Origin of the sequence: Sphingomonas sp. LR60, from assembly GCF_036855935.1 — a bacterium.
In the GTDB taxonomy this organism is placed as follows: Bacteria; Pseudomonadota; Alphaproteobacteria; order Sphingomonadales; family Sphingomonadaceae; genus Sphingomonas.
In genome coordinates, this window is the sequence record NZ_JASPFK010000001.1 from 407501 (window position 1) to 521051 (window position 113551).

The following is a 113551-nucleotide window of genomic DNA, read 5'->3' on the forward strand; positions in this document are numbered from 1 at the left end:
CCTGATTATCTGACTTTGGTCAGGTAATTGGGAATTTGAGTATCTCGATACTGAATACATAGGTTTCGAGAAGCGAACCCGGGGAACTGAAACATCTCAGTACCTGGAGGAAAAGACATCAACCGAGATTCCGTTAGTAGTGGCGAGCGAACGCGGACCAGGCCAGTGCCTTGATTTCAACTAGCAGAACGAACTGGAAAGTTCGGCCGTAGCGGGTGACAGCCCCGTATGCGAAAGTGATGATCAAGGACTCGAGTAAGGCGGGACACGTGTAATCCTGTCTGAACATGGGGGGACCACCCTCCAAGCCTAAATACTCGTATGCGACCGATAGCGAACTAGTACCGTGAGGGAAAGGTGAAAAGCACCCCGATGAGGGGAGTGAAACAGTACCTGAAACGGATTGCCTACAAGCAGTTGGAGGGTCCTTGAGGCCTGACAGCGTACCTCTTGCATAATGGGTCTGTGACTTAATGTTTCAAGCGAGCTTAAGCCGATAGGTGTAGGCGCAGCGAAAGCGAGTCTGAATAGGGCGACATAGTTTGAAGTATTAGACCCGAAACCCGGCGATCTATGCATGACCAGGATGAAGGTGTGGTAACACACACTGGAGGTCCGAACCGATTAACGTTGAAAAGTTACCGGATGAGTTGTGCTTAGGGGTGAAAGGCCAATCAAGCCGGGAAATAGCTGGTTCTCCGCGAAAACTATTGAGGTAGTGCCTCGGATGGACACCCTAGGGGGTAGAGCACTGGATGGATGCGGGGGTCGCGAGATCTACCAACTCTAACCAAACTCCGAATACCTAGGAGTGATATCCGGGAGACAGACGGCGGGTGCTAAGGTCCGTCGTCAAAAGGGAAACAGCCCTGACCTACAGCTAAGGTCCCCAAGTCACGTCTAAGTGGGAAAGCATGTGGGAATCCCAAAACAACCAGGAGGTTGGCTTAGAAGCAGCCATCCTTTAAAGAAAGCGTAACAGCTCACTGGTCTAGCTAAGGGTTCCTGCGGCGAAGATGTAACGGGGCTCAAGACGTGCACCGAAGCTTAGGGTGTGTCCCAGACTTGATCTGAGGATACGCGGTAGCGGAGCGTTCCGTAAGCCTGCGAAGCGATCTGGTAATGGGTCGTGGAGGTATCGGAAGTGCGAATGCAGACATGAGTAGCGATAAAGAGGGTGAGATGCCCTCTCGCCGAAAGACCAAGGGTTCCTGCGCAAGGCTAATCCGCGCAGGGTGAGCCGGCCCCTAAGACGAGCCCGAAGGGGGTAGTCGATGGGAACCACGTTAATATTCGTGGGCCTGGTGGTGTGTGACGGATGGCGTGTGTTGTCAGCTCTTAACGGATTGAGCTGGCTTCGAAGCTGTCCCGGGAAATAGCCCCACCGTATAGACCGTACCCGAAACCGACACAGGTGGTCAGGTAGAGTATACCAAGGCGCTTGAGAGAAGTGTCCTGAAGGAACTCGGCAAATTGCCTCCGTACCTTCGGAAGAAGGAGGCCCCATGTAGGCGCAAGCCATCATGGGGGGCACAGGCCAGGGGGTAGCGACTGTTTAGCAAAAACACAGGGCTCTGCTAAGTCGGCTTCAAGACGACGTATAGGGCCTGACGCCTGCCCGGTGCCTGAAGGTTAAGTGGAGGGGTGCAAGCTCTGAAATGAAGCCCAGGTAAACGGCGGCCGTAACTATAACGGTCCTAAGGTAGCGAAATTCCTTGTCGGGTAAGTTCCGACCTGCACGAATGGCGTAACGACTTCCCCACTGTCTCCAGGACATGCTCAGCGAAATTGAATTCTCCGTGAAGATGCGGAGTACCCGCGGTTAGACGGAAAGACCCCGTGCACCTTTACTGCAGCTTCAGAGTGGCAGTGGACAAGAACTGTGTAGCATAGGTGGGAGGCTTTGAAGCATTGGCGCCAGCCGGTGTGGAGCTACAGGTGAAATACCACCCTGTTGTTGTCTATTGTCTAACCTCGTACCGTGAAACCGGTACAGGGACCCTCTGTGGCGGGTAGTTTGACTGGGGCGGTCGCCTCCTAAAGAGTAACGGAGGCGCGCGAAGGTGGGCTCAGGCCGGTTGGAAACCGGCTGTTAGAGTGCAATGGCATAAGCCCGCCTGACTGCGAGACTGACAAGTCGAGCAGAGACGAAAGTCGGTCATAGTGATCCGGTGGTCCCTCGTGGAAGGGCCATCGCTCAACGGATAAAAGGTACGCCGGGGATAACAGGCTGATAACCCCCAAGAGCTCATATCGACGGGGTTGTTTGGCACCTCGATGTCGGCTCATCACATCCTGGGGCTGGAGCAGGTCCCAAGGGTTTGGCTGTTCGCCAATTAAAGTGGTACGTGAGCTGGGTTCAGAACGTCGCGAGACAGTTTGGTCCCTATCTGCCGTGGGCGTCGAAATTTGAGAGGAGTTGACCCTAGTACGAGAGGACCGGGTTGAACGTACCTCTGGTGTACCTGTCGTCGTGCCAACGGCGCAGCAGGGTAGCTATGTACGGACGGGATAACCGCTGAAAGCATCTAAGCGGGAAGCCTCCCTCGAGATAAGATTTCACAGGACGGTCGGAGACCACGACCTTGATAGATCGGATGTGGAAGCGCGGTAACGCGTGAAGCTAACCGATACTAATCGTCCTATTCGCGCTTGAGAGCACACACCCCCAACAACAGCGTTGGATGCGGGTGATGACATCCAGCCAGTAAATCAGTGCATCGATTTTGAACCAGATCCTCCCGGCCGCAAAACCGGGAAGAACTTATGTGCAGGCTCCATTGCCTGGTGGCCATAGCGTCGGTGAACCACCCGATCCCATCCCGAACTCGGCCGTGAAACCCCTCTGCGCCAATGGTACTATCGCTCAAGCGATGGAAGAGTAGGTCGCCGCCAGGCATTGCAGCTCGCACATAAAAAGAACCCATTCACTCTCCCTACACCTCGGCGCGGGGTGGAGCAGCCCGGTAGCTCGTCAGGCTCATAACCTGAAGGTCACAGGTTCAAATCCTGTCCCCGCAACCATCCATACCACAACAGCCCCGCCTCGATAGAGACGGGGCTGTCGTGCGTTAAGGGTGCATGCAGCACCAGCAAAACGCAACCAACTGCCGACAAACACACCACCAGCCATGGCGGTAACGCGCACGGCGTTTAAGGCCTGCCAATCTGGCTCTCGCGGCCCTGGTCTTATTCCATCTCGAGCTTACCGGACGCGCCCGGTACGATAGCGGTCGAACCACGCCAGGATTGCCGACGCCTTCGCCGCCGATTGCGACGGACGCGACGTGAAGCCGGCGTGGCTGGCGCCAGGCACCTTCACCAGCGCGGTCGGCACGCCGCGGATCTGGAGTGCAGCGTAATATTGCTCGGATTCGCTCACAGGCGTGCGATAATCCTCGCTGCCGACAACCACCAGCGTCGGCGTCTTCACGTTGCCGACGAGGCTGAGCGGTGAGCGGTTCCAATAACTCATCGGATCCTCCCACGGGAGCTTGGAGAACCAATAGCGCGAGGTGAACAGCGTCGCATCCATGGTCAGCGCCTCGCTGATCCAGTTGATGACCGGCTTTTGCGTAGCAGCCGCCCTGAAGCGATCGGTCTTGCCGACGATCCACGCCGTCAGCACGCCGCCGCCCGATCCGCCGGTGACGAAGAGATTGTCCGGGTCGGCGGTGCCGTCGGCGATCGCAGCATCTACCGCCGCGATCAGATCGTCATAATCTGCAGACGGATAGTTCTTGTCGATCAGATTGGCGAACTCTGCGCCGTAAGAGGTAGAGCCGCGGGGATTGGTCCACAGCACCGCATAGCCGGCCGCCGCATAAAGCTGTATGTCGGTGGCGAAGCTGGCGCCATAGGCGCTGTTCGGCCCACCATGTATCTCGAGGATCAGCGGCGCACGCGTGCCCGGCGCGAGGCCCGGCGGGGTCGCCAGCCAGGCGTCGATCGCGCGACCATCAGGCGCCTTCACTGCAATCTTCCGCACCGGGGCGAGCGCCTTGGCGGCGGTCATCACCGCATTGAGCTGCGTCAGCCGGCGCGATTTGCCGCTGCTCCATAGCCACACGTCGGCGGGGGCGGATGCATCGCCGCCGGTATAGGCGATCGCCCCGTTCTTAGCGACCGAGAAGGCGCCGCCGGTATAAGGCCGGTCGAGCCCGCCGCCCTCGACATTGTCGATCAGCGGCTGGACGCGGCCGTCGAGCCCGATCCGCGCGATGTGGCGCTGGCCGTGATCGTCGTAGCTGGCGTACAGGCTGCGCCCGTCGGCGGCCCAGGTCGCGTCCTCGATCGCCCGATCGAGCGGCGCGGTCAGCGAGCGCGGGTTCGCCGCGTTGCGATCACCTATGTAGAGTTGTGTGTTCTCATAGCTGCGGCGCTTGTCGTCGAATCCAAGCCAGGCAACGCGCGTGCCATCGGGCGCGACACGTGGCTGCGCATCGGGTCCGTCGCGGGTCGTCAATGTGCGTAGTGCACCGCTGTTTACGTCGACCGCAATTACGTCGGAGTTCATCACCTGCCGTTCGGCCTCAGGTCCGCGGATCGCGGCGAAGACGATCTCCTGCCCGTCCGGCGTCCATGACAACGGACCGCCATCGTCGAACGCCCCGAACGTCAACTGTCGCGCCGCGCCGCCGTCGGCCGCGACGACGAATAGATGGTCGCGGCCTGGTTTGACGTAGCCGGGTTCGTCGTTGCGATAGTTCACGCGGTCGATGACAGTCAGCGGCGGCGCCCATTTCGCACCCTCGGGCTTGGCCGGCGCCTTGCCGAGCGCCGCCGCCTCGCCAGCGACGGTCGCGACATAGGCGAGGCGAGTGCCGTCCGGCGACCATGCGAGCGCCTGCGGATCGCCGGGGAAGCTGGTTACGCGCGCACTGGCACCGCTGGTGAGCCAGCGGACGAAGAGCTGCGATCCGTCACCGTCCCCCGCGACATAGGCGATGCGCGTGCCGTCCGGCGACCAGCGGGGGCTCGATCCTTGGGTGGCGAACGGCGACTGCTGTCCGCTCGCCACGTCGATCAGCCACAGCGAGGATTGCATCCGGTCGGACATGATGTCGGCTGAGCGGCGGACATAGACGATCGTGCGCCCGTCGGGGCTGATCTGCGGTTCGGCAGCGATCGACAGGCCGAAGAGGTCGCCGCCGGTGAAGCCGCGGCTCGGGGCATCGGCAGGGGCGGCGTTGGGCTGCTGCTGAGCGGCGCTGACGGGGGCCGCGGCGACCAAGGCGAGGGCGAGGGACAGACGCAAGGATGATACTCCAGGAAAAGCTGTCAGTTCGTGGTCTTCACGATCGTGCCGCGGTGCATGACGAAGTCGACGTGCTCCAGTCGGGTGACGTCGTCCAGGGGCGAACCGCGCACAGCGATGATATCGGCCGTCTTGCCCGGCGCGAGCATCCCGACATCGTCGCGACCGAGCAGGGCCGCGGCCCCGGTGGTCGCGGCGGCGATCGCCTGTGCCGGCGTCAGTCCGTTCTTGACCAGCAGCGCGAACTCGGTGGCATTGTCGCCGTGCGTCGACACTCCCGTGTCGGTGCCGAAAGCGACCTTCACCCCGGCGGCATAAGCGCGGCGGTGGCTGGCGGCCATCGCTGCGGCGGCCTGCTCCGCCTTGGCGATCGTGGCGGGGGGCAGCGCTCCGCCGCGCGCCTGCGCCAGCGCGGCGACCGGCGCAATCTCGGTGGGTACCAGATACGCGCCCTTTGTCTTGAACAGCCGGATCGTGTCGTCGTCGAGGAAGGTGCCATGCTCGATCGAGTCGACCCCCGCCTCCAGCGCCGCCTTCGTGCCCTCGGCGGCATGGCTGTGCGCGGCGACCTTGCGGCCCAGCGCGTGCGCGGTATCGATGATCGCGCGCATTTCCTCGGGCGTCATCGCACGGCCCAACCCACCGCTGACGTTCGATAACACACCGCCGGTTGCGGCGAACTTGATGACCTTCGCCCCGAGCCCGACCTGCGCGCGGACCGCGCGGCGGCAGTCGTCGGGGCCGTCGCACAAATTGACCTCGTGCGCGTGGACCGCATCGGCAAATTCCTCCGCCAGTCCGTTGCCGCCATCGCCATGCCCGCCGGTGACCGAAATCATCTCGCCGGCGTTGGTGATCGTCGGTCCGTCTACGGTCCCCGCGTCGATCGCGTCACGCAGCGCGCGGATGCCCCGCGGGTCACCACCCAGATCGCGCACCGAGGTGAAGCCCGCGTTGAGCGTCGTGCGGGCATTGGCGACCGCGGTCATCTCGTCGTCGAAGCGATCGCGGGTGAGTGCGCCGAGCCGCGCCTTCATCGGATCGCCGCCGATCCCCCACAAGTGGACGTGCATGTCGACCAGTCCCGGCAGAACGAAGGCGTTGCGCAGATCCACCAGCCGCGCGCCATTCTCTGGCGCCACGAAGCCGTCGCGCAGCTCGGCGACCTTGCCGTCCCGCACCACGATCGTCGTTGCGCCGCGCGGCGCCTGGCCGGGACGATCGAGCAACGCGCCTGCCTGGATATACACCGGCGCGGCCTGCTGTTGTTGCGCCGCGGCCGGCACCGCTACTGCGGCGGCGAGGCCGACGATCAATGCCTTTAACATTTGCTGCTCCCCGTTGCCGGCATCGTTGCGGACAAGCCGCATCAAGGCAAGCGGATTGCAAGGGCCTCGCCTATCCCGAAGCGAGCAGTCGGTTAAGCAATCAAATATCGCGGGGGATCAGGCCTTTGTCGTCGCCAGATGATGCAGGACGATCCCTGACGTCGTCGCGACGTTCAGCGAGTCGAAGTCCGCCGCCATCGCAATGCGCAGGCTGTGGCTCCGTTCGATCAGCTCGTAGGAAAGGCCGGGGCCTTCCGCGCCGAGCAGCATCGCGTTGCGTCGCGCCGGACGCCAGTCGCTGAGCAGCGTCGTGCCGGCGGGACTGAGTGATACTGGTGCGAAGGCGTGGCGATCGAGCAACGCGAGCACATCCTCGCCTTGCGCGAGCCGTGCAGTGGGCACGAGCAACGTGGCACCGACCGACACCCGGATCGCCTTGCGGTACAGCGGATCACAGCAGTCCGCGTCGAGCAACACGGCCGCAACGCCAAACGCCGCCGCATTGCGGAAGATGCCGCCGATATTGTCGTGATTGGCGATGCCGGAGAGCACCAGCACGTCAGCGTCACCGTCCAATCGTGCCAGCAGCGTGTCGGCATCGGGGATGGCCGATCGGCTGCCGATCGCCAGGATCCCGCGATGCATCGCAAAGCCGGCGATCGCGTCGAGCACCGTCTGATCGGCGACGAAGACCGGCACATCGTCCGGCAGCCGGGCGAGCAATGTGCCGAGCGCCTCGACCCGCTTCGCCGCGATGAGCAGCGAGTGTGGGCGAAACAGCGTACTGCCAATCAGTTTCTCGACGACGACCTTGCCTTCGGCGACGAACAGTCCGGCCCTCCCGACGAGATCGCGTTCGCGGATGTCGCGATAGGGCTCGATCCGGGGATCGTCCGCGTCGTGGATGTCGATGAGCAGCGGCATAGGCGGCTTGGGGGGGCTCGTCGTCCGACCGGAGGTCCCGGCCTTAAGGCTGGGGCGGCATGTCTTGGCGCGGCGTGGTGTCGCCGGCTTGCGTGCGGTTCATGCTTTCCACCTCGGCAGCCGTCTTGAAGTCGAGCAACTCCACCTGGAACACCAGGTCGGCGTTGGCGGGGATCGGTCCCGACGCTTGGGCGCCATATCCAAGAGCCGCGGGGATGCAGAAGCGCGATATGCCGCCGCGCGCCATCGTCTGCAGGCCTTGCGAAAACCCCGGAATCACGCCGTCGACTGGCAGGGGCGATCGCATCCCCTGATCGAAGACCACGCCGGTCTGCCCGAGATAGCCGATATAGTTCACGAGCACGACATCTCCGGCGGTCGGCTTCGCACCGGTACCGGCGCGGAGCATGGTCGAGCCCAGACCGGTCGCCGCCGTCGTCGAGCACAGCCGCTGTCCTGCCGGAACGACGGGGTTCAGCGGCAAGGGGATGATCGCATTGTCGGTTCGGACGGAAGTCGTTGCCGCGGCTTGGGGTTTTTTCTGCGGCGACGTTGCCGCTCCGGCGAGCGTCGGTGCAGCGAGCACGGGGAGGATCGCTGCGAGGAAAAGGCGGGACGCGCGGCGCGAACGGAATGACATGCCGTCGCTATAGGCAAGGCGGGCGGCTGGCGCCACGCCGTTCATTGCGCCGTGCGGATCAAGCGTGACGATGCCCCATCGTCTCACCCAGCCGCACCTTCCGCTCGGGATGCCAGGCTTCGTTGAACGCGATCGCTTCCCTTTTCCAGAGCATCACGACGGTCGATCCGAGCAGGAAGCGACCCATTTCATCGCCCTTTTTCAGCACGATATTGTCATCATCATACGTCCATTCGGACGGCCGATTGGTGCGCTGCGGATTGACCACGCCGTACCAGACGGTCGCCATGCTGCCCACGATCGTGGCGCCGACCAAGACCATGACGAACGGGCCATGTTCCGCTGACTCGAAGACGCAGACCACCCGCTCGTTGCGCGCGAACAGGTTCGGGACGCCGCGCGCGGTGACCGGGTTCACCGAAAAGAGCTTCCCCGGCACGTAGATCATGCGGGTCAACCGGCCGTCGCATGGCATATGCAGGCGGTGGTAATCGCTTGGCGACAAATAGAGATTTGCAAAGCTGCCATGGCGGAATTGCGCGGCAAGCGCGGCATCGCCGCCCACCAATTGCGTGGTGGTGAAGCGATGGCCCTTGGCTTGCAGCATATGATGATCGTCGATCGCGCCCAACTGGCTGATCGTGCCGTCGACGGGGCAGACGAAGTCGGCGCTCGCGATCGGGCGCAGGCCGGGCTTGAGCGGGCGGGTGAAGAAGTCGTTGAAAGTCTTGTAGTTGGCGATGTCCGGTTCGGCGGCTTCGCTCATGTCGACGGCGTAGCGGGCGGCGAACCAGCGGATCAGCCGCGTCGTCGCCATGCCGCCCTGCGCGCGCGCCACCCGACCCGCCAAGGTAGTAAGGCGCTGTTTCGGCAATAGATATTGAAGCAGAACCTTCAGGCGATCAGACATTTGTACCTCGACGCGTCACTGTAGGGGCATCGCGGTGGGTGTCGACCTTCATCGCGTCAACGTTGATATCGCAGGGTTTTATCGAAACCATCGTTGGCCTTGGTCATCTTGGCGATCTTGCGAAGCTGCGCGCGGACGCTCCGCTCGAAACGACGATCGTCGTTGATGCCGGTTATCCGATATTCCTCCTGCCCGAGCAGCAGCTTGATCTGCGCGGCGAACGCGGCTGAATCGCCAGCATTTCCACCGCTTAGCAACGCGCGGCAGACCCATTCCTCGGCCGCCGCATCGTCGTAATCGCCCTGCGCCTCATAGCCGCGCCGGTCCGCCGCGGCCTGATCGAGGCGGGCGGCAGCGGCGCGGCGTTCGAGCCACGTGCGGACGAGTTCCGGGTTCCATGGTGGCGGGGTAACGGTCATCGGTGCATCCTTGCCGCCCAAAATACCGGCCTCTATCGCCAGCTGGTCGCGCGCCGTATCGCGCCATCGACCGGAACGTCGTGCAATTGCCGGTAGCGTGCCTCAACGAGGCTAAACAGGCCGAAGGCGAACAGGCCGACGCCGACGATCAGGTCGAATGGGTTGGTCAGCCACGACAGCACCCGCGCCATGCCGCCGGCCTGACTTGCCTGTTCCTCGATCCCGGCGCGTGCGAGCAGATAGCCGCTGATGAGGAACACGAGACCGCGTGCCGCATAGCCGGCGCGGCCGCTCCATTGCACCCATTGCTGTCGCGCGATTGCGGGAGCGAGATAGCGCAGGAACGAGCCCTTCACCGCCTTGGCGAGCTGGACCACGCCCAGCACGCAGAGCACGGCGGCACCGATCAGCACCAGCGCCCATCCGCCGGGTAGCTGCATGGCGGTGCGGGCGCTTTCCTGCGTGCCGTCGCCGGACAAGGCCGCGCCGCGCATCAATTGGACCGACTGCCACGCGAGCAGCAGATGGATCGCGCCGCTCACCCCGGCGCCGACGCGTTCCAGCATCCCCTTGCGGTCGGCACCGTGGCGCTCGATGTCGAGCGCGGCATCCGCCAGACGCCAGATGCCATAAGCGGTCAATCCAGCGGCGATGACGCCGAGCAGGACCTGCCCGCCACCTTGGCCGAGATATTCGATCGCCCCGCTGGGATCCTCGGCTCTCCCGGTTCGCAGGATCAGCAGAGCGATGACGATGTAGAGCAGGCCACGCGTCGCGAAGCCGATGCGGGTCAAGGCCGTCAGGCGCGAGTTGGCGTTCATGCGATCTCCCTTTTATGTCGGGAGAACAACGACCAGCCGCCGTCGTTCCAGTATTGCAACGGCTTGGCGGCGATTGCCACCTACGCTGAGCGGGCCGGCGAAGCGGTAGAGTCGCGCTCGATCAGCATGTGGCCCAGCACTCGCGCGCGCTCACCGACGGGGAGCGGCGCGCCGGCGCGCATCTCGCGGATCAGCAATTGCAGCGCCTCCGCGGCGAGTTGCTGGACGGGCTGGCGGATTGTGGTGAGCGGCGGCCATAGGGTAATCGCCGCGGTCGTGTCGTCGAACCCGGTGACCGTCAGGTCGCCCGGCACGTCGAGGTGCCGGCGGTGGGCGACCGACACGATCGCCGCCGCCATGTCGTCGTTGCTCGCGAAGATCGCGGTCGGCGGCGCCGGGCCGTCGAGCAATCGTTCCCCGGCAAGGAGCCCGGACGCGTAGCTGAAATCGCCCTGCGCGATTTGAGCCTCCACGCCATCCACCGCATCGATCGCCGCGTGGAAGCCATCGAGGCGGGCGGTGCTGGCCTGCTGGTCGGTGTTGCCGACGACGAACCCCAGTCGGCGATGCCCCATGCCGATCAGATGGCGGGTCATGTCATAGGCGGCCTGACGATCGTCGATCCCGACCGAGATCGCGTCGGCGGCGCGCGCGCCGACCAGGGCGACAGGCACCCGCGCATCGTGCAACATCGTGCGGACGCTCGCGATCTCGCCCAGCGGCGGCGCGAGAATCACCCCGCCGACCCCGGCGCCGAGCAAGCGGTCGATCGCCTCGGGCGAGGGCGCACCGCCGTTTTCGCCTTTCAGAAGGATCAACTGCGCGGCGCGGCTCGACGCCTCTTCGAAGACCCCGGCGAGGAAGTCGCTCATGAACGCGGCGCTGGGGTTGGAATAGATCACGCCGATGCGGATCTCGCGCGAGGTGACGAGGCTGCGCGCCATGAGATTGGGCGTGTAGTTTAGCGCCTTGATCGCCTCGTTGATGATCGCGCGCGTCCCCTCGCGCACCCCGGCATCGCCGTTGATGACGCGCGACACCGACATCGGCGAAACGCCGGCATGTTTGGCCACGTCGATGATCGTGACGCCGCGACGTCGCCGGGTGGATTGGGTCAAGCGCTTCCCTGAGCTGACGGCGATGGCCGTGGATCGAAGGAGGGACGTGCCTCGCTGCGTTGTGGATCGTCAATATGCAAGTTGCCGGGATCGGGTTTGACGTTCGACGCAAAGGCGGGGAGACGTTTAGCCGATAACTCCCTCCCCTTCAGGGGAGGGTCGGGGTGGGGCCGTGTCTCATGGAGACCAGCGCTTGAGACTTCCCCCACCCCAACCCCTCCCCTGAAGGGGAGGGGCTTAAGTGAAGGAGGGGAATAACGGTGATCGTTGAATGCGGATTGCCATTGCTGCCCCTTGCGCTCACGCGGCGATGACGCCTACCACAGCGTTGGTAACGTTACCTTGGGCGGGGGAAGCGGGTTGAGGCGATTTCGATCGGTGCGCTGGACGATCATCGGGCTGTTCGTCGGCGCGATGGTCATCAATTATCTGACGCGCAGCATCCTAGGGGTCGCGGCGCCCGCGATCATGACCGAGCAGGGCATCTCGTCCGCGCAATATTCGTGGATCACCGGCGCCTTTCAGTTCGGGATCATGTTCCAGCCGGTCGCGGGATATCTGCTCGACCTGATCGGGCTGAAGATCGGCTTCACCCTGTTCGTCGCGGTTTGGTCGCTGATTACCATGGGGCATGGGCTGGCGACCGGCTGGCTGGGGTTCGCCGGACTGCGCGGCGCGCTCGGGCTGGTCGAAGGATCGGCGCAACCCGCGGGGATGAAGGTCGTCGCGGAGTGGTTTCCGGCGCGCGAGCGCGGGCTGGCCGGCGGCATCTACCAGATTGGCGCGTCGTTCGGCGCGGTCTTCGCACCCATGCTGGTGGCATGGGCGGTGTTCCACCACAGCTGGCGCGCCGCCTTCTTCGTCGCGGGCGGGCTTGGGCTGGCGTGGGTCGTCGCATGGCTGGCGTGGTACGCACCGCCGCAGCGACACCGCGCGATCACCGCCGAGGAACAGCGGCTGATCGTCGATGGGCAGGAGCCTGCACTGGCGCGGCATCGTCGCCGGCCGCCGCTGCGCGAACTGCTGCGGCGTCGCAACCTGTGGACGATCGCGGCGACGCGGTTCCTCGCCGATCCGGTGTGGGGCATGTTGTCGCTGTGGATGCCGCTGTATCTGGTGAAGGTGCGGCATTTCGACCTGACGCAGATCGCGATGTTCGCATGGCTGCCGTTCCTGGCCGCCGATCTCGGTTGCCTGTTCGGACCGGCGGTGGTGGCGTGGTTGCAGCGGCGCGGCGTCGACCTGATCGACGCGCGGCGCGGCGCGTTCACGCTGGGCGCGGTGTTGATGACCGGGATGATGTTCGTCGGCACGGCGAGCAGCCCGCTCGCCGCCGTCGCGCTGCTCAGCCTCGGCGGCTTCGCGCATCAGACCTTGTCGGTGACCGTCATCACGATGGCGTCCGATCTGTTTCCGCAGGATCAGGTGGCGACCGCGACGGGCGTCTCCGGCACTGCGGCCAACCTCGGCGTGCTGATCTTCACGCTGGTGCTGGGATCGATGGTCGATAGTGTCGGCTACCAACCCTTTTTCGTCATGCTCGGGCTGCTCGACCTCGTCGGTGCCGCGCTGTTGTGGACCCTGATCAGAAAGCCGGCATGACCATCCGCAACCCCATCCTGCGCGGGTTCAATCCCGACCCGTCGATCGTCCGCGTCGGCGGCGACTATTACATCGCCACCTCGACCTTCGAGTGGTTTCCGGGCGTGCAGATCCACCATTCGCGCGATCTGGCGAATTGGTCGCTCGCCGCGCGTCCGCTGTGTCGCGCGTCGCAACTCGACATGCGCGGCAATCCGGATTCATGCGGGGTGTGGGCGTCGGACCTCAGCCATGCGCACGGCCGCTTCCACCTGATCTATACCGACGTGAAGCGCTATGGCCGGACGACCGTAGACGGCGCGAAGGGCGTGTCGTTGCGCGACTTCCACAATTACTGGGTGTGGAGCGACCGCATCGACGGCGAATGGTCGGACCCGGTGCATCTGAACAGCAGCGGCTTCGACCCCGCGCTGTTCCACGACGACGATGGTCGCAGCTGGCTGCTCAACATGTTGTGGGATCATCGTCCCGATCGCAAGCGCTTCGGCGGGATCGTCGCGCAGGAGATCGACCTCACGACCGGGCGGATGATCGGCGAGCGGCGCGTGATCTTCGAGGGGACGCCGCTCGGCTTCACCGAGGGACCGCATCTCTACAAGCGCAACGGCTGGTATCATCTGCTGGTGGCGGAAGGCGGGACCGAGCGCGGCCATGCGGTGGTGATGGCGCGTGCGCGCAGCCTGTTCGGGCCGTACGAGGCGCATCCCGACGGGCCGGTGCTCACCGCGCGCGATCGGCCCGACGCGGCGCTTCAGCGCACCGGTCATGGCGATCTGGTCGAAACGCCGGAGGGCGAGACGTGGCTGGCATATCTGTGCGGTCGGCCGCTGCCGGCCAGCGACCGCTGCGTGCTGGGGCGTGAAACCGCGATCCAGCCGATGCTTTGGGGCGGGGACGACTGGCTGCGCCCGGCCGCGCCGCAACTCGAGGTACCCGGACCCGCGGGCGCGACGCCGCCGATCGAGGCACGCGACGCGTTCACCGGCCCTGACCTCCCCATGGCGTTCCAGTGGCTGCGTACGCCCCGTCCGGAGCGGCTGTTCAGCCTGACGGAGCGCGCGGGGCATCTGCGGTTGTACGGGCGCGAGACGATCGGCAGCCTCTTCGAACAGGCGCTGGTGGCGCGGCGCCAGCAGGCGTTCCGCTATCATGCGGAGACATCGGTCGAGTTCGTGCCGGAGCATTTCCAGCAGGCGGCGGGGCTGGTCTGCTATTACAATTCGACCAAGTTCCACTTCCTGCACCTGACCGCCGATGATGCGGGGCGGCGGCTGTTGCAGGTGTTGTCGGTGTTGCCGATCGGCGAGGGGGCTACGACGCTGTCCGCACCGATCTACGTTGACGACGGTCCGATCGCGCTGCGGGTCGAGGTGGATCATGAGGCGATGCGCTTCGGCTTCCGTTCGGCGGCCGACGCGGCGTGGCAGTGGCTGGGCGAGACGTTCGATGCCAGCCTGTTGTCCGACGAGGCGACCTTGCCGGGGCTGCCGAACTTCACCGGCGGCTTCGTCGGTATCGCCTGCCAGGACATGTCGGGGGGCGGGCTTGCGGCGGATTTCCGGTACTTCGACTATGTCGAGCAGGACGAGCCTTCGCGCTGACCGCAAGGCGATGATGATCGGATGCAGTGCCCGACGTCAGTCGCGTCGGGGCAAGCGAGCCCGCGCGCTGAAGGTTGTCCAGATTTTGGAGAGTGGTGCCCAAGGGCGGATTCGAACCACCGACACTGCGATTTTCAGTCGCATGCTCTACCAACTGAGCTACTTGGGCGCACCGCTTTTCAGCAGCGAGGCGCGTCCCCTAGTCCGTGTCGGCGCGGCTGTCCAGCGATTCCGTGTCGATTGTTTCGCCGGGCAGGCGATAGCCTTCGCCGAGCCATTGCAACAGGTCACGGTCCTTGCAGCCGCGGCTGCAGAAGGGCGCGTGGTCGGGGACCGACGGAGCGGTGCAGATCGGGCAGCGGGTCATGCTCATCAATCGAATATGGGGGCGCGACCGGTGCGGCGCACCAGCAGCTCGATCCAGTCGGGACGGGATTCGAGCCGCGTGCGGACCGGGGCGGAGAGGCGGATCGCGTTGGGCGCGTCGGGGGGCACGCGCTCGAGCTGGCGCAGCGCGGCCCGGGCGGCGGTGCCCGCGGGATCGTCGCGGACGCGCTCGGGCAGCGAGGCGCGGGGGCGCGGGCGGACGATCTGGAGGAAGCCGAAGCCGTTGACCGCGGTACGCTCGAACGGCGGCGGCAGCGCGGCGTCGAGCGCGGCGGCGACCTCCTGCCGGAGCGCCTTGCCCGCGATGCTGGGGAAATCGATGCCGATCGATCCGCCGATCGCGTGGCGGCGGATCGCAAGCGCGACGGCGGTGGCGGCGCGGATCGCGAGCTGGTCGAGCGGGCCGTCGCCATCGACGTCGAACAGGGTCATCGCCGGGGTCGGGGTCATACGCAGCGCGCCGCCCGCGAAGGCGATCTCGCCGGTCTGCGCTTCCTCGATCACCTCCGACCAGCCGGCGGCCTCGAGCGCGTCGGGCTGGTGCGCGCGGAGGGTGCGGACCGGGTGCGGCGTCGCGGTGATGCGCGCGAGCAGATCGGGGCCGGGGGCGGGTGCGGCATCGGTGACGCGCGCACGCGGGCGCTTGGCGCGGCCGGGTTCGGGGATCGCCTCGCGGATCACTTCGATCGTCGCCAGCGCGCCGAGCGTCACGCCGGGTGGCGCGCGGTCGAGGATCACTTCCTGCCCGTCGTCAAGCGTCGCGATCAGCTTCTCGGTGAGGCGGGCGCGGGCGATGGTGCCGACGCGCAGGGTTTCGGGCAGTTCGATGCGCGCGGCGAGGATGCGGTCGCCGGCGATCAGCGCGGCGCGCGCCTCGCCGATCCCGTCCTCATAGAGCCATTCAGCCAAAGGCGATGCCGCTCGCGGCGAGCAGTGCGCGCGTCTCGAATAGCGGCAGTCCGATCACGCCGGAGTGGCTGCCGTGGAGGAAGCGTACGAACGCCTCGGCGCGGCCTTGGATCGCATAGCCGCCGGCCTTACCCAGCCCCTCGCCGCACGCGACATAGGCGTCGACCTCGGCAGGGGAGAGCGGCTTGAACGCGACGATCGTGTCCGCGAGCCGGGCGCGCTCGGTGCCATCGGGCGCGATCGTGCAGACCGCCGACAGCGCATGGTGGCGACGCCCGGAGAGCAGGCCCAGCAGCGTGCGCTGGATCGCCTCGTCGGTGGCGGGGGGCAGTATGCGGCGGCCCAGCGCGATCGTCGTGTCGCCGGCCAGCACCGCTTCGTCCGCCGCCCGCGGCACCGCACGCGCCTTTTCAACCGCGAGACGCAGCGCATAGGCGCGTGGCAATTCGCGCGGGTGCGGCGTCTCGTCGATCTCGGGCGCGACGATCCGATCCGGCACGACACCGATCCGCGCGAGCAGGTCGCGACGGCGCGGTGAGGAGGAGGCGAGGACGAGGCGGGTCATGGTCGCGCGCCCGACAGCAGGCGCGAGAAGAGGATCGGGACGGCGCGCGTCAGGACGGGCCCGGGCCACCGCGACCCGGCATGAAGCGGTAGGTGATCCGCCCCTTGGTCAGATCGTAGGGGGTCAGTTCCACCAGGACTTCGTCGCCCACCAGCACGCGAATGCGGTTCTTGCGCATCTTGCCGGCGGTGTGGCCGAGGATTTCGTGATCGTTCTCGAGCCGGACGCGGAACATCGCATTGGGGAGTAGCTCCACCACCTGCCCGCGCATCTCGAGGAGTTCTTCTTTCGCCAAACGGGGTCTCTTTCGCGTTGAGTGCGCGCGGCCTTAGCCGAGAAGACGAAAAAGGAAAGGCGCGCGAAGGAGGGCGCCGCAACGGCGCCCGCGTTGCCGGAGACATAGGTGACGCCGAGCACGCGCGCAAGGTGCGCCTGAACGATGATCTCTGCGAGACCGGGCTGCCCGCGGTTAGCGGTCAGCGGCCGTCGAGCAGCATCGTCAGTTCGCGCGACAGGCTTTCGAAGCGATAAGGCTTGGCGAGGAACCGGCCATCGTCCGGGATGTCGTCGCGCGACGGGCGCGTGTCGCCCGAGGTCAATAGGATGCGGATCGCAGGCCAGCGTTCGTGGACCACCTCCGCCAGCTTGAGCCCGTCCATCGAGCCGGGCATCCGGATATCGGTGAACAGCACCTCGACATCGTCCGCCGCCTCCAGCACCGCGAGCGCCTCGTCGGCACAGGCCGCCTCGATGACCGCATAGCCTGCCTCTTCCAGCGCATCGGCACCGATCATGCGGACGAACAATTCGTCCTCGACGATTAAGACGGTGGTGGAGCGGGTTCTCTCCCCGGCGATCGTAGCTGACATGCCGTCGCTCCGCCTAGCGATCGCTGTGCCGCGTGCGCAACAGCGCCAGCGCGGCAAGACCCATCGCCGCCCCTGCGGCGGTGGCGGTGGCGAACGGATGGCGGCCAGCGGTTTCGTAGACGCTGACGCGCCGGCCGTGTTGGTCGTGTGACCGCTCCTTGCCATTGGCGACGGGGGCGGCGAGATTGTCGTGGCGGCTTGGCGGGCGCTTCGGATCGCGCAGCCATGGCAGCAACGTGCCGCCGAGGCGGTCGAGCAGGCTGGGGAAATGCTGTGCGGTCAGCACCTGCAGGCGGCCGGTGCCGCCCACCGTCACGTCGCGGCGGCGGTGTTCGGCCGCGTCGAGGATCGCTTCGGCCACCAGCTCAGGATCGTAGACCGGCGGCGGGAGCAGCGCCGCCCCATCGAGGTGATTGGCGGCATGATCCGCGATCGGGGTGTCGATCCCCGACGGCTTGATGAGCGTCACCGAGATCGGAAGCCGATCGGCGTTGATCTCGATCCGCAGCGAGTCGACATAGCCCTTCACGGCGTGCTTGCTCGCAGCATACGCACCCATGCCGGGGCTGGGAATGTCCGCGACGATCGAGCCGACCGTGATCAGCGCGCCGCCCGCGCGTTGCAGATGCTCGACCGCGGTGAGGCATCCGTGGACCGCACCGAAATAATTGGTGCGCAGCAATTGCTCGTGCTCGTCCATCGGCGTGTCGAGCAACTTGGCATAGATCGCGACGCCGGCATCGTTGACCCAGGTGTCGATGCGGCCGAACCGCTCGACGGCCTTCGTCGCCGCACGTTGCACGTCGCGCAGGTCGCCGACATCGGCGATCGCGAAATCGGCGTGCCCGCCAGCCTCGGTGATCTCCCGAACGATCCGCACCAACGCATCGCCATCACGCGACACCAGCACGACGCGCGCGCCGCGCTTTGCGGCCAGACGGGCGGTGACGAGCCCGATCCCGGAACTGGCACCGGTGATGAGGATGACCTGATCGGCGAGCGGCTTGAGCGTCGGAGTCATCGAGCAATCCCCGTCACTGACGCAGGACGCGGCGGCGCTGGGCGCGGATCGGGCATCGTATGTCATTCCATTCTTGTGCGAACCTTGCCTTTGTAACCCGCCGTGTCGCCATCGGTTCATCCCCGCTGAAGATCTCGCGCGTGGCGGGGCGATTGCAGGGCGCGCCGCGCGTGCTCAAGGGATGGCAGGCTGCGGAGGAGACGAGCGTGCGAACGGCATGGATGATGGTGGCAGGCGGGCTGGGGCTGGCGACGTCGGTACAGGCGCAAGCCACACGCGACGTCCAATATGACCTGTCGTTTCCCGATGCGGCGCATCATCGCGCGCAGATCGTCGCGACGTGGCGCGGCGTGCCCGCCGGGCCGCTGCGCGTGGAGATGGCGCGATCCTCGCCGGGGCGTTACGCGCTGCACGAATTCGGCAAGAACGTCTTCGCGGTCACCGCGCAGGACGGGGCAGGGCGACCGTTGCCGCTGACGCGCACCGACCCTTATGGCTGGAGCGTCGCCGGGCACGACGGCACCGTGGTGATCCGCTACACGCTGTTCGGCAATCGCGGTGACGGCACCTATGTGCAGATCGACACGCGCCACGCGCACCTCAATCCACCCGCGGCGTTGATGTGGGCCAACGGCTTCGATGCCGCGCCGGTGCGCGTCAGGATCGTGTCTCCCGAACCCGGCTGGACGATCGCGACGCAACTTCCACCGGTCGCAAAACAGTCGAACACCTTCTCCGCGTCCGACCTGCAATATCTCATGGACAGCCCGATCGAGGTCGCGCGGCAGGACATCCGCGAGTGGCCGGTCGGGGAGGGGAAGCAGCGCTACACGATCCGGCTGGCGGTGCACCACGACGGGACCGCCGCCGAGGTCGACCGGCTCGCGGCGCAGGTGCAGCAACTGATCCCGCAGCATCGCAAGCTGTTCGGCGAATGGCCGCGCTTCGATCACGGCAGCTACACGTTCCTCGCCGATTACACGCCGCAGATCTCCGGCGACGGCATGGAACATCGCAATTCGACGGTCGTGACGACACCGACCCCGCTCGACGGCACCAACGCCGTACAGCTTTCGACGATTTCGCACGAGTTCTTCCATGCCTGGAACGTCGAGCGCTTGCGCCCGCGTGAGCTGGAGCCGTTCGACTTCACGCGCGCCAATGCGACGCCCTCTTTGTGGTTCGCGGAGGGCTTCACCAATTACTACGGGCCGTTGATGCTGCGTCGTGCCGGGCTGACCGATATCGACGGTTGGGCACGGACGACCGCGGCGACGCTCAACACCGTGTTGTTCTCGCCCGCGCGCCGCAACGGTGGTCCGCAGGAAATGAGCCTGCGCGCGCCGTTCGCCGATGCCGCGACCTCGATCGATCCGGTCGCGCCGGACGTCTATCTATCCTATTACCCGTACGGACAAATCGTCGCGTTGGCGCTGGACCTGTCGATCCGGCAGCGCTTCCCCAAGCGAACGCTCGACGATGTCATGCGCTATCTGTGGCAGACGTATGGAAAGACCGAGCGGCCTTATGCGCCGGACGACCTGCGGCGCGGGCTCGCGACGGTGACCGGCGACGCCACGTTCGCCGATGCCTTTTTCGCCGCCTCCGTGACGGGTAGCGCGCTGCCGAATTTCGTCCCGCTGCTCGCACAGGCCGGACTGGTGTTGCGCCCGGCCGCGCCGCGGCACGGCTATATCGGCGCAGGTGCCGTGACGGAAACGCCTGCCGGCGTGGCGCTGTCGGCGGCACCTGTCTCGGGCTCGCCGCTTAATGGCGCCGGCCTGGACGCCGGTGACCGGATCGTCGCGATCGACGGTGCGCCGATCGCCGATGCGGCGGGCTGGAACGCCGCGCTGGCGCTGCTGAGGCCCGGTGCGACGGTGACGATCCGCTTCGCGCGAACGGGCATCGAGCAACAACGCAGCCTGCGGGCGCTGGCCGATCCGCGGCTGGAGATCGTGCGGGTCGAGACGATCGGCGGCAAGCTGAGCGCCAGACAGCGCGCTTTCCGCGACCAATGGCTAAACGGATAATTAACCTTCTATATCTAGGTCAGAATCGCTTGTGTCACTGATTGACACAGGGTGCGACGAGGCGGACATTCGCAATATGGCCCAACGTCAATCGCGAAACGTATCGCTCACGCCGGAGCTGGAAGCCTTCGTCACCGACAGTCTTGCGACCGGCGACTACGGCAATGCCAGCGAAGTGATACGGACAGCGTTGAAGCTGCTGCGCGATGGCCCGTCGCTGCGTGTATCGCCGGGCATCTGGCCGATCGGCGGCGGCGAGTGCGGCGCGATGATCCGTGGCACCGACTGGACGCAGCACGTCCTGGGACCGGTGGAGCGCTGGTCGCCGACGCTGCGCGTGACGGTGGCGAACGTCGTCAACTCGCCGGTGCCAAAGGTGCTGATGTGGGGGCGCGACGGCGTGCTGCTCTACAATGACGCCTATCGCGAGATCCTGGGCGCACGCCACCCCGGTGGGATGGGCAAGACGGCGGCGGCGGTGTTCCCCGAAATCGCCGACTGGAACCGCTCGATCATCGACCGCGGCCTTGCCGGCGAGGTCGTCAGCTATCGCGACCAACCGCTGACGCTGATCCGTGAGGCCGGGCCGACCGAATTGTTCTTCGACCTGTTCTATACGCCGGTGATCGAAAGCGACGGCAAGGCCGGCGGGGTGCTGTGCACCGTGATCGACAATACCGCCCGCCTGCTGCTGGAGCGGCGACTGGCCGCCAGCGAAGGCGAGTTGCGGATGGTCACCGACGCGCTGCCGTTGCTGGTGTCGTTCATCGATCGCGACCTGATCTATCGCTACGCCAACCAGCATTATTTCGAATGGTTCGGCGTCGGCACCGATGACGTGATCGGGCGTCACACGCGCGACGTGATCGGGCCCGAGAATTTCGAGCGCCGCCGCCCGCTCATGGAGCGCGCGCTGGCGGGTGAGACGATCGTCGAGGATTCGCTGGTTCAGGATGGCGACGGATCGTGGCGGCGTGCCGACATCCGCTATCTGCCACGGATCGACGAGCAGGGCGCGGTGCTCGGCTTCCAGGTGATCGTGCTCGACATCGAGGAGCGGGTGCGGCGCGAGGAAGCGCTGAACGCCAGCAACGCGCGCTTCCGCGCCGCGATGGAGGCGATGCACGGCGTGCTGTGGACCAACGACGCCGCGGGGCGGATGGTCGGGGAGCAGCTCGGCTGGGCGATGCTGACGGGTCAGACGCCCGAACGCTATCAGGGCTATGGCTGGGCCGATGCGGTCCATCCCGACGATGCGCAGCCGACCGTGGATGCGTGGCGCAAGGCGGTCGCGGCGAAATCGACCTTCGTCTTCGAGCATCGCGTCCGTCGCCATTGCGGGACGTGGCGGACCTTCGCGGTGCGTGCGGTGCCGCGGATCGATGCGCACGGCGAGGTCGCGGAATGGGTCGGCGTCCATACCGACATCACGCATCAGCGCGCCGCCGAGGCGGCGTTGCGCGACCATGCCGAGCAGTTGGAGCGGCAGGTGCGCCACCGCGAACGTGCCGAGGAGCAGCTTCGCCACCTCAACGAGACGCTCGAGACGCGCGTGATCGAGGAGATCGCGTCGCGCCACGCCGCCGAGCGCAAGCTGACGCAGGCGCAGAAGATGGAGACGGTCGGGAAGCTGACCGGGGGCATCGCGCACGACTTCAACAATCTGTTGCAGGTCGTCTCGGGCAATCTCCAGCTGCTGCAGAAAGATATCGCGGGCAACGAGCGCGCCGAGACGCGGGTGGCGAATGCGCTGGCAGGGGTGTCGCGCGGGTCGCGGCTGGCAGCGCAATTGCTGGCGTTCGGGCGTCGGCAGGCGCTGGAGCCCAAGGTGGTCAACGTCACCCGCTTCGTGCGCGGGATGGACGACATGCTGCGCCGCGCGATCGGCGAGGGGATCGAAGTCGAGACGATCTTCGGCGGCGGGCTGTGGAACACCTTCATCGATCCGGGCCAGATCGAGAATGCGCTGCTGAACCTCGCGATCAACGCTCGCGACGCGATGGAGGGACAGGGGAAGCTGACGATCGAGCTGGCGAATGCGCATCTCGACGACGATTACGCACGTCGCCACGACGAGGTGGAGCCGGGGCAATATGTGATGCTGGCGGTCAGCGACACCGGGTGCGGCATGTCCGACGAGGTGGTCGCCAAGGTGTTCGAGCCGTTCTTCTCCACCAAGGCGGAGGGCAAGGGCTCGGGGCTGGGCCTGTCGATGGTCTATGGCTTCGTCAAACAGTCCGGCGGGCATGTGAACATCTATTCGGAGCCGGGGCACGGCTCGACGATCCGCCTGTATCTGCCGCGGGCGATGGAGCGCGAGGATGTCGAGGTGGTGCTCGACAACGGTCCGATCGCCGGCGGGACCGAGACGGTGCTGGTGGTCGAGGACGATGACGAGGTCCGCGCGACCGTCGTCGAGATGCTCGGCGACCTCGGCTATCGCGTGCTCAAGGCGGTCGATGCGCAAAGCGCGCTGAGCGTCGTCGAGAGCGGAATCCCGATCGACCTGCTGTTCACCGACGTGGTGATGCCGGGGACGCTCAAGAGCCCGGAGATGGCGCGCAAGGCGCGCGAGCGGCTGCCCGATCTCGCGGTGCTGTTCACCAGCGGCTATACCGAGAATTCGATCGTGCATGGCGGACGGCTGGATGCCGGCGTCGAGCTGCTGTCCAAGCCGTATACGCGCGAGGCGCTGGCGCGGAAGATCCGGCATGTCCTCGCGCAGCAGGCGCAGCGTCGCGAGAGTGTCGCGCCCCGACCGCAGCAGCCGATGCCGCGCGTCGCCGAGCCGATAAGCGCGCGGCGGACGATCCTGCTGGTCGAGGACGATGCGCTGATCCGCAGCGCGACGGCCGAGGTGTTGCAGGAGGCGGGGCATGTCGTGGTCGACGCCGCGAGCGCCGAAGAAGCGATGGCGGCGTTGCAGACCGCGCCGATCGACGTGCTGGTGACCGACGTCCACCTGCCGGGATCGTCGGGGCTGGAGCTTGCGGCCCGGGCCGCGGAAATCCACCCCGGTATCCGCATCGTCGTAGCGAGCGGCGACATCGGCGCGGTGCAGACGGAGGAGCCGAACATGCACCTGCTCGCCAAGCCGTATAGCGCGCGCGATTTGCTGGCGTTGTTGGGCGAGCAGGCGGTGCGCGAGAAGGCGCGTGAGGGCGAGGCGTAGGCGCTCGTTCCGATTAGCGTCATTGCGAGCGTAGCGCAGCAATTTAGGGTTGGATTAGGACACCCTGGATTGCTGCGCTGCGCTCGCAATGACGGTCAGGTGTGCGGCCACAAGGGACGGATAGGCTCAACCTGCGGTGAAGGTCATTCCCGCGCGGGCGATCAAACGGTCGCAAAGGGGTGCACCCATGATCGCGCCGGGTGTCCAGATGCCGCCCGCCGCCTCGACGTCGTGGAGCAGGCACAGCGCGCTTTCGGCGAGCATCTTCGACGTGCAGCCATAGCCGGGGTCGCTGTCACCGGTCACGACCGCGTCGATGCGGGTGCCGTCGGGCATCAACCCGGCGAAGAGGATGTCGAAATGGCCGGCGTCGCGTTCTTCCTTCGACGGGCCCTCGCCCGACTTCGGACCCTTGTCGCCCGCGAACGGGTTGAGCTTCGCCAGCGCGTCGGCGGCGGCCTTGCCGAGATCGCCGAGCCCGGCCACGACCATCTCGTCATAGACCAGATCGCCCCAGCGCTGACCCAGCAGGAAGTTGGTGCGGTGGACGTTCTTGGTGTTGATCGGCGCCATGATGAACGGTGCCACCCACGATTGCAGCGTCGCGTCGAATTCGGGAAGCAGTCCGCTCGGCTGGTGCGGGCCGGCGTGGCCGGGGGTGAGCGCGAACGGATCGCTCAATAGCCCGAACAGCGACGGCTGACGCGCACCGGCGGCGAGCGTCGCCTTGAGGCTGGCCGCGGTGCCGCCCGAGAAGCCGCCCTTCATGCGCCGGACGCGCGCCTTGATCCGCGGAACGGGTGTGCCGAAGCGTGCGAGCGCGGCCTCCTGCAAGGTCATCACGCCGAGGTCGAACGGGATCGAATCGAAGCCGCACGAGAAGACGATCCGCGCGCCGCTACGCTGTGCCTCGTCGTGATGCGCGTCGATCATCTGGCGCATCCACGCCGGCTCGCCACACAGATCGACATAGGCGGTGCCGGTCGCGGCGCAGGCGGCGATCAGCTTGCTGCCGTGGAGTTGGTACGGCCCGACCGTGCTGATGATGACCGTGGCGCGGCGACACATCGCTTCCAGCGCCGCGGGATCGTCGCTGTCGGCGATGACGACGGGCACGTCGATCGCCAGTTCGTCGCGGACCGCGGCGAGTTTGTTGGCGGCGCGCCCGGCGATCGCCCATCGCAGTCTGTCGGGATCGCGATGCGCGAGATACTCGGTGACCAGCTTGCCGGTGAAGCCGGTCGCGCCGAACAGGATGATGTCGAACTCGGCGGCCATGCGTCAGTCCGTGCCGACACCGGTCAGCGGGGCGCCGGAGCCGCCCGCGCGATCGTCGCTGGGGTCCTCGCCGTCATGGCCACCGCCAGCGCTGGCACCGCTGCCGTGTACCGCGCCGGTCGCGGGATCGAACGACGCGCGACGGCCGGCGTCGCCCTCCGATGCGGCGAGCGTGGATGGCTTTGAGGCGACGGAGCCGGCGGGCATGTCCTCCGCGAGCTTGCGCTCCTCGTCGAGCGTGTAGCCCTGGCCAAATTTGCCGGTGTCCTTGTCGAAGGCGGTCCGGCGGCGATGCTGGGGGTCGACGGGGTCGGTCATGATGGGGCAACGCGCGGGTCGGGGTGATGATCCCTGACGGCTGATGGCTGGTGCGACGGTCTCCATTGTCGAGCCGGCGAGTGATCCAAGGTCAGGATGACATGGCGACCTAGGTTCGTCATTGCGAGCGTAGCGACGCCGTCCGGGGCCGGATCAGGACGCCCTGGATTGCTTCGCTTCGCTCGCAATGACGACTTGAGGCAAGTCGCGCATCATGTTCTGGCACTGGCCTGATGGCACTGCACCGTTCGTGCCGGGCTTGTCGAAGGGCGCTGGTGGAGGCGCATGTGCTTCGACAGGCTCAGCACGAACGGGGTCGGTCATTCCGCCTTAACGTTCTGCGCTCGGCTGTCCGGCGGCGAGGGCCATCGCCTGTGCCGTTCCGGTGGCGGGTTTGACACGCGCGGCGGGTTCGTTGCGGCCGAGCGTGAGATAGAGGACACCCACGATCAGGACGCAGATCGCAAGTAGGGCGGGCCAGCCGGCGCTGCTGCGCTGGCCGATCGGGCGATGGTCGTGCGACATGGTCATTCTCCGGCGATCAAGACAATCGTCGGGTGTAATAACCTGCGTTGCGGGCGTGTTCCGGGCTGGCCGGTGAGATTTTGTTGCTGTCAGGCGGCGTGTTGATGCGTGTCGCGGACCGCCAGGGCGGCCTCCGCCTGCGCCAGCGCGCGGGCGTCGTCGACATCGAGCCACCAGGCGTCGCCGATGTCGATCACTTTGGCCTCGCCGCCCTGCGCTAGCGTCTCGACGCCGGCCGAGATCGATCCCGGGCCACCCGCGGCGATCGAGGCACGCAGCGCGTCGTGGAAGCGCGCGTCGACCGCGAAGACGCCGGTGTCGAAGCAATTATAGTCGGGCAGATGCTTGCCGATCGCGACGATCCGGTCGCCCTCGGCACGCACACGCGTGACGTCGTCCATGTCGACGAGCGGATTGTCGAGCCGGTGGTCGACGCCGAGCGTCAGCGCCGCCTCCGGAGCGGCGGCGACGCGCGCGATCAGCGCCGGGTCGACGAGATGGTCGGCCATCATCAACAGATGCCGCCGTGCGCCGATCGCATCGGCGCCGGTCAGCACCGAATGGCCGTTCGACAGCGACCAATCGGGGGTGCGCACGCATCGCACCGGCAGGTCGAGCGTCGCGGCGGCGAGCGCCAGATGGCGTTCGAGCCGCTCCGCTTCATGGCCGGTGACGACGGTGACGTCGGTAACGCCGCCCGCACGGGCGGCGCGCAGCACGCGCTCGATCAGCGGAACGCCGTTGACGAGCGTCAGCGGCTTCGAGGGTGACACCTCGCGCAGCCGGCTGCCATAGCCGGCCGCGACGATCAGCGCGTGCAAGGTCGAAGGGCCTTATTCGGCGGCGAGGCGCGCGTCGGCGTGGATGAACTCGTTGGTCATCGCTGCCGCCACGTCGTCGGTCACCTGCTGCGGCGGGTGCTTGCAGAAGAACGCCGACGGGCCTTCCAGCGCGCCACCGATCCCACGCTCCAGCCCGAGCTTCACGCAACGGATCGCGTCGACCACGACCGCGGCCGAGTTCGGCGAATCCTCGACCGACAGGCGCAGTTCGAGGTTCATCGGCACGCCACCGAACAGGTCGCCCTCAAGCCGCAGGAAGCACAGTTTGTTGTCGCCCAGCCACGGGATGTAGTCCGACGGGCCGACGTGGATGTTCTCGTCCGCCAGCCGCTCGGCGATCACCGCCTGCACCGCCTCGGTCTTCGACTCCTTCTTGCTCTGCAGCCGGTTACGGTCGAGCATGTTCATGAAGTCGGTGTTGCCGCCGGTGTTCAGCTGATAGGTGTGATCGATCGTCACGCCGCGCTGACCGAACAGGTTCGACAGCACGCGGTGGACGATCGTCGCGCCGACCTGCGCCTTCACGTCATCGCCGATGATCGGCAGGCCGGCATCGGCGAACTTCTTTTCCCAATCGGGGCGCGAAGCGATGAACACGGGCATGCAGTTCACGACGCCGAGACCGGCCTCGAGCGCGCATTCCATGTAGAATTCGGTCGCGACCTGGCTGCCGACCGGCAGGAAGTTGACGAGGATCTCGGCGCCCGAGCTCTTCAGCTCGGCGATGATCTCCGCCTTCTCGGCGTCACGGGTGTCGTTGATCTCGAACCCGCGATCGTTGGCCGCGGTCAGCATGTGCGGCGCAACGCCGTCCAGCTTCGCGCCCATCTTCACGATCGTGCCGGTCTTCGGCACGTCGGCATGGAAGACCTTGGTGCAATTCGGCTTGGCGAAGATCGCTTCACCCAGATCAAGCCCGACCTTCCGCGAGTCGACGTCAAATGCCGCGACGAACTCCAGATCGCCGACCTTGTATCCACCGATGTCCTCGTGGATCAGACCCGCGGCGGTGTTGCTGCCGGCATAGTGATATTTCCCTTGAATAAGGCTGCTTGCGCAGTTGCCGACACCGATAACCGCAACCTTGATCGTCGCCATTCTACCCCACTTGCCGACGCTTAGTCGGACGAAAAGCCATTTTACGTTGCCGCTTCGTGACAGATACGTGGCATCTGTCAAGCGAGCCGATGCGCTGTATAGGCGCAGCGGGGCAATCTCGCGAGGGACCGCGTGAACGAATCTGAAACGGCTGTGGCGGGAAAGCCGCGGGAGCTGCAAGGTTTTCTGAACAGGGTATTGTATCACCCGCTGGCGCATCGCCTGGCGAAGGCGCTGGTGCCGACTCCGGTGACGCCGAACATGGTGTCGATCGCCGGCGCCGTGATGGTGATGGTGACGGCCGTGCTCTACGCCTGGGTCGCGACCCCGGTGGCGATCGCGATCGGCTTCGCGCTGCATTGCGGCTGGCATGTCGTCGACGGGGCGGACGGTGCGCTGGCGCGGATGTCGGGGCGTGCGTCGCCGTCGGGCGAGATCGTCGACGGCCTGTGCGATTATGCCGGGCATGGCGTCCTGTATCTGTTGCTGGCGGGCACGCTGGACGACACCGTGGGCTGGATCGCGTGGCCGATCGCGATCGCCGCGGGGCTGAGCCGTGCGGTGCAGTCGGTCTTCGCCGAGAGCCAGAGGCGGACCTACCAATGGTGGGCGTATAATACGCCGTGGCTGCAGAATGCGAAGTCGGACGGGCGCGGGATCGGGGTAGCGCTGTCTAATCTGTATCTCAGCGTGTGGCACGCGCTGTCGCGACCGACCCAGCGCGTCAACGCGCTAGTGGCGAGTGCGGAGGCCGATCCGCCCGAGCGGCGGCGGATCGCCGGGATCGCCCGGACGGTCGGGTCGCGCGCGCTGCCGCTGCTGGCGGCGCTGGGCGCCAATCCGCGCACCATCCTGTTGGGGCTGAGCATGATCGCGGGGACGCCGTTGTGGTTCTTCCTGATCGAGATCGTCGTCCTCAACATCGGGCTGGTGCTGGCGATCATGCAGGCCGCGTATCTGGGGCGGCGGATCGCAGCACTGATCGCGGACGGGCATCAATAGCGGCGCCGGAACCGGCTCGCACGGCGGCGGGTTGGCGCGAGAGAGATCATAGGGAGGAGCGACGATGCGACAGGTTATGATGATGTCGGGTATCGGGCTGGCGGCGCTGTCGCTGGCGGCGTGCAACGACGAGGGCAAGATGGACACCGGCACGCCGGTCGCGGGCGGCGCGCGCGCGGTGGCGATGCTGGCGACCGCGACCGGCGCGCCGGTCGGCCGCGCGAGCGCGACCGAGGTGGCGGGCGGCGTGCGCTTCACCATCGACGCCACGGGCATGCCGGCGGGGACGCATGGCGCACACGTCCATATGGTCGGGCGCTGCGACGCGCCGGACTTCACGAGCGCGGGCGGACACTGGAACCCGACCCAGAAGAAGCACGGCACGATGAACCCGCAGGGGCCGCATCAGGGCGACCTGCAGAACCTCGTCATCGGCAGCGACGGGCGCGGGACGATCGGCGCGGTGATCCCGGGGGCGACGCTGGCCGGGCTGCTGGATGCCGATGGCGCGGCGATGGTGATCCACGCCGGACCGGACGACCTGATGACCGACCCAAGCGGCAATTCGGGTGGACGGATCGCGTGCGGGGTGTTCCAGGCTTCGTGAAGCCACTTCGCCGACGCTGAGGTCAGATCGGCTCCCCCGCTGCCTGCGCGCGCGCTTCCCGCGTTCGCTCGGCGGCGGGGAAGCGGCGGTAGGCTGCCAGCCCCGCCGCCAGGGTGATCGGCACGCTGAGCAGTAGCGACAGCATTCCCGTCGACAGGCTGCCGCTGAGCGTCGAGATCCGCCCGGCGAGATACGGACCGAGCGCCAGTCCGATCAGCGTCGTGCCGATGAAGAAGGTCGCGGTCGCGGTGCCGCGCATGCGGGGCAGCACCAGGTCCTGCGTCGCGGCCGCCGCGGCACCCAGCCCCCAGGCCGCGAAGATCTGTGCGCAGAACACGCAGACATAGAGCACCACCGGCGTCGCGGTGGTGTAGCCGGCGATCATGAACGGCACCGGCAGCACCGCGCTGGCCAGCACGGGCACCAGCCGGCCGGCCGGGTTGCTGCGCCGGAGCCGGTCGGCGATCAATCCGCCGGTGGTCACGCCGATGAATCCCGCTGCCGCGCCCGCGCCGCCGATGAACAGCCCGGCCTCTGCGGGCGAGACGCCGAGCACGCGGATCGCATAGGGCGCTGCCCAGAAGCTCGAGGCATAGGCCATGAAGGCGTTGAGCCCATAGGCGATCACGGTGCAAAGGAAGGCGGGCGTGCCGAGGATCAGCGCGAAGGTCGGCGGGTCGCGGTGCCGCAGCGCGCAGCCCCAGGAGAAGACGGCATAACCGCCGACGCCGACCGCGACCCATTGCGGCAGCGGCTCGCCGAACGCGCGGAGTAGCGCGACGAGCGCGACGGTGACGGCCAGCCCTGCGAGGTTGACGAGCAGCGCGCGCCGCCCGAGCCGCGCCGCGCCGATCAGGGTCAGCGGCGGCAGGATCGTGACCAGCTCGTCGAGGAAAGCGCGGAAGGGCGCCGGGTGCGGGGGCGGTGTGGGCAGCCCTTCGACCGCACCGCGCACCGGTTCGCGCAACGTCGCGACGACCATCGCCAGCACCAGCCCCGGCACGCCGACCGCAAGGAACGCCGCCTGCCAGCCGGCGAGCCCAAGCGGGCCGCCGCCGGGGTAGGCGCGGTTCCAGTTCTGGACGATCAGCCCGCCGATGAACAGCGAGCAGCCACCGCCGACATACAGGCCCGCCGAATAGATCGAGAGCGCGGTGGCACGCAGGCGCTTGGGGAAATAATCCGAGATCAGCGAATAGGCCGAGGGGGAAGCGGTCGCCTCGCCGACGCCGACCCCGACGCGCGCGGCGGCGAGCTGCGCGCCGTTTGCGGACAGGCCCGACAGCGCGGTCATCGCCGACCAGAGCGTCAGCCCGGCGGTCATCAGCCGAACGCGGTGCCAATTGTCCGCCAACCGCCCCAGCGGGATGCCGAACAGCGCGTAGAAGACGCCGAACGCCGTCCCGTAGAGAAATCCCAGATCCTCGTCGCGAAGGTTGAGATCGCGCTTGATGTCCTCGGCGAGGATCGAGATCACCTGACGGTCGACAAAGTTCAGGACATAGACCAGGAACAGCAGCCCCAGCACATACCACGCATAGCCGCTCGCGCGGGCGTCCTGCTCTCCGGCCATGCATCCTCCCGATTTTTCGGGAGCGTAACAGAGTAATGGGGCGAGGGAAGAGGACGCTCTTTGCTCTTCTTCTCCGGGGCTACTCCGGGGCGACGGCTCGTTAGTCCAGCGGCCACCTTGCCACCGGCTCGTAGTGCGCGCCTTCGTGGCCGAGGATGCTCTCGTAGAGAGTCAGGTGCGGCATCGTGAAATCGGGCGAGGCGAGTGCGGCGTGGTCGGCGATCCAGCGGTCGATCAGCGCCGGGTCACCCGCCGTGCGCGAGAAACGCGCGAGGGTGATGTGCGGGAGATAGCGACGGGTGTCGGGTGCGATCCCGGCGCGGGCGAGCGCCTGGTCGACCTTGCGGTGGAGCGCGGCAAGCGGCTCGACCGGGAAGACGCGTGCCCAGAGCGTGTCGATCCGGCCACGCTTGTCGAACGTGCCCGCTCCGTCGAGCCGCACCGTCGGGGTGGGCGCGGCGATGCGCGACAAAGCGGTGGCGACGTCCTCGGCCTGTCGACGATCGACCTCACCGATGAAGCGCACGGTAACGTGAAGCTGCTCATCGTCCTGCCAGCGCGCGCCGGGAAGCCCCTCCATCGCGTCGAGCAGCAGGGTGCGGATCGCAGGGGGCGGGCGCAGCGCGACGAAGAGGCGGTGCATGGGGCTGTAACGAACCTTTGCTGGATCGGATGCGCGCGCGCGGCTCGCTTGAAAAGCGGGAACCGACGCGCGATATTCCCCGTATCCGACCCATTCGTTCGGATGAAGGAGCAAAGAGACAATGGCCAATTGGTCCGATCCCCGGCCCTCCGCTGCCCCGTTTGGCGGGGCCGCTTCGGGCACCCGCACGGAGGCGCGCGACGCCGGCCTGCGGTCGTACATGCTGTCCGTCTACAACTACATGGCCTCGGGCGTGCTGTTGACCGGCATCGTGGCGCTCGGCTTTGCGCTGTCGGGTTATGCCCAGGCAGTGTTCGGCACGCCGCTGCGCTGGGTCGTGGCGCTGGCGCCACTGGCGTTCGTGTTCGCGATGAGCTTCGGACAGGGCAAGTTTTCGACCTCGACGCTCAAGGCGATGTTCTGGGGCTTTGCGGTCACGATGGGCTTGTCGCTGTCGTCGATCTTCTTCGTCTACTCGCCGATCGCGATCGCGCAGGCGTTCGCAGCCACCGCAGCGGGCTTCGCGGCGTTGAGCCTGTACGGCTATACGACGAAGCGTGACCTGTCGGCGTTCGGGACCTTCCTGATCATCGGCCTCGTCGGGCTGATCGTCGCGAGCCTGATCAATCTGTTCGTCAACTCGGGTCCGCTCGGGCTGCTGATCTCGCTGGTCGGCGTGCTGCTGTTCGCGGGGCTGACCGCCTATGACACGCAGCGCACCAAGAGCCTGTATTTCCAGGTCGCGGGTTATGGCCCGGAGATGGTCGGCAAGGCGGTCGTGATGTCGGCGCTCAGCCTGTACCTCGACTTCATCAACATGTTCCTGTTCATCCTGCGCCTGTTCGGCGGGAACCGCGACTGATCCGCGGGATTGAGTGACGGAACGTCTGGGGCTCGGCGGGTGACTGCCGGGCCCTTTCTCTTGTGTGGAAGGGGCGAGGATGCGCCTGTCGATCGAGGCGGTGCTGGATTACGGCTTTCCCGCCGCCGCCGATGTATTGCTGCAGATCGAGGTCGCGGCGCTGCCCGATCAGTTGCTGGAGACCCAATCGCTGGTGATCGAGTCGGATCACCCGATCCGCGCGGTGGCGGGCGAGGACGGGATCGGGCAACGTTGCTGGGCGCGCGCCGAGCACCGGCTGGTGGCGCGCTATAATGCGATCGTCGCGATCGACCGCCCGACTGTTCGGCTCGACCTGTTACCCGCCACCCCGGCGGCTCGGCTGCCCGCGGCGACGATCCCGTATCTGCTGCCGAGCCGGTACATCGAGGCCGATCGGTTCGATCATTTCGTGCGGCGCACGTTCGATGGACTGAGTGGCGGCGCGCTGGCGGTGGCGCTCGCCGACTGGGTGCGCGACAATCTCGACTACGCCCCGGTCGCGCCGGGCGGTGGCGCGCTGCATACCTTCGCGGAGCGGCGTGGCGTGTGTCGCGACTATGCGCACCTGCTGGTCGCTTTGGCAAGGGCAGCGGAGATCCCGGCGCGCTGCGTGTCGGTCTATGCGCCCGGCGTCGATCCGCCCGACTTCCATGCGGTCGCGCAGGTGTGGCTGGACGGAGCGTGGCATCTGCTCGACGCGACCGGCATGGCGCATCCCGATGAGATCGCGTTGGTCGGTGTCGGGCGTGACGCGACCGATATCGCATTCATGACGATCTTCGGCATGGCCAGCCTGTGGGAGCAGCGCGTGCGGGTGACGCGGCTACCCTAGGAACGCGGTCGCACGAGCGGCGTTGAGATGTGAACCAATGTGTCCGGATGAGGAGGGTATGATGACCGAAGCGAGCCCGATCGACGACCGCGCGCTCGACAGCCTGTCGGTAGCGCCCGATGCCGGCAATGCCGGTGGATCGAAGGACGCCCGACAGGATGCGGGGCAGGACCGCTCCATCGAGAAAAGACTGGCCAAGCATCCGGGTAGCGAGGATGCGCGCCTGGACGCTGGACTCGATGAGACGATGGACGCGTCCGACCCGGTGTCGATCACGCAGCCTGGCCGCAGCGAGCCGGCGCCTTCGTCCGGCTTCGATGCAGCGGAAGAGGCGGAGCGCCAGCGCGACGCCTGATACGTACGTGTCCGCGCCGCCGGTCGGGGAAGAGCCCCGGGCGGCGGCGCGTCGATTGTTGCGCGTAACCGTCCCTGACCTTCATATCTGACGTTACTACTCCGTTCGTCGCATCTATGTTGCGGTGCGGCACGGGCCATGCTGACTTGTGACAGTCGGAAGACGGCGCCGTTAAGCCAAACGTTAACCACTTTGGCGCATTCTTCCGGGCATTGGATCATGCACGGCGGGGTGTGACGATGGGTAGAATGAAGGCAGCCGAAGGGGCGATGACGCTGGCCGAGATGAAGGAGTTCGCGACCTTCCCTGCAGCGACGCAGCGGTACATTCGCCGCAGTCTCGACGTCGGTCTCGATCGCGATGACGCACTGGCGCGCTGGTCGCGCGATATCGTCGAGGCGGCGAGCATCCGGGCGCAGGCACAGCATTATCGCCGCCTTGCCGGGATCCGCGCGCTGGTTCCCGACGACAGCGGCCTCGATGCCGCCGAACAGGTGCTCGCACCGCTGATCACGCTGGCGGCGTTCGATCTGGGGCAGGGGCGGATCACCTCCTTCTCGGCGTTCCGTTTCCTGTTCGAACGGCTGGTCGGTGCGAAGGTGCGGCCGTGGCTGCCATCGGCCTTTTGCTCGGCGGCGGCGATGCCGCATCTGCATCCGGAACTGCGGCGTCAGTTGCTCCAGTCGATCAGCGAGGCGGCGGCGACGGCGTCCGGTTGGTCGTCACGGCAGCCGGCGTTCTTCCCGCATTGGGTCGAGAAGGTCGACACGGCCGCGCTGCCGCATTGATCGTCAGGTGAAGCGCAGCGCGATCGGCAGCTGCGTGTCGCGTGCGGCATCGTCGAAGACGCCGCGCACGCGGTCGAGATAGGTGAGCAGCGGCGCCGGGAGCGGCGTGCTGATCGCGATCTCGACGGTCAGCGGTGGGCGGATGCGATTTTCTCCCGCCACCAACCCGTCGTAAAGCGCGTCGAGATTGGGGCCGTGCCAATCGGGCGCGCCGAGCGCCGGCAACAGCGCCGCCCAGAAGTCCTCGCGTTGCTGCCAATCGCGCGCGTCGAGCACTATCAGCGACATGCGCGCCAGCCTTTCTCACCGCGCGCCGCCTGGTCGAGGTGGAAGTGATCGCGATGCGCGGCATTGTAGTCGGGCGACAGGACCGTCGCGAACAGTCCGCACGCGCCATCGCGTACCTCGCGCAGGAACGCCGCTTTGGGCCCGCCTTCCTTCCAATCGCGCGCGACGCTGATCCGCGTGCCGTTCGACAGGCGGAAGCCGGCGATGTCGATCGCGTCGGCGGTTGAATGTTCGCTCCACGCTCCGGCGTCGCGGCCGTAGAGGCGGCGACACGAATAGCTGCCGAAATGATCGATGCGCGTGACGCGGGCGTCGAAATGGCGGCGCGCGGCGGGGAGCAGCACGTTCCACTCCCACATCGTCAACGCAGCCGCGACCGGACAGGCGATGCCGAGGTTGGAGGGTGACAGCGCGGTGCTGCGCGCGCCGCCGGCGGTCAGCCGCACCGCATCGTCATAGCCGCATCGGCCGTCGCGGCGTGCGGGCAGGGCAGTGAAGCGTACCCCGGCCTGTGTCAGCAATCCGCGGCACGCGTTCGCATCGCCGGTCAGCCCCGCCAGCTTGCGCCCGGTGAACAGACCGACCGGCTGGCCGAGATCGAGTGGGGTCCACGGCAGGTCCTGGGGTCGTCCGCGCAGCATCGCCCAGGTGACGAGCGCGAGCGTGGCGAGCAGCGCCAATGCAACGCTCCATCCGGCGATGTGTCGGATCGCGCCCGCTACCCGCGCTGCACGCGATCGCGGCGCTCGGCGGTGACGGGGTAGCCGAGGTCGTCGGGAATGCAGAGATATTCCTCCCCGTCGCGAAGTTCGAACCACGGCACCACGAGGCGCACGGGGAACGCGCGCGCCTGCGCGACCGCAGCCGCATAAGTGCGGAACAGGGCAAGCCGCTCGAGGTTGCGGCGCGTGGGAAAGATCAGCGACAGACGTCCCGCATCGGCATCGACGAGCATCGCCTGAGCGCTCGACCAGCAGAGCCGGACGTTCTCGGTGCCGTCGACCTGCGGCGCGGGCGCGTCGGCGGGAAGTGCGGCGAGATAGAAGCGCGTGTCGTAGCGGCGCACCGGGCTATATTCGGGGCGCCAGCGGGCGAACGGCACCAGGGCGTCGAGATCGAGCGTGGCGCCCGCTGCCGCCAGCGCCTCGCCGAAGGTCGCGCCACTGCCTAGCGCAGCGCGGATCGTCGCGATCATGGATGCATCGGGGACAGTGGCGAAGCCGACCGGCAGGGCTGCCTCCTCGATCGTCTCGCGGATCGCCGCGATGCGCGCGGCGCCTTCGTCTATATCCGCCATTCCGAACGCACGGGCGAGATCATGATCGCCGGGGTCGACGCGGCCGCCGGGAAAGACCATCGCGCCGGGCGCAAAGGCCATGATGCCGGCACGTTCGACCATCAATATGTCGGGGGGACCGTCGGCACGATCGCGCATAACCACCAGCGTGGCGGCGGGCATCGCGTCGGGTGGAGAAGGGGAAGTTGGGTCATCATCGGCGGCGGGTGGTGGAGCTGAGGGGAATCGAACCCCTGACCTCTGCAGTGCGATTGCAGCGCTCTCCCATCTGAGCTACAGCCCCGCCCGCCGATGCCCGGCGTGGCCGGGAGCGACGCCCTTAAACGCGATCTGCGGGCGACGCAACAGCCGTCGCCACCCAACATCCGAAAAATACCGGACGATCAGCCGGTGCGGACACGCGACGAAAACAACGTTGTGCGAGTGTAACGACAGGAACGAACTGCCGCAGATCAGCTTTCTCCCGGATACTGGCGCGACGCCGCAACGCGGTGCGCGACCCGTGTCTGACGCAGGAGAATCAAGATGGGCTACGAACGCTATCCGCGCGGTACCGACCCCAAGGGCGATTATTACGGGCGCAGCGAAACGCAGGATTATGGTCGCGACTATGGCTCTGGCCGCTCCGGCAGCTATTCGAGCGCGCGCGACTATCAGGCGGCGGGATCGTACGATCGCGACGACGATCGTGGCGGCCGCAGCAGCTACGGACAGAGCGACGACTACGGGCAACGCAGCGCCGGACGCGACAATTACGGGCAGGGCGACTACGGCCAGTCCAGCTACGGGCGCGACAATTCCGGCCAGCGCGAAGGCTATGGCCGTCAGCAGGGTGGCTTCGGCAGCTACGACCGCGATCGTGAGGACCGTGGCTATTCGAGCGGCCAGCGCAGCGACTATCGTGACCGGTACAGCGAGCGCTCGGGCGGCGGCTTTGGCCAGCAACAGCGGTACGGCCAGTCGTCGGGCTATGGCCAGAGCAGCGAGAACCATGGCAGCTACGGTTCGGACGGTCGTCGCTTCAACGACGTCGGCTCGCATCGTCATGACGACGACGACGCCTACCGCGGCGGCGCGCAGAGCCGTCATCGCGACCGTGGCGCGAACTACGGACGTCAGCCGCAGGGCTATGACTACGACGATCGTGGGTTCTTCGCGCGCGCCGGCGACGAAGTGCGGAGCTGGTTCGGTGACGAGGATGCGGAGCGTCGTCGCGAGGCCGACAGCCGCTACGACGAGCGCTATTACCAGCAGCAGGGTCGCTCGGATCGGGACGGCGACTATCACAACTGGCGCTCGGGCCAGATCGCGGCGCTCGATCGCGACTATGACGAATATCGTCAGGAAAACCGTTCGCGCTTCGAGAATGAATTCTCGTCCTTCCGCAGCGAGCGCCAGACGCAGCGCACCTCGCTCAACCAGGTGCAGGAGCATTTCGAAGTCGTCGGCTCCGACGGCAGCCACGTCGGCACCGTCGACAAGGTCCGTGGTGACCGTATCATCCTGACGAAGAACGACGTCGCTGCGGGTGGCCAGCACCATTCGATCCCGTCGCGCTGGATCAAGTCGGTCGAGGACAAGAAGGTCAGCCTGTCCAAGACCGCCGACGAGGCCAAGCAGCACTGGCGCAACGAGGAGCAGAACCAGGCGATGTTCGGCCATGACGATCGCTCCGGCAATCGCGACCGGATGCAGGGTTCGTCGACGTCCTCGGCCACCAGCGGGTCGACGACGACGGGAACGACGACCGGGTCGTCGACCACCGGGTCCACGGCCGCAGGGTCCACGACGACCGGCACGACCGATCAGAAGGACACCAACCTGAACAGCAGCTTCTCCGGCACGTATTGAACGGCCGCGGTTCGCGCCGCCGGAAGGTAGCGCGGCTGTGACGGAAAGCCCCGGACCGGATGGTCCGGGGCTTTTTCGTGTGCGGCGGCAAAGGTGGCATTTCGCGGCGAAAGGCCCCACATCGGATCGGCATGATGTATCCCCGTCGCACGCAATCAAAGATCATCCGCGTCATCGATCTCGAAACCACCGGCGCGGCGCCGCCAGCGCACGCGGTGTGCGAGGTCGGCTGGCAGGATGTCGCGCTGGGTGCGGACGGGCGCTGGGAGCTTTATGGCGAGGGCGGCAACATCCTCGTCAATCCGGGCCGTCCGATGCCCGCGATCACGCAGGCGATCCACCATATCCGGGATGAGGATGTCGCCGACGCGCCGTGGTGGCACGATGTCGCGCGACAGGTGCTCGATCCGTACCCGCGCCGCATCGCGCTGGCGGCGCATCGTGCGGCGTTCGAGGAGCAATTCTGTACGCCGGCGCTGACGCATGGCGCCGACTGGATCTGCACATGGAAATGCGCGCTGCGGCTGTGGCCGGACTCGCCGAGCTATTCCAATCAGGTGCTGCGGTACTGGCGCAAGCCGCATGGGCTTGAGCATGAGCGTGGGCTGCCCGCGCATCGCGCCTTCCCCGACGCCTATGTGACCGCGCATCATCTGCGCGACCAGTTGAACGAGGCATCGGCGGCGCAATTGATCCAATGGTCGAGCGAGCCGGGGCTGTTGCCGCGGGTTCGCTACGGTCCGGATCGTGGCAAGGAGTGGCGCGAGATCGAGGAAGAAAGCCTCGTCAAGTTCCTGACCGACCGCGATCCCGATGTGCGCTTCACCGCCGAAACCGAAATGGCGCGCCGCCGTGGCGGCGGGCATGTCGGGCGGATGACCGCGCAGGAGCTGCTGCTTTGATGAACCTGGAGCATTCCCGGACTAGGTTGGGCCGTCGTCATCGCCCTGCGGGGGACCGCTGAGCGGCGAAGCGCTGGCGTAATGCTGCGTTGCTCGTCGTTCATCACACCAAAATAATCTCCGTGCCGATGATCCAGCCTGATCCGGTATTGCTCTAGGTCAGTAAGACTGCATCTTCGGCTGGCGCAGCGCGCCCGCAAGCGATAACGGAAGCGTAATGGCCGACACGCCTGCCGCTGCTCCGATCAATCGCTCGCTCGCGCGCCGCATGACCGCGTTGATGGCGCTCGGCTTCATTGCGTTGCTGCTGGTCGGCTATGCGGCGGTGCGGGTCATGCAGCGGAACGAGCTGCACACCGCCATGGTCGAGCATACCTATCAGGTGCAACGCGCGGTGTTGAACGTCCGCCGCCTGGTCGAGGAAAGCGAAGCGGCGCGGCGCGGGCTGATGCTGATGCCCGAGCGCGGGACCACGCGCGCCAATTTCCTGCGGGCGCGCCAGCAGATGGCACCGGCGCTGGTGCGGATCGAGGAACTGACCCGCGACAATCCGGCGCAGCGTCGCTACCTGCAGGGATTGCGGTTGCAGCTGCGCAGCCTGCTTGCACGACAGGACCGGACGCTGGCGTTGCTGGCGCAGGGCGATCAACGCGGCGCGATCGTGGCCTACGCCGACGATGCCGAGGTGCGCGACATCGTGACGATCCGCAACGTGCTCGATCGCATGGCGCGGATCGAGCGGCGGTTGATGGCGAGTCGCGATGCCGAGCTGCGAGCCAGCCAAAGCGCCTTCTACACGCTGATCGCGCTGGGCGCGGTGGTGCTGTCGGTGGTGGCGGTGATCTCCACGTTGACGATCCTGTCCTATACCCGCGACCTGGCGCGGTCGGACGAGGCGCTACGCGTCCTCAATGCCGGGTTGGAGGACATGGTCGCGACGCGCACCGAGGACCTGACCCGCGCCAACGAGGAAATCCAGCGCTTCGCCTATATCGTCAGCCATGATCTGCGCTCTCCCCTCGTCAACGTAATGGGCTTCACCGCCGAGCTGGAGACCGCCGCCTCGTCCTTGCGTGCGCTGGTCGAACGCGTCGAGGCGGACGCGCCGGCGGTGGCGAGCGAGGAGGCGCGGCTGGCGGCGACCGAGGATCTGCCCGAGGCGATCGGCTTCATCCGGACGTCGACGCAGAAGATGGATCGGCTCATCAACGCGATTCTGCAATTGTCGCGGCAAGGGCGGCGCGCGCTGACGCCCGAGAAGATCGACGTCGCCGCGCTGATCCGCCAGATCGGCGATACGCTGTCGCACCGACTATCCGAGACTGACACGGAGCTGAGCGTCGACGGCGTGCTGCCCGAGGTGGTCAGCGATCGGCTGGCGCTCGACCAGATCTTCTCCAACCTGATCGAGAATGCGGTGAAGTATCTACGCTCCGGTGTGCCCGGCCGGATCACGGTCACCGGGCGGCGGGCGCGCGACCGGGTCTTTTACACGATCCGCGACAATGGCCGCGGGATCGATCCGCGCGACCATCAACGGGTGTTCGACCTGTTCCGCCGCTCGGGCGCGCAGGACCGGCCGGGCGAGGGGATCGGGCTCGCCACCGTTCGCGCTTTGGTCTTCCGATTGGGCGGGACCATCGACGTCGCGTCCGAACTCGGGCAGGGGGCGGCCTTCACCGTGTCGCTGCCGCTCGTCATCGCCAAACAGGAACTCAACCCATGAACGCGCCGCAATCCGTCAACATCGTGATGATCGAGGATGACGAAGGTCATGCGCGGCTGATCGAGAAGAACATCCGCCGCGCCGGGATCATGAACCCGATCCGCCACTTCACGGATGGCACCAGCGCGCTCGATTACATCTTCAACGACACCACCGGCCCGCAGCTTAATGGCCCGGCGCTGGTGCTGCTCGACCTCAACCTGCCGGACATGAGCGGGACCGATATCCTCGCCAAGATCAAGACCAGCGACGGGCCGGTGAAGCGCACCCCCGTGGTCGTGCTGACCACCACCGACGACAGCCGCGAGATCCAGCGCTGCTACGATCTGGGCGCGAACGTCTATATCACCAAGCCGGTGAATTATGAGAGTTTCGCGCAGGCGATCCGCCAGTTGGGGCTGTTCCTGTCGGTGATCCAGGTTCCCGATCTGGACGATGCACACTGATGATCGATACGCCCCGCATCCTCTATATCGACGATGACGCGGGTATTCGGCGGCTGGTGACGCGCGCGCTGGAGCGGCGCGGGTATACGGTGACGGTCGCCGACGGCGGCGAGGCGGGGGTGGCGCTGGCCGCAGCCGAGCCGTTCGATGTCGTCGCGGTCGATCATTATATGCCGGGGATCGACGGGCTGGAGACGATGGCGCGGCTGTCGATGCTGACCGATGCGCCGCCGATGGTCTATGTCAGCGGTTCGGAGGAGACGCAGGTCGCGCTGGCGGCGCTGCGCGGCGGGGCGGCGGATTACATCGTCAAGACGCCGGGCGACGACTTCTTCGACCTGCTCGACGCGACCTTCCGGCAGGTGATCGAGCGCGCGCAACTGAGCCGTGCCAAGGCACGTGCCGAGGACGATCTGCGCGCGAGCAACGCGCGGTTGGAGGCGTTGCTCGCCGAGGTGAACCACCGGGTCGCCAATTCGCTGCAACTCGTGTCGGCGATGGTGCGGATGCAATCGAGCGCGCTGACCGACGAGGCGGCGCGTGCCGCGTTGGAGGATACGCAGCGCCGGATCAGTGCGATCGCGCAGGTCCATCGGCGGCTCTATACCGGCGACGATGTCGAGAGCGTCGACATGCTCGATTATCTGACGCAGTTGATCGACGAATTGACCCAGACGTGGTCGACCGACGATTGTCCGCGCGCTTTGGTGCTCCACGCCGAGCCGCTTCGGTTGCCGACCGATCGCGCGGTGTCGCTGGGGGTGATCGTCACCGAGCTGGTGAGCAACGCGTGCAAATATGCCTATCCGGGCGGGGCGGGCGAAGTGCGCGTGCGGCTGTCGCGCGACGGGGACGAGCGGTTCCGGCTGACGGTCGAGGATGACGGGATCGGGCTGGGGGATGAACCCCCCAAGGGGACCGGCGTCGGCACGCGGTTGATCCGAGCGATGGCGCAGAGCCTCGATTCGATCGTGGAATATGATCGGACGCATACGGGGACGCGGGCGATCGTTGCGGCGGCGGTGGGGTAGGGGTTGCCCCTGTCGAGCTGGAGCCTCACTGGCTACGGCTTGAACTGACAGACGGGTTAAGGACCTGATTTAACCGGTTTGAACCGGCTGTATTCGTGTCCCGGCGGAGGCCGGGGCCCAGTTGGGAAGGCTGGGGAAACGAAGCGCAACGCCGATCATCGGCGTCCCCCAACTGGGCCCCGGCCTTCGCCGGGGAGACGTCAAGCCTGATGGAACACCGCGGAAGCGCGATCAGTCCAGATTGGGGCGCAACAATCGCGTCGCGCGGTCCATGTCGACGCCCAGCCGCTGTGCGTAATCCGCCAGTTGATCCTCGCCGATCCGCGCGACGCCGAAATATTCCGCCTGCGCATGGCCGAAGTAGAAGCCGCTGACTGCCGCGGTCGGCAGCATCGCGAAGCTCTCGGTCAGTTCCAGCCCGACGTTCTTCTCCGCATCGAGCATCTCGAACAGCCGCACCTTGAGCGAATGTTCGGGGCAGGCCGGATAGCCCGGCGCGGGGCGAATGCCGCGATATTGCTCGCGGACCAGCGCGTCGTTGGTCAGTTGCTCGTCGGGCGCATAGCCCCAGAGCGTCTGTCGGACATGCTGGTGCAGCGCCTCGGCAAACGCCTCGGCGAAGCGATCGGCGAGCGCCTTCAGCAGGATGTCGTTATAGTCGTCGTTGTCGGCCTTGTAGCGCGCGAGGTGTGCGTCGATGCCGTGGATGCCGACGGCGAAGCCGCCCATCCAGTCGCCCGCCGGGTCGATGAAGTCGGCGAGGCACATGTTCGCGCGGCCTTCACGCTTGGCGATCTGCTGGCGCAGGAACGGCAGCCGCGTCGAATGTTCGTTGCTGCGGTCGAGGTCGGGGAGGTTGAAGCCCTCCGGCACGCTGCCGCCATCGGGGCTGCGCGTATCGACGGTGTGGCGGTCGTGGACCCACACGTCGTCGTCGTGGCGGTGGCATGGCCACAGCCCGGCGACGCCGCGCGCGGTCAGCCACTTCTCCGCGACGATCCGGTCGAGCATCGCCTGCGCGTCGGCATAGAGCGACGACGCGCTCTCGCCGACCACGTCATCGGTGAGGATCGCGGGGTAATTGCCCGCCAGTTCCCAGGCGCGGAAGAACGGCGTCCAGTCGATGAACTCGCGCAGATGCGCCAGATCCCAATCATCGAACACGTGCACGCCCGGCTGCGAGGGAGCGGGGGCTTTGAGCGCCATGTCGGCGGCAAAGCCGCGCTTGCGCGCCTCGTCGAGCGGCAGCAGCTTGTTCTGGCCCTTGCCCTCGCGTGCGTCGCGAACCGCCTGATAATCCTTGGCGACTCCGGCGACATAATCGTCGCGGATCGTGTCGGAGACGAGCGTCGTCGCGACGCCGACCGCGCGGCTGGCGTCGAGGACGTGGACGACCGGGCCGGTATAGGCGGGCGCGATCCGCAGGGCGGTATGGACCTTGGAGGTGGTCGCGCCGCCGATCAGCAGCGGCATCTGCATCTGCGCGCGCTGCATCTCCTCGGCGACCGTCACCATCTCGTCGAGCGAGGGGGTGATGAGGCCCGACAGGCCGATCATGTCGGCGTCATTCTCGTTCGCGGCGTCGAGGATCTTCGACCACGGCACCATCACGCCGAGGTCGATCACCTCGAAGCCGTTGCACTGGAGCACGACGCCGACGATGTTCTTGCCGATATCGTGGACGTCGCCCTTGACGGTCGCCATCACGACCTTGCCCTTGCCCTTCGCGCCCGGCTCCTTGGCCGCCTCGATGAACGGCATCAGGTGCGCGACCGCCTTCTTCATGACGCGCGCCGACTTCACCACCTGCGGCAGGAACATCTTGCCCGATCCGAACAGGTCTCCGACGACGTTCATGCCGTCCATCAGCGGGCCTTCGATCACCTCGATCGGACGCGCGAACATCTGGCGGCATTCCTCGGTATCCTCGACGACATGCGCGTCGATGCCCTTGACCAGCGCATATTCGAGGCGCTTGCGCACCTCGAGCGAGCGCCATTCGGCCGCCTGCTTCTCGGCCGCGGCATCGGTGCCGCGGAACTTCTCGGCCAGCGCGACCAGGCGGTCGCCGGCCTCGGGATCGCGGTTGAGGATGACGTCCTCGCACGCCTGGCGCAGGTCGGGAGCGATCGCGTCATAGACGTCGAGCTGACCGGCGTTGACGATCGCCATGTCCATGCCGGCGGGGATGGCGTAATAGAGGAACACCGAATGCATCGCGCGCCGCACCGGCTCGTTGCCGCGGAAGCTGAACGACAGGTTCGACAGGCCGCCCGAGATATGGACGTGCGGGCAGTGCGCCTTGATCTCGCGACACGCCTCGATGAAGTCGACGCCGTAGTTGTTGTGCTCCTCGATGCCCGTCGCGACCGCGAAGACATTGGGATCGAAGATGATATCTTCCGGCGGGAACCCGATCCCGAGCAGCAATTTGTAGGCGCGTTCGCAGATCTCGACCTTGCGCGCCTGCGTGTCGGCCTGACCGGTCTCGTCGAACGCCATCACGACGACGGCGGCGCCGTAGTTCATGCACTTGCGCGCATGTGCGAGGAATTGCTCCTCGCCTTCCTTCATGCTGATCGAATTGACGATCGGCTTGCCGCTGACGCACTTCAGCCCGGCCTCGATCACGTCCCATTTCGAGGAGTCGATCATGACCGGCACGCGCGCGATATCGGGCTCGGCGGCGATCAGCTTCAGGAAGGTCGTCATGGCGTGGTGCGCGTCGAGCAGCCCCTCGTCCATGTTGACGTCGACCACCTGCGCGCCATTCTCCACCTGCTGGCGCGCGACCTCGACCGCGCGGGTATAGTCGCCGGCGAGGATCATCTTCTTGAACGCCGCCGAGCCGGTGACGTTCGTGCGCTCGCCGATGTTGACGAATTGGGTGGAGGAGGTGGTCATTTCGTTCTTCATTCTAAAGCCCTCTCCCCTCCGGGGAGAGGGTGGGGTGAGGGGTTGGTGTCTCACCGAGCGAAGCGCCTGTGGCGGCCCCTCACCCAACCCTCTCCCCGGAGGGGAGAGGGCTTAGTGGCGCTATGCCGCCATCGTGAACGGCTCTAGCCCGGCGAGCCGGGTGCGCACTGCCGGAACTGCGACTTGCCGCGGGGCGACGCCGCGGACGTGATCCGCGATCGCCTTGATGTGCGCAGGTGTCGAACCGCAGCAGCCGCCGAGCACGTTGACCTGCCCCGCGAACGCCCATTCGCCGACCAGCCCGGCGGTCGTCTCCGGCGCTTCGTCATAGGCCCCCAATTCGTTGGGCAGCCCGGCGTTGGGATAGACCATGATGAGCGTATCGCAGAGTTCGCTCAGCACCTTGACGTGCGGGCGCAACTGCTCCGCACCGAACGAGCAGTTCAGCCCGATCGTCAGCGGCCGCGCATGGCGCACCGCGTGCCAGAATGCCTCGACGGTGTGCCCCGACAGGTTGCGCCCCGACAGATCGGTGAGGGTCATCGACAGCATGATCGGCAGGTCGCGGCCGAGCGCCTCGCCGGCCTCGATCGCGGCCATGATCCCGGCCTTGGCGTTCAGCGTGTCGAACACCGTCTCGATCAGGACGAAGTCCGCGCCGCCCTCCACCAAGGCGTCGATCTGCTCGCGGTACACATCCTTCAGGTAATCGAAGTCGATCTCGCGATAGCCGGGGTCGTTGACGTCCGGCGACAGCGACAGCGTCTTGTTGGTCGGTCCGATCGCGCCCGCGACAAAGCGCGGGCGGCCGTCCTTGGCCTGATATTCGTCGGCGATGCGGCGGGCGAGCTTGGCGCTCTCGACGTTGATCTCGCGCACCAAGCCCTCGGCGCCGTAGTCGGCCTGGCTGATGCGGTTCGCCGAAAAGGTGTTGGTCTCGGCGATGTCGGCCCCGGCCTCGAAATAGGCACGGTGGATCGATTCCGGCACCTCGGGCTTGGTGAGCGCGAGGATGTCGTTATTGCCCTTCTGGTCATGCCCGAGCGTCAGATGGCCGGCGTAATCGGCCTCCGACAGCTTCCAGTTCTGGATCTCGGTGCCAAATGCGCCGTCGGTGATGAGGATGCGCTTGGCCGCCTCGGCGTTGAAGGTGTCGCGTATGGTCATGCCGCCGCCTTTTGCTGTGCCGGGTGGCTGCGAACGCCCAGCAGGTGACAGATGGCGAAGCTCAGCTCCGCCTTGTTCATCGTGTAGAAGTGGAGTTGCTTCACCCCGCCGGCATAGAGCTTGCGGCACAATTCAGCGGCCACCGTGGCGGCGACCAATTGGCGCGCGGCGGGGTGATCGTCGAGCCCCTCGAACAGCCGCACCAGCCAGCCCGGCACGTCGGTGTTGCACATCGTCGCCATGCGGGCGACGCCGGCGAAGCTGCCGATCGGCATGATCCCGGGAACGATCTCCGCCCCGATGCCTGCGGCAGCGGCGGCGTCGCGGTAGCGGAAGAAGGTTTCGGGCTCGAAAAAGAATTGCGTGATCGCGCGATTGGCGCCCGCGTCGAGCTTGCGCTTGAGATTGTCGAGATCGGCGGCGAGGTCGGCCGAATTCGGGTGCATTTCCGGATAGGCGGCGACCGAAATCTCGAACGGGTGCAGCCGGCGCAGTCCCTCGACCAAAGCGGCGGCATTCTCATAGCCGCCGGGATGCGGGGCGTAATCGGCGGCCCCGGCGGGCGGATCGCCACGCAGGGCCACGATGTGGCGCACGCCCGCCGCCCAATATTCCTGCGCGACCGCATCGATTTCCTCGCGCGTCGCCTCGACGCAGGTGAGGTGCGCAGCGGCGGGCACCTTGGTCTCGCGCGCGATCCGCGCGACGGTGGCGTGGGTACGATCACGCGTCGAGCCGCCCGCGCCGTAGGTCACCGACAGGAAGCGCGGGTTCAGCGGGCAGAGCGTTTCGATCGACTGCCAAAGGTTTTCCTCGGCCTTGTCGGTCTTCGGCGGCGAGAATTCGAAGCTGACTTCCACGTCGCCGCCGACGTCGGCGTAGAGCGGCGCCTCCAGCGCGCGCCGTGCCTCTTCGAGCTGATTGACCGAGAACGTCATGCCGCCTTTACCTCCCGCACCTGTACGCCTTGCTTGCGTCCGAGCCACAATTTCACCGTCAGTTCGCCGCCTTCGAGCGTTTCGGCGCGTTCCAGCACCAGACCCGCCTTCTCGAACCAGCCCGCGATCTGCGCATCCGCAAAGCCGAGCCGCGTGTGCGCGTCGCGTGCGCGCAATTCTTCACGATCGTGGCTGGCGAAATCCGCGATCAGCAGCCGCCCGCGCGCATCGAGCACCCGCGCCGCCTCGGCGATCGCCGCACCCGGCTGCTGCGCGAAGTGGAGCACATGGTGCAGGATCGCGACATCGGCGCCGCCGTCCGTCACCGGCAGCGCGTAAAGGTCGGCCTGGCGCAGCTCGGCCTGTTCGCCGACCCGCGCGCGCGCCAACCGCAGCATTTCGCTGCTCTTGTCGATGCCGAGCACATGCGTCGCGGCGGGCGCGAACAGTTCGATCATCCGCCCGGTGCCGGTGCCGATGTCGATCAACCGCCCGAGCGGCGCGGGGCCGAGCAGCACGCGCATCGCAGCCTCGACCTGATCCTCCGCGATGTGCAGCGAGCGGATCGCGTCCCATTCGCCGGCATGCGCCTCGAACCACGCCGCCGCCGCCGCGGCACGATCGGCACGCACCGCCGAGAGGCGTGCAATATCGGCCTCCACATCCCCGGCGACGCCATAAGCGTCGAGTGCCGCCAGCACCGGCGTGACGCGCGAACGCTCGCCGAGTGCGACGAACACCCAGCTGCCTTCCTTGCGGCGCTCAGCCAGCCCGGCGTCGCACAGGATCTTGACGTGACGCGACACGCGTGGCTGGCTTTGCCCCAGCACCTGCGCGAGTTCGCCGACCGACAATTCCATCGTGCCGAGCAGCGCGACGATCCGCAGCCGGGACTCGTCGGCAAGCGCACGGAAGATATCGAGGGCCAGTTTCATGCGACCACATATAAAGATATCTTTATATGGGTCAACGCAGGAGGCGTGATGAACCTTTTGCCGGCATCTTTCGTTCGCTTTGCCGCCGCGGCTATTCTGCCGACGTAATGAAACAGGGAGAAACCCGATGAAGCGTCTTTTCACCACCGGCCTGATCGCCGCCACCGCGCTGGGCCTCGCCGCATGCAGCGAGCGTGCGCAGAACGAGACCGCGCAGGCGGGTAACGCGATCGCCGCCGACACTGCAGCAACGACCTCGAACGCCGTCAACGACGTCGATGCGGCGACCGACCGCGCGCTCAACAAGGCCGAGAACAGCCTCGATCGCACCGGCGACGCGCTGAAGAACACCGGTGACCGTGCCGCCGACGCGACCGGCAACGCGATGGTGCGTGCGGGCGAAGATCTCCGCGACAAGAAGTAATGCGATTGCCGCCGCGGTTGATGACAGCTGCGGCGGTTTCTCCGGCCGAAAGACCATGATGACCGACAAGCGGCGCCTCGGCGCATCCGAACTGCGGATCACGCCGCTGGTGTTGGGTGGCAATGTCTTCGGCTGGACGGCGGATCGTGACGCGTCCTTCGCCGTACTCGACGCGTTCGTCGCGGGTGGCGGGACGATGATCGACACCGCCGACGTCTATTCCGCCTGGGTCGATGGCCATCAGGGCGGCGAATCGGAAACGATGATCGGGGAGTGGCTCCGCAATCGCGGCCTGCGCGACCGAGTGTTGATCGCCACCAAGGTCGGGATGCTGCCTGGCGAAGGCGGCGAGAAGCTGGCGCCAGCGCGGATCGTTGCGGCGTGCGAGGCATCGCTGCGCCGGCTCGGCACCGACCGGATCGACCTCTATTTCGCGCACCAGGACGACGACGATCAGCCGCAGGAGGTTGTCGCGGAGGCATTCGCGACGCTGGTGCAGGCAGGCAAGGTCCGCGTGCTGGGGGCGTCCAACTTTCACGCCGCGCGGTTGAAGTCGGCGATCGAGACGGCGCGCGCCGCAGCGCTGCCGCATTATCAGGTGCTCCAGCCCGAATATAATCTGGTCAGCCGCAACAAGTTCGAAGGCGAGCTGCAGGATTATTGCGTGACCGAGAACGTCGGGGTGGTGCCCTATTACGGGCTGGCCTCGGGGTTCTTGACCGGCAAGTACCGGAGCAGGGACGACTTTTCGAAGAGCGTGCGTGGCGCGCGGATGGGCGACTTGCTCGATGGCAAGGGCGCTGCCATGCTCGGCGCGATGGATGACGTCGCGGCGGAGAGCGGTGCAACGCTGGCGCAGATCGCTTTGGCCTGGCTGATCGCGCAACCCGGCGTGACCGCCCCGATCGCGAGTGCCACCTCGGCGTTGCAGATCGAGGAGTTGCTCGGTGCGACCGCGATCAGATTGAGCGCTGAACAACTCGAGCGGCTGACCACCGCGGGTGCCTGACCGGCGACCGCAACGCTGGCTGGCGCGGCTGACGCTGCTGCTGGTCGCGTTCGCGGCGTGGCCGGCGCAGGCAGCGGTGACGATCACCTTCTGGAGCCGTGATTTCGGCAACAGCTTTCCGCACGCTTTCTTCATGTTGCGCGGTACGCCCGATGCAGGTGGGACGCCGGTCGACGCCGCCTATGGCTTCACCGCCCGGTCGCTGACCCCTGCCATCCTGTTCGGCAATGTCGCGGGTCGGGTCGAACGGCCCAAGCCCGGTTATATGGCGGGCGGTCACGTCCGCTTCTCGCGCACGCTGACCGACGCGCAATATGGGGCGATCGTCGCGCTGATCCGCGAATGGGACGAGCGGACCGGGGACGCGACCTACAATCTCAACAAGCGCAATTGCGTGACCTTCGTGCGCGAGGCGGCGCGGCGATCCGGGCTGACGATCGTCGACTTCCCCAAGCTGATGAAGAAGCCGAGCGGCTATCTACGCGCGGTGGTCGCCGCGCAGCCGCAGGCGGTGACGGTGATCGACCAGACGGGGAAAGACTATCTCGCGACGCTGCCGCCGATCGACGGCAGCGTGCCGGTCGACGCGCCGGTGAGCACGCCGGGGACGATGCCCGAGAAGCGGAAGTAACCGCCGCGAACTGGAAGGCTTACCTGGCGGGCACCAGCTCCAGCACGTCGAGCGTCGACTCGAACGCCGGATGGGGCATCGTCAGCCGCCAACGACGCGGGCCGATCCGTTCCATCCAGCCGGCCACGTCGCGACTAGCATCGGCACCATAGCCGAAGGCGCGCGCTTCATCCCCGAGCATCAACGTGCCCAGAAACGCGGCACGCGTCGGATCGGCGGCATAGAGGAGGCCGACCTGCCGCTGCGAGCCCGTCAGTTTGACGAGTTGTGCCGCACCGTCGGCAGCAACGGTTACCCGGCAATCGAACCATCCATAAGCGGTGAAGCCGGTGCCGACCTTGCCCTTGCGCCCCAGCTTGAACGTTCGGCAGCGATAGGCGCCGACCGGCGGCAGCGGATCGGAAAGCGCGGCATCGATCGTGAACAATGCGCCTTGCACGTTGAGATCGGCGGCGGCGACCGGACGCGCCTGTGCCAGCGCTTGCGTCCATGCCTCGTACCAGCGGCGCAAACGGTCGCGATCGGCGGGAGTGGCGAGCCGTCGCCAGTCGACCCCGGCAGCGGGCGGGGGCGGCGGGACCGCCGCGGCGCTGACCGGCGGCCGCGCACCGCATCCGGCGAGACAGAGGAGCAGCGCGCCGGCAAGGCGCCTCACGCCGCGGTCCAGCCGCCGTCGACCGACAGGTTCGCGCCGGTGATCGCCTTGGCTTCGTCGCGGCACAGGAACAGCGCGAGCGCGGCGACCTGTTCGGGGGTGACGAACTCCTTGGTCGGTTGCGCGGCGAGCAGCACGTCGTCGATCACCTGTTCACGGGTCAGCCCGCGCGCTTTCATCGTATCCGGGATCTGCTGTTCGACCAGCGGCGTCCAGACATAGCCCGGTGAGATGCAATTGACCGTGATCCCCTGCGGCGCGGTTTCCAGCGCGACGGTCTTGGTCAGCCCGACCAACCCGTGCTTGGCGGCGACATAGGCGGACTTGTTCGGGCTGGCGACCAGGCTGTGCGCCGAGGCGGTCGAGACGATCCGTCCCCAGCCGCGCGAGCGCATGTGCGGCACGGCGGCGCGCATCATGTGGAAGGCGCTCGACAGGTTGATTGCGAGGATCGCATCCCATTTCTCGACCGGGAAGTCGGCGATGCCGCAAACGTGCTGGATGCCGGCATTGTTGACGACGATGTCCGGCCCGCCCCACGTGTCATGCGCGCGCGCCACCATCGCGGCGATCGCCTCGGGATCAGTCATGTCCGCGTCGTCATACAGCGCCTCTCCGGGCCCTAGTGCAGCGACGCGCGCGCGCGTTTGCTCGATCGCGTCGGGATCGCCGAAGCCGTTGAGCATGACGTGCGCGCCCGCCTCGGCCAGCGCGCGCGCCACCGCCAGACCGATGCCCGAGGTCGATCCGGTGACGATCGCGCTCTTGCCGTTCAGGAACATTGCCGGGCCTTTCGCTGCCGAGTTTCGCTCTTCCATCGGCGAGCGGCGGCGTGGTTGCAACCCGCGGCGGGGTGCACGCATTCATACCGCGACGGTAACGACCAGCCTTGGCAGGGGAGGCATGCATGCGGCTCGACGATTATGACAATGATATCAACGTCGGCGAGGCTCGCGGCGGTGGCGGGCTAGGCGGCGGTGGTGGCGGCGGCGGGTTCCTGCTTGGAGTGCTGCCGATGATCGGCAGCCGCTTCGGATGCGGCGGCGTCGTGGTGGTGTTGCTGTTGCTGGCGGTGTTCGGCGGGCTCGGCAACCTCGGCGGGTTGCTCGGCGGGGGCAGTGGCACTGCGCCGCAGGTGAGCGCTCCATCGCGCGAGACGGTGCAGCAGGTGTGCGATGCCTCGACGGCGCGTCGCGATACATGCCGCGCGTTCAGCAATGCGCAGAATACGTGGGAAAAGATCTTCGCGAGCCAGAACGAGCAGTTCAGCCCGCCGAAGCTGCAATTCTTCAGCGGCAGTGGCCAGTCGGGCTGTGGCGCGGCGATGTCGGCGATGGGACCGTTCTATTGCCCGACCGATCGCGGCATCTACCTCGATACCAGCTTCTTCGACGAGCTGGCAAACAAGTACAAGGCAGGCGGCGACTTCGCGCAATATTATGTGATCGCGCATGAATTCGGCCACCACATCCAGAATTTGCTCGGCACCTCGACGCAGGTGCAGCAGGCGCAGCGCCGCGCGAGCGAGGCGGAGGGCAATGCGCTTTCGGTGCGGCTGGAGTTGCAGGCGGATTGCTATGCCGGGGTGTGGGCGTCGCTGAACCGCGACCGCCTCGATCCGGGTGACGTCGAGGAAGGGATGCGCGCGGCGCAGGCGATCGGCGACGATACGTTGCAGCGCCAGGCGCAGGGGCAGGTGGTGCCGGACAGCTTTACGCACGGCACGTCGGCGCAGCGGCAGGCGTGGTTGCGGCGCGGGATCCAGAGCAACGGCAACCCGGGCGTGTGCGACACCTTCTCGGGCGCGATCTGAGGGTTGGGGTGAGCGGAGCCCCGCTCACCCCGACGCCGTCATTGCTTCGCTACGCTCGCAATGACGGACATTCGTCGTCCCGGATCGAATCCGGGACGACAGGTAAATAGCGCCAGCCGTTTCGGCTCAGCGGCGGAATGGGTCTTCGAACGCCGGGCGCGCCGGGGCGTCGCTCTCGACGCCATTCTCGGCATCGCGGGCGGCCTGTTCGCGCTGCGCGCGCAGGGACGCAATCAGCGCCTCGCGGTCGCCATCGAGGCGGGTGTCGGTCGGCGCCTGCTCGATGCCGGCCGCCTTCGCCGCCTTGTTGACCGCCGCGTCCAGCTCGCGTTGCGTGGTCAGGCCCAACGTCACCGGATCCTTCGGTGTGATGTTGCCGATGTTCCAGTGGCTACGGTCGCGGATCGCCGCGATCGTCGTGCGGGTGGTGCCGATCAGGTTGCTGATCGCGCCGTCGGAGATCTCCGGGTGATTGCGGATGATCCAGGCGATGCCGTCCGGCTTGTCCTGCCGCTTGCTGACCGGCGTGTAGCGCGGACCCTTTGTGCGGCGCACCTGATCGGGACCCTTGGTCATCGTCATGCGATAACTCGGGTTCGCCTGCGCCTTGTCGATCTCTTCCTGCGTCAGCTCGTGCGCGCGGACGGGGTCGCGCCCGGTCAGCTTGGTCGCAGCGGTGTCGTCGGCGATCGCCTGCACCTCGAGGATGTGCAGCCCGCAGAAATCGGCGATCTGCTCGAAGGACAGCGCGGTATTGTCGACGAGCCACGAGGCGGTCGCGTGGGGCATGAGCGGCTGGGCCATGCGGACAGTCTCCATAAATGCAAAGGGCCGCCCCTTCCCGGAGCGGCCGCCTGTTGCCACGGGACTTAGTGCGTAGTGCGCGTTAGGGCAAGCGCGCGCTCACGCGGCGTGGGCGAGCGCAGTCCCGAAGGGTTGCAGCGCGTCGAGGAACTGCCGCGCGCTGGCCGGCCAGGTGAAGCTCGCCCCCGCCGCGGCGCAGGCGGTGCGGTCGAGCGTGAGGGCGCGTGCGATCGCAGTGGGCAGGTCGTCGTCCATCGCGCCGGTGTCGGGGGTGAGCACGTCGACCGGCCCGGCGACCGGAAACGCCGCGACCGGGGTGCCGCACGCCAGCGCCTCGATCATCACCAGCCCGAACGTATCGGTGCGGCTGGGAAAGACCAGCACATCTGCGGCGCGATAGGCGGCGGCCAGCGCGTCGCCGAACAGCGGGCCGAGAAAGATCGCGTCGGGATATTGACGCTCGAGCGTAGCGCGCGCCGGGCCATCGCCGACCACCACCTTCGTGCCGGGCACGTCGGCGGCGAGGAAGGCGGCGATGTTCTTCTCGACCGCGACGCGACCGACATGGAGCAGCACCGGGCCGGGCAGCGCGGCCATCGCGGCGTTGCGCTCGCCATCGGGGCGGAACAGCGGCGCGACGCCACGACCCCAGCGGCGAACGCGGGTCAGGCCATGCGAGTTCAGTGCGTGTTCGATCGTCGGGGTCGAGGCGAGCACCGCCGCGGCCGGGGCGTGGAACCAGCGAACGTAGCGCCAGACCCATTCCGGGTTCGCGCCGGTGCGTGCCGCGACATAATCCGGAAATTGCGTGTGATAGGCGGTGGTGAACGGCAGGTGGCGAGACAGGCACCAGCGCCGCGCGGCGACGCCGAGTGGCCCCTCGGTTGCGATATGCACCGCCTCGGCACCGAAGCGGGTGATCCGCCGCCCGATCGTCGCCGGCGGCATCAGCGCCAGCCTGATCTCGGGATAGGTCGGGCAGGGGATCGACGGAGCGTCGGCGGGGGAGATGACCAGCACCTCATGCCGATCGTTTCGCAACTCCGCGATCACGTTCTCGAGCGTACGGACCACGCCGTTGACTTGCGGCGCCCAAGCGTCGGTGACGATCGCGATCCGCATCGCGTCAGGCAGCGAGCGCTGTCGCGGGGACTGCATCGCGATGCGCGATCTCGTCGCCCCAGTTGAGGATCTCCATCCTGCCGTCGAAATGCTCGACCAAGGCGTTACAGCCCTCCACCCAGTCGCCGTCGTTGTAGTAAGCGATGCCGCCGATCTCACGGATCTCGGCGGTGTGGATGTGCCCGCAGACGACCCCGTCGACCCCGCGGTTGCCGGCCGCCTCCGCGACGATCTCTTCGAAGCGCGAGATGAAGGCGACCGCGTTCTTGACCTTGGCCTTGGCGTGCTTGCTGAGCGACCAATACGGCATCCCGAACTTGCGACGCACCGCGCTGACCGCGCGATTGAGCGTCATCAGCGCGGTATAGGCGGCGTCGCCGACATGCGCGAGCCAGCGGTGCGACAGGGTGATGGCGTCGAATTCGTCGCCGTGGAGGACCAGCAGGCGGCGACCATCGGCGGTTTCATGGACCGCCTTGCGCCGGATCTTGATCCCGCCGAAGTCGAGCCCTGCGAACTGGCGGAACATCTCGTCATGGTTGCCGGGGATGTAGATCATCCGCGTGCCGCGCCGCGCGCGCTTCATCAGCCGCCAGATCACGTCATTGTGGGCGGCGGGCCAGTAGAAGCGCTTCTTGAGCTGCCAGCCGTCGACGATATCGCCGACCAGATACATGGTCTCGCTGTCGACATGGTCGAGGAAGTCGATCAGCATGTCGGCATTGCAGCCGCGCGTGCCGAGATGCACGTCGCTGATCCACACCGTCCGATAGCGGCGACGTTCGCCGATCGGTTCCTCGGGTCGGTGCGGACGCGAATGCGTGAAATCGAATAGATCGGTGACGTCGGCGATGTGCCCGGAGACGGGCGCTAGCCTGTCGGCGATCGGCGGCATGGGCGGCTCTCCCTCGCCGCCGTTATGCCACCCTCATATGACGCGCCTGTCTCGCCGCGGTGACGGCGATATGGCCGATCGGTGACGTTTCGGCGTCAGCGGGCCAGGTGCGTCATCACGTCGATCGCCACGCCGATCACGCCCCAGCTCGCCAGAGCCAGACCGGCCAGAACGGCAAAGCGCCGACGCGTGGAAAAGTTGTAACCGGCAACCATGTTCAGGATCCTCACCCTCATTCTTATGACATCAAAGTGACACGCCGGAGGCCCGCCGAAAAGTACGTATCGCTGCCATTTTTCACGCAAAAAATCGATTACTGATAACGATTGCGTTCGCGGTGATCGAGCGGCTGTGTTGCCACGCGTGGGCACGCCGCTTAGTCAGTGTCGATGACCGACACTTTGACCGCGACCACGCCGACCGTTTCCGCCCCGACTTCCGGAGAAAAGCGCCTCATCGCGCGCATGGAGCGCGGCGCGCACTTCCTCGGCAGCGAGGTGGCGATCATGGCCGGCGCGATGTCGTGGGTATCGGAACGGCACCTCGTCTCGGCGATATCGAACGCGGGTGGGTTCGGGGTGATCGCGTGCGGCGCGATGACGCCCGCGCTGCTCGACGCCGAGATCGCCGCCACCAAGACGTTGACCGACAAGCCGTTCGGCGTGAACCTGATCACGATGCACCCCGATCTGACCGCGTTGGTCGAGGTTTGCGCCAACCACAAGGTCGGGCATGTCGTGCTGGCGGGCGGGCTGCCCCCGAAGGGCTCGCTGGAGGCGATCAAGGCGAGCGGGGCGAAGGCGATCTGCTTTGCGCCGACGCTGGCACTGGCCAAGAAGCTGGTGCGCTCGGGCGTCGACGCGCTGGTGATCGAGGGGATGGAGGCCGGCGGCCATATCGGTCCGGTGTCGACCAGCGTGCTGGCGCAGGAAATGCTGCCCGAGCTGGCCGAGGTGGTGCCGGTGTTCGTCGCGGGCGGGATCGGGCGCGGCGAGGCGATCGCGGGCTATCTCGACATGGGCGCGGCCGGGGTGCAGCTCGGCACGCGCTTCGTCTGCGCCAGCGAGAGCATCGCGCACCCGAACTTCAAGAAGGCGTTCATCCGTGCCTCGGCGCGCGACGCGGTGGCGAGCGTTCAACTCGATCCGCGGCTGCCGGTGATCCCGGTGCGCGCACTGAAAAACGCGGGAGGTGAGCTGTTTACGACGCGGCAGCGCGAGGTGGCGCAGGCGCTCGACGAAGGCAGCGTCGCCATGGCCGAGGCGCAGTTGCAGATCGAACATTATTGGGCGGGCGCGCTGCGTCGCGCGGTGATCGACGGGGATGTCGAGCATGGCAGCGTGATGGCGGGGCAGTCGGTCGGTATGGTCACCAAGGAAGAGCCGATCGCCGACATCATCGCGGCGTTGATGGCGGAGGCGGCGCAGGCGTTCGAGAAGCGGGCGGGATAGGTCGTCGCGCGTCGGAAACGTCTGACGTTGCGCTTTTATCGATGAGTCTGCGCGTCTGGATGCCCGCCTTCGCGGGGCTGACGGGGATTTCTTCGACTCGTCTCGGCCCGTCTGGCGCACGGGGTGGCAGCTCGACTCTATCGCCGGGCGTCACGCGATGAGATCGCGGTAAGGTCGCGTTCGAAAAGGGGTTTTACGATGCGCCTGCGCCTGTTTGCCGTAGGGACGGCATCGCTTCTTGCGGCCGCCTGCTCGCGCACACCGCCTCCCGCGCCGGCGCCGCCTCCGTCGCAACCTGTTGTAAAGATGGCGCTTGCGCCGATGCCGGCGCGCGCGCGGGCGGGGATGCGGATACCGGCGCGGCTTCCTGACGGGCGGTGGGCGACGCCCAATGTCGGGCTGTCGCCGGCGGGGCGCATCTGGCATTTGCGCGCCGCGCTGAACGTCGCGGTGCTGGCGTGTCACGGCGCGGATCAGGCGGTGATGGTCAACGAATACAACGCCTTGCTGACCACGCGAAAGGCCGAGCTGGCGAGCGCGCAGGCCGCGTTGCAGCAGGAATATCGCGCCACCCGCGGCACGCAATGGGAAGATGCGTTCGACGATCAGATGACGCGATTGTACAATTTCTTCGCGCAGGATTTCGCGCACGCCGGATTTTGCAGCGCCGCTCGTGACGCTCTGGCGTCCATCGGGAGCGTGCCTGCCGCGGAAATATCCCTGTTCGCGGCGCAGCGGTTGCCCGTTCTGGAGGCGCCGTTCACCGATTACTTCACCGCGTACGATCGCTGGCAATCAGGCGCGTTGGTACGCGTCGCTGCGGTCGGCTAATCGTTGCGCGCTTGCATCGAAACAGCGTGTGCCGGGTTTGAGCGTGCATGACCGACCTGTTGCCGCCACCGCCGTCGCTGTTGACCGACGCCAGCCTGTTCCTCGACTTCGACGGGACGCTGGTCGAGATCGCCGAGACGCCGGACGGGGTACGGGTGGCCGAGGATCTGGCGACCTTGCTGGAGCGGCTGGGCAAGGCGTTGCCCGGCGGCGTCGCGATCGTCAGCGGGCGTCCGGTTCATGAAATCAGCGCGCTGATCGCGCCCGCAGCCCCGCCGATCGCGGGCAGCCATGGGCTGGAAGTCGCCGCACCCAACGGCAGCGTCACCGCGCCCGACCGATCCGCCGCGCTCGATGCCGCGCTCGCCGAGGCGCAGGCGTTCGCGGCCGATCATCCCGGCACGCTGATCGAGGACAAGCCGTTCGGCGTCGGGCTGCATTTCCGCGGCGCGCCCGAGGCGGGCGACGCGATGACTGCGCTCGCCGAGCAACTCGCCACCGTCCATGATCTGCACCTTCAACACGGCAAGATGGTGGTCGAGCTGCGGATGGCGGGGCGCGACAAGGGCGCGGCGGTCGAGCTGTTGATGGGGGAACCGTTACGGCAGCGCACGGTTCCTGTGTTCGTGGGGGACGACGTGACCGACGAGGCCGGCTTCGCCGCGGCCGCCACTTTGGGCGGCGCGGGCGTACTGGTCGGCCCGGCGCGCGACACCGCCGCCACCTACCGGGTCGAGAGCGTCGCAGACGTGCTCGCCTGGCTCGACACCGCGTGCAGGGAGAAGACATGACGACGCTGGATCTGTGGCCGATCGGCAATTGCCAGGTAAGTGCGCTGGTCGATCGCGAGGGACGGTTCGTCTGGGGCTGCGTGCCGCGCGTCGACGGCGACCCGCTGTTCTCCTCGCTGCTGGGCGGCGAGCAGCCGGAAAGCGGCTATTGGGGGATCTGCCTCGAAGACAGCGTGTCGATCGAGCAGGAATATATCCGCAACACCCCGATCCTGGTCACCACGCATCGCGATTCGCATGGTGGCGCGATCGAGGTCATCGACTTCTGCCCGCGCTTTCAGCGGGAGGGCCGCACCTATCGCCCGGTCGCCTTCGCGCGGATCGTGCGGCCGATCGCCGGCAGCCCGCGCGTCCGCATCGCATTGCACCCGACATGCGGCTGGGGCGGGGGTGCCGCGAGCAGATCGGCGGATCGAACCATTTGCGGCTGTTGATGGACACGATCGCGTTGCGGCTGACCACCACCGCGCCGATCGCGATGGTGCAGGGCGAACACGCCTTCCGCGTCGAACGGCCGCTGCACTTCTTCCTCGGGCCGGACGAAAGCTTCCAGGGCGACCTCGCGAGCACCGTCGACCTGATGCTGTATCGCACCACGCAGGAATGGCAGGGCTGGGTGCGTGGTCTGGCGGTGCCGCTCGAGTGGCAGGAAGTGGTGATCCGTTGCGCGATCACGCTGAAGCTCTGCCAGCATGAGGAAACCGGCGCGATCGTCGCCGCACTGACCACCTCGGTCCCCGAACATGCCGGGTCGCAGCGCAATTGGGACTATCGCTACTGCTGGATCCGCGACGCTTACTACACGGTACAGGCGCTCAACCGACTGGGCGCGCTCGACGTGCTGGAGGGCTATCTCGGGTATCTGCGCAACATCGTCGACGGCGCGCGCGGCGGACATATCCAGCCGCTGTACGGGGTGCTGGGCGAGGCGCAGTTGCCCGAGCGGATCGAGGAATCGCTTCCGGGCTATCGGGGAATGGGGCCGGTGCGCGTCGGCAATCAGGCCGCCGAGCAGATCCAGCACGATGCTTACGGGCAGATCGTGCTGTGTTCGGTCCACGCCTTCTTCGACCACCGGCTGTTCCGGAAGAGCGGGATCGAGGATTTCGAGGCGCTGGAGCGGGTCGGCGAAAGGGCGTGGGCCTATTACGACCAGCCCGACGCCGGACTGTGGGAGCTGCGCACGCGGCAGAGCGTCCACACCTATTCGAGTGCGATGTGCTGGGCGGCGTGCGACCGTCTCGCCAACGCTGCCGAGCGGCTGAAGCTGCCCGAGCGGGAGGCGCTGTGGTCGGAGCGCGCGCAAGTGATCCGCGAGCGGATCGAGACCGCGGCGTGGCGCGAGGATACGCGGCGCATGTCGGCGACGTTCGCGGGCGACGATCTGGACGCGAGCGTGCTGCAACTGCTAGACCTGCGTTTCCTCGAGGCGGACGATCCGCGTTTCCTCGATACTCTGGTGGCGATCGAGAAGGGGCTGCGGCGCGGCTCGACGATGCTGCGTTACGACACCGAGGACGATTTCGGGCTGCCGGAGACGGCGTTCAACGTCTGCACCTTCTGGCTGATCGAGGCGTTGTTCCTCACCGGCCGCAGCGACGAGGCGCGCGCGCTGTTCGAGGAAATGCTGTCGCGCTGCACCGCCGCCGGGCTGCTGTCGGAGGACATCGACCCGCAAAGCGGTGAATTGTGGGGAAATTATCCGCAGACCTATTCGTTGGTCGGGATGATCAACTGCGCCGCCATGCTCAGTAAACCGTGGAGTAGTATCCGTTGAATCGCCTGATCGTCATCTCCAACCGCGTCACCGCGCCCAAGGGCTCGACCGCTGGCGCACAGGGGGGCTGGCGGTCGCGCTTGCCGCCGCGTTGCGCGATCGCGGCGGCATGTGGTTCGGCTGGTCGGGGGAACAGACCGATCAGTTCAATGGCCATATCAACTTCCAGCGCAACCACGGTGTCACCACCGCGACGGTCGATCTCGAAGAGCAGGACGTTCAGGAATATTACGACGGCTACGCCAACCGGACGCTTTGGCCGCTGTTCCATTATCGCATCGACCTGGCCGAATATGAGCGCGACTTCGCGGGCGGCTACAAACGCACCAACCAGCGGTTCGCCGACACGGTGCGCCCGCTGATCGAACCGGACGATGTGATCTGGATCCAGGATTATCACATGTTCCCGCTCGGCGCGGAATTGCGCGCGCGCAGTTGCACCAACCGGATCGGATTCTTCCTGCACATCCCGTGGCCACCGCGCCGGCTGCTCGGGACGCTTCCAAATGCGCGCGAGCTGGTCGAGTCGCTGTTCGACTATGACCTGATCGGTTTCCACACCGAGGAATGGCTCGAATCGTTCTGCGACTTCGCCCGGCACGATATGGGCGCGACCATCGAGAACAATATCGCGAGGCTCGGCGACCGGCAGGTCGAACTGATCGCCTGCCCGATCGGGATCGACGCGGTCGAGTTCGCGGAAATGTCGAAGAGCGTCCCCGCGCGGCTCGCAAATCGCCGGATGCGGGACAGCGCCGACGGACGCGACATGATCGTCGGGGTCGACCGGCTCGACTATTCCAAGGGGCTAGAGGAGCGTTTCCTCGGTTACGAACGCTTCCTCAACGAGCATCCCGAGGAACGCAAGGAAGTGTTCCTGCTCCAGATCGCGCCGCCAAGCCGCGTGTCGGTCGAAAGCTATCAGCGGATCCGCCAGTCGCTCGAAGGGCTGTCGGGGCGGATCAACGGTGCCTATGCCGATGTCGACTGGGTGCCGATCCGCTACGTCAACCAAGGGTATCCGCGCGACCATCTCGCCGGCATCTATCGTGCCGCCAAGATCGGGCTGGTCACGCCGCTGCGCGACGGGATGAACCTGGTCGCCAAGGAATATGTCGCGGCGCAGGACCCCGAAGACCCCGGCGTGCTGGTGCTGTCGCGGTTTGCCGGGTCCGCGGAGCAGATGGCCGATGCGTTGCTGGTCAATCCGTACAGCGCCGAAGAGGTGTCGGACGCCATCTATCAGGCGCTGCGGATGCCGCGTGAGGAGCGCGTGCAGCGCTGGGAAAAGTTGATGGCCGGGGTGCAGGAATTCGATGTGACGTGGTGGGCGAAGACCTTCCTGACTGCACTTGAGAAGAGCAAGATCCCCGCCGACGTCGCCGGTTGACGTAAAATAAATTGGTAGCATCGTTGATGTTCGGGTTGCTGCCGCGGCATCTTCGTCGCACGGGCTGCTAACCGGGGAATCATAATGGTACGTGCGTGAGCGGTGCGATTTATGCGTTGATCGTGAATGCCTGTGTCGCGATGCTGTTCGCGGCCACGTTCGCGGTCCTGCGCGCCTCGTATCCGCAGCATCGTGCGATCGGCTGGTTCTGCGCCACCTATGCGATCGGCTTGCTGTCGCCGCTGAGCGAATTGGCGGTGCGGTTCGCACCGACGCCGGCGCCATTCAATGCCATCGGCTACGTGGCGCTGGTGTGTTCGATGCTGTGTTTCACGCATGGCGTCGCGCGGCTGGGCGGGTTTGCGCCGCCACGCGCGGCCAACGCGATCGCGATCGCCGCATTGGTCGGTCGGGTGACGATCGACGACAGCGCACGCAACACGATCGGCTATGGCTTCGTCTATCAATTCCCGTTCTACACGATGCTGCTGCTGTGCACGTTGATGGCGATCCGGGTGGTAAGGGAACGACGCGATCCATCGTGGTCGGCGCTCGGCGTCGTCTTCGTCATCACGGCCAGCTATTTCGCGATCAAGCCGTTTTTCGCTGCCGCCTTCGGTTCGGGGGCGACGATGCGCGACTATGCGGCGAGCAACTACGCCCTGTTCTCGCAGGCGCTGGGCGGATTGCTGACGATCGCCAGCGCGCTGGCGGTGCTGTTGATGGTCGTGCGCGCGGTGCTGCGTTCGACGCGCGCCGAGTCCGAAACCGACATGCTGACCTGCGTCGCCAATCGTCGCGGGTTCGAGCGGCGCGCGGAGGGTCTGATCGCGGCGGCGCGGCGTGACGGGCGCGAGATGGCGGCGATCATGCTCGACCTCGATCATTTCAAGCAGATCAACGACCGGTTCGGCCATGCGACCGGCGATGCGGTGTTGCAGGCGGTCGGTCAGGTCCTGATCGAAACCGCGCCGCACGACGCGTTGGTGGCGCGGCTGGGCGGCGAGGAATTCGTCGCATTGCTGACCTGCGCCGACATGTGGGACGCGACGCGGGTCGCGAACGACATCCGGATGGCGGTGACGCGGCTCGGCCCCGGGCTGCCGCGCGTGACGGTCAGCGGGGGGATCGCGAAGCTGCGCCCGCACGACACGCTGGTGACGCTGCTCGATCGCGCCGACCGTCAGGCCTATGAGGCCAAACAGGACGGGCGCGACCGTATCTATCCGGCGTTCTCCAGCGCGACATAGGCGCGGCGCCGGAGCAACGCGCCGGGCTGTTCGGCGCGGATGTACGCCAGCAACGCCTCGCGCACGTCGCAGCGCAGGTCGAAGGCGGTCGAGGCATCCTTGGCGGTCATCAACCCGCGCAGTTCGACCGAGCCGTCCGCCTTCACGTCGGTGACCTGCAGGTTCCAGAACCGTCCGTCCCAGCGCGGGTTGGCGGTGACGATCTCGCCCAGCTTGGCGCGCAATGCCTCGACGTCGGCATCGGCGTCGACGTACCAGAAGACGCTGCCCAGCAACGCGCTCGACTGGCGCGTCCAGTTCTGGAAGCTTTGTTCGAGGAACTTGGAGACGGGGACGACCAGCCGCCGCTCGTCCCAGATCTTGACGACGACATAGGTCAGCCGGATCTCCTCGATCCGGCCCCATTCGTTGTCGATGATGACGACGTCGTCGATGCGGATCGGCTCGGTGAAGATCATCTGGAAGCCGGCGATCAGGTTCTTGAGCGCGGGTTGCGCCGCGGCGCCGACCGCGAGGCCGGCGAGACCGGCCGAGGCCGCCAGCGTCACGCCGAGGCTGCGGACGCTGGGGATGGTCATCAGCATCGTGCAGATCGTCACCAGCATGATGACCGATACGAAGATCCGCTGGAAGATGCCGAGCCGGGTGCGGCGGCGGCGTGCGCGTAAATTGTCCGCGACGCTGATGTCGGCGTGGCGGATCATCACGTCGGTCACGGTCCCGACCGCGACGATCGCGCACCAGCCCATCAGCCCGGGCACCAGCAGCGCCGCGAGCCGCCCCCACAAGGTTGCCTGGCCGCGGGTGAGGTCGAGCGCGGGCTGCACCGCCGCCAGCGCGATCGCGAGCATCAGCCAGCGCAGCAGCTTGCGGATGCGCTGAACGAACAGCGCGCTGGCGCTGTCGGGGCGCGCGGCGGTGGCGCGGCGCGCGACCCAGATGACGATGCGGTGCAGCACCAGCGCCACGGCCAGTGCCGCCACCACATAGAAGATATCGGACAGCCAGCCGGGCAGATCGTGCAGCCAGCCGCGCGCGGTCCTGATCGCGTCCGCCATTGCCCCTCTCAATTTGTCGGTGGTCGGGGGCGTAACGAGGTGGCGGGGTGCGGTGTTCCGGCTATTCGGGCAGGCGATAGTCGGCGAATTGCCGGCGGAGCAGCTTCTTGTCGATCTTCCCGGTGGCGCCGAGCGGGATCGCGTCGACCACCAGCACGTCGTCGGGCATCCACCAATGCGCGATCTTGCCGTCGAGCCACGCGAGCAGATCCGCCTTGTCGGGCGTCTGCCCTGGCGCGGGCTGGACGAGCAGGATCGGGCGCTCGTCCCATTTCGGATGCGCGACCCCGATTACCGCCGCGATCGCGACCGCGGGGTGGCCGCTGGCGATATTCTCGATCTCGATCGAGCTGATCCACTCGCCGCCCGACTTTACGATGTCCTTGGCGCGGTCGGTGATGTGCATGTAGCCGGCAGCGTCGATCGTCGCGACGTCGCCGGTGTCGAAGAAGCCGTCGGCGTCGAGCACCGGGGTTTCGTCGCGGAAATAGCCGCTGGTGATCGTCGCGCCGCGGATCAGCAATCGGCCGGCGGTCTGGCCGTCGTGCGGGAGTGCCTGTCCGGCATCGTCGACCAGCCGGAAGTCGAGCCCGACCTGCAACCGTCCCTGCATCGCCTTGCGCCGCACCTGCTCTTCATAGGGCTGCGCCAGCACCTCGGCGGTCGGCGAGGAGAGGGTGGCGAGCGGCGAGGTCTCGGTCATCCCCCAGCCTTGGACGACCTCGACCCCGTAATCGTCCTGGAAGGCGCGGATCAAAGCGGGCGGAGGGGCGGCCCCGCCGATCACGACGCGGTGGAGCGTCGAGAAGGCGCGCCCGGTGCCGCGCAGATATTGCAGTAGCCCCTGCCACACGGTCGGCACCGCGGCGGAGAAGGTGACGCCTTCCTGCTCGATTAATTCGTAAAGCGATTCGCCGTCCATCCGCGCGCCGGGCAGCACCAGCTTCGCGCCCGCGGCGGGCGCGGCATAGACGACCCCCCAGGCATTGGCGTGGTACATCGGCACGACCAGCAGCACGGTATCGCGCTGCGTCAGCGCCAGCGCGTCGGCCTGCAGCGCCATCATCGTGTGCAGGTAATTGGAGCGGTGCGAATAGAGCACGCCCTTGGGATCGCCGGTGGTGCCCGAGGTGTAGCAGAGCCCGCACGCCAGCCGCTCGTCGAACCCGCCCCATGCCGCGCTGCCGGAATGGGGGGCGATCCAGTCGTCGAAGGCGACGGCAGGATAGTCGGTCGCGGGCAGGGCGGCGCGGTCGCACAGGAACACGACCTGCTCGATCGACGGCACGTCGCGCACCAGCCGTGCGGCGAGCGCGGCGCAGGCGGGGTCGGCGAGCAGCAGCCGGTCGCCCGCGTGCGCCGCGATCCATGCGATCTGTTCGGGGAACAGCCGCGGGTTGAGCGTGTGGAGCACCGCGCCGATGTTGGTGGTGCCGTACCACGCCGCCATGTGCCGCGCGCCATTCCAGCCAAGCGTCGCCACCCGGTCGCCGCGCACGATGCCGCCGGCGAGCAGCGCATCGGACACCTGCTTGCTCATCTGGTGGAGGCGACGATAATCGGTACGGTCAATGCTGCCGTCCGCCGCACGCGAGACGATCTCGCGATCGGCATGCCAGGTCGCGCCGTGATCGAGGAAGCGGTCGACGGTGAGCGGCGTCTCCTGCATCAATCCGAACAATTCCGGCATCCGCACTCCCCGTTGATCCGCCTACGAAAAAGGCGGCGCCCGGTTGTCGGGGCGCCGCCTTGTTGCTGCCAGAAGGCCGCTCGCTTGTCGCGTATCGATTGATGTCGATTACTGGACGCCGTGCATCCACTTCTTGATGATCGGCGACAGCGCGATCAATAGCAGGCCGATCGCGGTGGCGGCGAGGCCGATCGTCCAGAACACGCCGTTATAGGTGTCGAGGCTGACCTTGAGGTTGGTGACCTGCCCGCCGACCGTGTCGACGCTGGCGACCTGCGCGACGATCCCGGCGACATATTGCGCCACCGACACCGACAGGAACCACACGCCCATCATCAACCCGACGACGCGGGCGATCGACAGCTTGGTGATCATCGACAGCCCGACCGGCGAGATGCATAATTCCGCGACCGAGTGGATCAGGTAGAGCCCGGCGAGCCACCAGATCGCGACCTTGAAGTCCGCGCCCGCGAACCGCCCGCCGAAGACCAGGAACAGGAAGCCGAACCCGACCAGCATCAGCGCGATCCCGAACTTGACCGGGATCGACGGCTCGCGCCCTGCCGCCGCCAGCTTCGTCCACATCGCCGCCATGATCGGGGCGAAGACGACGATGAAGAAGGCGTTGAAGAATTGCGTCTGCCCCGCCGACAGCGAGAACAGCCCGAAGACCGACAGATCGGTGTTGCGGTCGGCATAGAGCGTCAGGCTCGACCCGGCCTGTTCGAACAGCGTCCAGAACACGACGTTGAAGACGATCAGCACCATCGCCGCCAACATCATCTGGAACTCGGCGCGCGAGCCGTTGCTGAACGACCAGATCAGGATGCCGGGCACCGCGATCAGGAAGGTACCGAACAGCAATTTGCCCATCAGCGGCAGTGCGATCATGTAGCCGATCATCCCGGCGCCGGCGACCGGCTCGGGCGCGTTCATCAGGTTGGTGAACAAGAGGTAGAAGATCGGCACCCCGATCAACGCGGCGGCATAGATGCCCAGCGCACGGTCACGCTGGCCGGGCTGCACCGGCGATTCGCCATAGCCGTTGAGCCGTCCGCCATCGAACTGGATCAGCGACCACGACGCCAGCATCCCGATCGCCGCCAGCCCGAAACCGGCCCACCAGCCGACCATCGTCGCCAGCAGCGGGCAGAGCAACTGCGACAGCGTCGAGCCGATGTTGATCCCCATGTAGAAGATCGTGAACCCGGTATCGCGGCGGCGGTCGCCGACCGGATATAGCTCGCCGACCATCGTCGAGATATTCGGTTTGAAGAAGCCGTTGCCGACCGAGACCATGCACAGGGCCAGCAGCATGACGGTCACGTAGAACGGGCTGCGCTCGCCATCCGACTGGAACGCGCCCTTGGCGATGGTGCGCTCGGGCTGACCATCGGACCCGAGCAGCGCGACGGTGCCGTCGTCATTGCCCTTGATCGCGAGCCGCTTGGCGCCGTCGAGCACATAACGCGTTTCGACGCCCTCGGCATTCTTCTCGATCGCGACCTCGTAGCGCTGACCATCGACGGTCGCGAACGGCTTGGCGGTATCGCCGCCGAAGCAGAGCGTGAAATAGCCGATCGCCATCAGCACCGCGCCGAACTTCACCGCGCGCTTCGACCCGAGATACTGGTCGGCGAGATAGCCGCCGATCAGCGGGGTCAGGTAAACCAGCGCGGTATAGCCGCCGTACAATCCGGTCGCCTGCCGGTCGCCGAACAGGAAATGCTGCGTCAGGTAGAGCGTGAGCAGCGCGCGCATACCGTAGAAGCCGAACCGCTCCCACATCTCGGTCGTGAACAGCCGTGCGAGCTGACGGGGGTGGCCGAACCAGGTCGCTTCCTCGGCCGGATTGACGTGACTGATATCCGGCTCGCGCGGGCTGTCCGCGGTTGGGGTGTCCACCATGAGGGGCAAGCTCTCCAGAATTTGGTCGTCGCCCGCGACAGCACGCGGGCACAAGGTTGCCGCTGAGACTAACGGTTAAGCGGCCGCTGTAAATAACTTGTCACATCGCCTATCCACGGTCGCGTGATGTTCAACGACCTTTCCTCACCGCTCTCGCTGTTGACCACGCGCCGTTCGGGCAAGCCGCGCGACCTGATCGCGCCCGCGCCGGATCATGCGCAATTGGTGGAGATGATCCGCATCGCCGGGCGCACCCCCGACCATGGCAAGCTGGCGCCGTGGCGGTTCGTGATCGTCGGTGATGACCGCCGCGACGCGCTCGCCGCCTTGCTGGTCGATGCCTATCGCGAAGAGCGTCCCGCGGCGGGACGCACCGAGATCGATGCGATGGAGCAGTTCGCGCGACAGGCACCGGCGTTGGTGGTCGCGCTGTCGAGCCCACGACCGGACAGCCACATCCCGTTGTGGGAGCAGGAATTGTCGGCGGGCGCGGCGTGCATGAACCTGCTGCACGCGGTCCATGCGCACGGGTTCGCGGGCGGGTGGCTGACCGGCTGGCCAGCCTTTTCCGACCGGGTGCGCGACGCCTTCGGTGAAGCGCCGGAGCGGATCGCGGGCTTCTTCTTCATCGGCACGCCCGGCCGCCCGCTCGACGAACGCCCACGTCCGGACGAGGCGCGGCTGTGGAGTGATTGGCAGGGATGAGCGCGTGCCTCGACAGCATAGGCCCTATGCTGTATTAAGGCAGCATGGCAGCGCTCAGCAACGACGACTCGCCCGTCTATCTCCGCCTACGCGGCACGATCGCAGCGGCGATCCTGCGCGGCGAGTTTGGCGCGGGCGACCAGCTTCCCTCGGTCCGCGCGCTCGCCGCCGAACATGGCGCCAATCCGCTGACGGTCGCGAAGGCCTATCAAAGCTTTCAGGACGATGGCTATGTCGAGGTGCGGCGCGGGGTGGGCATGTTCGTGCTGCCCGGCGCGGCCGAACGGTTACGAACCGTGGAACGCGAAGATTTCGTCGCACAGCAATGGCCGCGCATCCGCGAGCGGATCGCGCTGCTTGGGCTGGATGCGGCGGAGTTGCTGGAACGTGCGCCGGCGTGACGCTTTGACCCCGATGATGCGTGCCTTCCTCGTTCCATTGACGCTGGGTGTCGTGCTGGCCGGGTGCCAGCGCGAGCCTGCCGCGCCGACCCCGACCCCCAGCGTGGCCGCGCCGTCACCGACGCCGAGCGCTGCGCCATCGCCGGCCGCCGATCTCTCCGTCTATGTCGGCGAATATCCGACCGAGCCGAAGGGCGCCGCGCCGAGCTTCCTGCGCCAGCCGCAGGTGCGCGAGGCGGTTGCGGCGGTGGTGCCCGACAAGGAAGTGCGCGCGCTGGTGCTCGGCAGCGACGTGACCGCGACGCCGATCGCGATGATCGAGGGCAAATTGGTCGCGTTCGGATGCGAGCCGCACAATTGCGGGCCGCACAATTGGGCGGTCGCGATCCGTCCGGACGGCACCGACGCCGCGGTGTGCCTGTACGATCAGGATCGACGGGTGGCGCGCTGGTATCCGGAGAAGGCCGGGCCGGCGCCGGTCAACGGGTGTCCGTCGGGGGATTGAGCCTTCGCCGTCGTCGCGGAGCCAGCGCGGGCAGACCAAGAGCCGTCATTGCGAGCGTAGCGACGCAATCCAGGGCCGGATCAGGACGCGCTGGATTGCTTCGCTGCGCTCGCAATGACGGCTGAACCTCAGAACGCTTCCGCCGGCAGCGCGTAGAGCACCGACGCATCGGCGTTCGCGGCCGCCTCCAGCCCCAGCGCCTCGGGAACGATCTGCTCCAGATAGAAGGTCGCCGCGACCCTCTTCACCTGATCCGCGCCGTCGACGCGCGCCTGGCGTTCCATCAGCCATCCGCACGACGCGACCGACAGCATCGTCAGGAACGGATAGCTCGCCGCGTGGCGATCGTCGGCGTTCGCGCCTTGCAGGCGCCGTCCTACCGCCTCGCACGCGTCGATTAGCCGCACCAGCGTCGGTGCCTGCGCCTCGGCGCGCATGTCCGCGATCAGGTCGGCGAAGGCGCCGCCGTTCGACAGCGCCAGCTTGCGCCCGACCAGATCGGCGGCCTGGATGCCGTTGGTGCCCTCGTAGATCGGGGTGATCCGCGCATCGCGGAAGAATTGCGCCGCGCCGGTCTCCTCGACATAGCCCATCCCGCCGTGGATCTGGATGCCGAGGCTCGCGACCTCGTTGCCGATATCGGTGGCATGCGCCTTGGCGAGCGGGGTCGTGATCTCGAGCCGCTCCTTGGCGCGCGGATCGCCGAGCGTCGCGCGATCGACCTGCCCGCAGGCGTAATAGACGAGCGCGCGCGCCGCCATCGTCTGGGCCTTCATCCGCAGCAGCATCCGGCGCACGTCGGCATGTTCGACGATCGCCGCCGCCTTGCCGTCACGCGCGCCTTGCACGCGGTCGCGCGCATAGGCGACCGCGGCCTGCGTTGCGGCTTCCGCCGACTGGACGCCCTGAAGGCCGACGTTGAGGCGTGCGTTGTTCATCATCGTGAACATCGCGCGCATCCCGCCGAACTCGGGGCCGATCAGCTCGCCGAGGCAATCGTCATGGTCGCCGAACGACAGCACGCAGGTCGGCGAGGCGTGGAGCCCCATCTTGTGCTCGATCGACACCACGCGCACGTCGTTGGGCGTGCCGTCGAGCCGTACCTTCGGCACGAGGAACAACGAGATGCCGCGCGTGCCGGCGGGCGCGTCGGGGGTGCGCGCGAGCACCAGATGGACGATATTGTCCGCCAGATCGTGATCGCCGAAGCTGATGAAGATCTTTGTGCCCTTGATCGCAAAGGTGCCGTCGCCGCCCCCTCCTTCTTCTTTATGGGGGTGGCGGTGGTGCGCAGCGCGCCGACGTCGCTGCCCGCCTGCGGCTCGGTGAGGTTCATCGTCCCGGTCCATTCGCCGGTCGCGAGCTTGGGAAGATAGGTCGCCTGCTGCTCGGGCGAGCCGTGATGCGCCAGCGCCTCGATCGCGCCGACCGTCAGCGTCGGGCAGAGCGCGAACGCCATGTTCGCAGTGCCGAGCGTCTCCAGCACCGCGGCCTGCACGACGAACGGCAGCCCCTGTCCGCCCCATCGTTCGTCGACGCCGATCGTCCCCCAGCCGCCCTCGACGTAAGCGCGGTACGCTTCGGGGAACCCAGCGGGCATCTTGACGCCATCGGGCGTCCATTTTGCGCCGATCGTGTCACCCGCGCGCAGGAGTGGCGCCCATTCTCCGGCCGCGAACTGCGCCACGCCGTCCAGCACCGCCTCGATCACGTCGGGCGAGGCGGCGGCGAAGCGATCGGCGGCGGCGATCTCGTCCAGGCGGACGATATGGTCGAGCACGAAGCGCTGATCGGCGGTGGCGGCGGCGAAGGGCATTTCTCTCTCCTGTCCAACCGCTATAGCTGAGCGCGATGCGTGCTCAAAACCCTGTCATTCGACGTTACGGCATGGCGGCTGTCGAGGAAGCCGCTGGCATTATTCGTGCCGGCGGTATCGTCGCGGTGCCCACCGAGACGGTCTATGGCCTCGCCGCCGACGCGCGTGATTCGGCCGCGGTGGCGCGCATCTATGCGGCCAAGGGGCGGCCGAGCTTCAACCCGTTGATCGTCCATGTCCCCGACCTGGCGGCGGCGGAGCGGATCGCAGTGTTCGATGCCGATGCGCGCGCGCTGGCGGCGCGCTTCTGGCCGGGGCCGTTGACGCTGGTGCTGCCGGTGCGGGCGGAGGCGGGGATCGCCTCGCTGGTGACCGCGGGGCTGGACACGATCGCGCTCCGCGTACCGGCGCACCGGGCGATGCAGGCGTTGCTGGTCGCAAGCGGCGCGCCACTGGCAGCGCCTTCGGCCAATGCGAGCAACGGGATCAGCCCGACCCGCGCCGAACATGTCGCGGCGAGCCTCGGCGGCGCGGTGCCGCTGATCCTCGACGATGGTGCGACCGCGACGGGGGTCGAGTCGACGATCGTCGCCGGGCGGACGATCCTGCGGCCGGGGCCGGTGACGGCGGAGCTGCTGGCTGAGGTGCTGGCGGTGGTGGCGGGCACGACCGCGCATGTCAGCGCGCCGGGGCAGCTCGCGACGCATTATGCGCCGCGCAAGCCGTTGCGGCTGGCGGCGGTGGCGCGGGAAGCGGGGGAGTGGCTGATCGGGTTCGGTGCGATCGCGGGGGATGATACGCTTTCGGCGACGGGCGATCTGGAAGAGGCGGCGGCGCAGTTGTTCGATGCGCTCCACCGCGCGGATGCAAGCGATCGCGAGGCGATTGCGGTGGCACCGGTGCCGGAAACGGGCGTCGGGGTGGCGATTAACGACCGCCTGCGCCGCGCGGCGCATCGGTAGGTCGTCCGTCATCCCCGCGGAGGTGGGGATCCAGACGCGCAGGTTCTCGTAAGAGGCGAAAGGTCCGAGGTTCTGGATGCCCGCCTTCGCGGGAATGACGGAACGGTGAAAGCGGGGATGATGGACGGGTGGGCGCGAGAATGACGGAGGGTCGAACGTCGCCCCTGCCTGCGCAGGGGCGACGGGATCAGGCCGTGACCGCCTTGCTGCGCGCGGCGAAGCTCTTGCGGAGTTTCTGCAGCTTGGGCGGGATCACCGCGAGGCAATAGGGATTGCGCTGGCCTTCGCCGTCCCAATAATCCTGATGATAGCCCTCGGCCGTGTACCAGTCAGCGAACGGCTCGATCGTCGTCACGATCTTGCCCGACGCCGTCTCCTGCGCGCGCGCGATCGCCTGGTTGGCCTGTTCCTCCTGCATCACCGTCTCCGGGAAGATCGCCGAGCGATATTGCGTGCCGACGTCGTTGCCCTGCCGGTTGAGCTGCGTCGGATCATGCGTCGCGAAGAAGATGTCGAGCAGATCGGCATAGCTGACCTGTTCCGGATCGAACCCGACGCGGATCGCCTCGGCATGGCCGGTGTCGCCGCCGCATACCTGCTTGTAGGTCGGGTTGGGGACGTGGCCACCGAGATAGCCGCTCTCGACGCTTTCGACGCCGATCACATCCTTGAACACGGCCTCGGTGCACCAGAAGCAGCCGCCGGCCAGCGTCGCATATTCCGTCATGAAACTCGTCTCCTTTGCGTCCCATGTAGGAAGTCGCTACGCCGCGGCAACTTTTCGGGAGACTGACATGACGGCGTTGAACGGCAAGGTGATGGTGACGGGCGGCGCAGGCTATATCGGCAGCCATGCGGTGCTGGCGCTGCTAGATGCCGGCTATGAAGTTGTGGTGATCGACAATCTCGTCACCGGGTTCGACTGGGCGGTCGACGGCCGCGCGGCGTTCGTTCGGATCGCGGTCGAGGATCCCGGCGTCCGTGACGTGATCCGCAACCACAACGTCAAGGCGATCATGCACTTCGCCGGATCGGTGGTGGTCCCCGAATCGGTCAGCGATCCGCTCAAATACTACCGCAACAACACCGCCGCGACGCGCACGCTGATCGAGAGCGCGGTGGCGGAGGGCGTGCCGCACTTCATCTTCTCCTCGACCGCCGCGACCTATGGCACGCCCGACCGCGTGCCGATCTCCGAGAACGATCCCAAGTCGCCGATCAACCCGTACGGCATGTCGAAGCTGATGACCGAGTTCATGCTGCGCGACGTCTCGGCCGCGCATCCGATGAACCATTGCTGCCTGCGCTATTTCAACGTTGCGGGCGCCGATCCGGAAGGGCGCAGCGGGCAGTCGACGATCGGGGCGACGCACCTGATCAAGATCGCGGTCGAGGCTGCGACCGGCAAGCGCGACAGCGTCGGCGTGTTCGGCACCGATTTCGAGACGCGCGACGGCACCGGCGTGCGTGATTACATCCACGTCAGCGATCTGGCGGAGGCGCATGTCGCGGCGCTCAAGCTGTTGATCGACCAGCCGGGCGAGAGCCATGTGCTCAATTGCGGTTATGGCCGCGGCTTCTCGGTGCTCGAGGTGCTCGATGCGGTCGATCGCGTCACCAACCTGACGATCGAGCGCAAGCTGCAGGGCCGGCGTCCGGGCGATCCGGGCGAGCTGGTCGCGGACAATAGCGCGATCCTGAAGACGATCGCGTGGACGCCGAAGCGCGACGATCTCGACGGCATCGTCCGCGACGCGCTGGCGTGGGAGCGCAAGCTGGCCGAGCGGCAGGGGTAAGAGTCGTTGCGAGCGTCGCGAAGCAATCCAGGGCGTTCTGATCCGACCCTGGATTGCTTCGCTACGCTCGCAATGACGGACCTGAAGCCAATCGCCCACGCACGGTCGCGGCGATCCACCACCATAGCGCCGCCCAGCCGGTCCCCGCGCTCCAGCCCGCCAGTACGTCCGATGGCCAGTGGACCCCGAGGTAGACCCGGCTCACCCCAATCGCGCCGACCAGCACCACCGCAAGCAGCAGGACGTAGCGTCGGACGACGCGGTGTGGGGTGACCTGCGCCACCAGCCCGGCAAGCGTCAGATAGATGATCGCGCTGTTGGTGGCATGGCCGCTTGGAAAGCTGAGCCCGGTCACCTGCACCAGATGATCGACCAGTTCGGGGCGGGGACGGCCGACCCAATATTTGGCCTGTCCCGCGATGACCGACCCGCCCAGCGTCGCGACCAGCACCAGCGCCGCGGTGAGCCACAGCCGCTGGACCAGGAACAGGCCCACCACCGCGAGCACCACGCAGGTGAGGATCGTGCCGCTGCCGAGCGCGGTGATGTCGACCATCGCCGCATGGAGCCACGCGGGGCCAAGCGGTTGCGCGGTGGCGCCGGGCGTACGCAGCGCGAGGATGATCGCGCGGTCCCAGGCCAGCGGCGAACCATCGCCGATCTCATAAGCGAGCAACGCGGCGGCGATCAGTCCGGCGAGCGACAGCGCGATCCACGCCAATCGCGGTGCGGTCGGCGTGTTACGCGGCTCGGCGGAGGGCAGCGGCGCGCTCAGCTCTTGAGCTTCCAGCCGCGCCGCAGCAGCGTGTAGCAAAGCAGCCCCAGCGCTACGTCGATCGCGAGGATCACGACGCTGCCGGTCACGATCGGCGAATCGGCGGCGCCGAGGAAGCCGTAACGAAAGCCCGAGATGACGTAGAAGAACGGGTTCACATGGCTGAACGCGCGGAACGCGGGGGCGAGGTGATCGACCGAATAGAAGGTGCCGCTGAGCAAGGTCAGCGGTGCGATGACGAAATTGGTGACCGCCGCGGCATGATCGAACTTCTCCGCCCAGATCGAGGTCAGCACGCCGGCCAGGCTGAGGAACACCGCGCCGAGCAGCCCGAACCACAGTACCGCCCAAAGGTGTTGCGGCGCGACATGGACGCCGGGCCACAGCGCCATCGCCAGCCATACGGTTGCACCGACGCAGAAGGCGCGCGTCACCGCACCGCCGGTCAGCGCGGCGAGCAGCTCGGCAGTCGACAGCGGCGGCTGGAGATAATCGACGATCGTGCCCTGGATCTTGCCGACCAGCAGCGAGAAACTGGCATTGGCGAAGGCGTTGTTGAGCATTCCCATCACGATCAGGCCGGGCGCGATGAAGTCCGCGAACGCCACGTCATTGCCGCCGACGCGCACCGGGCTGCGCGCGCCATTGGCGACGGTAAAGATCACCAGGAACATCAACGTCGTGATCGCCGGAGCCCAGATCGTCTGGAGCTGCACCTTGAAGAAACGGCGCACCTCCTTCACATAGAGGGTCTTCAGGCCGCCCCAGTTGACGTTTCGGATGACCGGAACGCCGGGGGCGTTTCTGACGCCTGATGGAATTTGTCCGATAGGGGGCTGGCTGCTCATCGCAAAGGCGGGTACCCGCTGCCGCCGCCGCCCGCAACCGGAACGCGAACGAGGAAGACGATCATGTCCTGGACCGAGGAGCGCATCGATACGCTCAAGACGATGTGGGAAGGCGGACAGACCGCCAGCCAGATCGCCGAAGCACTGGGCGGCGTCAGCCGCAATGCGGTGATCGGCAAGGCGCATCGTCTCGGCCTGCAATCGCGCCCGTCGCCGGTGGTCAGCAAGGAAGAGGCGCGCGCCGCGGCCGAGAAGGCCAATGCCGCCGCCGCGTCGACTGCGCCGGTCATCGCCGCCGCCGCGCCGCCTCCGCCGCCCGAGCCGAAGCCGGAGCCGCGCCCCAAGCCGGTCGCCGCCGCCCCGGTCGCGCCGCCGCCGCCTGCGCCGGTGGTCGAGGCGGATGAAGAGGACGAGGATGACGCGCCCTACGCCGCCGAGGATGCGGCGCCTGCCGCGCCGGCGCCCGAACGCGCACCGCAGCCGATCCTGCGATCGGTCGGGCCGGGCGGGTTCGTCCGTCAGGCACCCGGCGAGCAGCAGCCACCGATCGCTCCCGCGCCGCCGCGCCGGCTGGTCCCCGCGCGCACTGCGCCGGAATATGCCGACAAGACGTCGCTGCTCGATCTCAACGACAAGATCTGCAAGTGGCCGCTGGGGCATCCGGGCGAGCCGGACTTCCATTTCTGCGGCGAGAAGGTGAACCCTGGCTTCCCGTATTGCGTCACGCATTGCGGCCACGCCTATCAGGCGCAGCTGCCGCGGCGTGACCGGCGCGCGGCGCCGCTGCCGTTCGGCGGGCCGCGGATGCGCTGATCGCGCGTGGCTCCAGCGAAAGCTGGAGCCCGCATGAGCGGTCAGCCGGCCGGCGCGGCGTAAAGCCGCGTCCGACGACGCGGGCTTTGCCCGCGGCGGGGATTTTTCGGGCGACGTGCCGATCTGTCATTGAGAGCGTAGCGAAGCAGTCCAGGGCCGGATCAGGACGCCCTGGATTGCTTCGCTACGCTCGCAATGACGATGGGGTTGGGTTTTCGTTGAACCACCAACATCCTTGTTAGTGATCCTTCACCCCGGCGTTCGCCGGGGTACGCGCGTTCTTGAGGCGCGGATTGCTCCTTTAAGCCCGCCGCGGCAAAGCCGCGTCGTCAGTCGGGGCGCTGCCCCGCTGGCCGGGCTTGGGTGAGTCCTGCGCCAGTATGGCGCAGGCCACCCGGCGCCTTAAAACCTGAACGCTGCGGTCGCGCGCAGGCTGTGCCAGTTGAACTTGTCGTCCGAACGACGGAAGTCCGTCCCGCTCACCGTACCGCCGTTGTTGGCGTTGGTGAACGGCGTGCCGGCCGGGCCGGCCGCGCGGACGCGGAGGTCGTTGTCCTGGTACTGATGGTAGACATATTCCATGCCGACCGAGAAATGGTCGCCGATGCGCTGCTCGATGCCGCCGCCACCCTGGAAGCCGAACTGGTTGCGCTTGCCGCGCTGTTCGAAGCTGTTGGTGCTCTGGCTCGACGAGAAGTCACGGTCGATCCGCGCCAGCGACGGGCCGAACGTCCCGTAGAACAGCGTCGAATCGTTGGGCGTGAAGCCGGCACGTGCGCGCACCGCGGCCTCCCAGCCGATCTCGCGCGTCATCACGTAATTGGCGGGCGTCGAGGAAAAGCCCGTCACGCTGTCGTTGATGTGCGTCTTCCCGAACTCGCCGACCACGCCATAGACGATCGGGCCCGACTGGTGATCGAAGCCAACGCGGGCGTTGTACGACCAGCCGTCCTTGTCGTTGCGGCAGCCGGGGCCGCCGTTCTGCGGACCAGTCGCCCCCTGCGCGCGACCGCCGCAGAAGCCCGGTCCGAAGGCGTTGGCGCCCGTGCCGGTCAGCACCGTGTCGCCGAAGCGCCCGTCGAGGTTGCGGTCGAACAGGATCGTCGAGCCGCCGTCGTTGGGCTGGACGTCATAGCCACCCGATGCGCCGACATAGATGCCGGAGAATCCGCTGGTCACCGCCGGGTCGCCGCTGGTGCCGTCCTGCGCCAGCGCAGGCACCGAGATCAGCGCGGCAACCGCCGCGAGAAGATACGCCTTCATTCATCAACTCCCTGAAAACACGTCCGGGCAACGGGAGGACGCAACGATAGGTTGCGTGACGAACGGTTGCTGCCCCGGTCGCGGTGGCGCACGGGCCTTCTGTTCCGTATATACCCCACATGTCCGATCTCTTCGCGTCCGCCACTGCCACCACCGCCAGTTACGACGCGTCGTCGATCGAGGTGCTGGAGGGGCTGGAGCCGGTCCGCCGCCGTCCCGGCATGTACGTCGGCGGCACCGACGAGCGCGCGTTGCACCACCTCGCCGCCGAGGTGCTGGACAATGCGATGGACGAGGCGGTCGCGGGCCATGCGACGCGGATCGAGATCACGCTGGAGCCAGGCAACCGCCTGACGGTCATCGATAACGGACGCGGGATGCCGATCGACCCGCACCCCAAATTCCCCGACAAGTCGGCGCTGGAGGTCATCCTCTCGATGCTGCACTCCGGCGGCAAGTTCTCGGGCAAGGCTTATGCGACCTCGGGCGGTCTGCACGGCGTCGGCGTGTCGGTGGTCAATGCGCTGTCGAGCGAGACGGTGGTCGAGGTCGCGCGCGACCGGCAGCTCTATCGCCAGCGCTTCTCGCGCGGGCAGACGCTCGGCCCGCTGGAGACGGTCGGCGCGGCCCCCAACCGGCGCGGCACGACCGTCAGCTTCGTGCCGGATACCGAGATCTTCGGGCCGGAGCTGATGTTCAAGCCGGCGCGGCTCTATAAGCTGGCGCGGTCGAAGGCGTATCTGTTCGCCGGGGTCGAGATCCGCTGGAAATGCGCCGCGTCGCTCATCGGCGACGACACGCCGGCCGAGGCGGCTTTCCAGTTCCCCGGCGGCCTGTCCGACCATCTCAAGGAGCAGATCGGTACTCGCGAATGCGCGACCGCCGACTTCTTCGCGGGGCAGCAGGATTTCGCCGACAGCCAGGGCAAGGTCGAATGGGCAGTGGCATGGCCGCTGTGGAGCGAGGGCAGCTATAGCTGGTATTGCAACACGATCCCGACCCCCGATGGCGGGACGCACGAACAGGGACTGCGGCAGGCGCTGGTGCGCGGCTTGCGTCAGTTCGGCGATCTGGTCGGCAACAAGCGCGCCAAGGAACTGACCGCCGACGACGTGATGGTCGGGAGCGAGCTGATGCTGTCGGTGTTCATTCGCGAGCCGCAATTCCAGTCGCAGACCAAGGACCGGCTGACCTCTCCGGAAGCGGCGGGGCTGGTCGAGAAGGCGATGCGTGACCATTTCGACCATTGGCTCGGGCACAATATGGATCGCGGCAAGGCGCTGCTCGGCTATGTGCTGGAGCGGATGGACGAGCGGCTGCGGCGCAAGGCCGAACGCGACGTCAAGCGCAAGACGGCGACCTCGGCGCGCAAGCTGCGGCTGCCCGGCAAGCTGACAGATTGTGCCGCCGACAATTCGGACGGCACCGAGATCTTCATCGTCGAGGGTGATTCGGCCGGCGGCTCGGCCAAGCAGGCGCGCGACCGCAAGACGCAGGCGATCCTGCCGATCCGCGGCAAGATCCTCAACGTCGCCTCGGCGACCAGCGCCAAGATCCTTGCCAATCAGGAAATCGCCGACCTGATCCAGGCGCTCGGCTGCGGGACGCGCAAGGATTGCCGCCCCGAGCAGCTCCGCTACGAACGCGTCGTCATCATGACCGACGCCGATGTCGACGGCGCGCATATCGCGACGCTGCTGATGACGTTCTTCTTCCAGGAGATGCCCGATCTGGTGCGGCAGGGGCACCTGTATCTGGCGCAGCCGCCGCTCTATCGCCTTACCGCTGGGACAAAGAGCCTGTACGCACGCGACGACGCGCACCGTGCGCAGCTGGAGCGGACCGCGTTCAAGGGCAAGAAGGTCGAGGTCGCGCGGTTCAAGGGACTGGGCGAGATGAACCCGCAGCAGCTGCGCGAGACGACGATGGACCCGGCGAAACGGAGCATGATCCGGATCACGCTGCCGCAGGAATATGAGGAGCGCGCGGGCGTCAAGGATCTGGTCGACCGGCTGATGGGCACAAACCCCGCGCATCGCTTTGCGTTTATTCAGGAAAATGCCGCGCGGCTCGACGAGGAGGCGATCGACGCGTGATCGGTGAGTAACGAGCGCAGGCGTTGACCCGGCCAGCGGCGTTTCCTAGCGAGTGGGAAACGCGGGGGATAGTAACATGGGTTTGAAGATCTTGGCCGGATTAGCGGCCGTCGCGCTGGCAGTGCCGGCCAGCGCCGGAACCTTGGTGGTTGGCGGCGATACGACGTCGACGTTTTCACTCGACGTCTCGCCATCGTTCGGTGGCAATCCGGGTAATCGAGCATTCTACGCAAATATTCTAGGCGACGCTAAACGCGTTCTAATATCGGAGCGTACTTACATTGTTCCGGGATATCCGTCATTTGCCAATCGAAATCTGATAAATTTCTACGACTCGATTGGCGGCGTGTCGGTATCGCAGACAGCAAACGCGATATCGTCCGATATGCTGCAGGGGATTGGGTTGCTGGTCCTGCAGTTTCCGAATGCCGCCTTCACCAGCTCAGAAACGATGGCAATCGGAAATTTCGTACGCGCAGGTGGCACGTTGTTGCTGACAGGCGAGGCGAGCATCATCAGCCCTGTATTTCCGGCACCTGACCCGGCGCCGGGTGTAGTCAGCAACACGATCGTCAACGATTTGCTGGCTGGCCTAGGTTCAAGCATCCGGCTTGGCAACGATACCATCGGTTGTTGCGGAACGTTGACCGCCGAGGGCAATGACATTGCTTCGACGCCGCTGACCAAGGGAGTCGACAACTTCAAATATGGCGCAGTGACGTCGGTGTCCGGGGGGACGGCGCTGGTCTACGCGCCCACCGATTTCCGCCGCACCTCAGTCCTGCCTTTCTTCGCCAGCGAGACGCTGATCGCAGGCGCCGTGCCGGAGCCGGCGACGTGGGCGATGATGATCCTCGGTTTCGGATTGATCGGCGGCGCGTTGCGGTCGCGTCGGCGTGGCGTGGCGACGGCCTGACCGAGGATCTTGATGCACGCGTGTTCGTCATTGCGAGCGTAGTAAAGCAATCCGGGGTTGGAGAAGGACGCCCTGGATTGCTTCGCTTCGTTCGCAATGACGGGTAGCTTGCTGAAGGTGTCGAATATGGTTGGCGATCATCTGACGGGTCGACCGTCGTGCCGATAACGGAGCGGCCGCGTGCCGACTGGCCGTTGGCGATCGCGCTGGCGGTGCTGGCGGGGTTCGTCGATGCGGTGGGATCTCTGCGCCTCGGTGGCCTGTTCGTTTCGTTCATGAGCGGCAATTCGACGCTGCTCGGGATCGATCTGGTGCGGCAGGACGGTGCGACCACGCTGGTCGGGGCGCTGATCCTCGGCTTTCTGTTTGGTGTGATGATCGCGTCGATCCTGGCCGAGCGGCTGGGGCGCTGGTCGCCGATGGCGATGATCCTGTTCAGCGCTGCCTTGCTGGCCTGGTCCGCGTTGCTGATGGTCGAGGGACTTGGCGCAGTGCTGCTCGCCGCGGCGATGGGCGCGCTGAACGTCGTGTTCCAGCGTGGCGGCGGGGTCAGCATGAGTATCCCGATCACCTATGTCACGGGCACGCTGGTCCGGCTCGGGCAAGCGCTGGCCGGCGCGCTGCTGGGGATCGCGCCGGCGACCGGGTGGGTGCCATATCTGCTGCTCTGGAGCGGATTGGTGGTCGGCGCGCTGGGCGGGACGTATGGCTATCATGCGCTCGGCACCGATGCCTTGTGGGGTGCGGCGTCGTTCGCGTTCGCGCTGGCGATCGCGGCGGCGGGCAGGGGGTGGCGCGACGCTGACGCGGTGTTGTTCGCCCGCGTTTTTGCCTCTAATAGCGTGGTCAGGGCGGTCCGTGTCGGGCCGCCCGCTTTCGTTCGAGGAGAAGGCCCCGTGTCGCCTGACGCATCCATCCCGCCGTTGATGCCCGTCTACCCGCGGTGCGGCGTGCGACCGGTGCGCGGTGAGGGCGTGTACCTCTATGGCGAGGACGGCAGCCAGTATCTCGACTTCGCGAGCGGGATTGCGGTGAACGCCCTCGGTCACGGCCATCCGGCCCTGACCAAGGCGATCTCGGAGCAGGCCGCGACGTTGATGCACGTCAGCAACCTGTACGGCAGCCCGCAGGGCGAGCATTTCGCGGAGAGGCTGGTCGACCATACCTTCGCCGACACCGTCTTCTTCACCAATTCGGGTGCCGAGGCGGTCGAGTGCGCGATCAAGACCGCGCGTCGCTACCATTATGCCAACGGCAACCCCGAGCGGCACGATCTCATCACCTTCGACACCGCCTTCCATGGGCGGACGCTGGGGACGATCTCGGCCACCAACCAGGCCAAGATGCGCGACGGGTTCGAGCCGCTGCTGCCGGGCTTCAAATACGCGCAGTTCAACGATCTGGAGGGCGCGCTCGCGCTGATCGACGGCAACACCGCCGGCTTCCTGGTCGAGCCGATCCAGGGCGAGGGCGGTATCCGTCCGGCATCGCAGGAATTTTTGCAGGGCCTGCGCAAGGCGTGCGACGAGCATGGCCTGCTGCTGGTGCTCGACGAGGTGCAGGCGGGCTATGGCCGCACCGGCAAGTTCTTCGCGCACGAACTGTACGGGATCACGCCCGACATCATGGCGGCGGCCAAGGGCATCGGTGGCGGCTTCCCGCTCGGCGCGTGCCTCGCCACCGCCGAGGCGGCGAAGGGCATGGTGTTCGGCACGCACGGCTCCACCTATGGCGGCAACCCGCTGGCGATGGCGGCGGGCGAAGCGGTGCTCGACGTGATCCTCGCCGACGGCTTTCTCGACCATGTCACGCAGATGGGCGAGCGGCTGCGGTCCTCGCTCGAGCAGCTCATCCCCAACCACGACGGGCTGTTCGATTCGGTGCGCGGGCACGGGTTGATGCAGGGGCTCAAGCTCAAGAGCGACAGTCGCCGCTTCGTCGCGCATTGCCGCGATCACCACGGGCTGCTGCTGGTCGCGGCGGGCGAGAACGTCGTCCGCATCCTGCCGCCGCTGGTGATCGACGAAAGTCACATCGCCGAATGCGTGGAGAAGCTGAGCGAAGCCGCACGGGTCTACGTGCCGGTTGCCGACGATTGATGGCCTGATCTCCGCCCCCTCGACGCGGGGGGCGGAGCGGGGAGAGACGATGCGCCATTTCCTGAACCTGACCGATGCCGGGCCGGACGCGATCGCCGCGATGCTCGACGATGCCCTGACGCGCAAGCAGGCGCGCGCGGGTTGGACCAAGGGGCGTGTCGATGCCGACGCGCCGCTCGCCGGCCATGTGCTCGCGATGATCTTCGAGAAGAATTCGACGCGCACGCGCGTGTCGTTCGACATGGCGGTGCGCCAGCTCGGCGGGCAATCGATCGTCATGGAGGCCGGGCAGATGCAGCTCGGCCGCGGCGAGACGGTCGCCGATACCGCGCGCGTGCTGTCGAACTATGTCGACGCGATCATGATCCGCACCGACGATCACGCCAAGATCGAGGAAATGGCGCATTACGCGACCGTGCCGGTGATCAACGGGCTGACCGATGAATCGCATCCGTGCCAGATCATGGCCGACCTGCTGACGATCATCGAAAGCGGCAAATCGCTTCCCGGGCTCAAGGTCGCATGGCTGGGCGACGGTAACAACGTGCTCGCCTCGATCGTCGAGGCGGCGGGGCTGATGCATTTCGACGTCGTCGCGGCGTGTCCGCAGGGTTTCCAGCCCGACGAGGCGTCGGTCGCGCGCGGCAACGGCCGCGCGCGCATCGTCGCTGATCCGCGCGAGGCGGTGGCGGGAGCGGACGTGGTCGTCACCGACACGTGGATCTCGATGGGGCAGGCACATGCCGAGACCAAGCTGGCGGCGATGATGCCCTATCAGGTCGATGCGGTGCTGATGGCGGCGGCGAAGCCCGACGCGAAGTTCCTCCACTGCCTGCCCGCGCACCGTGGCGAGGAAGTGACCCCCGACGTGATCGACGGGCCGCAATCGCTGATCTGGGCGGAGGCGGAAAACCGGCTCCATGCGCAGAAGTCGGTCTTGCGCTGGTGCCTCGGGCAGATCGGTTGATCGCCGGCCGGGGCGCCACCATTTAGGCGATCGTTGTCGCTCGCGTGAGCGACTATCCTTCCTTCCTCCGTCATCCCGGCGAAGGCCGGGATCCAGCGTGCGGCAGGCGCCGCTGCTTCCGTTTGCGCGGAGACATGGATCCCGGCCTGCGCCGGGATGACGGTGGGGGTGGGTGTTGGTTGCACGAGGACTTATGAGCGATACCCCCGATCTCGACCGCGCGCTCGGTTTCACCATTCCCGACCGCCATGCGCGAGGGCGCGCAGTGCGGCTCGGGCCGACGCTCGATGCGATCTTGTCTGCGCATGCCTACCCGCCTGCGATCGAGAAACTGCTCGCCGAGGCGCTGACGCTGACCGCGCTGATCGGGGCGACGCTCAAGGACCCGGCCGGTCAGTTGACGATGCAGACGCAGACCGAGAACGGGATCGTTACCCTGCTGGTCTGTGACTGGCGCGGCGGCGAGGTGCGCGGTTACGTTCAGTATGACGCCGACAAGCTCGCCGCCGCGCCCGCCGACCCGACGTTGTTCGCGCTGTTCGGCGCCGGCTATCTCGCGATCACCTTCGATCTGGCGAGCACCGGCGAGCGCTATCAGGGGATCGTGCCACTGGACGGCGACACGCTGGCGGCGGCGGCGCAGAGTTATTTCTACCAGTCCGAGCAGATCCCGACGCTGGTGCGCGTCGGGATGCAGAAGGATGCGAACGGCACGTGCATCGCGGGTGGGTTGCTGCTCCAGCACCTTCCCGAGGGCGAGGAGGGGCGCGAGCGGCTGCATACCAAGCTCGACCATCCCGAGTGGGAGCATGTCGAGGCGCTGGGGCAGACCATCGCGGTCGACGAACTCGCCGACGCGCAGCTGCCGCTGGAGACGTTGCTGTGGCGATTGTTCAACGAGGAAAGCGAAGTGCGCGTCCTCGAAGCGCAGCCGGTGTCGCGCGGTTGTCGCTGCACGGTCGAGCACATTCGATCGGTGCTGGAGCGCTTTCCGATCGAGCAACGATTGGAGATGGCGGATGACCGCGGCCTGATCGCGGTCGATTGCGCCTTCTGCTCGACGGTGTTCCCGTTGCGGGCGGAAGATCTGGCGGCCTGATCGTCATCCTTGCGGAGGCGGGGACCGGAGACGCGCGGATCTTCGTAAGAGACGAAACATCAGAGGCTCTGGATTTTCGCCGGCGCGGGAAGGGCAGGGATCGCCCCTAACTCTTCATTAACCCTTATACATCATAAGGATGCCATGCTGTTTCGGCGGCATGCTCTCTCCCCGCCCGGTCGTACGGGCATCCTTCGGGTCGCCCCATGGGCGGCCCGTTCTTTTGCAGCATCACTCGCCGCGCCGGTGGTTGCGCTGGAGCGGGAGTGCGCCTAGCTCGCGCGGATCATGACCCAATCCACTCCTGCGGTCGTGCTCGTTTCGGGCGGGCTCGACTCCCTGGTGTCCGCCGCGCTCGCGCGCGAAGCCGGGCATCCGCTGTTCGCGTTGTCGATCGACTATAACCAGCGCCACCAGGTCGAACTCGCTGCGGCGCGCCGGATCGCGCTTGCGCTCGGCGCGGTGCGGCACGTCGTGCTTCCGATCGACCTGTCGGCGTTCGGTGGCTCGGCGCTGATCGACAGCGCGATCGCAGTGCCCAAGGACGGCGTCGGGGAAACGATCCCGGTGACGTACGTGCCGGCGCGCAACACGATCTTCCTCAGCCTCGCGCTCGGTTGGGCCGAGGCGGCGGGGGCGCGCGACATCTATCTCGGCGTCAACGCGCTCGATTATTCGGGCTATCCCGATTGCCGCCCTGAATTCATCGCCGCGTTCGAGCATCTTGCCGAACTGGCGACCAAGAGCGGTGTCGAGGGGACGCCGTTCCGCTTCCGCGCGCCGCTCCAGCATATGACCAAGGCCGACATCGTCCGCGAGGGCACACGGCTCGGGCTCGACATGGGAATGAGCTGGTCGTGCTACGATCCCGCGCCGGGCGCGAAGCACTGCGGGCTGTGTGACAGTTGCCGCCTGCGTCACAAGGGCTTCGAGGACGCAGGCATCCCCGACCCGACCGTCTATGCGGTCTCGCCGCCCGCGCCATGAGCTATGCCGTCAAGGAAATGTTCCTCACGCTCCAGGGCGAGGGCGTGCAGGCCGGACGACGCGCGGTGTTCGTGCGCTTCGCGGGCTGCAACCTGTGGAGCGGGCGCGAGCAGGACCGCGCGACCGCGATCTGCCGCTTCTGCGACACCGACTTCGTGGGCACCGACGGGCTGGGCGGCGGCAAGTTCGCGGATGCAGACGCGCTGGTCGCGGAAGTCGCGGCATTCTGGGGTGAAGCGCATGAGCGCCGCTTCGTCGTGCTGACCGGCGGCGAGCCGATGCTGCAGGTCGATGATGCGCTGGTCGACGCGCTGCACGCTGCCGGGTTCGAGATCGCGATCGAGAGCAACGGTACGCTGGCGGTACATCCCGGCATCGATTGGGTGTGCATCAGCCCCAAGGCGGGCAGCGAGACCGTGCAGCGCCACGGCGACGAACTGAAGCTGGTCTGGCCGCAGCCGGGCACCGCGATCGATGCGATCGAAGGCTGGGACTTCAAGCACTTCCTGCTCCAACCGCTCGACGATGCGGCCGGAGAGGCGAATGTCGCCGCGGCGATGGCGGTGGTGATGGAACGCCCGCGCTGGAAGCTGTCGCTCCAGACGCACAAGCTGCTCGGCTTGCGTTAGAGCACGAACCGGTGCGGCGGCATCGCCACACCGGTCGTAAGGGTCATCGTGCGGCGTAGGTGACCGCGCCGAAGGGTTGTCCGCACTTCTTGATGACGAACTCGTCCTTCTTCCAGCAAGCCTTGTCGAAACGCGGCAGGAAGGCGGGCGAGAGCGACACCAGCATCCGCGGGAATTGCTGCTCGCCCCACGGCGTCAGGCTGTTGCGGACTTCGCGCATCCGGCCGAGCGCGATGTCGCCGAAGCTTCCGCGCGGCGCATAGAGCGCCTCGCGGCCGATGCTCGACGTCGTGGTGCAGAAACCATATTGCGCCGCGACCGTCGCAAAGCCCGAATAGGTGCGCGTGCCGAACTGGTCGAGGGCATTCTGCCCGTCCTTCTTGGACTTGGCAGTGCGCTCGAAATATTTGGTCAGTGCCGTGTACGACTGCGCCAGCTCTTGCTTGTGATCGGCCAGAATGGCGTTGTAATTCTGCACGGTCAGCAACGACGGCTCGAACTGGCATTGCAGCGCCGCCACGTTCAGCGCCGCGCGCATGTTCCACACCATCGCCGCGCGCAGCTCGTCGGGGGTTGCGCCGGGCAGCAACTGACCGATCCCCGGTTCGTCACCGCGCACGCGCTCGCCGCGCAGATCCTTGCTCTTCATATAGAATTGCGCCGCTGCCGGCGTCGTGACTAGCAAGCCCGCCGCCAGTGCCGCGACCGCACCGGCGATCCCCACCTTTTGCATTACCCCAACACTCCTCGCACACGGCCATGCCGTTAGGAGGCTTTTACGATACTTTGGGGGGATGACCCAAGCGTAAACTATCGCGAGCCGGATTCGGTTCACCGCAAATGGCTTGCGGATCGGGAACTTGTTGACGTCGCGTAACGGTTCGTTGCCGCAAAAAAAGGCCGCCCGGTTGCCCGGACGGCCCTTTGGATACAATCGCCAATGCGGCAGATTACATCGCGTTCGACATGCCACCCATGTTCGACATCATCATGTCGTTGCTCATCATGGAGTCATTGGCCATCATGCCGCCGTTCATGGCGCCGTCAACGGCGGTCATGTTGTCGGTCATGGTGTCCATGCCCTCGGTGGCATTCATGTCGGTGACCATGGTGTTCTCGGTGCCTTCGGTCTTCGAACCGCACGCCGAAACCGCGAGAGCGGCCGCCGCGAGTGCCGAGCCGGCCACGAACTTGGTGATGACTGCACGCATGAAATTGCTCCCTAGACTGTGGATTTGGCGACCCTGCGGCCGTTTTGTTGTTTCCAAATCGACTTGGACATTAATCACAGATGACCGGCCCCTCAAGTCTCGTTTTCACCCGCACAAATCAGGCTATTGAGAAAGGCCTCGGCGGTGAACGCCAGAGCCGCGTCGAAGGTTGCAGCGTCTGAAGACATCCCCAACGCTGCAGCGCTCGTCACGGGATATTCGGCCAGACCGCAAGGAATGATCCCGGTAAAGTGTTGCAGATCGGGCGATAGATTGACCGAGAACCCATGCAGCGTCACCCATCGGCGAACGCGGATGCCGATCGCGCCGATCTTCGCTTCCTGCCCGTTTCGATCATGCGTCCAGATGCCGATCCGGCCCGGAGCGCGGAACGCGGAGATGCCGATCTGCCCCAGAGCGGCGATCACCCAGCCTTCGACGGCATGGACGAAGCACCGCACGTCGCGTCCGCGCTTGTTGAGGTCGAGCACGAGATAGCCGACCCGTTGCCCCGGGCCGTGATAGGTGTAGCGACCGCCGCGCCCGGCCGGCACGACCGGGAAGCGCGCGTCGACCAGCTCGGCGGGATCGGCGCTGGTGCCCGCGGTATAGACCGGCGGATGTTCGAGCAGCCACACCAGCTCGCGCGCCTCGCCGGCGGCGACCGCGGCGGCGCGCGCCTCCATCTCGGCCAGCGCCGCGGCATAATCGGTCAGCCCCGGCGTCCGCCGCCACTCGATGCCGTCGGGGCCGGTCGCGCTCGTCTCGATGTTCGTGTCCACGCCACACAGATGCGGACCGCTCGCATGCTTGGCAAGCCGGCACGGCCGACGACGCCCATTGCCGCGCGGCGGAACTGCCCCTAGGCCGCGGGGAGAGACAATCACGGGCGGCATGGGGTGACGATGGTCAGGATCGGCGACGTGTGGGATCGGACGGTCGACGTCCTTCGCGGGCGGACGGCGATCCTCACCAGCATCGCGTTGGTGACGCTGGTTCTTCCGGGGATCGTGTCCGGTGCGCTGGGGACGATCGTTCCATTGCCCGGACCGGCGGCCCTCGCGGTGCCGCTGGTCCGGCTGGCGGTGCTGGTGCTGCTGATCCTCGGCGTGCTGGCGATGACCGCGGTGGCGAGCGACCCGGCGGTCGACCGCGCCCAGGCGTTGCGGATCGGCGGGCAACGCCTGCTGCCCGCGCTGGGCGTGCTGGTCGCGCTGGTGCTCGCGGCCATCGCGTTGTTCGTTCCCGCGGGCGCGTTGCTGGCGATCTCGGGCGCCACGATGGGGATGGCCGGGACGCCGGACATGTCGCACGCTGCGCCGGGCTATGTGATCGGGGCGGGGCTGTCGGTGCTGCTGGCGATCGTGCTGGGGCTGTGGCTCAGCGCGCGGATCGTGCCGCTGTTCGGGATCGTGGTCAACGAACGCCGCGGGTTCAGCGCGCTCCGCCGCAGCCTCGATCTGACCAAGGGTTCGACGCTGAAGCTGATCGGCGTGCTGATCCTGTATTTCATCATCACCACGGTTGCGATGCTCGCCGCCACGTCGGTGGTCGGCGTGATCGCGCGATTGGCGCTGGGCGGCGATGCGCCGGGGGGCGTGGCGTTCGTCGTCGCCGTGGTGCGTGCGCTGATTTCGGCGGGCGCGACGATGGTGCAGAGCGTGTTCTATGCGCGCTTCTATGTCGCCGCGGTCGAGCGCGAGCAGCGGATGGCGCCGCTCGCATGACGATCGGCTTCGCAGGATTGCTGTCGGTCGTGTGGCGGCTGTTCCGGCGGGACGCGACGTTGATGCTGCCGGTCATCGGCGCGTTCGTCTTTTTGCCCGCGTTCGCGGCGCTGCTGCTGTGCGACCCGGCCCCGGCACTGCCGTCCGGCGCACGCGACGAGGCGGCGATGCAGGCGTGGATCAACAATGTCGGGATGTGGGGGCAGGGCAATGCCATCTGGGTGCTGCTGGCGGAGTTAATCGGCACGTTCGGGCTGGCCGCGATCGCGCTGTTCCTGCTCGAGCCGGATCGGCTGACGATCGGGCAATCGCTGGGACAGGCGCTCGTCCGGTTGGTGGCGTTCACGATCGCGACCGTCACGATGGCGGTGCCGGTCGCGCTGGGGCTGTGGATGCTGGTGTTGCCGGGACTGTACGTGCAGGCGCGGCTGATCGTCGCGGTGCCCGCGATGGCGCGGCATCCGGCGCTCAAGCCGCTCGCGTCGCTGCGCCTGAGCTGGAAGATGACCAAGGGGCTGGATCGCGCGCTGACCGGCGCGCTGGTCGCATTGTTCCTGGCGCAATGGCTGATGGTATCGCCGTTGCTGCTCGCCGATGAATCACTGCGCGGTAGCGCGGGCAATCCGCTCGCGCTCGCGCTGGTCGATGCTCTGATCGCGGGTGTGGGCGCGACCTATGCGACCGCGACGCTGCTGCTCGGCGTGGTCGCCTATCGGATCCGCGCCAGCAAGGGCACCTGAGGCGCGACGTCGACGGGAAGCACGCCAAGGACGCGCGGATCGGTGAACGTCTCCACGGTCCGCTTCGTCGCGACGAATCCCTGCGCACGGTAGAAGCCGAGCGCGCGGGGATGATCGAGCGTGCAGGTGTGCAGCCAGACGCGCTCGACCCCGCCGCGCCACGCCAGACCCAACGCCTGCGCCATCAACCAGCGACCGATCCCGCGCCCCGCCAGTTCGGGGACGAGCGCGAAATAGCCGATCTCGCACGCGGCGGCGTGGCGGAAATCCAGCTCCAGCATCCCGACCTCGATCCCGGCGCGATCGACCGCGGCAAAGACCTCGACCGCCGGATCGTGGATGATCGCGGTGAGCGCGGCATCGTCCATCACCAGCCGCGAGAACCACAGCCAGCGCGCGCCGACCCGGCGGAACAGCGCCCGATATTTGTCGGGCGACGGCCGTTCCCAGCGGACCAGCCGCAACGTGGCGTCGGGTAACGGTCGCGGACGTGGCCGTTCGGCCATCTCCAGCGTGGTAACGATAGCTGCAACCTGATCGTCGCCGAGCGTGGTCAGCCCCGTCACCGTCACGCCCAGGTGGCGAGCGGGGGCAGGCTCATCAAAATCGCGTCGATATTGCCGCCGGTCTTGAGCCCGAACAACGTGCCGCGATCATAGACGAGGTTGAATTCGGCATAGCGCCCGCGCCATGCGCGCTGCTCGGCGATGTCGGCCTCGCTGAACGGCATGTCCATCCGTCGCCGCACGATCCGGGGATAGGCGTCGAGGAACGCGCGCCCGACATCCTGCGTGAAGGCGAAGTTGCGCGCGAAATCACCCTCCAGGTGATCGTAGAAGATCCCGCCCACCCCGCGGTGCACCTGGCGATGCGGGATGTAGAAATACTCGTCCGCCCACTTCTTGAAGCGCGGATAATGTTCCGGATCGTGCGCGTCGCAGGCGCGCGCCAGCGTCGCGTGGAAATCCTCGGTATCCTCCACGATCGGCAACGGTGGGTTGAGATCGGCGCCGCCGCCGAACCAGCGCTTGGTCGTGACGAGGAAGCGCGTGTTCATATGCACCGCCGGAACGTGCGGATTGGCCATATGCGCGACGAGGCTGATGCCGGTCGCGAAGAACCGTGGATCGTCGCCCGCGCCGTGGATCGTCTTACCGAACTCGCCCTCGAACGTGCCGCCGACCGTCGAGACGTTGACGCCGACCTTTTCGAACACGCGCCCCTTCATCACCCCGCGCACTCCGCCACCGCCGGGCAAGCCGGCGGGATCGACGCGGTCCCAGGGCGTATAGTCGAACCCGGCATCGGACCCGGCCTCGCGCTCGATCGCCTCGAACTCCGCGCAGATCCGGTCGCGCAACTCCTCGAACCAGGCGCGTGCGGCGGCCTGTTCGTTATCCAGCGTCATCATGGCGGTGACCTAGCGCGTCGCCGCGCGCTGGCCAAGGCGCAGCGGCGGTGGCAGAGCGAGACGCATGAACGCCAAATCCTTCTGGCGCGGGGTGCGCGTCGCTGCGGTCAGCTCCGCCTTCGTCTGCGCTCTGGTGGCGGCGGGCGGCTATTTCGATCGCGACCCTTATCATCTCTATCCGGCACAGAAACCGGCGCGTCCGATCGCGGTCGTCAACATTTCCGGTGACATGGGGCTGCGTTTCCTGCTCGGCGCGTCGACCTCGCGCGGGCTGACCGAGCATCGTGTGACGGTGCTCGGGGTCTCGTCGCCGGTCGTGTTCCGCTTCCGCCGCACCCGCGCGGAGGTCGACGCCTTCGTCGCCGATGCGGTGCGGACCGCGCTGGCGCGCACCGGGCAGCAGCGCGTGGTCGTGATGGGGCAATCCTATGGCGCGGACATCGTCCAGACCGGGCTGGCGCATCTGCCCGCCGACCTGCGGCCACGGGTCGCGGGGATCGTGCTGATCCTGCCGGGCGAGACGGTGTTCTACCGCGCCGATCCCACCGGCTGGGTCTATCGCGGCACGCCGGACAGTATCGGCGTCGACACCGGCAACACGCTGACCTGGGCGCCGCTGACGTGCATCTATGGCCAGGAGGAGGACGACAGCCTCTGCCCGAAGCTCCGCGTGCCGGGCGCGAAGATCATCGCGATGCCGGGCGGGCACAATCTGCACCACGACAGCGCCGGGCTGCTGGCGCATGTGCTCGGCGCGGTGGCGCGCGCTACGTCCTCGGCCAGCCCGCCGTCTGGCGCAGCGCCTCCCCCAGCAGGATCGCCCCCGTCACCGCGACGTTGAGCGAGCGCAACCCGGCACGCATCGGCACGCGGACGCGCAGGTCGGCCCGATCATGGACCGGCGGGGGAACACCGGCGCTCTCGCTGCCTAGCAACAATATGTCATCCGGCTCGAACGTCGCGTGGGGCAGCGGCACCGCGCCGGCGGTGGTCGCCAGCACGATTCGCCCGCGGCTGGTGACGAGGAACGCCTGCCAATCGGCGTGGCGACGGACCTCTACCATGCCGGCATAGTCCATGCCGGCGCGTGCCAAGGCCCGGCCGCTCCACGGAAAACCCATCGGCTCGATCAGGTCGACCGCGACACCCAGGCAGGCGCCGAGCCGCAACAGGGTGCCCACGTTGCCGGCAATGTCTGGCTGGAAGAGCGCGATCCGCATGGCTGCATCTCGTAGCCGCGCAAAATGCTGTTGGCAAAGCGGCGGGGGCACGGCTATCAGGCCGCAAAGGTCGCCGTGGGGACGGGCAGGCCACCGGCGGGGAGCAACCATGTCGCACGCGGCATCACCCTCCAGCCGGACAGAGGAACGGGCAGAGGTGTAACGCGAATGGCGATGGCAGTGCAGGAAATCCCCCTCGGCGAAGATCCCGCGCCCTATCATGAAGGGACGCACGATCCGCGCCGTCGCGATTTCATCAACATCGCCGCGGTGTCATTCGCGGGTGTCGGTGCGGTTGCGATCGTCCTGCCGCTGATCAACCAGATGAACCCGTCGGCCGACGTGCTGGCGCAATCGACCACCGAGATCGACATCTCGAAGATCGCGCCGGGTCAGGCGATCAAGGCCAGTTTCCGCAAGCAACCGTTGTTCGTCCGCAACCTGACGCCGAAGGAAGTCGGCGAGGCCGATGCGGTCGACGTCGCCTCGCTTCGCGATCCGCAGACGCTGGAAGAGCGGACCAAGGCCGGAAAGAAGAACTGGCTGATCACGCTGGGCGTCTGCACGCACCTGGGCTGCGTGCCGCTGGGCGCCGGCGAGGGCGAGAACAAGGGGCCGTTCGGCGGCTATTTCTGTCCGTGCCACGGCTCGGCCTATGACACCGCCGGGCGCATCCGGCAGGGACCGGCGCCGAAGAACCTGCACGTGCCCGATTATACGTTCAATTCCGACACCGTCGTCACGGTCGGCTGAGGGGAGATAGAGAAATGAGCTTTCCCTGGGCCAAGCATTACGAGCCGAAGGCGCCGCTGATGCGCTGGATGGACGAGAAGCTGCCGCTGCCGCGCCTCGTCTACAACGCAATCGGCGCCGGCTATCCGGTGCCGCGCAACCTCAACTATTTCTGGAACTTCGGCGTGCTCGCGGGCGCGGCGCTGGTGCTGCAGATCGTCACCGGTGTCGTGCTTGCGATGCATTATGCCGCCAATGGCGGTGTCGCGTTCGGCTCGGTCGAAAGCATCATGCGCGACGTCAACGCGGGCTGGTTCCTGCGCTATGCGCACGCCAATGGCGCGTCGATGTTCCTCGCAGTTGTCTACATCCACATCGGCCGCGGGCTTTACTACGGATCGTACAAGGCGCCGCGCGAGATGGTGTGGCTGCTGGGCGTCGTGATCTTCCTGCTGATGATGGCGACCGCGTTCATGGGCTATGTGCTTCCCTGGGGGCAGATGAGCTTCTGGGGCGCGCAGGTCATCACCGGCTTCTTCTCGGCGATCCCGCTGGTCGGCGAGACGATCCGCGTGTGGCTGCTCGGCGGGTTCGCGCCCGACAATGCCGCGCTCAACCGGTTCTTCTCGCTCCACTATCTGCTGCCGTTCGTGATCGCGGGGGTCATCATCCTCCACATCTGGGCGCTGCATATCCCGGGGTCGAACAACCCGACCGGCGTCGACGTGAAGGGCGAGCAGGACACGGTGCCGTTCCATCCTTATTACACCGCGAAGGACGGCGTCGGCGTCGGCGTGTTCTTCCTGATCTTCGCGCTGTTCGTGTTCTTCTCGCCGAACCTGCTGGGTCACCCGGACAATTACATCGAGGCGAACCCGCTCTCGACCCCGGCGCACATCGTTCCCGAATGGTACTTCTTGCCGTTCTACGCGATCCTGAAGAGCTTCACCGCGGACTTCATCCTGCCGGCGAAGCTGTGGGGCGTGCTGGCGATGTTCGGCTCGATCCTGCTGCTGTTCTTCCTGCCATGGCTGGATGCCTCGCCGGTGCGCTCGGCCAATTACCGGCCGACTTACCGTTGGTTCCTGCTCGTGCTGCTGCTCGACGTGCTCGTGCTCGGCTATGTCGGCGGGGCGGAGGCGAGCGCGCGCAACGTGATGATGGGTCAGATCGCGGCGGGTTATTACTTCGCGCACTTCCTGATCATCCTGCCTTTGGTGTCGGCGGCCGAGCGTCCGCGCCCGTTGCCGAACTCGATCACCGAGGCGGTGCTGGCGAAGCACGGCGGCACCAGCCCCGCGCAAACCGCGATGGCGAGCTGAGACAGAGACGAAGAGGGGATTCGACAGGCAATGGTTCGTCTCATTTCACTGCTGGTCGGTGCGGGGTTCGTCTTCGTGCTCGCGCTGGCGCTGTTCTTCACCGCGAAGGACGCGATCCAGAACCCGGCACCGCACACCGCGGAACATGCGTTCCACGAGCATCCCGAGAACATTCATCTGTCCTCGGCCGGGTTGCTGGGCAAGTTCGACCGGGCGCAGGTCCAGCGCGGCTTCCAGGTCTACAAGGAGGTCTGCGCGGCCTGCCACTCGCTGAAGTATGTCGCCTTCCGCGATCTGCAGAAGATCGGCTATTCGGAGGCCGAGGTGAAGGCGATCGCCACCCAGTGGGTGATCGAGCAGCCGTCGGTGAACCCGGAAACCGGCGAGGCGGCGACGCGCAAGAACATGCCGTCGGACCACTTCCCGTCGCCGTTCGCGAACGAGGTCGCGGCGCGTGCGGCGAACAACAATGCGCTGCCGCCGGATCTGTCGCTGATGACCAAGGCGCGCGAGGATGGATCGAACTACGTCCATGCGCTGCTGACCGGCTATCGCGACCAGCCCGCCGAGCTGCTGCGTGAGTTCCCCGACGCCAAGACGCCGGAGGGGCTGCACTACAACCCGTATTTCGCGAACCTCAACATCGCCATGCCGCCTCCGATCACCTCGGACGGTCAGGTGACCTATTCGGACGGGACCAAAGCGACCAAGGACCAGATGGCGCGCGATGTCGCGGCATTCCTGACCTGGACCGCCGAGCCCAATCTCGAGGCGCGCCATGCCGCGGGTGTCGCGGTCGTGATATTCCTGTTGATCTTCGTCTATCTGACGTGGGGCGCCTATCAGAACGTGTGGCGCAACGTGAAGCATTGAGCGGGCGGTCGGCGGCTCCGGTGATGCCGGACCCGTTCGACGGCGTGGCTTCGTAAAGTGGATGACGGCGACCGGGCACTCCCCGGTCGCCGTTTTCGTGTAGGCGGGGTTGATGAACGACGACCTGAAGGCGCTGATCCGCACCATCCCCGACTTCCCCAAGCCGGGCATCCAGTTCCGCGACATCACCACGCTGTTGCTGTCGCCCCACGGACTGGCGACCTGCGTCGAGCGGATGGTGGCGGCGGTCGACGGCCCGGTGGACCTCGTCGCCGGGGTCGAGGCGCGCGGCTTCCTCTTCGCGGCGGCGCTGGCGATCCCGTTGCAGGCCGGCGTCCTGCTGATCCGCAAGGACGGCAAGCTGCCCGGCGCGACGATCGCCGAGGATTATGCGCTGGAATATGGCACCGACCGGATCGCGATCCATGCCGACGCCTGCGCGCCGGGCGCGCGGGTCCTGCTCGTCGACGATTTGATCGCGACCGGCGGGACGGCGCGCGCCGCGGTACGGCTGTTGCGCAAGGCCGGCGCCTCGGTGACGCAGGCGCAATTCGTGGTCGACCTGCCCGATCTTGGCGGAGCGGCGCTTCTCCAGGCGGATGGTGTCGCCTTATCGGCGCTGGTGGCGTTCCCCGGCCACTGACCGGTCTGGAACATCGCGGGTTAACCCTCGTTGGTTTGTACTGGCGGCGCGTTCTGCCGCTTGCTCCATGTGAGGAGATCCCGCGATGTTTGCGCCCCGTGTGCTGCTGATCGGATTGCTGGGCGGCCTGTCGCTGTCGACCGCCGCCTGCACCGATGGTTACGGTTATTCCGGTGTCGGGCTTGGGACCGGCTATTACGATGACGCGTATTACGCCGGTGGTTACGGCAACGGCTATTACGGCTGGTACGACAATTATTATTATCCCGGCACCGGTGGCTACGTCTACGATCGCTATCGGCGCGCCTACCCGTGGAACGAGCGCCAGCAACGTTACTGGGGCCAGCGCCGCTCTGGCTATGGCGATCGCGACGTCCGTGCCAACTGGCGGGACTTCGGCCGCGACGTCCGTCGCGAACGTCGCGATTATCGTGGCGACGTCCGTGCCGACCGGCAGGCCTATCGTGATGGCCGCATCACCCGCGACCAGTTCCGGCAGGAACGCCGCGCCGCGCGGCAGGAGTATCGCAACGATGTTCGTGGCGATTACCGGGACCTGCGGCGTCAAAACCGTGCCGAAGGCTATCGCACGCCGCGTCCGAACGGCGCCTTTCGCCCGCGCGATCGTCGCTGAACGCCGCCTCTGGCCGCGCGCGCCGGCTTATGTCAGGCTGTCGCGCGTGGCTGATGTGACTGAACCTGCGGCGGCATGACCGACGCCGCCCCCGAGCAATTGACGCTCGATCTCGACGGCTTCGAGGGGCCACTCGACCTGCTGCTCTCGCTCGCGCGCGCGCAGAAGGTCGACCTGCGGGACATTTCGATCCTGCAACTGGTCGAGCAATATCTCGGCTATGTCGAGCGGGCGCGGGTGCTCCAACTCGAACTCGCTGCCGATTACCTCGTCATGGCGGCGTGGCTGGCGTATCTCAAATCGACATTGCTCTTGCCGAGCGATCCAGAGGCCGAGCCCGATGTCGAGGAACTCGCGTTGCGGCTGCAATTGCGGCTCGAGCGGCTCGATGCCATGCGCGATGCCGGCGCGCGCTTGATGGCGCGCAACCGCCTCGATCGCGACGTCTTCCGGCGCGGGGCGCCCGAGGGGCTGCACGTCGTCCGCAAAGCCTTTTGGTCGGTTGAATATTACGACCTGCTGGCGTCGTACGGGAGGGTCAAGGCGCGAACACGCCCGGCGTTGCATGTCGTTCGCGACCGCGAGGTGGTGACGCTGGAGGCGGCGCTGGCGCGGCTGGCCGGGCTGCTCGGCACGGCGATCAACTGGTGTGAGATCGAGCGCTTCATGCCCGAACCGAGCAATACGCGGATGCGCCGCTCGGCTCTGGCATCGAGTTTCCTTGCCGCGCTGGAACTCGCACGGCAGGGAAGGGCGGAACTTCGTCAGGAAGCACCCTTTGCTCCGTTGTATCTGCGGCGTCCGGCCTCGTGAGTGACGCCTATGACCGCGCCGTCGAGGCGGTGTTGTTCGCCGCGACCGAACCGCTCACCCGCGATGCGATCCGGGCACATGCCGGCGATGGCGACGTTGCCGGCGCGCTCGACCGGTTGACGGTGCGATACCGCGGGCGTGGGTTCGAACTGGTCGAGCGTGGCGGGCGCTGGCATTTCCAGACTGCCGCCGATCTGGCGCACCTGCTGCGCCGCGGCCGCGACGAGATCCGGCGACTCAGCCGTGCGGGGATCGAGACACTGGCGATCATCGCTTATCACGAGCCCGTCACGCGCGCCGAGATCGAGGCGATCCGCGGTGTGCAGACCGCTCGCGGGACGCTCGACGTGCTCATGGAGGCGGGCTGGATCCGACCAGCCGGACGACGCGAAGTACCGGGCCGACCGCTGATGTTTGTGACGACCCCCGACTTCCTGTCACATTTCGGGCTCAAGAGCCGACGCGACCTTCCCGGCGTCGACGATCTGCGCGCTGCTGGCCTGCTGGATCCCGTCGATTTGGCGTTCGATCAACTCGCGGTGGAAAACGCCGCCGAGGAAGACTAGATACCGTTTTACGTTAGGAGATTTCGTCATGGGCAGTTTCAGCCTCCCGCATATCCTCATCCTCGCGGTGGTCGCGATCCTGCTGCTTGGCGGCGGGCGTTTTTCGAACCTGATGGGCGACGTCGCCAAGGGTGTGAAGAACTTCAAGAAGGGCATGGCCGAAGAAGACGAGGACGATACGCGTCCCAAGCCGCGGATCGAGGCGAAGAGCCATGCCGAGCCCGCCTTCGATCGTGATGCCGAACCCGTTCGCGAGGAACGTCGCTGATCCATTGTCCTCACATAACCGGCGCGCTTGATGTTCGGCATCGATTCGTCTGAATTCCTGCTGGTGGCGCTCGTTGCGCTGGTGGTGATCGGCCCCAAGGACCTGCCCAAGGCGATGCGCGTGCTCGGCTATTGGGTCGGTCGCGCGCGTGCGGTCGGGCGCCAGTTCCGTGCCGGCTTCGACGAGATGGTGCGCGAGGCCGAATTGGAAGAGATGGAGAAGAAGTGGAAGGCGGAGAACGAACGGATCATGCGCGAGCATCCGTTCGTCCCGACTCCGCCTGCTTCGCCAGCGCTGCCGGACCATGCGTCGAACGCCGACCATTTGCCCGGCGGTGGTGACGTCGAGCAGCCGGTCATGGTCGAAAAGCCGCATGTCGTGCCCGAGCATACGCCTCCGCCGGCACCTCCGCCCGTCGATCATGGCGAGGCCGGGCATCGCGCGGACGATCATCATGGCCCCGATGGGCGCGTGATCCAGGACAAGGCTGCATCGTGACCGAGATCGTCGACGAACTGGAAGACTCGCGCGCGCCGCTGCTCGACCATCTGCTCGAACTGCGCAGGCGGCTGCTCTATTGCATCGTCGCCGTCCTGCTGTCGTTCTTCGTCTGCTGGTATTTCGCGGAAGATATTTTCGCGTTCCTCGTCCAGCCGCTGCTGAGCGCCGGTCAAAAGACGCTCATCTACACGCAGCTTTTCGAGGCGTTCTTCGTCCAGGTGAAGGTCGCGTTCTTCGCTGCGATGATGATCTCCTTCCCGATCATCGCGATGCAATTGTGGCAGTTCGTCGCGCCGGGGCTCTACCGGAAGGAGCGCCGCGCGCTGCTCCCGTTCCTGCTTGCGACGCCGTTGCTCTTCCTGCTCGGCGCATCGATGGCCTATTATGTCGCCATCCCGATGGCGCTGCACTTCCTGCTTGGTTTTTCGGGCACCGTGGGCGGCGTGCATCAGCAGGCGTTGCCGGCGATGGGCTATTATCTCAGCTTCATCATGCAGTTCCTGTTCGGGTTCGGCGCGGCGTTTCTGCTACCCGTCCTGCTGATGCTCCTCGAGCGCGCGGGGATCGTGACGCGCAAGCAGCTGATCGGCGCGCGGCGTTATGCGATCGTTGGGGCCTTCGCGATCGCCGCGGTGCTGACGCCGCCGGATGTGGGGTCGCAGCTGCTGCTCGCGATCCCGCTGGTGATCCTCTACGAAGCCGCGATCATCGGGATCTGGTTTACCGAGCGCAAGCGTGCTCGCGAAGAAGTGGCTGCGGCGAGCGCGGAGTAACGCCAAGGCTTCCTAGATGCTTACAGACAGAAAAAGGGCGGCTCGTCACAGACGAACCGCCCTTTTTCTGCTTTTTGTGACGTAAGTTACTTATGCTTGTCCGCAGCTCCTGCCACGGCATCACCTGCCGACGACACGTCCTTGCCGACGCCGCCGACGGTGTTGCATGCCGATACCAGTACCGCGCCCGCGAGCACTGCGACAGTCAGAACCTTACGCATTTAACGGTCTCCCTAATTCCACTGCGGACAATGCCCGTCACTAAGCTTCGTTCCATGGCTGGAGCGAACGGGACGCGAATGGGCTCAAGAATAAGGCCCGAAAGCATCACCGGGGGGAGGGTGGATGCTTTCGGGCCCATGTCTTGGATAACGAAAGCGGGGGGCGTATAGTCGCTATCCGAAGGTGAGAACGACGCCGGCAGGGCGGGGTTCCGCGCCGCAGCCGCAATCGCAGAATTATTTTACAACGTTATTCTCGGCCTACGACCGCGATCGCGATGTCGTAGGCGCCGGTGAGTGGGTCGTGCTGCAAGGTCGAGCGCAATTGCCGGGTCAAGCCCTCGATCACGCGGCCATAGCGATGCTGGAGCCCTTCGCGGAGATGATCGGTATCGACCAGCGCGCGCGACGAGAGCCGGAGCAGCGCACGTTGCGGATCGTCGAGCGGCTTGAGCGTGATCCGCACCTGCGCCTCGCTGTTGCAGGTCATCGCCAGCTCGACGAGTTCGGTCACCAGGAAGGCGACCGCAACCGCGACATCCTGCGTCACGAAATAGGGATAGATGTCGAGGACGATGCCGACGCGGGTTCCCTCCGGCGCGGTCGCGCGAATGCTCGACGCGAGTTCGCCGAGCACCGCACGCAGGCCGACGCCGCGGTTCTCCTCCATCTCCGCATAATGGTAACGGTGAACGACCGCGAGCGCGTCGACGCGCCGCTGGATCGAGGCATAAGCCTGCGTCGCCTCGACGCTGCGTGCGCCGCGGGCGTGGAAGTTGATGAGGCTGGAGATCACCTGCAAATTGTTCTTCACGCGGTGATGAACCTCGCGGGTCAGCTTGGTCTGCCGCATCAATCCTTCGGCCAACCCGGCCTCGTGGATCGCGACGGTCCGGCTGAGCGCGCGGAACGTATCGCCGAGGTCGCGAATCTCCTGCGCCGGCAACGCGCGCAGCATCGCCGGATCGGGATGGTCGCCCGGCGCATAGGCGGCAATGCTGCCGCGCAACGCGCGCAGCGGTGCGATCAGGAGCCGGTCGACCACGAACCAGCTGATCGCTGCCGCCGCCGCCCACATCAGCAGCGGCAGGGTCAGCGCGATCAGCAAGGGCGATCCGATCGGCGCGCTGCGGACCTGCATCTCCAATGCGAGCCCAGCGACGCCGAGGTCGCTGCGGATCGTCTCGCGTCGTTCCAGCGCACTCTCGCGGGTGAGCGGATCGAGTTCGAGTCGTTCGTCACCCAGCGCGAGCGACAGGCCGTAATCGGGCGCGAATCCGCTGGGTCGGCTGATCTGCGCGAGGAAGGGCGCCGGGAAATAGGCGGCGGCGGTAAGTCCGTCGTTGCGCCCCGCAAAGCGGAGCATCACGCCGCGCTTTTCCACGATGCGTGCGCTGACCGCGTCCGTCGGGGATTGGCGCGCGAAGGCCGCCGCACCGGGGAAGGGTTCTCCACAGATCGCGCGGCCGCGGCGATCGAGGATGACGAAGCTGGTGCCGGCGGCGGACTGTTGCGCGAAGACGCCTTGCGCACGCGCGCAGCTCGGCGCGTCGCCGCGGTCGGCGGTCAGTGCGTCGACCGCAACGCGCAGCGCGGTCATGTCGCCGACCAGCTCGATGGCGATCGCCCGACTCGACTCCGACCCTGCGACCCGCAGATGCGAGCGCAGTTCGGTATCGGCGATCTGGGTCACGCGCAGTGTCGCGAAGATCGCGATCAACGCCAGCGGCAGCAGCGCGACACTGAGGATCAGGAACAGTTTGGCCCCGGTCGGCCAGCGCGAAATCATGTCGAAACGCCCCGCGGCGGGCCGGGGGCGTCAATCGCGGGGGTGGTCGCCACAGTGCCTCAGTCTAGCTTGCCGAGCAGCGAGAGCAGATCGTCGGGCACCGCTTCCTCCACGGTCTTCTGGTAGACGGAGCGCAATGCCGAGCCCATGTCGCGGTTCTTCGATTGTGCCGCAGTGCCTTTTTTCGGCGTTTCCAGCGCTTCCCTATCCGACGTCAACGTAAACCCCCTAAGACAATCCGACCATCGGTACCCCAGACGGGCCAACACAGCACCGCAGGACGTTCGTCGGACGAACGCCCCAACCGGACAAGCGCGTAATGCACGTATGGCCGATGAAACCAAACGCGACGTCGTTGGTTCCACGGGGGTGCGACGAAATTCGCCGGTCGGGGGCTTCATCTGCGACCTGTTGTAGCGTCCACGTGAAATTGGGTATCGGCGACGGCGGCGTGAGCCGCGTCGCAGGGAGGGTTTACTACACATGTCGCTCGGACAACAACTCGCGCCGCACCTTCCGTTCCTGCGCCGCTATGGTCGTGCGCTGACGGGCAGCCAGGCGCAGGGTGACCGGTATGTGCGCGCCACGCTGGAAGCGATCGTGGCTGCGCCTGAAGAATTCCCGCGGGATGTGGATCCGCGGCTAGGGCTGTACCGGACGTTCCAGGCGATCTGGAACTCGGCGAATTTCGACGAAACCGCCGACGAATCGCCGGCCGAGGATCAGGAAGCCGTCGCCCGCGCACGTCTGTCGCGGATGACCCCGCTGTCGCGGCAGGCGTTGCTGCTGACCGCGATGGAGGGCTTCACGCCGGAAGACGCGGCCTATCTGATCGAGGTCGAGCCTGCGGAGGTCGACGCGCTGGTCGCCGAGGCGCTGGCCGAGATCGAGAAGCAGACGCGTGCGCGCGTGCTCATCATCGAGGACGAGCCGATCATCGCGATGGATATCGAGTCGATCGTCCGTGATCTCGGCCATGAGGTGACTGGCGTGGCGGTAACGCGCGACGAAGCGGTGGCGCTGGCGATGGAGGACCGTCCCGGCCTGGTGCTCGCCGACATCCAGCTCGCCGACGACAGTTCGGGGATCGATGCGGTGAAGGACATCCTGGCCGAGTTCAACGTGCCGGTGATCTTCATCACCGCCTTCCCGGAACGCCTGCTGACGGGTGAGCGGCCGGAGCCGACCTTCCTCATCACCAAGCCGTTCCAGCGATCGACGGTGAAGGCCGCGATCAGCCAGGCGCTGTTCTTTGACGAAAGCACAGTTCCAGCCTGATCGCCTGCGCTGCCGGCGATCGTGCACCATGTTGCGGGTCCGTGCTCGATACGGACCCAAAACGGTTTTTGGGGGTTACATCGCCTATGGCTGACGAAAACGAACGCATTCACCTCGAAACCGACGAGGCACGTGCGGGCAGCACGCCCGGCATGACGCGGTACATCCTGGCAGCGTCGCTGCTGCTGGTGATCGCGATCTTCGCCGCTATCTTGCTGTCCTGACGCGTAGATGTTGATCCGCGGGCTGGCCAACCGGCCGGACGCTACCTATCTTGACGGCTCGGACGGGCGCCAGATCGGCACTGATCCAGCACAACGGAGCGGCATGACCCAATCCAATACGCTCGCAGACGACGCGCCGGAAACGGCACCCGTCGAGCACGTCGCGCTCTCCGATCCGGAGTTCAAGAAGCAGTTGGCGCTGGTGATCCCGCATCTGCGCGCCTTCGGGCGCTCGCTGTCGGGCAACCGCGATCTGGCGGACGACCTGGTGCAAGAGACGTTGTTGAAGGCATGGGCGGCGCGCAAGCGCTTCCAGGCCGGAACGAACATGCGCGCCTGGACCTTCATCATCCTGCGCAACCTGTTCCTGAGCCAGATGCGCCGTGCACGCTTCAAGGGCGAGTGGGACGATCTGGTCGCCGATCGCGTCCTCGCCGCTCCCGCAAGCCAGGACAAGCATGTCGAACTTGCAGATATGCAACGCGCGTTGCTGCACCTGCCGCAGCCGCAGCGTGAAGCGCTGATCCTGGTGGGCGCGGGCGGGTTCGCCTATGAAGAGGCTGCGGAAATCTGCGGCGTCGCGGTCGGAACGATCAAGAGCCGCGTCGCGCGCGGTCGGGTCGCGCTCGAAGCGTTGATGGCCGGCAGTGCGCTGTCATCGCGGCGTGACCATGAGGTCGATAGCGAGCGGTCGACGCTCGACTCGATCATGAGCGAGGTCGACGAACTCAGCCGGGATCGCGACGCCTAACCGTCAGCCTTTATCGCGAAGTGAAGCAATCCAAGGGGTGGTAGTAGAACGCTCTGGATTGTTTTGCCATGTTTAGCGCGGGGTGGATCAGCCGCGGAAACGCACGCGGCGCAGTTGATCGAGACACGCCTCGATCTCACACGGCAACTTCGTCTCCCGGCGGAACGCCGCGCGAAGGGGCGTCGTGAGCGCGTCCGCGACATGCGGATCGCGCACCACATAGGCGCCATGTGGCGGAATGCCGTCAGAGGACGCTTCGTGAACCATGGTGTCGCAACGTCGGTTTTGCGGTAAGGTTGCGGGCGTATGACAGATGCCGTCGCCGAGGCGCGGACGCGCGCCGCTCGCTTTGCGCCATTTCTGGACGGACTGATCGCGCGCGAGGCGGTGACGGCCGCAGGGCTGGCAGCCGACGATTTGCCGGTCGGCAAACGGCTGCGCCTGGAGCGGCGACAAGTGGCGTTGCGGGTCGCGGAGGGCGATCTGGCGGGCGCGCTCGACCTGACCGGTGTGACCGCCGCGCTGACCGATTTTGCGGATTCCGCGCTCGATCGCGCGATCGAAGCCGCGATCGTCGAGCGGACACCCGATGCAGCGCCGTGCGGCTTCGTCGCGATCGCGCTGGGCAAGCAGGGGAGTCGCGAACTCAATTACTCGTCGGATATCGATCCGATCCTCATCTACGATCCGCGCACCCTGCCGCACCGGGCGCGCGAGGATGTCGCGGATGCTGCGGTCCGGATCGGGCGGCGGGTGCTCGAGCTTTTGCAGACGCGCGATGCGGACGGTTATGTGCTGCGCGTCGATCTGCGCCTGCGACCGTCCCCCGAGGCGACGCCGATCGTCATCCCGATCGATGCGGCGATTGCTTATTATGAATCGCAGGCGCTGCCATGGGAGCGCGCCGCGTTCATCCGGGCGCGCGTGGCGGCGGGCGACCGTGACCTGGGCCAGCGATTCCTTGACACGATCCGCCCGTTCATCTGGCGCCGCAGCCTCGACTTCGGCGCGGTCGGCGAAATCCTCGACATCACGCGGCGCATTCGCGACCATCATGCGCAGGGGCAGGCGTTCGGCCCCGGCTATGACCTGAAGCGCGGGCGTGGCGGCATTCGCGAGATCGAGTTCTTCGCGCAGATCCACCAACTGATTCATGGCGGGCGCGACCCAGCGTTGCGTGCGCCGGCGACGCGCGATGCGCTGGCCGCGCTCGCGGCGGCGGGGCGGATCGATGCGGCGGATGCGCATGCGCTGTCCGAGGCTTATACGTTGCTGCGCACGATCGAGCATCGCATTCAGATGATCGATGATCGGCAAACCCATGCCTTGCCGACTGGCGAGGGGCTGGACCGGGTCGCCCGGCTGCACGGGCTGGTGAACGGCGCAGCGTTGCTCGATTTGTTGCGACCGCATGTCGAACGTGTCGCGGCGACCTTCGATCGGCTCGCTCCCGCGCCGGTCGCGGCGGTCCCGCACGATGCCGCGCGGCTGGCCGACTATCTCGCCGAGGTCGGTTTCGCGGAGACCGACGATGCGGCGCGGCGGATCGTCGCGTGGCGCGAGGCACGCTATCCGGCGTTGCGCAGCGGTGCGGCGCAGAGCGCGCTGGAAGCGGTGTTGCCGGGGTTGGTCGAGGCGCTGGCGCAATCGCCGGTGCCGCTGACCGCGCTCAACCGGCTCGACCGCTTGCTGGAACGATTGCCGAGCGCGATCAATATCTTCCGATTGCTGGAGGCGCGGCCGGCGCTGGCGACGCTGCTCGGCGAAATCCTGAGCCATGCCCCGACGCTTGCCGAGGCGCTGGCGCGGCGGCCCGACCTGCTCGACGGGTTGATCGATGCGAGCGCCTTCGATCCGGTCGGCGACGTTCCCGCGCTGATGGCGCAGATGCGCGCGACCGAGCACGGCGCGGATTATCAGGCGGTGCTCGATCATGTGCGGCGGATCGTCGGCGACCGGCAGTTCGCCTTGGGCGCGCAGATCGTGGCGGGGCGCGCCGATCCGCTGGAGGTCGCGGCGGGCTATGCGCGGGTCGCCGAGGCGGCGGTCGCGGTGCTGACCGACGCGACGGTCGCGGCGTTCGAGGAGGCGCATGGTCGCGTGCCCGGCGGCGAACTGGTGATCCTCGCGCTCGGGCGGCTGGGTGGCGCTGCGCTGACCCATGCTTCGGACCTCGACGTGATCTATCTGTTTACCGGCGACTTCACCGCTGACTCGGATGGCGCGAAGCCGCTCGGCGCGACGCTGTACTTCACGCGATTGGCGCAACGCGTGACCGCGGCCTTGTCGGTGCCGACCGCCGCGGGGCCGCTCTATCAGGTTGATACGCGGTTGCGGCCTTCCGGCGCGCAGGGGCCGCTGGTGGTGAGCGTCGATTCTTTCGCGCGATATCAGCGCGAAGAGGCGTGGACATGGGAGCATATGGCGCTGACCCGTGCGCGCGCGATCTACGGCGGCGCGGTTGCGCGTGCCGAGGTCGAGGCGATCGTCGCGCGCGTGCTGGAGGGCGAGCGCGCGGAACACGATATCGCCGCCGACGCCGCAACGATGCGCGCCGAGATGGCGCAGCACAAGCCGCCGCAAGGACCGCTCGACGCCAAGCTGTTGCCGGGCGGGCTGGTCGATCTGGAGTTTGCGGTGCACGTCGCGCAATTGACGCGCCGCATCGCGTTCACGCCCGACCTCGGCAAGGCGATCGATGCGTTGATCGCGGCCGGCGCGTACCCGCCCGAGCTTCGCGCGGCTTACGATTTGCTCGGGCGGCTGCTGGTCACGGTGCGGCTGATCGCCCCCGACGCGCAGGAGCCGGCCGCCGCGGCGACGCGCGCGCTGATCGCGCGCGCGGTGATGCTGCCCGATTGGGACACGGTGCTTGCCACGCTGGCGACGGTGCGCGAGAGCGTCGCGGCAAGCTGGCAGGAGAGCATCGCATGGAAACCCTCCCCGACGTGACCGCTACCGGCGTGGACGGCGTGCCGTTGCGGCTGCACGACCTGCCACGCCCGCTGGTCGTGTATTTCTACCCCAAGGACGATACGCCGGGCTGCACGCGCGAGGCGCAGGATTTCTCCTCTTTGACCGATGACTTCGCCGCCGCCGGCGTGACGGTGCTCGGCGTTTCGCGCGATACTGTCGCGAAGCATGCCAAGTTCCGCGACAAGCATGCGCTGACCGTCACGCTCGCCAGCGACCTGAACGGGAGCGTTACCGAGGCGTTCGGCGTGTGGGGCGAAAAGCAGCTTTACGGCAAGACGTACATGGGAATCGAGCGCGCGACATTCCTGTTCGATCGCGACGCGCAACTGGTGCAGGCGTGGCGCAAAGTGAAAGTGCCGGGCCATGCGGCAGCGGTACTGGACGCCGCAAAGAGTCTGTAAGTCAGGCAAACTGCCGCTTCTTACAACGACTCGGCGCATGACTCCGGCGCTTGAGCGCGCGCGGCGGCCAACGCTCTTGCGTGTTTAACCTTTCGCCGCGCACAAACCTTTGCGTTCGCTGCAGCGGTTCTTTCGCGGGCGGACACGGAAAAGGGGAAGACCGGCGCGTGTCGCACTGGTCGCAGTCTTGATCTGGGGTTCGATGACCGACACCGCTTCTTTGCCGGCCGGGCGGCCGCTTGCTCGCCTGAACGCCGTGATCGCCGGACGACCGGCGCTGCTGCGCGGGGGCGCCGCACTTCTGCTCGGATTCGCCGGCTACGGCGCGCTCCAAGCCTCGACGCAGGTCGCCGAGGCCGCGGGACTGACGCCCACCGCCGCCGCGCAGGCGCAGCGAATGCAGGCGATGGAGCATAAGGTCGAGCGGATGCAGGCGCGCGTCGCGACGATCCGTACCGCCGCGCAGCAACACGCCGCACGGATCGAGCAGCGGCAGGAGCTGCTGACCGCGGCGCTGACTGGACAGGGCGATGCACGCCGGATGGCGCTGGCGACGCTCGCGGTCGATCCGCAGGCGACGCGCGTCGCCGCCGAGACGATCCGCCCGTTCCTGAAGGTCGAGCGCCAGCAGGTGGCGCTCGCGCAGGTTGCCGAGCAGCAGTTGCTCGATCGCTATGCCGCCACCGCGCAGCAACTTCGCCAGCGCGGGATCGCACCGAGCCGCGTCGCCAAGGCCGGTTCGGCGATGGGCGGCCCGCTGGTCGAGGCGAACAGCACCGAGGCGCGCGCCGATCTGGCCGCCGACCAGCAGTTCCGCTCGCTGTTCATGACGTGGAAGAAGCTCGACCGGCTCGAGCAGGGCGTGATCGCGATCCCGTCGGTGCAGCCGGTGCAGAAGCTGCAGTTCACCAGCAACTTCGGCATCCGCGCCGACCCGTTCCGCGGCACCGCCGCGATGCACGCCGGGGTCGACATTCCGGGTCCGAGCGGCACGCCGATTTATGCCACCGCCGACGGCGTCGTCAGCCACGCCGGCCGCCAGGGTGGTTATGGCAACATGGTCGAGATCAACCACGGCAAGGGCATCGCGACCCGTTACGGCCACCTGTCGAAGATCATCGTCGGCGACAATACCCGCGTGAAGCGCGGGCAGCTGATCGCGCTGATGGGATCGACGGGCCGCTCGACCGGCCCGCACCTTCATTATGAGGTGCGGATCGACGGCCATGCGGTGAACCCGGTGCCGTTCCTGACCACCGCCGATTATCTGATGGCCGCGCAGGATCGTGCGGTCGGGCAGATCCCGGTGTCGACGACCGGGCCGGTGCCGCAGGACTGAGGCGGGACGACTTCCATCCTCAAGCTGTCATCCCGGATCAAGTCCGGGGTGACGAGGAAGGGGAGGGTCCTTCGGTTTCTCGAGCGTCTCTTGCATCATGATTGAAGGGCCGTCACGCATCGCGCGGGGTGGCCCTTTCCGTTTGCGGCGGCTGCGCCTATCTTGACGCCATGGCCACGCTCGCACCCGATATCGTTCTGACCCCTGCCGCCGCCGCGCGCGTCGCGGCGATTGCCGCGCGCCAGAACAAACCCGCGATCCTGCGGCTGTCGGTCGAAGGCGGGGGATGTTCGGGATTTCAGTATCGCTTCGGCTTTGCCGATGCACCGGAACCTGCCGACCTGATCGCCGAGACCGACGGTGTGCGGCTGGTGGTCGACGACATGAGCCTCGACCTCGTACGCGGGGCGAGTGTCGACTATGTCGAATCGCTGGGTGGCGCGTCGTTCAAGGTCGAGAACCCTAATGCCGCGAGCGGCTGTGGGTGCGGGACGAGCTTTTCCGTGTAGTTAGACAAGTGCGCGGACCGGGTTTAGACCGGCACGCGTGAAGATCGTCACCTACAACGTCAACGGCATCAAGGCGCGGCTTCCGCGTCTGCTCGAGTATCTCGCCGAGGAGCAGCCCGATGTGGTCTGCCTCCAGGAGCTGAAGTCGAGTGACGATACCTTCCCCGAGGCCGATATCCGCGCGGCGGGCTATGGCGCCGCCTGGCATGGCCAGAAAGGCTTCAACGGCGTCGCGGTGCTCGCGCGCGGGGTCGATCCGGTCGAGCGGCAACGCGGGTTGGTGGGCGAGCCCGAGGACGAGCATAGCCGCTATCTCGAATGTTCGGTGTTCGGGCTGGTGATCGCATCGATCTATCTGCCGAATGGCAATCCGCTGCCCGGGCCGAAGTTCGACTATAAGCTGCGCTGGATCGGGCGGTTGCAGGATCGCGCGCGTGCGTTGCTCGCCGAGGAGCTGCCGGTGATTTTGGCGGGCGATTACAACGTCATCCCGAATGACGACGATACGTTCTCGGTCAAGGCGATGGCATCGGACGCGCTGATGCAGCCCGAGAGCCGGCATGGCTATCGTGCGTTGCTGGCGCAGGGCTGGACCGACGCGCTGCGGACGCGCAATCCCAAGGGTGGGATTTGGACTTTCTGGGATTATCAGGCGGGTGCGTGGCAGCGCGACGCAGGATTCCGCATCGATCATCTATTGCTGAGCCCGGCGGTCGCCGACCGGCTGGCGGATGCGGGCGTCGACAAGGCGCATCGCGGGCGTGAGAAGGCCAGCGACCATGCGCCGACATGGGTGCGGTTGCGGTGACGCTGAAATGGAGCGCGGTGGCGCTGCTGATGACGATATCGTCGGCTGCGGCGGCGCAGGATGCGCCTGCGGTGCGCTTCTGCCCCAATCGACCGTCGCTGGGGGCGAGCGGGTGCACGACCTTGCCCGGGCAGGTGCAGGTCGAGCTGTCGGGTTTCGATTGGCAGCGCGATGACGATGGCGAGACGCGCGAGGATCTCATTCGCAGCGAGGTGACCGCGCGGATCGGCCTGACCAGCAATAGCGAGGCGCAGATCGCGTGGACGCCGCTCGGCACGCTGCGGTCACGCGACAAGGCCAGCGGCGACGTCATGCGGCAGACCGGCGCGGGCGACGTGACGCTGGGCTGGCGGCGTGCGCTGAGCCATCCCGACGGCAAGAAGCTGTCGACGGCGGTGCAGCCCTATGTCACGCTGCCGGTCGGGCGGAGTGGGATCGGCGAGGGCGACTGGTCTGCGGGAACGGTGCTGCCGGTATTCTGGCGGATCAACAAGAAATGGAGCATCGACTTCACCGGGCAATTGGCCGCGGCGGTCGACGAGGACGGTCGCGGACGGCATTTCGATGCGACCGGCGTGTTCGGCGTCGGCTATGCGCTGACCGACAGCGTGACCGCCAATGCCGAAGTGTCGGTCGAGCGCGATCAGGACCCGGCGCAGCATGTCGTGCGGACGCTCGCGGCCGCATCGGTGGCGTGGAAGCTGACCAAACGGACGCAGCTGGACGTCCTGGCGGTGGCCGGGCTCAACCATGATGCGCCCGATGCGCGGATCGCGCTGGGTGGCGCTCTGGTGTTCTGACCGGTAATCGGCAACCTGCGCCGAAAGTTGGTGCGCTTTACCTGTGTAACACACTCGTCATGATCGAAAAAGTGCGGAAAACCGCCAAATTCTGAATTGGCACGATGGGTGCAATGTGTCCTGCGTCCCCGATCAACGGGGCAGGGAGACCCGCCATGAAGACCATCGCCACCGCCGTGATCGCCAGCCTCTTCGCCATCGCACCGGCCTATGCGGCCCCCAAGGCGGCCCCGAGTGCGGAGCCTGCTGCTCCCGCAACCGAACAGTCCGTGCCGACCCGCAACGCCAACACGCGTTACTGCTACAAGACCGAGGTGACCGGTTCGCGATTGCTGTCGCGCGTCTGCAAGACCCGCGATGCCTGGAAGCAGATGGGCGTCATCGTTCCGGCGAACCTGTGATCGCCGACCCCCGGCGGGTCTCCGGCGCTGGCCGGCGATCCGCCGCAGCGGATCAGAACGTCCGTTCGTAGACCTGATAGACCTTGTTGACGCGGCTATCGATCGCGGTCGCGATCGAATTCATGCCCTGATTGTCGTCGAGCACCCATCCGATCTCACCGCGCGTCGCGCCGTAACGGGCGACCGACGCCTTGCGGATCGCCTCGATCATCATGAACGCCAATTGCCCGGCGAGCCGCGAGCTTTGCAGTTCCTTGCGGACACCCATCAACGGCACGCGCATCGTCCGCACACGCGGCTTGCGCAGCCACAAGAGCAGCTTCGCCCAGCCGAACGGGAGCAGGTTCCCGTTCAGCGGCTTGATCGCCTCGTTGAGGTCGGGGAGCGTGATCATGAACGCGACCGGCTTACCGTCGATTTCGGCGATACGGATCAGGTCGTTGAACACGATCGGCTTCAGCTTGACCCCGACGTCCTTGATCTCGGGCGGGGTGAGCGGAATGAACCCCCAATTGTCCGACCATGCGTCATTGAGGATGTCGAGGATGATCGCGGCCTCTTCCTCGAACTTGCGCTTGTCGACCTCGCGCACGACGATGCTCTTGTTCGCATCGCCCGAGCGGATGATCCGTTTAACCAGCGGCGGGAATTCCTGCGTGATGTCCAGCTCATAGGTGATGAGCTGCTTGACCGGCAGGTAGCCGGCACGTTCGATCCACTCGCGATATTCGGGCTTGTGGTGCCCCATCATCACGGTCGGCGCCTGGTGATAGCCCTGGATGAGCAGGCCGGGCTCTTCCCAGATCGACATGCTGACCGGACCAAGCGCGCGGGTCATGCCCTGTTCGCGGAGCCATCCCTCGGCCGTGGCGAGCAATTCCGTGAAGATGCCTTCGTCCTCGGCATCCATCAGGCCCCATTGTCCGCAGCCGGGACCGAAGCCGCGCTCGGCGGGCATTTCGAGCCCGAGCGTGTCGATATGCGCGGAGATGCGCCCGACCACGCGACCGTCGCGACGGGCGAGGAAGAGCTGCGCCTTGGCGTGGCTGAACCAGCCGTTCTTCTCCGGCGTGATGAGCCCCAGCGCCTCGCTCTTGAGCGGCGGCACCCAATAGGGATCGTCCTTGTAGAGACGGAACGGCAGGTCGACGAACGCCTTGCGGTCGGTCTTGGTCAGGACGGGAGTGATCGAAAGCTCAGCCATGTTGCTGGCGTGTAAACGGGTCACTCGATCATAGCGAGTGAACAATTATCCAGAATGGCGAGTGCTACGGTCCTGTTCCGGTCACGCTGTCGCCACTATGTTCAGACAATGGATAGGCCTATGAATACCATCACTCTCGATCGCGCGACCGCGGCTGCGCGCTCATCGCGCCCGACGATCGTCGATGACAAGGCGATGCTGAAGGCGGCGGCCGAGCTGACCCGCGACCTGCTCAAGCCGCGCGCCGGCATCTATTGGGCCGATCTGATCGGCTCGTCGGTGGTCGGTTATGGTGCGCTGGCGGTGGCGATCGCCGCCAGCTCGACCGCGCTAGCGGTCGTCGCCGGCGTGGTGGCGGTGCTCGCGCTGTATCGCGGCATGAGCATGATCCACGAGCTGACGCATGTGAAACATGCATCGCTGCCCGGTTTCCGGACTGGGTGGAATGCGCTGATCGGCGTGCCGATGATGATCCCGTCGTTCATGTACGAGGGCGTGCACAATCTGCACCATGCCAAGACGCGTTATGGCACGTCCGAGGACCCCGAATATCTTCCGCTTGCTCTGATGAAGCCGTGGACGTTGCCGGTGTTCATCCTCGTCTCGGCGCTTGCACCGATCGGGTTGCTGATCCGCTTCGGCGTGCTGGCGCCGTTGTCGGTGCTGTCGCCCAAGCTGCGGACGGCGGTGGTGTCGCGCTATTCGGCGCTGTCGATCAATCCGCAGTTTCGCCGCCGGATGCCGCAGGGCGAGGAGAAGGTGCGGTGGGACCGCATTGAGGCCGCGACGGCGGTGTGGGCGCTGGCGCTGATCGGGTCGACCGTCGCGGGCGTGCTGCCGCTCAGGGCATTTCTGATCTTCCTTGCGGTCGGATCGGGCGTAGCGCTTATCAACCAGGTGCGGACGCTGGTCGCGCATCTGTGGGAGAACGAGGGCGAGGTGATGACCGTCACCGCGCAGTATCTCGATTCGGTCAACGTACCGCCGCCGGCGTTGCTGCCGGTGCTGTGGGCGCCGATCGGGCTGCGGTATCACGCGTTGCACCACCTGCTGCCGGGCGTGCCGTACCATGCGCTCGGCAAAGCGCATCAGCGGCTGGCGGGCGTGCTCGAGGCTGACTCGCCTTACTATAAGGCGAATTATCGCGGGCTGCCGGGGTTGGTCGGCAAGCTGACGATGGCGACTATTCGGGGGCGGTGAGCCTTCGACTGGCGTCACACTTCAGGCGATGATCCGATAAAGATCGTCATTGCGAGCGTAGCGAAGCAATCCAGGGCGTCCTGATCCGGCCCTGGATTGCTTCGCTACGCTCGCAATGACGAAAGAACGTCGCAGCGTCTCGGCTGGGCAGTCGTCTTCACTCTTCCGTCCGCAACAGCACCGCTTCGCCGATCAGCAGGAACAGCAGAAATGGCGCCCAGGC

The 113551-nt window shown here is 66.7% G+C and carries 111 protein-coding genes, 3 tRNA genes, 2 rRNA genes and 5 pseudogenes (2 of these 121 cut by a window edge); 66 read left to right on the forward strand and 55 right to left on the reverse strand.

Translation table 11 applies throughout. The annotated features are described in order from the left end of the window. The 3 genes from QP166_RS01880 to QP166_RS01890 form a co-directional block, all read left to right on the forward strand. Positions 1-2657, forward strand: a 23S ribosomal RNA gene (locus tag QP166_RS01880); it begins 135 nt to the left of the window's first position. Positions 2658-2783: 126 nt separating this feature from the next. Beyond that, positions 2784-2898: ribosomal RNA gene (gene rrf / locus QP166_RS01885) — 5S ribosomal RNA — on the forward strand. Positions 2899-2947: 49 nt separating this feature from the next. Next, positions 2948-3024 (forward strand) — tRNA-Met (locus QP166_RS01890). A 181-nt stretch (positions 3025-3205) separates the two neighbouring features. On the opposite strand, the gene QP166_RS01895 is transcribed toward QP166_RS01890, so the two are convergent. The 8 genes from QP166_RS01895 to QP166_RS01930 all read right to left on the reverse strand — a co-directional run bounded on the left by QP166_RS01895 (position 3206) and on the right by QP166_RS01930 (position 11417). Further along, positions 3206-5257, reverse strand: a complete 2052-nt coding sequence (locus QP166_RS01895) for a S9 family peptidase (protein WP_333914373.1) — start codon at positions 5255-5257, stop codon at positions 3206-3208. A 23-nt stretch (positions 5258-5280) separates the two neighbouring features. After that, positions 5281-6585: a metal-dependent hydrolase family protein gene (locus QP166_RS01900; RefSeq protein ID WP_333914374.1), complete on the reverse strand. Its 1305-nt coding sequence runs from the start codon at positions 6583-6585 to the stop codon at positions 5281-5283. A gap of 117 nt (positions 6586-6702) precedes the next feature. After that, a complete protein-coding gene (locus QP166_RS01905; protein WP_333914375.1) occupies positions 6703-7509 on the reverse strand; it encodes a TrmH family RNA methyltransferase in 807 nt (268 codons plus the stop codon). A 43-nt stretch (positions 7510-7552) separates the two neighbouring features. Continuing rightward, entirely contained in the window at positions 7553-8194 is a 642-nt protein-coding gene (locus QP166_RS01910) for an FKBP-type peptidyl-prolyl cis-trans isomerase (RefSeq protein ID WP_333914376.1), read from the reverse strand. A 13-nt stretch (positions 8195-8207) separates the two neighbouring features. Further along, entirely contained in the window at positions 8208-9059 is an 852-nt protein-coding gene (asd, locus tag QP166_RS01915; RefSeq protein WP_333914377.1) for an archaetidylserine decarboxylase, read from the reverse strand. Positions 9060-9115: 56 nt separating this feature from the next. Continuing rightward, a complete protein-coding gene (locus QP166_RS01920; RefSeq protein WP_333914378.1) occupies positions 9116-9478 on the reverse strand; it encodes a hypothetical protein in 363 nt (120 codons plus the stop codon). Between the two features lie 32 nt (positions 9479-9510). Further along, on the reverse strand, positions 9511-10299 hold the full coding sequence (locus tag QP166_RS01925; RefSeq protein WP_333914379.1) for a DUF1206 domain-containing protein: 789 nt from the start codon (positions 10297-10299) through the stop codon (positions 9511-9513). Positions 10300-10379: 80 nt separating this feature from the next. Continuing rightward, positions 10380-11417 (reverse strand): LacI family DNA-binding transcriptional regulator, encoded by a 1038-nt coding sequence (locus QP166_RS01930; RefSeq protein WP_333914380.1) that lies wholly within the window; start codon positions 11415-11417, stop codon positions 10380-10382. A gap of 360 nt (positions 11418-11777) precedes the next feature. Here QP166_RS01930 and QP166_RS01935 point away from each other — a divergent pair, with 360 nt between their 5' ends. Continuing rightward, positions 11778-13019 (forward strand): MFS transporter, encoded by a 1242-nt coding sequence (locus tag QP166_RS01935; protein ID WP_333914381.1) that lies wholly within the window; start codon positions 11778-11780, stop codon positions 13017-13019. Continuing rightward, positions 13016-14620 carry a glycoside hydrolase family 43 protein gene (locus tag QP166_RS01940; RefSeq protein ID WP_333914382.1) on the forward strand — a complete coding sequence of 535 codons (1605 nt, stop codon included), beginning with the start codon at positions 13016-13018 and terminating at the stop codon, positions 14618-14620. The genes QP166_RS01935 and QP166_RS01940 overlap by 4 nt, the downstream gene beginning before the upstream one ends. Positions 14621-14713: 93 nt before the next feature. On the opposite strand, the gene QP166_RS01945 is transcribed toward QP166_RS01940, so the two are convergent. From QP166_RS01945 to QP166_RS01975, 7 genes are all read right to left on the reverse strand, one after another. Beyond that, positions 14714-14789 (reverse strand) — tRNA-Phe (locus QP166_RS01945). A 30-nt stretch (positions 14790-14819) separates the two neighbouring features. Next, positions 14820-14993 carry a DNA gyrase inhibitor YacG gene (locus tag QP166_RS01950; protein WP_333914383.1) on the reverse strand — a complete coding sequence of 58 codons (174 nt, stop codon included), beginning with the start codon at positions 14991-14993 and terminating at the stop codon, positions 14820-14822. Continuing rightward, the gene (locus QP166_RS01955; protein ID WP_333914384.1) at positions 14993-15916 is read right to left on the reverse strand and encodes a ribonuclease; all 924 of its coding nucleotides are present in this window, start codon (positions 15914-15916) and stop codon (positions 14993-14995) included. Before QP166_RS01955 ends, QP166_RS01950 begins: the two co-directional genes overlap by 1 nt. Beyond that, positions 15909-16481 (reverse strand): Maf family protein, encoded by a 573-nt coding sequence (locus tag QP166_RS01960; RefSeq protein ID WP_333914385.1) that lies wholly within the window; start codon positions 16479-16481, stop codon positions 15909-15911. Before QP166_RS01960 ends, QP166_RS01955 begins: the two co-directional genes overlap by 8 nt. Positions 16482-16530: 49 nt before the next feature. Continuing rightward, a complete protein-coding gene (gene infA, locus QP166_RS01965; RefSeq protein WP_022685627.1) occupies positions 16531-16776 on the reverse strand; it encodes a translation initiation factor IF-1 in 246 nt (81 codons plus the stop codon). A gap of 181 nt (positions 16777-16957) precedes the next feature. Continuing rightward, entirely contained in the window at positions 16958-17350 is a 393-nt protein-coding gene (locus QP166_RS01970; protein ID WP_333914386.1) for a response regulator, read from the reverse strand. A 13-nt stretch (positions 17351-17363) separates the two neighbouring features. Then, on the reverse strand, positions 17364-18371 hold the full coding sequence (locus QP166_RS01975; RefSeq protein ID WP_333914387.1) for an SDR family oxidoreductase: 1008 nt from the start codon (positions 18369-18371) through the stop codon (positions 17364-17366). A 140-nt stretch (positions 18372-18511) separates the two neighbouring features. Here QP166_RS01975 and QP166_RS01980 point away from each other — a divergent pair, with 140 nt between their 5' ends. Beyond that, positions 18512-20404 (forward strand): M61 family metallopeptidase, encoded by a 1893-nt coding sequence (locus QP166_RS01980; protein WP_333914388.1) that lies wholly within the window; start codon positions 18512-18514, stop codon positions 20402-20404. Between the two features lie 76 nt (positions 20405-20480). Continuing rightward, positions 20481-23576, forward strand: a complete 3096-nt coding sequence (locus tag QP166_RS01985) for a PAS domain-containing protein (protein ID WP_333914389.1) — start codon at positions 20481-20483, stop codon at positions 23574-23576. A gap of 126 nt (positions 23577-23702) precedes the next feature. On the opposite strand, the gene QP166_RS01990 is transcribed toward QP166_RS01985, so the two are convergent. From QP166_RS01990 to QP166_RS02010, 5 genes are all read right to left on the reverse strand, one after another. Beyond that, positions 23703-24854: a saccharopine dehydrogenase family protein gene (locus QP166_RS01990; RefSeq protein ID WP_333914390.1), complete on the reverse strand. Its 1152-nt coding sequence runs from the start codon at positions 24852-24854 to the stop codon at positions 23703-23705. A gap of 3 nt (positions 24855-24857) precedes the next feature. Continuing rightward, positions 24858-25172, reverse strand: a complete 315-nt coding sequence (locus QP166_RS01995; RefSeq protein ID WP_333914391.1) for a hypothetical protein — start codon at positions 25170-25172, stop codon at positions 24858-24860. Positions 25173-25502: 330 nt separating this feature from the next. After that, positions 25503-25697 (reverse strand): hypothetical protein, encoded by a 195-nt coding sequence (locus QP166_RS02000; RefSeq protein ID WP_333914392.1) that lies wholly within the window; start codon positions 25695-25697, stop codon positions 25503-25505. 89 nt (positions 25698-25786) lie between these two features. Then, a complete protein-coding gene (locus QP166_RS02005; protein WP_333914393.1) occupies positions 25787-26518 on the reverse strand; it encodes a phosphocholine cytidylyltransferase family protein in 732 nt (243 codons plus the stop codon). A 12-nt stretch (positions 26519-26530) separates the two neighbouring features. Beyond that, positions 26531-27637 carry an inositol-3-phosphate synthase gene (locus QP166_RS02010; protein ID WP_333914394.1) on the reverse strand — a complete coding sequence of 369 codons (1107 nt, stop codon included), beginning with the start codon at positions 27635-27637 and terminating at the stop codon, positions 26531-26533. Between the two features lie 132 nt (positions 27638-27769). Here QP166_RS02010 and QP166_RS02015 point away from each other — a divergent pair, with 132 nt between their 5' ends. Both QP166_RS02015 and QP166_RS02020 read left to right on the forward strand, forming a co-directional pair. Continuing rightward, a complete protein-coding gene (locus QP166_RS02015; RefSeq protein ID WP_333914395.1) occupies positions 27770-28639 on the forward strand; it encodes a CDP-alcohol phosphatidyltransferase family protein in 870 nt (289 codons plus the stop codon). 64 nt (positions 28640-28703) lie between these two features. Continuing rightward, positions 28704-29246 (forward strand): superoxide dismutase family protein, encoded by a 543-nt coding sequence (locus tag QP166_RS02020; RefSeq protein WP_333914396.1) that lies wholly within the window; start codon positions 28704-28706, stop codon positions 29244-29246. A gap of 22 nt (positions 29247-29268) precedes the next feature. On the opposite strand, the gene QP166_RS02025 is transcribed toward QP166_RS02020, so the two are convergent. Both QP166_RS02025 and thpR read right to left on the reverse strand, forming a co-directional pair. Beyond that, positions 29269-30819: a spinster family MFS transporter gene (locus QP166_RS02025; protein WP_333914397.1), complete on the reverse strand. Its 1551-nt coding sequence runs from the start codon at positions 30817-30819 to the stop codon at positions 29269-29271. A 100-nt stretch (positions 30820-30919) separates the two neighbouring features. Next, a complete protein-coding gene (thpR, locus tag QP166_RS02030) occupies positions 30920-31462 on the reverse strand; it encodes an RNA 2',3'-cyclic phosphodiesterase (RefSeq protein ID WP_333914398.1) in 543 nt (180 codons plus the stop codon). Between the two features lie 121 nt (positions 31463-31583). Here thpR and QP166_RS02035 point away from each other — a divergent pair, with 121 nt between their 5' ends. From QP166_RS02035 to QP166_RS02050, 4 genes are all read left to right on the forward strand, one after another. Next, positions 31584-32324 (forward strand): Bax inhibitor-1/YccA family protein, encoded by a 741-nt coding sequence (locus QP166_RS02035; RefSeq protein ID WP_333914399.1) that lies wholly within the window; start codon positions 31584-31586, stop codon positions 32322-32324. Positions 32325-32403: 79 nt separating this feature from the next. Next, positions 32404-33177, forward strand: a complete 774-nt coding sequence (locus QP166_RS02040; RefSeq protein ID WP_333914400.1) for a transglutaminase-like domain-containing protein — start codon at positions 32404-32406, stop codon at positions 33175-33177. Between the two features lie 61 nt (positions 33178-33238). Continuing rightward, a complete protein-coding gene (locus QP166_RS02045; protein WP_081668704.1) occupies positions 33239-33532 on the forward strand; it encodes a hypothetical protein in 294 nt (97 codons plus the stop codon). A 248-nt stretch (positions 33533-33780) separates the two neighbouring features. Then, the gene (locus QP166_RS02050) at positions 33781-34320 is read left to right on the forward strand and encodes a hypothetical protein (RefSeq protein ID WP_443027179.1); all 540 of its coding nucleotides are present in this window, start codon (positions 33781-33783) and stop codon (positions 34318-34320) included. Positions 34321-34323: 3 nt separating this feature from the next. Here the strand turns inward: QP166_RS02050 and QP166_RS02055 are convergent, their stop codons facing one another. The 4 genes from QP166_RS02055 to QP166_RS02070 all read right to left on the reverse strand — a co-directional run bounded on the left by QP166_RS02055 (position 34324) and on the right by QP166_RS02070 (position 36188). Then, positions 34324-34608, reverse strand: a complete 285-nt coding sequence (locus QP166_RS02055; protein WP_333914402.1) for a barstar family protein — start codon at positions 34606-34608, stop codon at positions 34324-34326. Further along, complete coding sequence (locus QP166_RS02060; protein ID WP_333917230.1) at positions 34599-35249, reverse strand: extensin-like domain-containing protein; 651 nt, start codon at positions 35247-35249, stop codon at positions 34599-34601. Before QP166_RS02060 ends, QP166_RS02055 begins: the two co-directional genes overlap by 10 nt. A 77-nt stretch (positions 35250-35326) precedes the next feature. Next, on the reverse strand, positions 35327-36067 hold the full coding sequence (locus QP166_RS02065) for an NUDIX hydrolase (RefSeq protein ID WP_333914403.1): 741 nt from the start codon (positions 36065-36067) through the stop codon (positions 35327-35329). A gap of 45 nt (positions 36068-36112) precedes the next feature. Next, positions 36113-36188: transfer RNA gene (locus QP166_RS02070), tRNA-Ala, on the reverse strand. 242 nt (positions 36189-36430) lie between these two features. Here QP166_RS02070 and QP166_RS02075 point away from each other — a divergent pair. The 5 genes from QP166_RS02075 to QP166_RS02095 all read left to right on the forward strand — a co-directional run bounded on the left by QP166_RS02075 (position 36431) and on the right by QP166_RS02095 (position 41861). Beyond that, the gene (locus QP166_RS02075; protein WP_333914404.1) at positions 36431-37756 is read left to right on the forward strand and encodes a DUF2171 domain-containing protein; all 1326 of its coding nucleotides are present in this window, start codon (positions 36431-36433) and stop codon (positions 37754-37756) included. A 131-nt stretch (positions 37757-37887) separates the two neighbouring features. After that, on the forward strand, positions 37888-38658 hold the full coding sequence (locus tag QP166_RS02080; RefSeq protein ID WP_333914405.1) for a 3'-5' exonuclease: 771 nt from the start codon (positions 37888-37890) through the stop codon (positions 38656-38658). Between the two features lie 217 nt (positions 38659-38875). Further along, a complete protein-coding gene (locus QP166_RS02085) occupies positions 38876-40384 on the forward strand; it encodes a sensor histidine kinase (RefSeq protein WP_333914406.1) in 1509 nt (502 codons plus the stop codon). Then, positions 40381-40830 (forward strand): response regulator, encoded by a 450-nt coding sequence (locus QP166_RS02090; RefSeq protein ID WP_333914407.1) that lies wholly within the window; start codon positions 40381-40383, stop codon positions 40828-40830. The genes QP166_RS02085 and QP166_RS02090 overlap by 4 nt, the downstream gene beginning before the upstream one ends. Continuing rightward, positions 40830-41861, forward strand: a complete 1032-nt coding sequence (locus tag QP166_RS02095; protein ID WP_333914408.1) for a sensor histidine kinase — start codon at positions 40830-40832, stop codon at positions 41859-41861. Before QP166_RS02090 ends, QP166_RS02095 begins: the two co-directional genes overlap by 1 nt. 231 nt (positions 41862-42092) lie before the next feature. Here the strand turns inward: QP166_RS02095 and metH are convergent, their stop codons facing one another. The 4 genes from metH to QP166_RS02115 form a co-directional block, all read right to left on the reverse strand. Then, a complete protein-coding gene (metH, locus tag QP166_RS02100) occupies positions 42093-44765 on the reverse strand; it encodes a methionine synthase (RefSeq protein WP_333914409.1) in 2673 nt (890 codons plus the stop codon). A 132-nt stretch (positions 44766-44897) separates the two neighbouring features. Beyond that, the gene (locus QP166_RS02105) at positions 44898-45944 is read right to left on the reverse strand and encodes a homocysteine S-methyltransferase family protein (RefSeq protein WP_333914410.1); all 1047 of its coding nucleotides are present in this window, start codon (positions 45942-45944) and stop codon (positions 44898-44900) included. Beyond that, positions 45941-46882, reverse strand: coding sequence for a methylenetetrahydrofolate reductase [NAD(P)H] (metF, locus tag QP166_RS02110; RefSeq protein ID WP_333914411.1), 942 nt, complete (start codon positions 46880-46882; stop codon positions 45941-45943). Before metF ends, QP166_RS02105 begins: the two co-directional genes overlap by 4 nt. Beyond that, the gene (locus QP166_RS02115; protein WP_333914412.1) at positions 46879-47817 is read right to left on the reverse strand and encodes an ArsR/SmtB family transcription factor; all 939 of its coding nucleotides are present in this window, start codon (positions 47815-47817) and stop codon (positions 46879-46881) included. The genes metF and QP166_RS02115 overlap by 4 nt, the downstream gene beginning before the upstream one ends. Before the next feature lie 127 nt (positions 47818-47944). On the opposite strand from QP166_RS02115, the gene QP166_RS02120 reads away from it, so the two are divergent. From QP166_RS02120 to QP166_RS02130, 3 genes are read left to right on the forward strand one after another with little or no spacing between them, the layout of a single operon-like run. Further along, positions 47945-48241 (forward strand): hypothetical protein, encoded by a 297-nt coding sequence (locus QP166_RS02120; RefSeq protein ID WP_333914413.1) that lies wholly within the window; start codon positions 47945-47947, stop codon positions 48239-48241. A gap of 58 nt (positions 48242-48299) precedes the next feature. Continuing rightward, positions 48300-49250 (forward strand): aldo/keto reductase, encoded by a 951-nt coding sequence (locus QP166_RS02125; protein WP_333914414.1) that lies wholly within the window; start codon positions 48300-48302, stop codon positions 49248-49250. Continuing rightward, positions 49243-49881, forward strand: a complete 639-nt coding sequence (locus QP166_RS02130; RefSeq protein ID WP_333914415.1) for a hypothetical protein — start codon at positions 49243-49245, stop codon at positions 49879-49881. Before QP166_RS02125 ends, QP166_RS02130 begins: the two co-directional genes overlap by 8 nt. Positions 49882-49900: 19 nt before the next feature. Here the strand turns inward: QP166_RS02130 and QP166_RS02135 are convergent, their stop codons facing one another. Together QP166_RS02135 and QP166_RS02140 are read right to left on the reverse strand one after the other, a co-directional pair. Beyond that, positions 49901-50536, reverse strand: a complete 636-nt coding sequence (locus QP166_RS02135; RefSeq protein ID WP_333914416.1) for a DUF4893 domain-containing protein — start codon at positions 50534-50536, stop codon at positions 49901-49903. Continuing rightward, positions 50533-51318: a 3-hydroxybutyrate dehydrogenase gene (locus QP166_RS02140; RefSeq protein WP_333917231.1), complete on the reverse strand. Its 786-nt coding sequence runs from the start codon at positions 51316-51318 to the stop codon at positions 50533-50535. Before QP166_RS02140 ends, QP166_RS02135 begins: the two co-directional genes overlap by 4 nt. Positions 51319-51443: 125 nt before the next feature. Between QP166_RS02140 and ypfJ the strand changes: the two genes are divergently transcribed. After that, entirely contained in the window at positions 51444-52349 is a 906-nt protein-coding gene (ypfJ, locus tag QP166_RS02145; RefSeq protein WP_333914417.1) for a KPN_02809 family neutral zinc metallopeptidase, read from the forward strand. Between the two features lie 126 nt (positions 52350-52475). On the opposite strand, the gene QP166_RS02150 is transcribed toward ypfJ, so the two are convergent. From QP166_RS02150 to QP166_RS02160, 3 genes are all read right to left on the reverse strand, one after another. Further along, positions 52476-53153, reverse strand: coding sequence for a DUF1013 domain-containing protein (locus QP166_RS02150; RefSeq protein WP_333914418.1), 678 nt, complete (start codon positions 53151-53153; stop codon positions 52476-52478). Positions 53154-53252: 99 nt separating this feature from the next. Then, on the reverse strand, positions 53253-54275 hold the full coding sequence (locus tag QP166_RS02155; protein WP_333917232.1) for a glycosyltransferase family 4 protein: 1023 nt from the start codon (positions 54273-54275) through the stop codon (positions 53253-53255). A 4-nt stretch (positions 54276-54279) separates the two neighbouring features. Then, a complete protein-coding gene (locus QP166_RS02160) occupies positions 54280-55170 on the reverse strand; it encodes a UDP-2,3-diacylglucosamine diphosphatase (RefSeq protein ID WP_333914419.1) in 891 nt (296 codons plus the stop codon). Positions 55171-55634: 464 nt separating this feature from the next. On the opposite strand from QP166_RS02160, the gene QP166_RS02165 reads away from it, so the two are divergent. The 6 genes and pseudogenes from QP166_RS02165 to QP166_RS02190 all read left to right on the forward strand — a co-directional run bounded on the left by QP166_RS02165 (position 55635) and on the right by QP166_RS02190 (position 62660). After that, positions 55635-56621 (forward strand): NAD(P)H-dependent flavin oxidoreductase, encoded by a 987-nt coding sequence (locus QP166_RS02165; protein WP_333917233.1) that lies wholly within the window; start codon positions 55635-55637, stop codon positions 56619-56621. Between the two features lie 321 nt (positions 56622-56942). Continuing rightward, entirely contained in the window at positions 56943-57452 is a 510-nt protein-coding gene (locus tag QP166_RS02170; protein ID WP_333914420.1) for a hypothetical protein, read from the forward strand. Positions 57453-57499: 47 nt separating this feature from the next. Further along, a complete protein-coding gene (gene otsB, locus QP166_RS02175) occupies positions 57500-58243 on the forward strand; it encodes a trehalose-phosphatase (protein WP_333914421.1) in 744 nt (247 codons plus the stop codon). Then, positions 58240-60020, forward strand: a pseudogene (locus QP166_RS02180) (glycoside hydrolase family 15 protein). Before otsB ends, QP166_RS02180 begins: the two are co-directional and overlap by 4 nt. Then, a pseudogene (locus QP166_RS02185) lies at positions 60017-61410 on the forward strand (alpha,alpha-trehalose-phosphate synthase (UDP-forming)). The pseudogenes QP166_RS02180 and QP166_RS02185 overlap by 4 nt, the downstream one beginning before the upstream one ends. Before the next feature lie 95 nt (positions 61411-61505). Beyond that, positions 61506-62660 (forward strand): GGDEF domain-containing protein, encoded by a 1155-nt coding sequence (locus QP166_RS02190; protein ID WP_333914422.1) that lies wholly within the window; start codon positions 61506-61508, stop codon positions 62658-62660. Here QP166_RS02190 and QP166_RS02195 read toward each other — a convergent pair. The 3 genes from QP166_RS02195 to QP166_RS02205 form a co-directional block, all read right to left on the reverse strand. Further along, on the reverse strand, positions 62633-63718 hold the full coding sequence (locus QP166_RS02195; RefSeq protein ID WP_333914423.1) for a mechanosensitive ion channel family protein: 1086 nt from the start codon (positions 63716-63718) through the stop codon (positions 62633-62635). The two genes, QP166_RS02190 and QP166_RS02195, sit on opposite strands and share 28 nt — an antisense overlap. Before the next feature lie 61 nt (positions 63719-63779). After that, entirely contained in the window at positions 63780-65408 is a 1629-nt protein-coding gene (locus tag QP166_RS02200) for a long-chain-fatty-acid--CoA ligase (protein ID WP_333914424.1), read from the reverse strand. A gap of 108 nt (positions 65409-65516) precedes the next feature. Then, on the reverse strand, positions 65517-67316 hold the full coding sequence (locus QP166_RS02205; RefSeq protein ID WP_333914425.1) for a peptide MFS transporter: 1800 nt from the start codon (positions 67314-67316) through the stop codon (positions 65517-65519). A 126-nt stretch (positions 67317-67442) separates the two neighbouring features. Between QP166_RS02205 and QP166_RS02210 the strand changes: the two genes are divergently transcribed. The 3 genes from QP166_RS02210 to QP166_RS02220 are packed head-to-tail and all read left to right on the forward strand — an operon-like array spanning position 67443 to position 68927. Beyond that, a complete protein-coding gene (locus tag QP166_RS02210) occupies positions 67443-68021 on the forward strand; it encodes a nitroreductase family protein (RefSeq protein ID WP_333914426.1) in 579 nt (192 codons plus the stop codon). 44 nt (positions 68022-68065) lie between these two features. Then, positions 68066-68422: a GntR family transcriptional regulator gene (locus QP166_RS02215; protein ID WP_333914427.1), complete on the forward strand. Its 357-nt coding sequence runs from the start codon at positions 68066-68068 to the stop codon at positions 68420-68422. Between the two features lie 4 nt (positions 68423-68426). Continuing rightward, entirely contained in the window at positions 68427-68927 is a 501-nt protein-coding gene (locus QP166_RS02220) for a hypothetical protein (protein WP_333914428.1), read from the forward strand. Between the two features lie 128 nt (positions 68928-69055). Here the strand turns inward: QP166_RS02220 and QP166_RS02225 are convergent. After that, positions 69056-70743, reverse strand: a pseudogene (locus QP166_RS02225) (acyl-CoA dehydrogenase). A 71-nt stretch (positions 70744-70814) separates the two neighbouring features. On the opposite strand from QP166_RS02225, the gene QP166_RS02230 reads away from it, so the two are divergent. Then, positions 70815-71705: an L-threonylcarbamoyladenylate synthase gene (locus QP166_RS02230; RefSeq protein WP_333914429.1), complete on the forward strand. Its 891-nt coding sequence runs from the start codon at positions 70815-70817 to the stop codon at positions 71703-71705. A gap of 187 nt (positions 71706-71892) precedes the next feature. Here the strand turns inward: QP166_RS02230 and msrA are convergent, their stop codons facing one another. Continuing rightward, complete coding sequence (gene msrA / locus QP166_RS02235) at positions 71893-72432, reverse strand: peptide-methionine (S)-S-oxide reductase MsrA (protein WP_333914430.1); 540 nt, start codon at positions 72430-72432, stop codon at positions 71893-71895. 67 nt (positions 72433-72499) lie between these two features. Here msrA and galE point away from each other — a divergent pair, with 67 nt between their 5' ends. Further along, the gene (gene galE / locus QP166_RS02240) at positions 72500-73501 is read left to right on the forward strand and encodes a UDP-glucose 4-epimerase GalE (protein WP_333914431.1); all 1002 of its coding nucleotides are present in this window, start codon (positions 72500-72502) and stop codon (positions 73499-73501) included. A gap of 61 nt (positions 73502-73562) precedes the next feature. Here the strand turns inward: galE and QP166_RS02245 are convergent, their stop codons facing one another. Both QP166_RS02245 and QP166_RS02250 read right to left on the reverse strand, forming a co-directional pair. After that, positions 73563-74315, reverse strand: a complete 753-nt coding sequence (locus QP166_RS02245; protein WP_333914432.1) for a phosphatase PAP2 family protein — start codon at positions 74313-74315, stop codon at positions 73563-73565. Then, on the reverse strand, positions 74273-75124 hold the full coding sequence (locus QP166_RS02250) for an ABC transporter permease (RefSeq protein WP_333914433.1): 852 nt from the start codon (positions 75122-75124) through the stop codon (positions 74273-74275). Before QP166_RS02250 ends, QP166_RS02245 begins: the two co-directional genes overlap by 43 nt. Positions 75125-75187: 63 nt before the next feature. Between QP166_RS02250 and QP166_RS02255 the strand changes: the two genes are divergently transcribed. Beyond that, positions 75188-75937, forward strand: coding sequence for a GcrA family cell cycle regulator (locus tag QP166_RS02255; protein WP_333914434.1), 750 nt, complete (start codon positions 75188-75190; stop codon positions 75935-75937). Positions 75938-76339: 402 nt separating this feature from the next. Here the strand turns inward: QP166_RS02255 and QP166_RS02260 are convergent, their stop codons facing one another. Next, on the reverse strand, positions 76340-77200 hold the full coding sequence (locus tag QP166_RS02260; protein ID WP_333914435.1) for an outer membrane protein: 861 nt from the start codon (positions 77198-77200) through the stop codon (positions 76340-76342). Positions 77201-77319: 119 nt separating this feature from the next. Between QP166_RS02260 and parE the strand changes: the two genes are divergently transcribed. From parE to queE, 8 genes and pseudogenes are all read left to right on the forward strand, one after another. Beyond that, positions 77320-79296, forward strand: a complete 1977-nt coding sequence (parE, locus tag QP166_RS02265; protein ID WP_333914436.1) for a DNA topoisomerase IV subunit B — start codon at positions 77320-77322, stop codon at positions 79294-79296. A gap of 814 nt (positions 79297-80110) precedes the next feature. Next, positions 80111-80212 (forward strand): annotated as a pseudogene (locus tag QP166_RS18905) (PEPxxWA-CTERM sorting domain-containing protein); the annotation flags it as partial. Between the two features lie 158 nt (positions 80213-80370). Next, a pseudogene (locus tag QP166_RS02275) lies at positions 80371-80973 on the forward strand (YoaK family protein); the annotation flags it as partial. Between the two features lie 135 nt (positions 80974-81108). After that, positions 81109-82311, forward strand: coding sequence for an aspartate aminotransferase family protein (locus QP166_RS02280; protein WP_333917234.1), 1203 nt, complete (start codon positions 81109-81111; stop codon positions 82309-82311). Between the two features lie 49 nt (positions 82312-82360). Further along, entirely contained in the window at positions 82361-83278 is a 918-nt protein-coding gene (argF, locus tag QP166_RS02285) for an ornithine carbamoyltransferase (RefSeq protein WP_333914438.1), read from the forward strand. A gap of 193 nt (positions 83279-83471) precedes the next feature. Then, positions 83472-84377 carry an Hsp33 family molecular chaperone HslO gene (gene hslO, locus QP166_RS02290; protein ID WP_333914439.1) on the forward strand — a complete coding sequence of 302 codons (906 nt, stop codon included), beginning with the start codon at positions 83472-83474 and terminating at the stop codon, positions 84375-84377. Positions 84378-84665: 288 nt separating this feature from the next. After that, complete coding sequence (gene queC / locus QP166_RS02295; RefSeq protein ID WP_333914440.1) at positions 84666-85364, forward strand: 7-cyano-7-deazaguanine synthase QueC; 699 nt, start codon at positions 84666-84668, stop codon at positions 85362-85364. Further along, positions 85361-85993 (forward strand): 7-carboxy-7-deazaguanine synthase, encoded by a 633-nt coding sequence (gene queE / locus QP166_RS02300; RefSeq protein WP_333914441.1) that lies wholly within the window; start codon positions 85361-85363, stop codon positions 85991-85993. The genes queC and queE overlap by 4 nt, the downstream gene beginning before the upstream one ends. Before the next feature lie 43 nt (positions 85994-86036). On the opposite strand, the gene QP166_RS02305 is transcribed toward queE, so the two are convergent. The 3 genes from QP166_RS02305 to lipB form a co-directional block, all read right to left on the reverse strand. Continuing rightward, on the reverse strand, positions 86037-86726 hold the full coding sequence (locus QP166_RS02305; protein ID WP_333914442.1) for a hypothetical protein: 690 nt from the start codon (positions 86724-86726) through the stop codon (positions 86037-86039). Between the two features lie 217 nt (positions 86727-86943). Next, positions 86944-87204, reverse strand: a complete 261-nt coding sequence (locus QP166_RS02310; protein ID WP_184033254.1) for a hypothetical protein — start codon at positions 87202-87204, stop codon at positions 86944-86946. 92 nt (positions 87205-87296) lie between these two features. Continuing rightward, entirely contained in the window at positions 87297-87986 is a 690-nt protein-coding gene (gene lipB, locus QP166_RS02315) for a lipoyl(octanoyl) transferase LipB (protein ID WP_443027180.1), read from the reverse strand. Between the two features lie 123 nt (positions 87987-88109). Between lipB and QP166_RS02320 the strand changes: the two genes are divergently transcribed. Both QP166_RS02320 and QP166_RS02325 read left to right on the forward strand, forming a co-directional pair. Then, positions 88110-88931: a hypothetical protein gene (locus QP166_RS02320; RefSeq protein WP_333914443.1), complete on the forward strand. Its 822-nt coding sequence runs from the start codon at positions 88110-88112 to the stop codon at positions 88929-88931. Further along, complete coding sequence (locus QP166_RS02325; RefSeq protein WP_333914444.1) at positions 88928-89671, forward strand: hypothetical protein; 744 nt, start codon at positions 88928-88930, stop codon at positions 89669-89671. Before QP166_RS02320 ends, QP166_RS02325 begins: the two co-directional genes overlap by 4 nt. On the opposite strand, the gene QP166_RS02330 is transcribed toward QP166_RS02325, so the two are convergent. Together QP166_RS02330 and hemF are read right to left on the reverse strand one after the other, a co-directional pair. Beyond that, positions 89641-90177, reverse strand: coding sequence for a GNAT family N-acetyltransferase (locus QP166_RS02330; RefSeq protein WP_333917236.1), 537 nt, complete (start codon positions 90175-90177; stop codon positions 89641-89643). The two genes, QP166_RS02325 and QP166_RS02330, sit on opposite strands and share 31 nt — an antisense overlap. A 62-nt stretch (positions 90178-90239) precedes the next feature. After that, the gene (gene hemF / locus QP166_RS02335; protein ID WP_333914445.1) at positions 90240-91082 is read right to left on the reverse strand and encodes an oxygen-dependent coproporphyrinogen oxidase; all 843 of its coding nucleotides are present in this window, start codon (positions 91080-91082) and stop codon (positions 90240-90242) included. A 64-nt stretch (positions 91083-91146) separates the two neighbouring features. On the opposite strand from hemF, the gene QP166_RS02340 reads away from it, so the two are divergent. Further along, positions 91147-91923 carry an AcvB/VirJ family lysyl-phosphatidylglycerol hydrolase gene (locus QP166_RS02340; protein WP_333914446.1) on the forward strand — a complete coding sequence of 259 codons (777 nt, stop codon included), beginning with the start codon at positions 91147-91149 and terminating at the stop codon, positions 91921-91923. Here the strand turns inward: QP166_RS02340 and QP166_RS02345 are convergent. Then, entirely contained in the window at positions 91850-92302 is a 453-nt protein-coding gene (locus tag QP166_RS02345; protein ID WP_333914447.1) for a tRNA (cytidine(34)-2'-O)-methyltransferase, read from the reverse strand. The two genes, QP166_RS02340 and QP166_RS02345, sit on opposite strands and share 74 nt — an antisense overlap. A 174-nt stretch (positions 92303-92476) precedes the next feature. Between QP166_RS02345 and petA the strand changes: the two genes are divergently transcribed. The 10 genes from petA (at position 92477) to tatC (ending at position 99427) form a co-directional block, all read left to right on the forward strand. Further along, positions 92477-93055 (forward strand): ubiquinol-cytochrome c reductase iron-sulfur subunit, encoded by a 579-nt coding sequence (petA, locus tag QP166_RS02350; protein ID WP_333914448.1) that lies wholly within the window; start codon positions 92477-92479, stop codon positions 93053-93055. Between the two features lie 14 nt (positions 93056-93069). Then, positions 93070-94356 carry a cytochrome b gene (locus QP166_RS02355; RefSeq protein WP_333914449.1) on the forward strand — a complete coding sequence of 429 codons (1287 nt, stop codon included), beginning with the start codon at positions 93070-93072 and terminating at the stop codon, positions 94354-94356. A 30-nt stretch (positions 94357-94386) separates the two neighbouring features. Further along, positions 94387-95229, forward strand: a complete 843-nt coding sequence (locus tag QP166_RS02360) for a cytochrome c1 (RefSeq protein ID WP_333914450.1) — start codon at positions 94387-94389, stop codon at positions 95227-95229. A 112-nt stretch (positions 95230-95341) separates the two neighbouring features. After that, positions 95342-95872, forward strand: a complete 531-nt coding sequence (locus QP166_RS02365) for an adenine phosphoribosyltransferase (protein ID WP_333914451.1) — start codon at positions 95342-95344, stop codon at positions 95870-95872. 85 nt (positions 95873-95957) lie between these two features. Next, positions 95958-96506 (forward strand): peptidase, encoded by a 549-nt coding sequence (locus QP166_RS02370; protein WP_333914452.1) that lies wholly within the window; start codon positions 95958-95960, stop codon positions 96504-96506. A gap of 75 nt (positions 96507-96581) precedes the next feature. Then, on the forward strand, positions 96582-97319 hold the full coding sequence (locus QP166_RS02375; RefSeq protein ID WP_333914453.1) for a segregation and condensation protein A: 738 nt from the start codon (positions 96582-96584) through the stop codon (positions 97317-97319). After that, the gene (gene scpB, locus QP166_RS02380; protein ID WP_333914454.1) at positions 97316-97885 is read left to right on the forward strand and encodes an SMC-Scp complex subunit ScpB; all 570 of its coding nucleotides are present in this window, start codon (positions 97316-97318) and stop codon (positions 97883-97885) included. The genes QP166_RS02375 and scpB overlap by 4 nt, the downstream gene beginning before the upstream one ends. A gap of 28 nt (positions 97886-97913) precedes the next feature. Further along, positions 97914-98153 (forward strand): twin-arginine translocase TatA/TatE family subunit, encoded by a 240-nt coding sequence (locus tag QP166_RS02385; RefSeq protein ID WP_333914455.1) that lies wholly within the window; start codon positions 97914-97916, stop codon positions 98151-98153. 30 nt (positions 98154-98183) lie between these two features. After that, positions 98184-98651 carry a Sec-independent protein translocase protein TatB gene (gene tatB, locus QP166_RS02390; RefSeq protein WP_333914456.1) on the forward strand — a complete coding sequence of 156 codons (468 nt, stop codon included), beginning with the start codon at positions 98184-98186 and terminating at the stop codon, positions 98649-98651. A gap of 5 nt (positions 98652-98656) precedes the next feature. Continuing rightward, on the forward strand, positions 98657-99427 hold the full coding sequence (gene tatC / locus QP166_RS02395) for a twin-arginine translocase subunit TatC (protein WP_443027236.1): 771 nt from the start codon (positions 98657-98659) through the stop codon (positions 99425-99427). An 86-nt stretch (positions 99428-99513) separates the two neighbouring features. Here tatC and QP166_RS02400 read toward each other — a convergent pair whose 3' ends face one another. The 3 genes from QP166_RS02400 to QP166_RS02410 all read right to left on the reverse strand — a co-directional run bounded on the left by QP166_RS02400 (position 99514) and on the right by QP166_RS02410 (position 101655). Further along, positions 99514-99648, reverse strand: a complete 135-nt coding sequence (locus QP166_RS02400) for an entericidin A/B family lipoprotein (protein ID WP_333914458.1) — start codon at positions 99646-99648, stop codon at positions 99514-99516. 250 nt (positions 99649-99898) lie between these two features. After that, positions 99899-101437: a sensor histidine kinase gene (locus QP166_RS02405; RefSeq protein WP_333914459.1), complete on the reverse strand. Its 1539-nt coding sequence runs from the start codon at positions 101435-101437 to the stop codon at positions 99899-99901. Positions 101438-101496: 59 nt separating this feature from the next. Continuing rightward, positions 101497-101655: a NepR family anti-sigma factor gene (locus QP166_RS02410; protein WP_333914460.1), complete on the reverse strand. Its 159-nt coding sequence runs from the start codon at positions 101653-101655 to the stop codon at positions 101497-101499. A 265-nt stretch (positions 101656-101920) separates the two neighbouring features. On the opposite strand from QP166_RS02410, the gene QP166_RS02415 reads away from it, so the two are divergent. From QP166_RS02415 to QP166_RS02425, 3 genes are all read left to right on the forward strand, one after another. Beyond that, positions 101921-102715, forward strand: a complete 795-nt coding sequence (locus tag QP166_RS02415) for a response regulator (protein ID WP_333914461.1) — start codon at positions 101921-101923, stop codon at positions 102713-102715. Between the two features lie 86 nt (positions 102716-102801). Next, complete coding sequence (locus tag QP166_RS02420; RefSeq protein ID WP_333914462.1) at positions 102802-102939, forward strand: hypothetical protein; 138 nt, start codon at positions 102802-102804, stop codon at positions 102937-102939. Positions 102940-103042: 103 nt separating this feature from the next. Then, a complete protein-coding gene (locus QP166_RS02425) occupies positions 103043-103690 on the forward strand; it encodes a sigma-70 family RNA polymerase sigma factor (protein WP_333914463.1) in 648 nt (215 codons plus the stop codon). Positions 103691-103777: 87 nt separating this feature from the next. On the opposite strand, the gene QP166_RS02430 is transcribed toward QP166_RS02425, so the two are convergent. After that, on the reverse strand, positions 103778-103957 hold the full coding sequence (locus QP166_RS02430; protein ID WP_333914464.1) for a hypothetical protein: 180 nt from the start codon (positions 103955-103957) through the stop codon (positions 103778-103780). Between the two features lie 39 nt (positions 103958-103996). Here QP166_RS02430 and QP166_RS02435 point away from each other — a divergent pair, with 39 nt between their 5' ends. The 7 genes from QP166_RS02435 to QP166_RS02465 all read left to right on the forward strand — a co-directional run bounded on the left by QP166_RS02435 (position 103997) and on the right by QP166_RS02465 (position 110924). Then, positions 103997-106642, forward strand: coding sequence for a bifunctional [glutamine synthetase] adenylyltransferase/[glutamine synthetase]-adenylyl-L-tyrosine phosphorylase (locus QP166_RS02435; RefSeq protein ID WP_333914465.1), 2646 nt, complete (start codon positions 103997-103999; stop codon positions 106640-106642). After that, complete coding sequence (locus QP166_RS02440; RefSeq protein WP_333914466.1) at positions 106621-107067, forward strand: peroxiredoxin; 447 nt, start codon at positions 106621-106623, stop codon at positions 107065-107067. The genes QP166_RS02435 and QP166_RS02440 overlap by 22 nt, the downstream gene beginning before the upstream one ends. 202 nt (positions 107068-107269) lie before the next feature. Continuing rightward, positions 107270-108406, forward strand: coding sequence for a M23 family metallopeptidase (locus QP166_RS02445; RefSeq protein WP_333914467.1), 1137 nt, complete (start codon positions 107270-107272; stop codon positions 108404-108406). A 170-nt stretch (positions 108407-108576) separates the two neighbouring features. After that, on the forward strand, positions 108577-108915 hold the full coding sequence (gene erpA, locus QP166_RS02450) for an iron-sulfur cluster insertion protein ErpA (protein ID WP_333914468.1): 339 nt from the start codon (positions 108577-108579) through the stop codon (positions 108913-108915). 37 nt (positions 108916-108952) lie between these two features. Then, positions 108953-109723 (forward strand): exodeoxyribonuclease III, encoded by a 771-nt coding sequence (xth, locus tag QP166_RS02455; protein WP_333914469.1) that lies wholly within the window; start codon positions 108953-108955, stop codon positions 109721-109723. Beyond that, positions 109705-110523, forward strand: a complete 819-nt coding sequence (locus QP166_RS02460) for a transporter (protein WP_333914470.1) — start codon at positions 109705-109707, stop codon at positions 110521-110523. Before xth ends, QP166_RS02460 begins: the two co-directional genes overlap by 19 nt. A 155-nt stretch (positions 110524-110678) precedes the next feature. Beyond that, the gene (locus QP166_RS02465) at positions 110679-110924 is read left to right on the forward strand and encodes a hypothetical protein (protein WP_333914471.1); all 246 of its coding nucleotides are present in this window, start codon (positions 110679-110681) and stop codon (positions 110922-110924) included. A 52-nt stretch (positions 110925-110976) separates the two neighbouring features. On the opposite strand, the gene QP166_RS02470 is transcribed toward QP166_RS02465, so the two are convergent. After that, on the reverse strand, positions 110977-112128 hold the full coding sequence (locus QP166_RS02470; protein WP_333914472.1) for an N-acetyltransferase: 1152 nt from the start codon (positions 112126-112128) through the stop codon (positions 110977-110979). Positions 112129-112248: 120 nt separating this feature from the next. On the opposite strand from QP166_RS02470, the gene QP166_RS02475 reads away from it, so the two are divergent. Continuing rightward, positions 112249-113328 carry a fatty acid desaturase family protein gene (locus QP166_RS02475; protein ID WP_333914473.1) on the forward strand — a complete coding sequence of 360 codons (1080 nt, stop codon included), beginning with the start codon at positions 112249-112251 and terminating at the stop codon, positions 113326-113328. Positions 113329-113485: 157 nt separating this feature from the next. On the opposite strand, the gene lptG is transcribed toward QP166_RS02475, so the two are convergent. Beyond that, positions 113486-113551 carry the final stretch of an LPS export ABC transporter permease LptG gene (gene lptG / locus QP166_RS02480; protein ID WP_333914474.1) on the reverse strand. It continues 1029 nt past the right edge of the window, so only the last 66 of its 1095 coding nucleotides appear in the window; the start codon falls outside the window, past its right edge; it ends in the stop codon at positions 113486-113488.

Coding starts and splice junctions, on each gene's coding strand:
- QP166_RS01900 (WP_333914374.1), bottom strand. CDS start 6,585: ATGTTAAAGGCATTGATCGTCGGCCTCGCCGCCGCAGTAGCGGTGCCG.
- QP166_RS01905 (WP_333914375.1), bottom strand. CDS start 7,509: ATGCCGCTGCTCATCGACATCCACGACGCGGACGATCCCCGGATCGAG.
- QP166_RS01910 (WP_333914376.1), bottom strand. CDS start 8,194: ATGAACGGCGTGGCGCCAGCCGCCCGCCTTGCCTATAGCGACGGCATG.
- asd (WP_333914377.1), bottom strand. CDS start 9,059: ATGTCTGATCGCCTGAAGGTTCTGCTTCAATATCTATTGCCGAAACAG.
- QP166_RS01920 (WP_333914378.1), bottom strand. CDS start 9,478: ATGACCGTTACCCCGCCACCATGGAACCCGGAACTCGTCCGCACGTGG.
- QP166_RS01925 (WP_333914379.1), bottom strand. CDS start 10,299: ATGAACGCCAACTCGCGCCTGACGGCCTTGACCCGCATCGGCTTCGCG.
- QP166_RS01940 (WP_333914382.1), top strand. CDS start 13,016: ATGACCATCCGCAACCCCATCCTGCGCGGGTTCAATCCCGACCCGTCG.
- QP166_RS01950 (WP_333914383.1), bottom strand. CDS start 14,993: ATGAGCATGACCCGCTGCCCGATCTGCACCGCTCCGTCGGTCCCCGAC.
- QP166_RS01960 (WP_333914385.1), bottom strand. CDS start 16,481: ATGACCCGCCTCGTCCTCGCCTCCTCCTCACCGCGCCGTCGCGACCTG.
- QP166_RS01970 (WP_333914386.1), bottom strand. CDS start 17,350: ATGTCAGCTACGATCGCCGGGGAGAGAACCCGCTCCACCACCGTCTTA.
- QP166_RS01975 (WP_333914387.1), bottom strand. CDS start 18,371: ATGACTCCGACGCTCAAGCCGCTCGCCGATCAGGTCATCCTCATCACC.
- QP166_RS01985 (WP_333914389.1), top strand. CDS start 20,481: ATGGCCCAACGTCAATCGCGAAACGTATCGCTCACGCCGGAGCTGGAA.
- QP166_RS01990 (WP_333914390.1), bottom strand. CDS start 24,854: ATGGCCGCCGAGTTCGACATCATCCTGTTCGGCGCGACCGGCTTCACC.
- QP166_RS01995 (WP_333914391.1), bottom strand. CDS start 25,172: ATGACCGACCCCGTCGACCCCCAGCATCGCCGCCGGACCGCCTTCGAC.
- QP166_RS02000 (WP_333914392.1), bottom strand. CDS start 25,697: ATGTCGCACGACCATCGCCCGATCGGCCAGCGCAGCAGCGCCGGCTGG.
- QP166_RS02010 (WP_333914394.1), bottom strand. CDS start 27,637: ATGGCGACGATCAAGGTTGCGGTTATCGGTGTCGGCAACTGCGCAAGC.
- QP166_RS02020 (WP_333914396.1), top strand. CDS start 28,704: ATGCGACAGGTTATGATGATGTCGGGTATCGGGCTGGCGGCGCTGTCG.
- QP166_RS02025 (WP_333914397.1), bottom strand. CDS start 30,819: ATGGCCGGAGAGCAGGACGCCCGCGCGAGCGGCTATGCGTGGTATGTG.
- thpR (WP_333914398.1), bottom strand. CDS start 31,462: ATGCACCGCCTCTTCGTCGCGCTGCGCCCGCCCCCTGCGATCCGCACC.
- QP166_RS02035 (WP_333914399.1), top strand. CDS start 31,584: ATGGCCAATTGGTCCGATCCCCGGCCCTCCGCTGCCCCGTTTGGCGGG.
- QP166_RS02040 (WP_333914400.1), top strand. CDS start 32,404: ATGCGCCTGTCGATCGAGGCGGTGCTGGATTACGGCTTTCCCGCCGCC.
- QP166_RS02045 (WP_081668704.1), top strand. CDS start 33,239: ATGACCGAAGCGAGCCCGATCGACGACCGCGCGCTCGACAGCCTGTCG.
- QP166_RS02050 (WP_443027179.1), top strand. CDS start 33,781: ATGAAGGCAGCCGAAGGGGCGATGACGCTGGCCGAGATGAAGGAGTTC.
- QP166_RS02055 (WP_333914402.1), bottom strand. CDS start 34,608: ATGTCGCTGATAGTGCTCGACGCGCGCGATTGGCAGCAACGCGAGGAC.
- QP166_RS02060 (WP_333917230.1), bottom strand. CDS start 35,249: ATGCTGCGCGGACGACCCCAGGACCTGCCGTGGACCCCACTCGATCTC.
- QP166_RS02065 (WP_333914403.1), bottom strand. CDS start 36,067: ATGCCCGCCGCCACGCTGGTGGTTATGCGCGATCGTGCCGACGGTCCC.
- QP166_RS02075 (WP_333914404.1), top strand. CDS start 36,431: ATGGGCTACGAACGCTATCCGCGCGGTACCGACCCCAAGGGCGATTAT.
- QP166_RS02080 (WP_333914405.1), top strand. CDS start 37,888: ATGATGTATCCCCGTCGCACGCAATCAAAGATCATCCGCGTCATCGAT.
- QP166_RS02085 (WP_333914406.1), top strand. CDS start 38,876: ATGGCCGACACGCCTGCCGCTGCTCCGATCAATCGCTCGCTCGCGCGC.
- QP166_RS02090 (WP_333914407.1), top strand. CDS start 40,381: ATGAACGCGCCGCAATCCGTCAACATCGTGATGATCGAGGATGACGAA.
- QP166_RS02095 (WP_333914408.1), top strand. CDS start 40,830: ATGATCGATACGCCCCGCATCCTCTATATCGACGATGACGCGGGTATT.
- metH (WP_333914409.1), bottom strand. CDS start 44,765: ATGACCACCTCCTCCACCCAATTCGTCAACATCGGCGAGCGCACGAAC.
- QP166_RS02105 (WP_333914410.1), bottom strand. CDS start 45,944: ATGACCATACGCGACACCTTCAACGCCGAGGCGGCCAAGCGCATCCTC.
- metF (WP_333914411.1), bottom strand. CDS start 46,882: ATGACGTTCTCGGTCAATCAGCTCGAAGAGGCACGGCGCGCGCTGGAG.
- QP166_RS02115 (WP_333914412.1), bottom strand. CDS start 47,817: ATGAAACTGGCCCTCGATATCTTCCGTGCGCTTGCCGACGAGTCCCGG.
- QP166_RS02120 (WP_333914413.1), top strand. CDS start 47,945: ATGAAGCGTCTTTTCACCACCGGCCTGATCGCCGCCACCGCGCTGGGC.
- QP166_RS02125 (WP_333914414.1), top strand. CDS start 48,300: ATGACCGACAAGCGGCGCCTCGGCGCATCCGAACTGCGGATCACGCCG.
- QP166_RS02140 (WP_333917231.1), bottom strand. CDS start 51,318: ATGTTCCTGAACGGCAAGAGCGCGATCGTCACCGGATCGACCTCGGGC.
- ypfJ (WP_333914417.1), top strand. CDS start 51,444: ATGCGGCTCGACGATTATGACAATGATATCAACGTCGGCGAGGCTCGC.
- QP166_RS02150 (WP_333914418.1), bottom strand. CDS start 53,153: ATGGCCCAGCCGCTCATGCCCCACGCGACCGCCTCGTGGCTCGTCGAC.
- QP166_RS02155 (WP_333917232.1), bottom strand. CDS start 54,275: ATGCGGATCGCGATCGTCACCGACGCTTGGGCGCCGCAAGTCAACGGC.
- QP166_RS02160 (WP_333914419.1), bottom strand. CDS start 55,170: ATGCCGCCGATCGCCGACAGGCTAGCGCCCGTCTCCGGGCACATCGCC.
- QP166_RS02165 (WP_333917233.1), top strand. CDS start 55,635: ATGGAGCGCGGCGCGCACTTCCTCGGCAGCGAGGTGGCGATCATGGCC.
- QP166_RS02170 (WP_333914420.1), top strand. CDS start 56,943: ATGCCGGCGCGCGCGCGGGCGGGGATGCGGATACCGGCGCGGCTTCCT.
- otsB (WP_333914421.1), top strand. CDS start 57,500: ATGACCGACCTGTTGCCGCCACCGCCGTCGCTGTTGACCGACGCCAGC.
- QP166_RS02195 (WP_333914423.1), bottom strand. CDS start 63,718: ATGGCGGACGCGATCAGGACCGCGCGCGGCTGGCTGCACGATCTGCCC.
- QP166_RS02200 (WP_333914424.1), bottom strand. CDS start 65,408: ATGCCGGAATTGTTCGGATTGATGCAGGAGACGCCGCTCACCGTCGAC.
- QP166_RS02205 (WP_333914425.1), bottom strand. CDS start 67,316: ATGGTGGACACCCCAACCGCGGACAGCCCGCGCGAGCCGGATATCAGT.
- QP166_RS02210 (WP_333914426.1), top strand. CDS start 67,443: ATGTTCAACGACCTTTCCTCACCGCTCTCGCTGTTGACCACGCGCCGT.
- QP166_RS02215 (WP_333914427.1), top strand. CDS start 68,066: ATGGCAGCGCTCAGCAACGACGACTCGCCCGTCTATCTCCGCCTACGC.
- QP166_RS02230 (WP_333914429.1), top strand. CDS start 70,815: ATGGCGGCTGTCGAGGAAGCCGCTGGCATTATTCGTGCCGGCGGTATC.
- msrA (WP_333914430.1), bottom strand. CDS start 72,432: ATGACGGAATATGCGACGCTGGCCGGCGGCTGCTTCTGGTGCACCGAG.
- galE (WP_333914431.1), top strand. CDS start 72,500: ATGACGGCGTTGAACGGCAAGGTGATGGTGACGGGCGGCGCAGGCTAT.
- QP166_RS02250 (WP_333914433.1), bottom strand. CDS start 75,124: ATGAGCAGCCAGCCCCCTATCGGACAAATTCCATCAGGCGTCAGAAAC.
- QP166_RS02255 (WP_333914434.1), top strand. CDS start 75,188: ATGTCCTGGACCGAGGAGCGCATCGATACGCTCAAGACGATGTGGGAA.
- QP166_RS02260 (WP_333914435.1), bottom strand. CDS start 77,200: ATGAAGGCGTATCTTCTCGCGGCGGTTGCCGCGCTGATCTCGGTGCCT.
- parE (WP_333914436.1), top strand. CDS start 77,320: ATGTCCGATCTCTTCGCGTCCGCCACTGCCACCACCGCCAGTTACGAC.
- argF (WP_333914438.1), top strand. CDS start 82,361: ATGCGCCATTTCCTGAACCTGACCGATGCCGGGCCGGACGCGATCGCC.
- hslO (WP_333914439.1), top strand. CDS start 83,472: ATGAGCGATACCCCCGATCTCGACCGCGCGCTCGGTTTCACCATTCCC.
- queC (WP_333914440.1), top strand. CDS start 84,666: ATGACCCAATCCACTCCTGCGGTCGTGCTCGTTTCGGGCGGGCTCGAC.
- queE (WP_333914441.1), top strand. CDS start 85,361: ATGAGCTATGCCGTCAAGGAAATGTTCCTCACGCTCCAGGGCGAGGGC.
- QP166_RS02305 (WP_333914442.1), bottom strand. CDS start 86,726: ATGCAAAAGGTGGGGATCGCCGGTGCGGTCGCGGCACTGGCGGCGGGC.
- QP166_RS02310 (WP_184033254.1), bottom strand. CDS start 87,204: ATGCGTGCAGTCATCACCAAGTTCGTGGCCGGCTCGGCACTCGCGGCG.
- QP166_RS02320 (WP_333914443.1), top strand. CDS start 88,110: ATGGTCAGGATCGGCGACGTGTGGGATCGGACGGTCGACGTCCTTCGC.
- QP166_RS02325 (WP_333914444.1), top strand. CDS start 88,928: ATGACGATCGGCTTCGCAGGATTGCTGTCGGTCGTGTGGCGGCTGTTC.
- QP166_RS02330 (WP_333917236.1), bottom strand. CDS start 90,177: ATGGCCGAACGGCCACGTCCGCGACCGTTACCCGACGCCACGTTGCGG.
- hemF (WP_333914445.1), bottom strand. CDS start 91,082: ATGATGACGCTGGATAACGAACAGGCCGCCGCACGCGCCTGGTTCGAG.
- QP166_RS02340 (WP_333914446.1), top strand. CDS start 91,147: ATGAACGCCAAATCCTTCTGGCGCGGGGTGCGCGTCGCTGCGGTCAGC.
- QP166_RS02345 (WP_333914447.1), bottom strand. CDS start 92,302: ATGCGGATCGCGCTCTTCCAGCCAGACATTGCCGGCAACGTGGGCACC.
- petA (WP_333914448.1), top strand. CDS start 92,477: ATGGCAGTGCAGGAAATCCCCCTCGGCGAAGATCCCGCGCCCTATCAT.
- QP166_RS02355 (WP_333914449.1), top strand. CDS start 93,070: ATGAGCTTTCCCTGGGCCAAGCATTACGAGCCGAAGGCGCCGCTGATG.
- QP166_RS02360 (WP_333914450.1), top strand. CDS start 94,387: ATGGTTCGTCTCATTTCACTGCTGGTCGGTGCGGGGTTCGTCTTCGTG.
- QP166_RS02365 (WP_333914451.1), top strand. CDS start 95,342: ATGAACGACGACCTGAAGGCGCTGATCCGCACCATCCCCGACTTCCCC.
- QP166_RS02370 (WP_333914452.1), top strand. CDS start 95,958: ATGTTTGCGCCCCGTGTGCTGCTGATCGGATTGCTGGGCGGCCTGTCG.
- QP166_RS02375 (WP_333914453.1), top strand. CDS start 96,582: ATGACCGACGCCGCCCCCGAGCAATTGACGCTCGATCTCGACGGCTTC.
- QP166_RS02385 (WP_333914455.1), top strand. CDS start 97,914: ATGGGCAGTTTCAGCCTCCCGCATATCCTCATCCTCGCGGTGGTCGCG.
- tatB (WP_333914456.1), top strand. CDS start 98,184: ATGTTCGGCATCGATTCGTCTGAATTCCTGCTGGTGGCGCTCGTTGCG.
- QP166_RS02400 (WP_333914458.1), bottom strand. CDS start 99,648: ATGCGTAAGGTTCTGACTGTCGCAGTGCTCGCGGGCGCGGTACTGGTA.
- QP166_RS02405 (WP_333914459.1), bottom strand. CDS start 101,437: ATGATTTCGCGCTGGCCGACCGGGGCCAAACTGTTCCTGATCCTCAGT.
- QP166_RS02415 (WP_333914461.1), top strand. CDS start 101,921: ATGTCGCTCGGACAACAACTCGCGCCGCACCTTCCGTTCCTGCGCCGC.
- QP166_RS02420 (WP_333914462.1), top strand. CDS start 102,802: ATGGCTGACGAAAACGAACGCATTCACCTCGAAACCGACGAGGCACGT.
- QP166_RS02425 (WP_333914463.1), top strand. CDS start 103,043: ATGACCCAATCCAATACGCTCGCAGACGACGCGCCGGAAACGGCACCC.
- QP166_RS02430 (WP_333914464.1), bottom strand. CDS start 103,957: ATGGTTCACGAAGCGTCCTCTGACGGCATTCCGCCACATGGCGCCTAT.
- QP166_RS02435 (WP_333914465.1), top strand. CDS start 103,997: ATGACAGATGCCGTCGCCGAGGCGCGGACGCGCGCCGCTCGCTTTGCG.
- QP166_RS02440 (WP_333914466.1), top strand. CDS start 106,621: ATGGAAACCCTCCCCGACGTGACCGCTACCGGCGTGGACGGCGTGCCG.
- QP166_RS02445 (WP_333914467.1), top strand. CDS start 107,270: ATGACCGACACCGCTTCTTTGCCGGCCGGGCGGCCGCTTGCTCGCCTG.
- erpA (WP_333914468.1), top strand. CDS start 108,577: ATGGCCACGCTCGCACCCGATATCGTTCTGACCCCTGCCGCCGCCGCG.
- QP166_RS02460 (WP_333914470.1), top strand. CDS start 109,705: ATGGGTGCGGTTGCGGTGACGCTGAAATGGAGCGCGGTGGCGCTGCTG.
- QP166_RS02465 (WP_333914471.1), top strand. CDS start 110,679: ATGAAGACCATCGCCACCGCCGTGATCGCCAGCCTCTTCGCCATCGCA.
- QP166_RS02470 (WP_333914472.1), bottom strand. CDS start 112,128: ATGGCTGAGCTTTCGATCACTCCCGTCCTGACCAAGACCGACCGCAAG.
- QP166_RS02475 (WP_333914473.1), top strand. CDS start 112,249: ATGAATACCATCACTCTCGATCGCGCGACCGCGGCTGCGCGCTCATCG.